The organism is Pontibacter liquoris, assembly GCF_022758235.1.
Taxonomy (GTDB): Bacteria; Bacteroidota; Bacteroidia; order Cytophagales; family Hymenobacteraceae; genus Pontibacter; species Pontibacter liquoris.
Map to the genome: position 1 here is coordinate 2,016,172 of NZ_JALEBG010000001.1, position 115,343 is coordinate 2,131,514.

The window sequence follows — 115,343 nt, forward strand, 5'->3', positions numbered from 1 at the left end:
AAGCAGCTTAAAAGAAAAATAGCCGAAATAAAAGGTATAAACCCTGCGCAGATCTTTTTAGGAAATGGCAGCGATGAAGCTATTGACCTGCTGTTCCGGATGGTGTGCCGCCCAGGCCAGGATAAGATGCTGCACCTACCGCCCACCTATGGCATGTATGAAGTATCAGCTAACCTGAACGAGGTTACGATGGAAGCTGTGCAGCTTACGCCCAAATTCCAAATTCCTGTAGCGGAAGTGCTGGCTAGTATAACGCCGGAAACGAAGCTGATTTTTGTCTGCTCGCCAAACAATCCGACAGGGAGCCTGATCGAAATCGAAAGCATTGAGACACTGCTTCGCAGCTTTGAGGGGTTGGTGGTAGTGGATGAAGCCTATGCCGACTTTTCCGAAAGCCCCAGTTGGACTGCGCGCCTGGCGGAGTTTCCGAACCTGGTCGTGCTGCAGACTTTCTCCAAAGCCTGGGGTATGGCGGGTCTAAGGCTGGGCCTGGCTTTCGCTTCCGAAGAGATTATAAGCGTGCTGGATAAGATCAAGCCCCCCTATAACATCAACGAGGCCACACAGCAACTGGCCCTGCAGGCACTAGAGCACACCGAAGCTTTGCGCGACATGGTGGAGGAGATCAAACAGGAACGCGAACTGCTGCTACATGCGCTGCCCGCATTGGCGCAAGTAGAAAAGGTATACCCGTCGGATGCCAACTTTATACTTATTAAAGTGAAAGATGCAGATGGCCTGTATAACTACCTTTTAAGCAAAAGGATAGTAGTTCGTAACCGCTCCACTGTACCAGGTTGCGCCGGCTGCATCCGCATTACAGTAGGTACGCTGGAAGAGAACCAGCAACTGTTGCAGGCCATAAGTGAATACAAGACACAAGATTAAAGACACGGGACACACGACAATACAAATAGTAAAAATTCTAATGTCTAACGTCTTGTGTCTAACATCCAAACAACATGAAAAAAGCATTATTTATAGACCGGGACGGGACCATTCTGGTCGAGCCGAAAACGGATTTCCAGGTTGACTCCTTTGAAAAGTTTGCCTTTGTGCCTAAAGCCATTGCCAACCTGGTAAAAATAGCACGGGAAATGGAGTATGAGCTGGTGATGGTCACTAACCAGGATGGTTTGGGAACAGATTCATACCCGGAACATACGTTCTGGCCGTACCAGAACAAGATGCTGGAGGTGCTGGAAAGCGAAGGCGTAATCTTCAGCGATGTCCTCATCGACCGCAGTTTTGAGCACGAGGGACTGGAAACCCGCAAGCCCGGTACCGGCATGATGAAAAAATACCTGGCAGGTGCGTATGATCTGGCCAACAGCTTCGTGATCGGCGATAGACTGACGGATGTACAGCTGGCCCAAAACCTGGGCGCAAAAGCCATTTTTCTGGGAGAGACCAGCGCACCAGCCGCCGCCCTGAGCACTGCTGACTGGGACGCTATTTATACTTTCCTGAAGCAACAGCGTGTCACCCGTTCGGCCTCAATACGCCGCAGCACCTCCGAAACCAATATCGAAGTAGCGCTTAACCTGGATGGCACAGGCAAAATGAGCATTCACACTGGGCTTGGCTTTTTTGACCATATGCTTGAACAGGTAGCCAAGCATGCACGCATCGATCTGAGTATACAGGTAAAAGGGGATCTGCACATCGACGAGCACCATACCATCGAAGATACCGGCCTGGCGTTAGGCGAGGCTTTCCTGGAAGCCCTAGGAGATAAAAGGGGCATCAGCCGCTATGGCTTTTTCATATTGCCGATGGATGAAGTGCTGGCGCAGGTCGCCATTGATTTCAGTGGCAGGCCGTGGGCCGTATGGCAGGCCGAATTTAAGCGCGAAAAAGTAGGGGATATGCCTACGGAAATGTTCTTCCACTTTTTTAAATCCTTCTCCGATACGGCCAAAGCGAACCTAAACATGAAGGTGGAGGGCCTGAATGAGCACCACAAAATAGAAGCCTTGTTTAAAGCCTTTGCCCGTGCCATCCGTATGGCCGTGGCGCGTGACCTGCAGGACAATACGATCCCAAGTACAAAAGGCATTTTATAAGCCGGACAGGTATAACAAAAAAGGAGTGCCCTAACAGCGCTCCTTTTTTGTTAACGGCTGGTACGTAACCAGTCCGCAGCTAAATCATACTCATCAAAGAAGCGGATCAGCGTCTTGTTCGAGACAAACTTCAAGGCCTTGTCGGCTGAAAGCCGGCTTAAGACGCTTGGCGAATAGATCCAGGCAAAATGCTTAACCCCGGATTCCTGAATGGCAGGAAACCATTCAGTCCCCACCCATTTGGAAGCCCCGGACCAGGCACCTTCCACGTGGGTATTATCATTAAGGATAGCCGTTATCTGTCGTTCCTTTACAAAGCGGAGAATTTCGCCGCAACCCGCTACTACATCATGCTGGCTTACAATCCCCCGCCAGTTCACATACATCCAGTCGTCATCATTGTCATATTCGATGGCAATAAAGTTATTCCGGAATAAAAGCTCGGTCCTGGGTATTTTCATAGTACTGTATTTAGAAGCGGGGTGGCAAAGCTAAAGAGCATTTACAAAAAATAAAAGGATAAAACTAAATTTGAAAAGTAGAACAGCGCTCCTGCTAAGTTTCCATGCCCTTAATAATAATCCTCAGCGGCTTGCCAGAGGTAATGCATCAGTAGCGTTGCAGCCACCCGCTCGAATAGCGTTGCCGCCTGGTAAGTAGGCGAACAAGGAACGAGACACCCAATAGAAAAGTATAATCTGCGAATCGTTTTCTGTTCCAACGCATCCTTATACCAGATCAGGCTACAGAAGTTTAAACATTATTTTAGAATAAAAGGAAACGCCCCTGATGCGCATCTGTGCCAAAGAATGAAGGAGCTCATTAAAAAAGAGAAATTTAAAAAGAATGCAGAATTATTTTGGAGTTGTCGTTTTAGCGCCTACTTTTGTGAAGTAGCAGGTCGTGAATTTTTCCTGCACATCACAAAAAAGACAAATGACTCAAAATCTTCAAATGGCATGGTGGTGGCACGTTACGCAAAATATCGTGAACAGCACTGCTATGTTTAATTGAAGTATCGGATATAGCAAATAACCAAAGGCAAGAAAGCCCGCTGTTCTCATAGAGCAGCGGGCTTTTTGTTTTAACACTTATGCAACCCATGACCAAGTATCACATTCGGACCACCTACAAACGCCTACTGGCTGACATCCTGACACCGGTAAGTGTGTATCTGAAGCTCCGCGATCATTACCCTAACAGCATACTGTTAGAAAGCTCGGACTATCATGGCTCCGAAAACAGCTTCTCTTATATTTGCTGTGGCCCGATGGCCAGCATCAAAGCCGATAAGGAAGTGCTCACAGAAACGTTTCCGGACGGATCGGTACGCACCATACCGATCACACGCGATATCAGTGTGCCGGAGCAGCTTGGAGCCTTTGCGCAGCGTTTTGAGATTGAAGAGCAAAAGCAGTTCAGCTTCATTCACAACGGTCTTTTTGGTTATATGAGCTACGATGCCGTGCGCTATTACGAGGACCTGGACCTGACGCTCCGCAAAGATCGTCTGGAAATACCTGACTTATACTATGCCGTGTACCGCTACATTATCGCGATCAACCATTTCACAAACGAAGCGTTTATTTTCTCGCACAGCTATAATCCGGGAGAGGATGATGGTATTGCCCGGCTCGAGGCGCTGCTCAACAGCCGCAACATTCCGAGCTATACCTTTAAAACCGTTGGCACGGAAGAGCACAACATCAGTAGTGAAGGGTTTCTGAAGAATATTGGCAAAGCAAAGCAGCATTGTTTCCGGGGCGATGTGTTTCAGTTGGTGCTCTCCCGCCGGTTTGCCCAGGCTTTTCAGGGCGATGAATTCAATGTATACCGCGCACTGCGTTCCATCAACCCGTCGCCATACCTGTTTTATTTCGACTATGGCAGCTTCAAGATCTTTGGTTCTTCACCAGAGGCCCAATTAGTGATCAAAGACGACAAGGCCAGCATTTACCCGATTGCAGGCACCTTCCGAAGAACAGGCGACGATGCAGCCGATGCAGCACTGGCCGAAAAGCTACTGGCAGACCCCAAAGAAAATGCTGAACACGTAATGCTGGTGGACCTGGCCCGCAACGACCTGAGCCGTAATGGCTCGGAGGTGAAGGTAGAAACTTACCGCGAGATCCAGTACTATTCGCATGTCATCCACCTGGTCTCCAAAGTTACCGGCAAGCTGCACCCACATGCCAACCCGCTGCAGATGGTGGCCAGCACCTTTCCGGCAGGCACACTGTCGGGCGCGCCCAAGCACAAAGCCATGCAGCTCATCGATACTTACGAAACCACCAACCGGGCATTTTACGGCGGATGCATCGGTTTCCTTGACTTTAACGGCAACTTCAACAGTGCCATTATGATTCGCTCTTTCCTGAGCAAAGACTACAAACTATACTTCCAGGCCGGCGCCGGCATTGTGGCTGCCTCTAACCCAGAGAGCGAGTTGCAAGAAGTAGACAATAAACTGATGGCCCTGCGCAAAGCTTTACAATTAGCCCAAGAAATTAACTGATATGGACGTTCTGGTAATCGATAATTACGACTCTTTCACTTACAACCTGGTGCACCTGATGCTGGAACTGGGCACTACGGTAACCGTGCGCCGCAACGATAAAACCACCCTGGAGGAGGTAAGCGGCTACCAAAAGATCATGCTCTCGCCGGGGCCAGGCATACCGGACGAGGCAGGCATGCTGAAGGAAATTATCCGCACGTTTGGCCCAACCAAAAGCCTGCTGGGCGTGTGCCTGGGACATCAGGCAATAGGTGAAGTATACGGCGGCAAGCTATTTAACAGCAACGAAGTATGGCACGGTATTGCTACGCCGGTGCAGGTTATTTCTGAAGACGAAGTCCTCTTTAAAAATATGCCGCAGCAGTTCAGCACGGGCCGCTATCATTCCTGGCTCGTAGAAAAAGCACTGCCCGACTGCCTCACGGCTACCGCTGTAGATGAAGCGGGCAATATCATGGCGCTGCGCCACCGGGATTATGACGTGCGCGGCGTGCAGTTTCACCCCGAATCCGTGTTAACAGAACATGGCCGGAAAATCATCAAGAACTGGTTGGAAAGTTAGACTTAAGACTGTTTGACAAAGGACATAAGATTTAATTTGGCCTTTGTCTTTTGTCAAAAAATCATTTGTCAAAAGAATCATGAAAGAAATACTAAATCACTTATTTGAACATAAAACGCTAACGAAGGGGCAGGCGCGGGAGGTGCTGGCCAATATTACAGCGGGCAAGTATAACCAGAACCAGATCGCCAGCTTCCTGACCGTTTTTATGATGCGCAGCATTACGGTGGACGAGCTGGAAGGCTTCCGGGATGCCCTGTTGGACTTGTGCCACCGCGTGGACCTGGATGTCTATAACCCGATCGATCTGTGCGGCACCGGCGGCGATGGCAAGGACACGTTTAATATCTCCACGCTCTCGTCGTTTGTGGTGGCGGCAGCCGGCGTGCATGTGGCCAAGCATGGCAACTATGGCGTGTCGTCTTCCTGCGGTTCTTCGAACGTAATGGAGGCGCTGGGCCTTAAGTTTACAGCTGACACCGACGCGTTGGAGCGCAGTATCGATAAGTATAACATCTGCTTTTTACACGCGCCCCTGTTTCATCCGGCCATGAAAGGAGTGGGCCCAATCCGAAAGGAGCTGGGCGTAAAGACCTTTTTTAATATGCTGGGCCCTATGGTGAACCCGGCCTTCCCGAAACGGCAGATGGTGGGCGTTTTTAGCCTGGAGTTGGCCCGCATGTATGGCTACCTCTACCAACAAACCGACACCCATTACAGCATCATTCATACTTTGGACGGCTACGATGAAATTTCGCTTACTAGCCCCTTCAAAGTGATCGCCGATAACAAAGAAGCCTTGTATGATGCCGAAATGCTGGGCTTGCCGGTATTGCAGCACGAGCAGATACAAGGGGGCGGAAGTATAGAAAAAGCGGCCAGAATTTTTGTGGATGTGCTGAAAGGAGAGGGTACTCCCGCACAAAATGCTGTGGTTGCTGCCAATGCTGGCATGGCCCTGCAGTGCGCCCGCCCGGAGCTTAAACCGAAAGAAGCGGTTGCCCTGGCAAAAGAAACACTGGAATCCGGAAAGGCTTTTGCTTTGTTCAACAGGTTGATAAGTGATAAAAATTTAGTGGCGGTTTAGTCATCATCAAATCTCCAAATTTTCAAATCTTCAAATCGAAACCCATGACCATACTCGACGAAATCATTGCCCATAAGTATAAAGAAGTGGGCGGCCGCAAAGAACTGTACCCGGTAAAGCTACTGGAAAAAAGCCTCTTCTTCGAAACGCCCTGCATTTCGCTGGAACGTTACCTACTACGCCCGGATAAAACCGGTATCATTGCCGAGATTAAGCGTAAATCTCCTTCCCGCGGCGATATCAATCCTTACGTGTCGGTGGAGCGCACTTCAATCGGGTACATGCAGGCAGGCGCTTCAGCCTTGTCTATTCTGACCGATACCACCTACTTTGGCGGCAAAAATGAGGACCTAATGACGGCGCGCAAGTATAATTATTGCCCCATTCTGCGCAAGGACTTCATGGTGGATGAATATCAGATTGTGGAAGCCAAGTCGATCGGAGCCGATGCCATCTTATTAATTGCCGCTGCGCTGGAACCTGCCCGCTTAAAAGAACTGGCTTCGTTTGCCCGATCGCTTGGCCTCGAAGTGTTGCTCGAAGTACACAACAAAGCTGAATTGGATGCTACCCTGCACGAGCATGTGTCGGTGGTGGGCGTCAACAACCGCAACCTGAAAGATTTTAAGACGGAGATCGGCACTTCATTCGAGTTAGCGGACTATATGCCAAAAAACATTACCAAAGTATCGGAGAGCGGCATCACCAACCCGCGCGTAATGGTGGAGCTGCGGGAAGCAGGCTTTAACGGCTTTCTTATCGGGGAACGTTTTATGTATAACAACCGCCCGGAGCGTGAGGCCATGGAGTTTATCAAAGAATACAAAGCGCTGCTGGCGCAGGCGCAGCAAGTTACGGCATGAAAGTAAAAGTATGCGGCATGCGCAATCCGGAAAATATCCGGCAGGTAGCGGCACTGCAACCCGATTTTATGGGTTTTATCTTTTACGAAGCTTCCAAACGCTATGTAGAAGGGCACATAACGCCGGAGCTACTGGCATCGCTGCCGGCAAGTATAAAAAAAGTGGGCGTGTTCGTGAATGAAACGACCGCTGTTATACTTGACACAGCCCGCCAGTATAAACTGGAGGTGGTGCAGCTGCACGGCCGGGAAACACCACGGCAGTGTCTGGAAATCAAAAATGCTGGTCTGGAAGTGATCAAAGCTTTTTCAGTAGATGACAGTTTCGTGTTTGAGAGCACCCTGCTGTATGAACGGAGCTGTGATTATTTCCTGTTCGATACACGGGGCAACAATTACGGCGGCAACGGAACCGTCTTCGACTGGGAAATCCTGAAAGGTTACCTGTCTGATAAACCCTATTTCCTGAGCGGTGGCCTGAATCTGGATAACCTGAAAAGCAAAGAATTTGAAAGGATCTGGCCAAAGCCGTTTGCGCTTGACGTGAACAGCGGATTTGAGATGGAACCCGGGCTGAAAGATGTGGAGCAGGTGAGGCTCCTGATGGAGCAGGTAAGAAGTGTGTCATCTCCACGATAGGAGAGATCGGAATTGAAAATCAGCAGATTTCTCCTGCTGATCGAAATGACAAGATAAGTATAAATGACAACAGGCACGGCATCATCTAGTGACTAACGTCTAAAATCTAAAGTCTAATTATGAAATACTCAGTTGACGAAAACGGCTTCTACGGCAAATTCGGTGGAGCATACATCCCCGAGATGCTGTACCCCAATGTGGAGGAGCTGCGCGAAAATTACCTCAAAATAATGGGGGAACCCGCCTTTCAGGAAGAGCTGCAGTTGCTTTTAAAGGATTACGTGGGCCGACCGACGCCGCTCTACTTTGCCAAACGCCTTTCTGAAAAGTATAACACCAACATTTACCTCAAGCGCGAGGATCTGAACCATACCGGCGCCCACAAGATCAACAACACCGTGGGGCAGGTGCTGATGGCGCAACGCCTGGGCAAAAAGCGCATTATTGCCGAAACAGGAGCCGGGCAGCATGGCGTTGCGACCGCTACCGTTTGCGCGCTAATGGGCCTGGAGTGCATCGTATACATGGGAGAAGTGGATATTGAACGACAAGCACCCAATGTAGCCCGGATGAAGATGTTAGGCGCAACAGTAGTGCCGGCCACCAGCGGCAGCCGCACCCTGAAAGATGCCACCAACGAGGCCATCCGCGACTGGATCAACAATCCGGAAGATACTTACTACATCATTGGTTCAGTGGTGGGTCCGCATCCGTACCCTGATATGGTAGCCCGCTTCCAGGCAGTTATTTCAGAAGAGATGAAGAGCCAGTTACTGGAGAAGACCGGCAGCGAGAACCCTGACTATGTAGTAGCCTGTGTAGGAGGCGGCAGCAATGCGGCTGGTGCGTTTTATCATTACCTTGACCGTCCTGAAGTAAAACTGGTGGCTGTAGAGGCCGCAGGCCTTGGGATTGATTCCGGCGAGTCGGCGGCCACATCGGTGCTGGGCCGCGAAGGCATTATTCACGGCAGCCGTACTTTGTTGATGCAGACGGAGGACGGCCAGGTAACCGAACCTTATTCCATTTCTGCCGGTCTGGATTACCCGGGCGTGGGACCGCTGCACGCGCACCTACACCAGTCGGGCCGCGCCCTTTTTGAAAGTATAACGGACGACGAAGCGCTGCAGGCTGTGCTGGAACTGACCCGGCTGGAAGGCATCATCCCGGCTTTGGAAAGCGCTCATGCCCTGGCCGCATTGGGTCGCATCGGCGCCAAACCCAACGAGGTGGTCGTGGTAAACCTCTCTGGCCGCGGCGACAAAGACCTGACTACTTACTTAAACAGATTCCACTTCGATGAAAAATAGAATCAGCACCTTATTTGCCGAAAAGCAGGAGGGGCTGCTATCGGTATACTTTACGGCAGGCTATCCCAACCTGAACGACACGGAAGAGATCATCCTGGAGCTGGAGAAAAACGGCGTGGACCTGATCGAAGTAGGTATGCCCTTTTCCGATCCGCTGGCCGATGGGCCGACCATCCAGCAAAGCAGCGAAATTGCCCTGCGTAATGGCATGACAATCCCAAAGTTATTTGAGCAGCTGCAGCATATCCGGCAGAAAACGCAAATTCCGCTAGTGCTCATGGGTTACCTGAACCCGGTAATGCAGTATGGCGTGGAGCGGTTTTGCCAGAAATGTGCTGAAGTAGGTATCGACGGGCTCATTCTGCCGGATCTGCCGCTGAAGGATTATGTGCGCGAGTATAAAACTGTATTTGAAGCACATAACCTGAGTAATATCTTCCTGGTTACACCGCAAACGCCCGAGGCCCGCATCCGCGAGATCGACAGCCACACTAACGGCTTTGTATACCTGGTTTCTTCGGCCTCTACCACCGGCAGTACTACAGGCAAAGCAGTCGCTAACACGTCTTATTTTGAGCGCGTTGCAGGTATGCAGCTGCGCAACCCTGGCGTGATTGGGTTTGGCATTCACAACAACGATACCTTTACACAGGCGTGTAACCATGCCCGCGGCGCCATTATCGGCAGTGCGTTTATCAAAGCGCTGGCACAGGAGGGCAGCCTGCAGCAAAACATCCAAACCTTTATCCAAAGCATCAGAAACTAACATGATCATACAACTCCAACAAGGCATTCCGGCAGAGCTGAAAGCCAACATTCTGCAGCAGGTGCACGAGATCGGCTACCAGGCCAACGAAGTACAGACGCAGCAGGGCCATTACCTGGTGGCCATCGGTAAAAAAGACTTTGATATCCGCACCATCGGCCAGTTGCCGGGCGTAGCCGATATTCACCGCGTTTCGGAAGAGTATAAGCTCATTTCGCGCAAATGGAAAGTAGAACCCACCCGTATTGATCTGAGGGATGGTGTAACGATAGGTGAGGGGAATTTCAGCATCATGGCGGGCCCTTGCTCAATTGAAAGCGAAAAACAAATCGAGCTGGTGGTGAACCACTTAAAGGAGAACAACGTGAAGATCATGCGGGGCGGGGTGTTCAAGCCGCGCAGCTCGCCTTACGCATTCCGGGGCATGGGCATCGAAGGCTTGCAGATGTTTCACCGCATCTGCCGCGAAAACGGCATCAAGATCATCACCGAAGTGATGCAGGTGTCGCAGATCGCCGAGATGATCGATTATGTAGACGTATTTCAGGTGGGGGCACGCAACAGCCAGAACTTCAATCTGCTCGATTCGTTGGGCGAAGCGCAGAAACCCGTCTTGCTCAAGCGTGGTATTTCCGGTACCATTGAGGAGTTGCTGCAGGCGGCCGAATATATCTTCTCCAACGGTAACGAGAACATCATGCTGTGCGAGCGCGGCATCCGGGGGTATGAGAAATCGTACCGCAACATTCTGGACCTGAACGCTGTGCCGGTGCTGAAAGAAAAAACGCATTTGCCTGTGATCGTAGACCCTTCGCACGGCATTGGCGTACGGGATTATGTTGCCGATATGGCGCTGGCTGCGGTAATGGCGGGCGCAGATGGCATCATCTACGAAACGCATCAGAAGCCGGAAGAAGCATACTCGGACGGACAGCAAACGCTTAACTTTAAAGAGTCGGAGCGCCTGATCCGGCGCATGCGCCAGGCCTATGATTTGCGCGAAACATTTTAGCGGGTACAATTGCAGATTAGCCGTTAAAGTTTGAAGTATAAAGTGTAATTTGCGTCATGAAAATAATAAAAGCAGCCTGGTACGTACCATCGAGTCGTAACGCCGGATAAGATTCGGGGCCAAGTGCTTTTGTGATTATACTTTACAATCAGAACAAAAGAGCCTGACTCCGATATGGGAGCAGGCTCTTTTGTTTGGCACTAATCATACCTTGTGCCCGTATGCGGAACAGGTACGGCCTACTTATAATAGCTGTTTATCTTAAGATTACGTCATGACCCCACTGATAGCAGATCTGAACTTTAATGACCTGAAAGCACAACACCCCAGCGATATTGCAGAGGTACTGGGAGATCTAAATGAAAAGGAGCGCCTGCTGGCCTTCCTGCTGTTGCCTGGGGAACTAAAGTCGGAGGTGTTTACCTATTTCAGTTACTCCACGCAGGAAGAAGTACTCAAAAAACTCGGCTCTACCGATACAGCCGAGATGCTGGAGAACATGGCCCCCGACGACCGCACTGAGATCTTCGAGAACTTCCCGGACCTGCTCATCAAGGAATCTATCAACCTGCTCTCGCCGGAAGAAAAGCGCATTGCCCTCAACCTGCTAGGTTATCCCGAAAAAAGTATTGCCCGCCTCATGACGCCCTATTACATACAGGCAAAAAAAGGGTGGACGGTGCAGCAAACCATGCGCAATATCCGGCGCTACGGAAAAAAAGCCGAAACCCTCAACCACGTCTACGTGGTGGACAAAGACAACAAACTGATAGACGATATCCGGATCGGTAAACTGCTGATGGCCGACGAGGAGCAAACGATCGAGTCGCTGATGGACTACCAGTTTGTAAGCCTGACCACCACCATGAACCGCGACGAGGCCATTGAACAGTTTAACAAGTATGACCGGGCCGTAATGCCGGTCGTGTCAGAAAAAGGCGTACTGGTGGGAATCGTAACCTTTGACGATATTTTCGACGAGATCGAGCGACGCGATACCGAAGACATTCAGAAGTTTGGTGGTCTGGAAGCCTTGGAACTCTCTTATACCGAAACGCCGCTGCTCACGCTGGTACGCAAGCGGGCCAGCGTTTTGCTAATCCTGTTTTTAGGTGAGATGCTCACTGCTTCGGCCATGGGCTTTTTTGAAGATGAACTGAACCGGGCAGTGGTGCTGGCCTTGTTCATCCCGCTCATTATTTCCAGCGGGGGTAATTCCGGTTCCCAGGCAGCTACCCTTATCGTACGTGCCATGGCCATTAGTGAACTCAATATCAAAGACTGGTGGTATGTGATGCGGAAAGAAGTGCTTTCGGGCTTGTTGCTTGGTTTGATTCTGGGATCCATAGGCTTGCTGCGCATCATTACCTGGCAGTATGTCGGGTTCTACAACTATGGCGAGCATTATGTGCTCATCGGACTGACCGTCGGGTTCTCCCTTATTGGCATTGTGCTGTGGGGAACCTTATCCGGCTCCATGATCCCGTTTCTGCTGCGTAAGCTCAACCTGGACCCGGCCACTTCGTCGGCGCCTTTTGTGGCTACCCTGGTAGATGTAACCGGGCTGGTGATCTATTTCTCGATAGCGGCCTCGCTGCTGAGCGGCACGCTTCTCTAAGTGGCCAAGGATTAGTGGGAGGAAATGGCACAGCCAGATTCGGAAAATAAAAAGCCCGGCACCTGAGGGGTGCCGGGCTTTTTATTATTATTTGTTGGCGGGCTTAAGTGTTTCATCAAGCCATTTAAAAAACTCATGTTGCCACACCAGCGCGTTTTGCGGCTGTAGCACCCAGTGGTTTTCGTCGGGTAAGTATAACAGGCGGCTGTTAATGCCTTTTAGCTGCGCGAACTGGAAAGCCTCCAAGCCCTGCTCTATCCCTACGCGAAAATCCTGACCACCCTGCACGATCATAATCGGTGTGTTCCATTTACTGGCATAGGTTATCGGGTTAAACCTGGTATAAGCCTCTGACACCTTATCGGCCCAGTAAGGACCTTTCAGTTCGTTATTTGCAAAGAAGAGCTCTTCGGTGGTGCCATACCAGCTGCGCATATCAAACAAGCCATCGTGTGCAATAAAGGTTTTGAAACGGTTGTTGTGTATGCCTGCAAGCATGTAAACGGAATACCCTCCGTAGCTTGCTCCCACAGCGCCCAGCCTGTCCTTGTCCACATATGGCTCTTTGGCAAGGTCATCGGTAGCTGAAAGATAATCCTGTATGGCCTGGCCACCCCAGTCACCACTAATCTGGCGGTTCCACTCATCGCCATAGCCCGGCATGCCGCGTCTGTTCGGCGCTAGAACTATATAGCCGTTGGCAGCCATCAGTTGCAGATTCCAACGGTAAGAATACGTTTGGGTTAAAGCCGATTGTGGCCCGCCTTGGCAGTATAGCAGGGTCGGGTACTTTTTGTTCGGATCAAAATCAGGCGGATAAACGACCCACGAGAACAGGTCTTTGCCATCGCTGGCTTTGGTAATGCGTGGTTCAACCTTGCTAAGTTTTATTTTATCGTAAAGGGCATTGTTCACGGAAGTAAGCTGGGACATTTTACCTGATTTCAGGTCCAGCCGGTAAAGCTCGGCGGCATGGTTCATGTCGGTCCGGGCAACCACCAAGCTATTGCCGGCCTGTCCTGCAATATCACTTACATCAAACTGGCCTTTTGTTACCTGCTTTATACTTTTAGCGGAGAACTTGTTGAGGTCTTTCGGCAGTGTGATCTCGAATAACTGCACCGTTCCTTTTGTTGGCGCTACAAACCAGATCTTACGGCCATCCTGGCTCCATTGGAACGAGTTGATGGTTTCGTCCCAGTCTTTTGTAAGATTATACTTCCTGCCGGATTTTGTATCAGAAATGATCAGCTCGTTTTGGTCTGATTCGTTTCCATCTTCATCCATTTGCAGCCAGGCCATTTTAGAAGCATCTTCCGAGAAAGCAGGAGCGGTATCGTAGCCCGGATTGCCATCGGTAAGATTGATTGTTTTGCCGGAAGCCAGCTCGTAACGGTAAATGTCGGTGTTGGTGCTGATGGCGTACTCTTTCCCAAATTTCTTCTTGCTTACATACAAGATGGCCTTGCTGTCGGGGCTCCAGATCATATCTTCCTGGCCGCCGAAGGGCATTTGCGGCGCATCGTAGGGTTCTCCCTGTATAATATCGGTGGCCGTGCCTATTTTGCCCTCGGCATACGGGGCAAAGAACACGTGCTGAAACTTGCCATCCTCCCAGGTGTCCCAGTGGCGGTAGTTCAAATTGTCGTAGACATAGGCGTTGGATTTTGGCAATTCCGGATAACGGTCGGTACTATGGATCTTTTTAATTTCCACCTCGCGTGAAAATAGGAGGTATTTCCCATCCGGAGAAAAGCGCACATTGCTCAGGCCGCCTTCTACATTGGTAAGTTGCTTCGGTTCGCCTTTGCCGGAGGGCAGTTGCCATAACTGGCCTTTGTGCAGGTAAATAATATTGCCTGTTGCCTTGTCGATATGCACGACGTTCTCGCCGCCTTTGGTTGCAGTAAGTTGTGTGGGCTGCCCGCCCGCTACCGGGATCCGGTAAAGATTACGCTCGCTGCTGTTCTCAGCCATCTGTACATAGCTAACCCCATAAATAAGGGATTTCCCATCAGGTGTGATGCCCTCTGCCGATACCCGGCCCAACTTCCAAAGCAGTTCCGGCGTCATGCGCTCTTGTGCCTGTGCCGTCCCAAGGGCTAGCACACTGGCAAATAGTAGTATCTTTTTCATCTATCAAAAGTAGCATTATTGTAGCGATTCTGGAATTCGGGGTAAAATAACAACATCATTAAAATGATTTTTATAGTTACTATTTGTAAGTTGTGCTATCTTTGCATACATGAAAGGCACACTGGCACCTATGCATCATCATCATGCACGAAGCAAACGTTTCGGAGCTGCCTGCCTATGGATTTACTAGAAGTATAAAGAACATATCCAAAAGCCTGACTCCGTCCCGAGTCAGGCTTTTTTGTTTTTGACTGAATCCTGATTTGTAGATTGGATGCTGGATATGGAAACGTGCTGACCAATGCTCAGTTGCTCTTTTGGATTTGCAATCCAAAAGTATAATAGCCGCAGATTTGTAATCCTCCAAGTTAATGGCTTATGCTATTGGCAAAGAAGCGGATTGTAAATCTGCAGCGTATACAGTTCCGGATCACAGATATGAAACAGCTGAGTACAAAGTATGAACGAAGTGCTCTTTCGGGCGATAAAGTGCAAAACAACAATGCTAAGCTGAAGTTATACTTCATTCTTAATTCATAATTCTTAATTCGTAATTAAAAGTATGAACCTCGTTATAGTTGATTACAAAGCGGGCAATGTGCAGTCGGTGTTGTTTGCCCTTGAACGGCTGGGCGTGCAGGCTACCTTGAGTGCAGATTTTGAAACGATCCAGGCAGCCGATAAGGTGATCTTCCCGGGCGTGGGCGAAGCCTCCTCGGCCATGGCGCAGCTACGGGCCAAAAACCTCGACAAGTTATTGCCTACCTTGCAGCAGCCTTTCTTTGGCGTATGCCTGGGCATGCAGTTGCTTTGCAGCCATTCCGAAGAAGGAAATACCGATCTGCTCAACATCATTCCGCTGGAAGTAAAGCATTTTGAAACCACGCTGAAAGTGCCGCACATGGGCTGGAACCAGTTGGAGCAGTTCTCTTCTCCTTTATTTGACGGGATAACGGAAGGCGATTATGCCTACTATGTGCACAGCTATTACGTGCCGCTCAGCAAGTATACCATTGCCCAGACAGCGTACCCGGAGCCTTTTTCCGCAGCTTTACAGTATAAGAACTTTTATGCCGCGCAGTTTCACCCAGAAAAAAGCGGACCTGCCGGCGCCCGCATCCTGAAGAATTTTTTAGCCTTATGATGGAGATAATCCCTGCTATTGACCTGATTGGCGGCCAGTGCGTGCGCCTGACCGAAGGTGATTTTGCCCGCCAAACAACCTACGACAGCAACCCCCTGGAAGTAGCCAGGCGTTTCGAAAGCCATGGCATCCGGCGCCTGCATTTGGTGGACCTGGATGGTGCCCGTGCCCGAAAGCCGGTAAACCTGAATGTGCTCGAAAGTATTGCTGCCAACACGAATCTGACTATTGATTTCGGAGGAGGGCTGCAATCGGAAGAAGCAGTAAAACAGGCCTTCGATGCGGGCGCTTCGCAGATCACTGCTGGAAGTATAGCGGTGCGCGAACCCGAAACGGTAAAGGATTGGCTTATCACCTATGGGGCTGAAAAGATCATTATCGGGGCCGATTTTAAAGGTACCAACATCGCGATCAGCGCCTGGACTGAAGAAAGCAAGTACCCGCTGCAGGACTTTATCTCCGGCTACGTAACTACTGGAGCCAGACTATTTATCTGCACCGATGTGAGCAAAGATGGTAAGCTGCAGGGCCCCTCCACAGATACTTACCGCCACCTGAAGTTGACCTTACCGGAAGCCGGCATTATTGCCAGTGGCGGCGTAACCACCGTAGCCGACCTGGAGCAACTGCAGGAGATCGGCGTAGCAGGCGCTATTATTGGAAAAGCCATCTACGAAGGCACCATTTCATTAAAAGATTTAGAACGATTTGTATGTTAACTAAACGCATTGTATCCTGCCTCGATATTAAGAATGGCCGCTGTGTAAAGGGTGTGCAGTTCGAGAACATCCGCGATGCCGGTGACCCGGTGGAACTGGCTAAATGGTACGCCCAGCAGGGCGCCGACGAGCTGGTGTTCCTGGATATCACGGCTACCAACGAAGAGCGAAAAACGTTTGCCGAACTCGTACGCGATATTGCCCGTCACATTGATATTCCGTTTACTGTGGGCGGAGGCATCAGTGCCGTCGCCGATGTAGAAGTGCTATTACAAAACGGTGCCGACAAGGTATCGGTAAATTCGGCAGCTATTCGTAACCCAGGCCTTGTGGAGGAACTGGCTAAACGCTTCGGCAGCCAGTGCGTAACGGTAGCCGTTGACACCAAGTATACCGAGGCAGCCGGCTGGAAAGTATACGCCCGGGCCGGCACCCAGGAAACCGAACATGCCACCGTGGCCTGGTGCCAACAGGTAACAGACCTGGGCGCCGGCGAGATTCTGCTTACCAGCATGAACAACGACGGCACCAAAGCCGGTTTTGCCCTGGATATTACAAAGGCAGTTTCAATGGCTGTAACGATACCGGTTGTAGCGTCGGGAGGTGCCGGTACCATGCAGCACTTCGCCGATGTATTTGAGCAGGCCCAGGCTGATGCGGCCCTGGCAGCCAGTCTCTTTCACTTCCGGGAATTGGATATTCCGGATTTAAAGCACTTCCTGAAAGCACAAGGGGTTGCGGTCAGGTTATAATTTTGAATGAATTGGTAAATGAGCGACTAAGTAAATGAGTGATTTTTATATCAACTCATACCTTTCTAACTTTTTACCTCTCTAACTTTTAAAATAACTATGTTGGATTTTGATAAAATGGGCGGCCTGGTGCCAGCCGTAATACAGGATAATATAACAGGCCAGGTGCTAATGCTGGGCTACATGGACCAGGAAGCGTTGCAGAAAACGCAGGAAGAGAAACTCGTGACCTTCTTTTCGCGGACCAAAAACCGCCTCTGGACCAAAGGGGAAACATCGGGGAATACGCTCGAAGTGATAAGCATTACCAGCGACTGCGACAACGACACCTTGCTCATCAAAGTAAAACCGAACGGACCAACCTGCCACACTGGCGCGACCAGCTGCTTTGGCGAGGAGGAAAGTGCGGACAGGGCTACTGGCATCCGCTTTCTGGCACAGCTCGAAAACGTGATTCAGCAGCGCAAAGGAAATCCGGTAGAAGGATCCTATACTAACTTCCTCTTTGACAAAGGCATCAACAAAATAGCCCAGAAAGTAGGAGAGGAAGCCGTTGAAACAGTTATTGATGCCGTAGCCGGTAAGCTGGAAACGATGAAAGGCGAGGCAGCCGATCTGCTCTATCACTTACTGGTGTTATTGGCCGCGTCAGGGCTGGAATTAAAAGATGTGGTGGCCGTACTGCAGGAACGGCACCAGAAATAAGAAGCCAAATTGATGAAGTACAAAAGCAAGGGGTAGCCTGTTTTCCGCTGCTATTTTACGCCATAAAAGCGCGAATGGCATCCGCTACTTCGCCGCCTTTTTCCTCTTGCAGAAAATGGCCTGCTTTATACCTTATTACCTTTGCCTCCGGGAAAGTCTGCTGCCAGGTATCCAGCAAATGCAGCGGGAGGAGCTTGTCTTTTTCACCCCAAAGGATGAGCTTGGGGATAGCGCGTAACTTTTCCCACTGCTTCCAGAGTTCGGCAAAGTATGGATTGGCTTCGTGCAGCGCCACGGCAAATCGCCAGGTGCCCAGCCTTTTGGAAGCCTTGGAAAGGGGTTTTTGATAATGACGTTTGATGTCGGAAGTCAGGTGCCGGCGCTCATGATAGCCCTGCGGCAGAAGCAGGCGCACCGAAAAGCCCAGCTGCAGGTATAAAAACTTACCGACACTGCTGCTCATAAAACGGCTTAGCTGGATCATCCTTTTTTCTCCTTCCAGGGGCCACATCCAGGTATTGAGAATGACCAGGCGCTTAACATTCTCAGGGTTTCGCAGGGCATAGCGCAGGCTGATCGGTCCGCCAAAATCGTGCAGGACCAACGTGATGTTCTTTAATTGCAGGTGCGTAATAAGCTGCTCCAGGTTTTGGGCATGCGCTTCCGGCGTATAGCTGAAGTCGGCTGGCTTGTCGGAGAGGCCAAAGCCCAGGTGATCGGGCGCCACGCAGCGGAACTGCCGGCTGAGCGATTTGATCTGCTGCCGCCACACAAACGACCAGGTAGGCGTACCATGCACAAACACGATTGGCTCGCCCTGGCCTTCATCCACATAGTGCAGCTTGCCATCCGGCAATTGCAAAGTATGATAGGCAAATGGATATAGAATAGGATCGAGCCAGTCCGGAGAGTTCATACAGCAAATTGAAAGTTTATACTTCTACGAAGAAAGCTGCCAGACAAGGGCATATCCCAACCATTGTTTTTCTGCGCATAACTGTTCTTCTGCCTTCTTATACTTGCCGGCTCACATTTCTCATAAAGGCTGCTCTATACGCTGGTGGTTTTAATCAGCAGCTTGCGGTATTTGGTAAAAATGCTTGATTTGGATACGAAGCCTAAGTAGCGGGTATCATCCAGCACAGGCAGGTTCCAAGCGCCGGTCTCATCGAACTTTTTCATCACGTTGGCCATGCTGTCGTCGTGCTGTACTACATCGGGTGGCTGCACCATCAGTTCCTTTGCTTTTACCGTGTCATACCTGTCTGTTTTGAACATGATCTCCCGGATGTCTTCCAGCAGGATAATGCCTTCTAAAGCTCCTTTTGCACTTACAACCGGAAAGATGTTCCGGCGGGAGTGGGCGATGACTTCCACCAATTCCCGCAAAGTGGCATCGGGCGCTACAGGCTGAAATTCCGTTTCAATCAGGGGATGGATCTTCATGATCTGCAGCACGGTACGGTCTTTATTTGCGGTAAGGAGCTGTCCCTTTTGTGCCAGTCTTTTAGCTTCCAGCGAGTAAGGCTCGAAGTATTTGACCACAGCATAGGAGGTAGCCGATACCACCATCAATGGGATCATCAAAGTATAACCACCCGTTATTTCGGCAATCAGGAAAATGCCCATTAGCGGTGCATGCATTACGCCGCTCAGAATGCCGGCCATGCCTACCATGGTAAAGCTGCTGACCGGAACCGCCCCGATCTCGGTCAGATTGATGAGTTTGGAAAAGAAAAAGCCTGTATAAGCGCCCACAAACATCGAAGGACCAAAGTTACCGCCTTTCCCACCCGATGCAATGGTGAGCGTGGAAGCAATGACCTTCATCAGGGCCAGCGCCCCCGTAAAACAAAGCACCACCCACTCGTTTGTGCCGAAAAAGGAGAGCCAGCTTTCTTTGAGCAGCAGCTCGGCCTGGTCATTCTCCAGCAGCTTCACCGATTCGTAGCCTTGTCCGAACAAGGGCGGGAACAACATGATCAGCAGCCCCAGGCAAAGGCCGCCTATCAGGGCCCGGGTGTATACCTTGTGTTCGAGTGGCTCAAACATTGCCTCGATGCGGTGCACCGTGCGCGTATAATACACCGATACCAGGCCGGTAAGCGCCCCAAGCAGCACATAAAAAGGAACATTGCCGGCCCGAAAGTCCTTCAGGTTGCCAACAAACAAAAGCAGGTCTTCGCCCAGGATCAGTTTGGAACAAAGCGTGCCCACCACAGCGGCCACCATCAGCGGAATAAAAGCTGCAATACTAATATCGGTCAGCAGCACCTCAATGGCAAACAGCACGCCCGCAATAGGGGCATTAAAGATGGAGGCAATACCGGCAGCCGCGCCACAGGCCAGCAGCAGGGTGCGCTCGCGGTAGTTGAGGTGGTAGGAGCGGCCATAATTAGAACCGATGGCAGAGCCTGTCACCACGATAGGAGATTCCAGTCCGGCGGAACCACCGAACCCAATTGTAATGCCGCTGGTAATAACGTAAGAGTACATCTTGCTCTGCCGGATGATGCTGGACTTTTGCGAGATGCTGTACAGTATGCCGGCCGTGCCGCCCTCTACTTTGCCCTTAAAGAAAACCTGCACCACCACCACCGTTATCAAAATGCCGATGACCGGAAGCACAATAAGCCAGATAGGTTTTTCGAGCAGGCCGCCGCTATACGTCAGGGCCACATAAATATAATAAACGATGGTTTTAAGTATGACAGCAGCCAAACCGGCGGTAAGACCTACCAAAGCACTGGAAATGAGCATAAATTCCCGGCTCGACGTATGGCGGCGCAGCCAGAGAAGGGGGACCTTGTATCTTTTGTAATAAGGCATTTAAGGGCTGATCTTACAATGAAGCAGAACGGATTAAGTGCAAATTTAATGATAAGGTATACCGGGTTCAATGTTTATTTGGTATACTTTTCGTGGTTTTATTTTAAAATAAGTGACTTAGGCTAACTATAGGGCGCTTTTATATGTTTATAGTAGGATTGCATGTTTAGTTAAAGGCTTAAGAAAGACTTATGGCAATTGTAGGGGAAAATAGCAGCAGCTTTTTAAATCTGCCGGAAGAACATGGCCCTTTTCATATTATAGGGGATGTGCATGGCTGCTTTAATGAACTGCAGGCCTTGATGCATCTGCTTGATTATACTATCCATTTTAACGAAGCACAACAGCGTTACCAGGTTTCTGCGCCCGGCGGGCATAAGCTGATCTTTGTTGGCGACCTGGTAGACCGGGGACCGGATTCACCCAATGTGCTACGCCTGGTCATGGATATGGTAGCCGCCGGGCAGGCGTTTTGTGTAACCGGAAACCACGATGATAAGTTGTACCGCATGCTGCTGGGCCACAAAGTGCAGGTACGCCACGGACTGGAGCTGACAGTAACGCAGCTTGCGGCCTATGACAAAGCGTTTCATACCCGCGTTAAGAATTTTATAAGTGGATTGCCGCATCACCTCATGCTGGACGAAGGGCGGTTAATTGTGGCGCATGCCGGCCTGGAAGAACGCTTGCATGGCATCAGTTCCAGAGGGGTGCGGGAGTTGTGCCTCTATGGCCCGGTAAGCGGCGAGAAAGATGAAAAAGGGCTTCCCATCCGGCTGGACTGGGCCGCGGAATATTGCGGGAAAGCCATCGTAGTGTACGGGCATACGCCTGTATTTGAGCCCAGCTGGCGCAACAATACCATTAACCTGGATACCGGTTGCGTTTTCGGAGGCCGCCTGACGGCCCTGACTTACCCCGAACAGCACCTAACGTATGTTGATGCCTATAAAACGTATGCTGATCCTGTGCGCCCTTTCCTGCAGCGTCCTGTTTCTTCCTTTTCGTAAGTAGCCACCTTAGCAAAAGCAGCGTTCTGTACTATGATTATGCGCTGAGAAATGCTCGTTATCTATCTGTCAGCTCCCTAGCTACCAACGGGCCAACTAAACAAGTATAGCGGTAAGTATCGTACCTAGTAACAGGAAGAGGTTTTGGCCGCGACGCAGCTTATACGCGCCACTGGCTGTGGCCCCTGAACAAACTAACGAACCAAAACGATGCGCACATTGCAAAAGCTGATGGTTGGGCTGGACTTCACGGCCATGGATGATACGCTGATCCGCTACACGGCATTTCTGAGCCAGGTCCTGAAAATTGAAAAGGTTTATTTCGTGCATGTGGTAAAGCCTTTTGAGCTGCCGGAATCTCTCCGCGAGGAACTGGGAAGCGAACCTCCCAGAGGCGAAAAGATAAGGCACCTGATGGCAGGGAAAGTATCCGAATACTTTGACGCAAACAACCGCGCAGACGTAGAGGTGCTGCTGAAGGAAGGAGATCCCTTAAAAGAGCTGCTGGAGGCCTCCGCAGCGCTTCACACCGACACGATGCTGGTAGGCCGCAAATTGAAGCTGCATGGCAGTGGTGTACTTACCCATAAGCTACTGCGCATCAGCAAGGTGGGAATTATCTTTGTTCCGGAAGCCTTCGAGCCGCAACTGCGCCGCGTCGTGGTCAGCATGGACTTTTCAGAGTATAGCATACTTGCTTTGCAGCATGTGCTGCAGGCTGCCGCATCGGGGCCCGATCTGGCCATCATCTGCCTGCATGTTTACGCCGTGCCTACCGGCTACCGCACCTTAGGGATGAGCTACGAAGAGTTTAACCAACGCATGCGGGGCTTCGCCATCGACAAGTATGAGCAATTGCTTGCCCGCTTCCCCGCGCTGCAGCAGAGCGGGAGGTTGTTGCTGGTGAAAGCAGAACGGGAACACCAGGAAGATACAGGCGAGCTAATCGTGCTGGAAGCCAAAAGAGCCCGGGCCGATATGCTGGTTGTAGGCGCAAGGGGCAAATCGGCCGCCGCGCAGTTTATACTTGGCAGCACCACCGAAAAGATCCTGCGCTTTGACCTGGACATTCCGCTGGCTGTGTATAAAAAGGAAGATGAGTCGCACAACCTCCTGGATTCCTTTTTATCATCTTACTATTAGCACCTGTTTTCTGCTTACCCAAACGCCGGCCATCGGTAGCATTTGGAAATAGACCATGATTTGGATTTAGAGCACAAGCTGTACCTTTGCAAAAAGAAGAGAGAAAAATGGAACAATACGACTTGCTGGATGTGCCGCACCTGATCTACGTGATGGACCCGATGTGCTCGTGGTGCTACGGGTTTGCTCCGCAGCTGGAGCGCCTCAAACAGGAGCAGGAGGGTAAGCTTAATTTTAAGCTGGTAGTAGGAGGGCTGCGACCGGGCACTACCGAGGTAATGAACGAGCAGATGCGCAAAACCCTGCAGCAACATTGGGAGGAAGTGCAGAAAGCAACCGAACAACCTTTCAATTTTGAACTGCTCGCACGTCCCGACTTTGTATACGATACCGAACCTGCCTGCCGCGCCGTAGTAACCATACGCTACCTGAACCCGAAAGCCGAACTGCAGGTAGCCCAGGAAATACAGCGTGCTTTTTATGCCCAGGGCAGCGATGTGACCAAACCAGACGTGCTTGCGGCCATTGCCACGGCATTTGAAGTGACGGAAGAAGAATTCCTGGAGAAATTCGACTCGCAGCTAATGCGTGAAAAAACGCAACAAGACTTCCTGATCACACGCCACCTGCGGGCAACGGCTTTCCCTAGTTTATACTTGCTCAACGGCCACGAAGTAAGCCTGCTGAGCCGTGGCTACCGCTTATATGACGCCCTGAACAGCAAATTACAGGAAGCTCTGCGGCATGTTAACCCCGGTTAAGGATAAATACCTGGTTGCGATAGGCGCCCGCTGGCGGCCATACGTACTACACGTGTGGCCGCTGTTTTTTGTGCTGCTAAGGGCTACATTTCAACTAAATAAGACGCTTGGTCTTTCTATGAGTCAGGTTATAACGGTACGTTAAGGTTAGGAAACATGAGCAAATCAAATCACCGTTTCGCCGTAAGTGCTCTTTCTAAAAAGCACCTGCCCCGTCACCTGCTAATCCCGGCTTCCAACATCCGCCCGGGTGTACTGGCGCTTATAAAGGCCGATCACCCCGACTTTGATGACAACAGCCTGCTGTCTTTTGACGAGCTGAACGTTTACCGCAAAAAATACCTGGAAAAGATCCTGGTGCATGAAGTAGGGGAGCTGTCACAACTGGAGCAGGACGTTATCGAGAGCATCAACAGCAACGAACTGCTTTCAACCAACATCGATTTTACCCAGGAAGAGAACCTCACGCTGGGCAACCGGGTAGCCGACAAGATCGCATCGTTTGGCGGCAGCTGGACCTTTATCCTTCTTTTCTTTTCCTTTCTGCTACTCTGGATGGCTGTAAACGTTTACCTACTCGCCTCCAAAGCTTTTGATCCGTTCCCATTCATCCTTCTAAATCTTATCCTTTCGTGCCTGGCAGCCATACAGGCGCCCATTATTATGATGAGCCAGAACCGGAAAGAAGCCAAAGACCGGCAGCGCTCGGAGTATGATTACAAAGTAAACCTTAAAGCAGAGCTCGAGATCCGGCTGCTGCATGAAAAGATCGATCACCTGATCGTGCACCAGAATCAGCGCCTGATCGAAATTCAGGAAATACAGGTAGACCTGCTGGAAGATATTATGATGCGGATGAAGCCAAAATTATAAGGGTGCCTGCCACAGCGCTTCCAGCGGGTCCGTTCCGTTCCAGGTACCGGCACTGGCTATGGGCCTGAAGCGGGCAAAAAGCTCTTCGCTGTACCAGTTTTCTGCCCGGGTGCGGCGCATCACCTCCTGGTGCAGCGCATTTTTATAGGCATATTCTTTCATCGCCTCACCTGATTCCCACACACTAAAAGTAGCCTGCCGGATGAACGGCAGTTCTCCTAGGCCAATGGAGCATACCAGCCCGGCAGCATTTTCCAGGGCTTTGCTGGCCTGCGGCACATAGCGCCAGAAGTTTGGCAGCGTACGCCAGTTTATACTAGCCCGCGTCAGAACGGCCAGGGGGCCTGTGCTATACTTCTCGGGCAGCGCCGGCGCAAAAGGCTCCTGCCCATCCCAGAACCCATGCGACTGATACGGGAGCAGCTTAATGGTCCAATGCTCATAGGAGTGCTGTGCGTATTCCTGCAGCAACGCTGAGGTACTGAAAAAAGCGTCGGCGGCAGCCTCGCTTTCCCAGGTGCACAGTAGCCCATAACGCCGGAAATTCGGTTTTATACTAAAGCCTAGCCCCTGGCCACTGCCCAGCAGTTTGAAGAAAAGAAGCCCCGGTATTCGTTGAAGTTTCGGCACCGACGTACCCATCTGCGCAAGGCCCCAGCGCAGCGCACCTTTGCGAATGCCAAATAATGTTAGGGTAGTGAGATGGGGAGAGGCGGAAGTGAGCAAGGGCAGCAAAATTTAGGATCAGGCAGGCAACAGCTTGTTGCAGCAATTTGTTCAGGTAAAGATACTAACTAAAACACCTGCCGGGCATGCGCAGCGCCGGCAGGTGTTCTTGTTAAGACATTTTATACTTGGTAAGAAGGTCAGTTTACAAATTGATCTTCTTGTTTTCACCGCCATCTGGCCGTTTACCGGTAAGAGCGGCTTTGGCCATACCATAGAGCTGCACCATCGTACTGCTTGGTGAGTCCCAGTATTCAGCTTTGTCGATGGTTACTTTGATCAGGCCAATATTGGGATCATCCTTGCCTTTGGGGAACCAGGCTTTTATTGCCGGTGACCACAGCTCATCTATTTTAGCCTGGTCTCTGGTCAGTGTTGCCTTGCCCGATACCGATACATAAACATTATCATCCGGATTAGCATAGCTTAGGTTTACATGGGCGTCGTGCTGCAGCTCGTGTGATTTTTCAGATTCGTACCCGGTAAAAAACCAGATCGCACCATCATCCTTTACTTGTTGCGTTTGCATGGGCCTGCTTCGGATACAGCCATCATCTTCGATGGTGCTCATCATGGCCACATCAATATCTTTGATCTTATCTATTAGTTTCTGAAGGTTTTCCTGTGTATTTTGATCGTTGTTCATAGCTTTTTTTATGTTGTTACTTTAAGCTTACGGGGTGCAAACGCTCAGGGTTTATCAGCTGCACAAGCACCATTGCCCCCTCAAAAACCGTTAAAACATTTGCATGCTTAGTATTGTTATCTCCTTTATACTTAATTAAAACGAATTGAATTTTCTGGCGCATGCTTTTTTATCCGGAGAAGAAGAGGAGCTGCTCTTCGGGAATTTTATTGCCGATGCCGTGAAAGGAAAGCAGCAGGAGTTGTATGTGCCCGGCATTGCACGGGGCATCCGGCTGCACCGCCTCATCGATACTTTTACCGATACGCATGAAGTGGTAAGCCAGACAAATGCGCGCCTCCGCGCCCGCTACCGCAAGTATGCGCCGGTTATTTCCGATATGTTCTTTGATCATTTCCTGGCCAGCCGATTCCAGCATTTCGCGCAACTGCCGCTGGAGGAGTATACCCAGCGGGTGTACGCGATCATAAACGAGCGGTTTGAGCTGCTGCCGCCCCGCATGCAGGCCTTTTTTCCGCATATGGCACAGCACAACTGGCTCCTTTCCTATGCCCAGATAAGTGGGGTGGAGCAGGCGTTGGCCGGTCTGAGCCGCCGTACCTCCTTTGTATCGGGCATGGAAACAGCAGGAGAGGAGCTGCGCGAAAACTATGCCCTGTATGCTGCCGATTTTGCCGCTTTCTTCCCTGATCTGCAAACCTATGTCGCGCAGGTAAAGCAGCAGATCTGACAAAGCAAAGTATACCTTACAGGTGCATTACGATCAGGCAGCTTCTTCCTTCAGTGCATCCGAGTCTGGGGTTCTTTTCACGCGGCTCAGCACTTCCTGGGCTACTTTTGCAAGTATAAAAGGCAGCAGAATACCGGCAAGGCCCACTGCCAGCACCCGGCGCATGCCCAGCCGCAAAATCAGGCTGCTGACCACACTGGCGCGCAGCTCCTGTAAAAGAAATTTACCGGCCTTGGTCATGGGTTTGCCTTTCAGCAGCTGCTCGATGGCCTGCCAGTTCCCATGTTCGGCCAGTCTTCTAACAAAGCCAAGTACAGTATCTTTGGTGATCGTTACAGCCTGGCTAAGCTGCTCCTGCCGGAGTTTGCTCCAGCGCTGCAGGTCCTGGAGTTTCAGGTGCGGATCTTTCGGTATGAAATGGTGCATTGGTATCATATCATTCAGGTTTTAATCGGATTGCTAAAATACGGCGGGCCGGTTCGTCAATCTAAATATTGGTGCTAACTTTACGGAGCCAGCTTTTGAACAAAGCCGCGGCCACTTTAGTTAAGAAAAAGAGCCCTTGGGCTTGCTTTAGCTCCTGCTTTATGAATAACCTATATTGCCCTAGCCTTACAGCTTACGTACGCAGAAAAACGCGTGTGGTAAACATTGGTGGCGTGCCGATGGGTGGCGATTACCCAATCAGGGTGCAGTCGATGACTACCGTTGACACCATGGACACCGACGGATCTGTGGCACAATGCATCCGCATGATCGAAGCTGGCTGCGAATATATCCGGATCACGGCGCCAAGTATAAAAGAGGCCGAGAATCTGCAGCTCATCAAAGCCGAGCTGCGCAGCCGCGGCTATAGTACGCCCCTTATTGCTGACATCCATTTTACCCCGAATGCCGCTGAAGTAGCCGCCCGCATTGTAGAAAAAGTGCGCGTAAACCCCGGCAATTACGCTGATAAAAAGAAATTTCAGGTCCTTACCTACGACGATACGACCTACCAGGCCGAACTGGACCGGATCAGGGAGCGTTTTCTGCCGCTGGTGCGCATCTGCAAAGAGTATGGCACGGCTATGCGCATCGGCACCAACCACGGCTCCTTATCTGATCGTATTCTGAGCCGCTACGGTGATACCCCGCTGGGAATGGTAGAGAGTGCGCTGGAGTTTTTGCGCATCTGTGAGGCCGAAGCCTACTATGATGTGGTGATCTCGATGAAAGCCTCAAATACGCAGGTAATGGTGCAGGCCTACCGTCTGCTAGTTCAGAAACTGGAAGAAGAGGGGCTGCAACCATACCCGCTGCATTTAGGTGTTACGGAAGCTGGTGAGGCCGAAGATGGCCGCATTAAATCGGCAGTGGGAATTGGCACCTTGCTGGAAGACGGCCTGGGGGATACCGTACGCGTGTCGCTGACGGAGGCGCCCGAAGCCGAGGCACCCGTAGCCAAAGCTTTGATCGACCGCTACACGCACCGGGCCGAAGATGCGCAGTTCATTCCGCCTGTCAGCCATATCCCTATCAACCCGTTTCAATATCACCGTCGCGAAACGCGGGAGGTGGCCAACATTGGTGCCCAGAATGTGCCCCGCGTCATAGCCGACCTGAGCCGCCTGGAAGCGATCCGGTATGCCGACCTGAAATGCGTAGGCCATTTATACTCCATGCTGCTCGATAAGTTTAACATGAACGACCAGGGAGCGGATTACATTTTTACCGGCGATACACCGATCGGCTTTATGCTACCCAACGGCTTAAAGGAGATCGTAAACTATGTCACCTGGCAAGAAGCCGAACAGCGCGAAGACCGGCACCCGCTCCTCACAGCTGAAGAGTATCTGACTGCGCCGGAGCGCCACCCTAACCTGAACTTTATACTTATCACGCTTTCTGACCTGGATGCAGCACTACTGAACCGCCTGAAGCAGGACGCCACAGCCGTACTGGTGTTGCACACGCAGAATGCCCACGCTATGCCGGAGCTGCGCCGTTGCTTCTTTGCCATAATGGAGGCAGGCGTGCAGAACCCCTGCATCATTCAGCGCGCATACGGTGCCCTCACCTCCGACGAAGTTCAGCTCTATGCCGCTACCGATATGGGTGGGCTGCTGATCGACGGGCTCGGAGATGGCGTGATGCTCGGAACGGAATACTTGCCGGAACAGGAGAAAGCTGCCTGGTTGCAAACAATCGGCGCCTTTAACAGCCTGAGCTTCGGCATTCTGCAGGCAGCCCGTACGCGCATGAGCAAGACCGAATATATCAGCTGCCCGAGCTGTGGCCGTACCTTATTCGATCTGCAGGAAACAACGGCCATGATCCGCAAGCGTACCGACCATCTGAAAGGCGTGAAGATCGGCATTATGGGGTGCATAGTGAATGGCCCCGGTGAAATGGCTGATGCAGACTATGGCTATGTGGGCGTCGGCGTAAATAAAATAGCCCTTTACCGCGGCCAAACTGTGATCAAAAAATCCGTACCGGCTGATCGCGCCGTAGACGAACTGATCGAACTGATCCGGGAAGATGCCCGCTGGATCGAACCCATGGAGGTAGAAGGATAAAAAGTAACGCAAGTATGAGGAAGCTTTTGAGAAGGAAATACCTGTTAAAAGCTTCTATCAGAACGTATACTTATTAAATCTTTTATTACCTTATACTGTTATCTATACAGGCAGTGCAGTTAATTTAAAAACACCCTTGCTCTGCTTGGAGCAAACTGATTTAAACGAACGTGATATGAAGGGATTATTTGATTTTTCAGAAGTAGCTACTTACTTCTTCCGTAAAAACGACCCGAACCGCCGAACGAATTTTAACTTGCGCACCATGCACAAGATCAACAAAATATCCATGTTGATGTTCCTGGCCGGCGTTATATACTTTATCATTAAACATATTTAAGAGATGCACATCGAGCATTTCCGTGAATATTGTATGGCCAAACCGGGTACTACCGAAGAGCTGCCCTTTGATGCCGACACGCTGGTGTTTAAAGTATGCGGTAAAATGTATGCGCTTTGCAGCCTCTCAGCCTATGCACAAGGCATTGCCCTGAAGTGCGATCCGGAGCGGGCCATAGAACTGCGTGAGCAATACCCGCAGGTGCAGCCTGGCTACCACATGAGCAAGGTGCACTGGAATACCGTGTTGCCCGAAGCGGGTTTGCCGGATACTTTGTTGCAGCAATGGATCGACGATTCATATGCTTTTGTCGTGGCCAAGCTCACGAAGGCACAGCAAGATACCCTGGCCTTGCCTTAACATGTGCGCCAGGCACAGGAAGAAAATCTTACCGCCGCTTCCGCTAACATTAGCAGGAGCGGCGGCCTTATTTCCGGGTGTTTTGGTTTGTTAAAAAATATTGCCCTGAAGCCTTAAAATTGCTGGTGTTACAACGATGACATATCAGAAATTATGCTTAACATTGGATAAACTCACCTTAAGCTATTATGACGCTAGAAAAAGAAATCGGTTTCAATTCATTCCGGAATGAATGGCAAAAAGCAGGTCTCGCTATTCTGTATACATACGGGTTGCTGAATAACGGACATGAAAATTTCTTTAAACAACATGGTCTCACCTCGCAGCAATACAACGCCCTGCGCATCCTGCACGATCAGTATCCCACGCCGGTTTCGACCTCTTATTTACGCGAGAAAATGCTGGACAAAATGTCGGATGCCTCGCGCCTGGTAAGCCGCCTAAGTGCGAAAGGGTTGGTTGATGTAAAGCAGAATGCCACAGACAAGCGCCTGGTCAATATCCTGATCTCGGAAGAAGGGCTGCGTAAATTTAACAGCATAGGGAAAGAGATCAGCAAGATGGACGCCCTGATGCAAGCCTTAACAGAAGAAGAGGCCCGGCAGCTTACTAGCTTACTCGATAAAGCCCGCCAGTCTATTCAATCAAATGGCGAACCTTCTACTTCTCTGGAGCAGGCGCAGTCCTAATTCTACCCCGTACCCTATACAACAAGGCAGGAAATTGTAGTTTCCTGCCTTGTTGCTTTTAAGCCCTTTTGCTTTGGTATATAAAGCTGAAAGCCGCCCGATACTAGGTTCAGGCGGCTTTCAGGTAAGAAGTTAGTTGGTAAATGGAACTACCTTATACTACTACATTGATAATTTTGTTGGGCACGATAATTATTTTCTTGGGTGATTTACCATCCAAGAACCTGGTTACCTGCTCATCGGTCAGCACCATTTTTTCCATTTCCTCACGAGGCGCATCTACAGCAAACGTTAATTTAGCCCGCACCTTGCCATTAACCGAAACCGGGTATTCAAACGTATTTTCCGTCAGGTATTCTTCTTTCCAGGCCGGGAATATAGCTTCGCTTATACTTTGAGCATGACCCAATTGCTGCCATACTTCCTCGGTAATATGCGGGGCATACGGCGACAGAATGATCGTTAACGGCTCCAGGATGGCGCGCTTGTTTGTTTTAAGTTGCGTGAGCTCGTTCACGCAGATCATGAACGAAGAAACCGACGTATTAAAAGAGAATCGCTCGATGTCTTCTTCCACCTTTTTGATGGTCTTGTGCAGCGACTTGAGTTCTGCCGCTGTCGGGGCTTCCTCCGAAACCGTAAAGTTTCCGTCGTTATCGTGGAAGAGGCGCCAGTACTTGCGCAGAAACTTGTGCACGCCGTCCATGCCGTTGGTATTCCAGGGCTTAAACTGCTCCAGCGGCCCCAAAAACATTTCATACATGCGTAGCGTGTCGGCGCCCATGCGCTCAACCAGGTCATCCGGGTTCACCACGTTATACTTCGACTTGGACATCTTCTCGATCTCCATGCCTACGTTATACTTGCCATCTTCCAGCACAAACTCCGCATCGGCATTTTCAGGGCGCCAGTTCTTAAAGGCATCAATGTCAAGCACATCATTCTCCACGATGTTCACGTCTACATGCAGGGCGGTGGTATCATACTTGTCTTTCAGCCCAAAAGACACATACGTGTTGCTATCTTTTACGCGGAACACAAAGTTAGATCGCCCCTGGATCATGCCTTGGTTGATGAGCTTTTTGAAAGGCTCCTGCTCCGGCACAAGGCCCAGATCATACATAAACTTGTTCCAGAAACGGGAGTAAAGCAGGTGGCCGGTCGCGTGCTCCGATCCGCCAATGTACAGATCCACGTTACGCCAGTAGTTCACCGCTTCCGGGTCTGCAAACGCCGCATCATTTCTGGGGTCCATATACCGGTACCAATACCAGCTGGAGCCTGCCCAACCCGGCATGGTGCTCAGTTCATACTCATATTGGTTGTCATACTTCCAATCCACGGCACGGCCCAGTGGCGGTTCGCCTGTTTCGGTGGGCAGGTATGCATCGATTTTAGGCAATTCCAGCGGCAACTCGCTCTCTTTGATCAAGTGCGGAATGCCGTCTTTGAAGTATACAGGCACCGGCTCGCCCCAATAGCGCTGGCGGCTGAACACGGCATCGCGCATGCGGTAGTTCACCTTTCCACGCCCGACACCTAGCTCTTCTGCTCTAGCGATGCCCGCCTTAATGGCAGTTTTCACTTCCAGACCATTCAGGAAACCGGAATTAATGATAATTCCTTCTTTGGCAGCATGGGCTTCTTCGGCTAGATTGCCGCCTTCCACTACCTGTGGTATAGGCAGATTAAAATATTTGGCAAAAGCATAATCGCGCGTATCGTGGCCTGGCACCGCCATTACGGCTCCTGTGCCATATCCTGCCAATACGTAATCGGCAATCCAGATCTGTACTTTATCGCCCGAGATCGGGTTAATGGCATACGCGCCGGTAAACACGCCACTCACAGTTTTCACGTCCGTCATGCGCTCGCGCTCCGAACGGTTTTTGGCAACAGTCACATACTCCTCCACCTGCTGGCGCTGTGCATCGGTAGTGATCTGCTTCACCAGCTCATGTTCCGGCGCCAGCACTACAAACGAAACCCCAAAAATGGTATCGATGCGGGTAGTGAATACCTCTATCTTCTGCTGAGAACCTTCCACGGCGAATTCCAGTTCGGCGCCCACCGATTTGCCGATCCAATTGCGTTGCATTTCTTTCACCGGCTCGGGCCAGTCGATGTCTTCTAGCCCCTGCAGCAGGCGCTCGGCATAAGCTGTGATGCGCATCATCCACTGGCGCATGCGCTTGCGTTCCACCGGGTAGCCTCCTCGCTCCGAAAGGCCGTCTTTCACCTCATCATTTGCCAGCACGGTGCCAAGAGCCGGGCACCAGTTCACCACCGCCTCCGCTACATAGGTGAGCCTATACTTGAGCAGCAGCTCCGATTTTTGAAGCTCGCTTTTGGCCTGCCATTCCGCAGCCGAGAACGCAGGCGTATCGTCGTCGCAGGCAGCCTTTACATTGCGGTTGCCGTTTTGTTCAAACTCCTTTATAAGCGCAGCAACAGGTTCAGCCTTATCGGAGGTATAGTTATAGTAGCAGTTGAACAGCTGCATAAAAATCCACTGCGTCCATTTGTAATAGCTTGGGTCGGAGGTGCGCACTTCGCGCTCCCAATCGTAAGAGAAGCCGATGTTTTTCAGCTGCTCCACATAGCGCTGGATGTTCTGTTCGGTGGTGATAGCCGGGTGCTGCCCGGTCTGTATGGCATATTGCTCGGCAGGCAGTCCAAAGGCATCAAAGCCCATTGGGTGGAGCACGTTATATCCTTTGGTGCGCTTGTAGCGGCTCACAATGTCAGAGGCAATATAGCCCAGCGGATGCCCTACGTGCAGGCCGGCGCCGGACGGGTAGGGGAACATATCCAGGGCATAGTATTTGGGCTTGTTGTCGTTGGCGCGGGCTTTAAATGTCTGGTTCTCTTCCCAGTAACGCTGCCACTTTTTCTCTATCTGATTAAAATTATACTCTGACATCGGTTATAGTTCTATTCGCTTGTTCGTAGTCAAGCTGCTAATATAACTAATGTAGGTCAAAATGTGGCGCAGCACCGTGTATAAATTGGTTTTGAGCGATAGCAAGAGGGTACCGGAAAGGTTTCTTGCCTGTGTGCATTGAAGGGTTTGGGGAGATTTACCCTAACCCTAACACGAGGGGAGGGCATAAGGCTGTTGGTTCAATGTGAAGTATAAGCGGTGTAGGACTGGAACCAATCACCCCTGGCCCCTCCTTGACTAAGGAGGGGAGTTTGCTATTACTTTAGCTTAGGTTTAAGTACTATAGTTTGGCTTCATTAGCTTGCCACCAAGATCCTTTCAGGATGACAAAAGGGAAAAGTTAAGGAGAGGAGGTTTATACTTATACTTGATCTAAAGTATAAGCAGCTTCTCAGGTCAAGCAAGTCATCCCCCTTCAAAGGGGGACTTGGTCTAAGTTGCATTGTAAAAGCTTTAATTCTTTCCCTTCCTATACTTAAGCCCAAGTATAAACCTAAGCTATTGAAACTGATCCCAGTCCTTGGGTTGAGCGCCTCGAGAGTTTCCGGTGACGAGCTTCAGCGAGGCAGCCCGAGGTACGAGGGCAGGAAACGAAAGGAGCGCGAAACGCAAGGACGAGCCCCTGCGGGCTTGGAGCGCTCCAAAGTAGGAAATCAAACAGGACAAGTATAAAACTGAGGAATTCAGCTTGCTACCAAGTATAACCTAACTATAAAACTGAGCAATACAGCAAGCTGCCAAGATAGTCTAAGTCTAAAATTGAGCAATACAGCCGCTGCCAAGTATAGCCGCAAGTATAAACCACCGCATCAAACTCACGCAAACAAGTATAACCGCTAGTATAAACTAAAGTGTCAATGATGGTAAATGTATAGCCGAATAGGTACCCTAAAAACTACTCCTTACGGAACAATCCCCAATTCCCGCCATTCTTCCAGCGGCAGCGGCAAATCTTTGATTCGGCCGGTTGTGATCTCCAGCACCCAGCCGTGCACCTGCGGAAAACTACCGCTTTGCATGGCCCGGTTTAAGGCAGAAGTTTTGCAGATATTGGCTACTTGCGCGATCACATTATATTCCGAAAGACGGTTAAGGCGTTCCTGCTCCGTTGGAATAGCGTCCAGTTCCTGCCGGTTTTTCAGGTATAATTCCCGTATGGGGTTTACCCAGTTGCCCACAGCTCCGGTGGCATTGCCTTTGTAGGCAGCCTCTACACCGCCGCAGCGGTGGTGGCCGCAAACCACAATGTGCTTTACCTGCAACACCTCTACGGCATACTCCAGCACGGCCAGCAGGTTCATATCGGTGAGCGAAACCTGGTTGGCAACGTTGCGGTGGATGAAAAGCTCGCCCGGACCTGTTTTGGTAAAGCCATTGAGCGGCATACGGCTATCAGAGCAGCCAATAAAAAGGAAAGGCGGTTTCTGTCCTTGTGATAGTTTATCGAAGTACGATTCGTCTTCCGCCAGCTTTTCCTTTACCCAAAGCAGGTTGTTAGAGATAAGATCCTGGTAGTCGTGGTAGTGCATGTTTCTGATGTATGTGGCGCCTGAACGGCTCAGGAACCGGCTACAAATATAGCAAATATCAGCCGGAATGGTAATAAGCACCTTCCATGGATGTCCATTCAGGTAACGACTTCCTTGCTTATATAGCGGGAATTCAGAATACTAAGCGCGCCCATATAGCGCAGATTAAAGTGCAGTACATCGCCCACCTTGTAGTTGTTAGCGTTAGCGCCGAGCTCCACCACCAGCATATCCGAGCTGGCCCCGATCACGCTCAGGTTTTCATCGCAGGGCAACAGGAATTTCGGATTGATATCGAGTAGGCCCACATCCAGTATCGCCCGATGAGAGGATTTGCCATAGAGACTGGCATCGATCTGAAAGCTTTCTCCGCTGGGGTTCTCGGCCAGCACACCGCTTGGCATCATCGGCTTTTCGGTGAGTTCGATGATCTCAGTTTCCAGTTCAAATACGTCATCATACATGCCTTCAAAGGTTTGTCCGGTAAACAGGTTCAGGCCGAAAAACAACGCTTCGCCAATCCGGAAATGGTTGATCCCTTTTGGTAACTGATGCGTGAACAGCAGGGGAAGCGTAACGGATGTGCCGCCGGATACCCATGGAATTTTTTTATCAAATTTGGCCTCGATGATCTGCGCATAAAGGCTTAGCTGGATGAGCTTGTCCTGGGTTGGCATCACGCCATGCAGGCAGTTAAAATTAGCGCCAAGGCCAATGACGGCGATATTGGGCAATTGAAATACCTGCTCATAAAAGCCAACCAGTTCATCGCCCATCACCCCTTCGCGCAGATCGCCCATTTCGATCATGATAATGATCTTGTGAAGCTTCTGCTGTCGCACGGCCTCTTCTGACATCAGGCGGATGCTGTCCAGTTCGGTTTGAAAACTTACATCGGCATACCGTACAATATCGGGTATACTTTGCTTTGGCGCCGGCTTGATATAAACAGTTTGCACGTCAGGGGCCATGCGTTTGATGGCTTTCAGGTTGGTTACCCGCGAGTCATGGATCTCTTTTACACCAAGGGCCAGCAGCTCTTTTAAGAACAGTTCGTTGCCGCACAGGAGTTTGGAAACCACGCCCCAACTGATATCATGCTTTTGAAAGGCATTGTCGATGAAGTGGTAATTGTGTTGTAGCTTTTGGTGGTACAGTTTCAAAACTGCCATACGTTATCGGGTAAGTCTGTATTCTAAATATTTGTTTGTAAAGCCAAGCTTTTCATACAGCTTGCGAGCCGGGTTTTGAGGTTCTACATGCAGGGCTATACTTCCGGAAGCTGTATCCATGGCCAGCTGCACCAGTCCTTTTCCTACACCCCTGCCGCGCTGGCTGTTATGCACAGCAACATAAACAAGTATATTTTCAGGAATGTAGCCGCTCATGCCGGTATTGTTGAGTATTAATGCGCCAACTACCTTCTCCTTCTCACGGGCTACCAGCACCGCACCGCCTTTCCCTTCGGCGTCAGACAAGGCATACTCCAGGCACTTGGCAATATCAGCACGCTGGTCTCCATACTCATCCAGGTGGTGAAACAGGAAATCAATTACTTCATCACGGTTAAGGTGCTGCTGATCGGTTGGCGTGTAGCTTTCGTAGCGTAGGGTGTTTGTGTCTGACATTTTATTAAAGTTTTCAGGTGGTCTTTTAATAAACGAGGCAAGAAAAGAAAGAGGGCAGTATACTTAGAATTTGCAGAGGAACATGCCCGAATAGTAGGGATTAGCTTATTATTGGAAGTATAAAGAACAAACTTTAGCAACCTTTAAAATATACTAATTATACATTTACACCCGTATTGATTCATCCTTAAAGATAGCTAAAAACATCTTATTTTAGCGCTTTTGATAAGTATTAAGGACATATAGTGTAATAACACGCAAAAAGCTCACTTGTTTAAGTTCTATATTCACGGAAAAGATGCATGATAAAGTACGTTCACCATCAGTTTCTTTTTAGTCCGGATTAGCGGTAAAATCATATCAATAGAAAAATGGAGTGACGGACCTGTTGCGGATGAAAAGGGTGCGGTAAATTGCTGAAAACTTTAACTGTCTTGTATGATAAACCCGTGGAAAAACTAACTTCGCTCCCCAAGTGCCGTGTTGCTACCTTCTTGTTGAATCACTTAAACTGCTACTAACCCGATGTCGCTGAAAAAAAGCCCCTATGAGCATTTCGCCATTCTCCGGCACCTTGTCCGTTGGACATTGCTCATACTGCCCGTAGCGGTGGCCATCGGAAGTATGGTCGCGCTTTTTCTGTGGCTGCTGCACAGCGCCATCCGTTTCCGCTTTACTCACCCCTGGTTGCTTTACTTGCTGCCACTGGCAGGTTTGCTGATCCATTTTATTTATCAGTGGGTGGGCAAGTCTTCTGAAAGAGGCAACAACCTGGTCATGGATGAGATCCATGAGCCAGGTGGCGGGGTACCAAAGCGGATGGCTCCCATCATCCTCATCACCACCGTTATTACCCATCTGTTAGGTGGCTCGGCGGGCCGAGAGGGAACGGCGGTGCAGATCGGGGGCAGCATGGCGGGCATGTTCGGGAAATGGTTTAAGCTTAATACCGTAGACATGCGTCTGGTGCTCACCGCCGGCATTGCCGCTGGTTTCGGAGCCGTATTCGGCACCCCTCTTACCGGAGCAATTTTTGCTATGGAAGTGCTCACCATTGGCCGCATCCAGTATGATGCGCTGTTGCCGGCGCTTATTGCCAGCATTGTTGGCGATGTGACGGTAGCGGCCTGGGGTGTGCATCATACCGGTTACCATATCGATGTGCTGCCGCAGTCTACCTATTTTCTTTCTGCTTACCTGCCCCTGGATGTACTGTTGCTTGTGAAAGTCATCGTAGCTTCCATAGCCTTTGGCTTGGCCAGCTACTTGTTTGCCACCCTGGTGCACGGGCTTAAAGCATTGCTGCTCAAAAATATAAAGTATAACTGGCTGATCCCGGTGCTGGGCGGCCTGACTCTTATAGTACTAACTTTTATACTTGGTAAACCCGATTACCTGAGCCTGGGCGTGGATCCGGAATATGCAGGAGCCATTACCATACCCTCTGCTTTTCGGGAAGGGGGAGCAGATGCCTGGAGCTGGCTCTGGAAAACGATCTATACAACGATAACGCTGGCCAGCGGCTTTAAAGGGGGCGAAGTTACGCCGCTGTTTTACATTGGCGCCACTCTGGGCAATACCCTTTCCGGGCTGCTGCATGCGCCCGTTAGTTTGTTTGCTGCCCTGGGGTTTATTGCCGTTTTTGCCGGGGCGACCAATACGCCGCTGGCCTGCACCGTAATGGGAGTGGAGCTGTTTGGCGGCGAGCATGCGCTGTTATTTGCGGTAGCTTGTTTCACCGCGTATTTTTTCAGTGGCCATACGGGCATTTACAGCGCCCAGCGTATTGCAGTGCCCAAGATCTTTGATGCCACTTTTGCCGATGAAACCTCCTTAACCTGCGCACCTAAAACGCGCAGTTACCTGCACCGAAAGCTTGTTAAGTATAAACTTCCCTTCAAAAGCCGAAGGCCGGAGCAGGACCAGGAGTAAAAGCGAGCAATCCGCCAGCTTTGTTCCGGCGCCGGAAACGCAGCTGGCGGCTGATGTATGGTGTATGATTTTCCTGCCTAATAACCCAGGTTTCTTCTATAGATAGCCAGTAGCATTCCCTTACGTTATGGCTATACTTATCCTACTGCACTGCTCACCGGCCAGCTGCTTCTAAAAGATTGAATTATAAACAGTTTAATCTTGTTTTTATCGTGCGTTATGCGTATAATTAGTTTAGGCTACTATCCCTTTCACTACATGCCATAAAACTATGTTGCGAGCCTGGTTTTTATCCTTGTGTTGCCTCTGGCTCTTTCTGGGGCCACAGGTTAAAGCGCAGGATGCTCCTGTGCTTCCGCACGATACAGTCTATTTCGCCTCCGGCAAAAAGAGCATCAATATCCCTTTTAAATTGGTGCACAACCTGATCATCATTCCCGTTAAGATCAACAATTCAAACGAGCTCAACTTTATACTTGACACCGGGGTACGCAGCATCCTCATCACCCGCCTTTTTTACACCGATTCACTGGATCTGAACCAGACCAACCGCACTAAAATACAGGGGCTGGGCACAGGGTATACGATTGATGCGCTCACCTCTTCGGGTAACAGCCTCAGCCTGCCGGGTATAAAAGGGGAGAACCAGGAGGTGTTTGTGCTCATGGAAGATATTTTTAACCTTTCTACCCGGATGGGGATGCCGGTGCACGGCATAATCGGATACGATATCTTCAAGAATTTTATTGTTAAAATAAACTACAGTTCCAAAGTGCTCACGCTCTACAGGCCCGATGTGGTGCTCAAGAAAAAGCGCAAAGCAGAGGAATATCCGTTATACATCGAAAACGATAAAGCATACATCTATGCCAATGTCCGGCAACACGAAGGCGATACGCTGAAAGTAAAACTGGTGGTCGATACCGGGGCTAGCCATACTCTGTCACTCTACCTGCCATCGGACGACAGGCTGGCCTTGCCGCCCGTAACAATGGAAGCCTACCTGGGCCGGGGCCTGAGCGGCGACATTAACGGGCGGATCGGGCGGCTGGATGCTTTCCGGATGGGCCGCTATGAGCTGCAGAACCTGCCGGCTTCATACCCCGATGCCGAATCGATCAAGCTGGCCCTGAATGTAGCCAACCGCAACGGCAACCTGGGCTCCGACATTCTAAAACGGTTTACTGTTATTTTTGATTACCCGCACAAACGCCTGCTGCTCATCCCCAACAGCACCTATAAAGAACCTTTCCATTTCAATATGTCGGGCTTTGAGGTGAGCACCCCTATGCCGGGTGTCAACTTTTACCTGGTCACCAATGTGGTGGCAAATTCTCCGGCCATGTCGGTGGGAGTGAAAGATGGGGATGAACTCGTATCCATTAACGGAAGAGCCTGCTCGGAGCTAAGCTTAAACGACGTGCTTGAGATATTGGAAAGTAAACCGGGGCGCAAACTCCGCCTGAAACTGCGCCGCGAGAGCACCATCATCTCCAAAGACCTGGTGCTGCAAAGCCGTATCTGATCTATTTACCTGCCGCGTCGCCGCTAAAATCCATGTATACCTGAAAGAAAAGCAGTACCACGGCAAGCACGATCAGAAACAGCGCGGCATACAGGCGGGCTTTCGGTACCGGCTTTACGTACACGTTCCCCTGCGCATCTTTTTCGGTAAAGCGTATATCCGATAGTATAAGCCCGTTACCAAAGCTCAGCCAGGTGGCGGCGATCAGCGCTTCCTGCGAAACAAATAGGGAAACAGTACCGATAGCAGAGAACAAGATGCCGATGAGGACCCGGATAGAGATGTTTTTCATGAAATGGAAGCTGTTGGTGCGGCAGCACCTTTAAAGCATGCAAGTTATAACATTCCGCCTAAACCCGGAAAGCATTTAACAAGAAGCAAGTCTTCAGGCGCTTTAAAGTGTAAATTCCCGTGCTGGCATTACATTTGTTAAAGAACTTTAGGCGCTTAGTTGTTATTGTGAAAATAAATCTGAAACATTTGCGCTGTTAAAGGGTAAACCTATTTTCCCAACCACGAATACAGAAATGCAAAAAAAACCATTTTTATCATCTGACATGATAAAACACTCTTCCTCTAAGGGTGCGAGTTTTTCTATCCTTTTAGGAAGGATAGTTTATAGGCAGGCCTTATCCTCGCTGCGCCTCAGGCCCTAGGCCAACGCGCTTTACGGCAACTTACGCAGTAGCCATCATTCCTCCTTTATTATTTCCTAGCACCTGGATGTAGCCCTGGCTGGCAACATCTGTTCCTGCTGTTTTGTATTTGTTGATAAAGTTGTGCCTGGCACAGCGCTGGATTTCTATTTCTATTATGAGCCATCAACCTGTATTTAACGTCATGGTTGCCAATGGGCAACATGTAATGTATGCGTTGCAGATTTGCAACGAGATGGAAGCTTCGGCTAAAGCCCGAGGCACCGGCATTGCCAAACGATCTCCGGATTATGTCGCCCAGAAAATGCTGGAAGGCAAAGCCGTGATCGCGCTGCATGCCAATGGTTCGTGGGCCGGCTTCTGCTACATCGAAACCTGGGGCCACGGCAAGTATGTGGCCAATTCCGGGTTGATCGTATCGCCGGAGCTGCGCAAAAGCGGTCTGGCCAAGCTTATCAAGCAGAAAGTGTTTGAACTATCGCGCAACAAGTACCCGGACGCAAAGATCTTTGGTTTAACCACTGCACTGGCCGTGATGAAGATCAATTCGGACCTGGGTTACCGGCCGGTCACTTATTCCGAGCTCACGGACGATGAGGCTTTCTGGGCTGGCTGCAAAAGCTGCGTAAATTATGACATCCTGATGGCAAAAGGCCGTAGCAACTGCCTTTGCACAGCCATGCTCTTTGATCCCGAGCGGGAAAAAAAGCAACTCATCACCACCATCGGGTATATGCCCTCGCAGGAGCAGCACGACCAGAACCCATCAACTAAGCAAGTATAATTTCTGAACCTATTACAGCATTGACGAATGAATAACAATAAAGTAGTTTTAGCCTTCAGTGGCGGTCTGGACACCTCTTATTGCGTGAAGTACCTGAAAGAAGAAAAAGGCCTGGAAGTATACTCCGTGCTGGTAAACACAGGCGGATTCTCAGAAGAAGAACTGCAGGAAATTGAGCAGCGTGCCTATAGCCTGGGCGTGAAGGAGCACCAGACCCTGGATGAGACAGAAGCCTATTACCAGAGCAGCCTCAAATACCTCATCTTCGGTAATGTGCTGAAGAATAACACCTACCCGCTGTCAGTTAGCGCCGAGCGCGTAACGCAGGCTATGGCCATAGCGCGGCATGCTAAAGCCGTAGGGGCTGCTTACGTGGCCCATGGCAGCACCGGTGCCGGCAACGACCAGGTACGCTTCGACATGATTTTCCATATCATGATTCCGGAAGTGCAAATTCTCACGCCCATTCGCGATAACAAGCTGTCGCGCGAGCAGGAGATCGCGTACCTGAAGCAACATGGCGTGGAGGTTGACTTTAAAAAGGCGCAATACTCCATCAACAAGGGTATCTGGGGCACATCGGTGGGCGGAAAAGAAACCCTCACCTCGCACCTGCCTTTGCCGGAAGAAGCTTACCCGACGGAGGTTACCAAGCAAACGCCGGAGCGCATCACGCTGGTGTTTGAGCAAGGCGAACTGGTAGGCCTCAACGATACGCCTTATGCAACACCGGTCGCGGCTATTCAGGCCTTGCAGGAAATCGTGGCACCATTCGGCATTGGCCGCGACATCCATGTGGGCGATACCATTATTGGCATCAAAGGCCGCGTGGGGTTTGAGGCAGCCGCTCCGATGGTCATTATCAAAGCACACCATACGTTAGAGAAGCATGTGCTTACCAAATGGCAGCTGTACTGGAAAGAGCAGCTGGCTACTTTTTATGGCAACTGGCTGCACGAAGGCCAGTTCATCGACCCCGTGATGCGCAACCTGGAAACATTCCTGGCCGACACGCAGCAGAATGTTACGGGCAAAGTGCACTTGTTGCTGGCGCCCTATCGCTTCCAGGTAGAGGGGATTGAATCGGAGCATGACCTGATGTCGTCTAAATTTGGCAGCTACGGCGAAATGAACAATGCCTGGAGCGGCGACGATGTAAAAGGCTTTGCCAAAATATTTGGAAACCAGGCCATGATGTACCACAAGATCAACGGCACAGAGTTTTAAGAATGAAAGCAACTATAAAAGCAGGCGTAATTGGAGCCGCGGGCTATGCCGGGGGAGAACTGCTGCGCCTGCTGCTGCAGCACCCGCAGGTGGCTGTGGCTTTTGCGCAGAGTGCCAGCCAGGCCGGTAAAGCAGTGGCCGCCACCCACACCGATCTGGTGGGCGAAACGGAACTGATCTTTTCAGCAAAGGCGGATGCAGCGGTAGATGTGCTGTTCTTGTGTGCCGGCCACGGCGAAGCAGCCAAGTATGTTGCATCGCATCAGATTGCGGATTCGGTTAAGATCATTGATCTGAGCCAGGACTTCCGCTGGAACGAAGCAACGACTGGAGCCACGGTGCCTTTTGAAGGACGAGAATTTGTTTACGGCTTACCGGAGCTGCAGCGGGAAGAGATCCGGCAGGCGCAGTATGTGGCCAACCCGGGTTGCTTTGCCACGGCCATGCAACTGGCGCTGCTACCGCTTACCCAACAGCAGTTGTTGCCGCAACAGGTACACATCAGCGGAATAACAGGCAGCACCGGCGCGGGCCAGAGCCTGAGCGCAACCTCACACTTTAGCTGGCGCACCGAAAACGTGTCGACCTACAAAGTGATGGAACACCAGCACCTGCGTGAAGTCGGCAGAACGCTGCAGCACTTGCAGCCCGGCACATCCCCTGAAATATACTTTATACCGTACCGTGGGCCTTTTGCCCGGGGCATCTTCATGATCACATACCTGGAAACAGACCTGAAGCTGGAGCAGGCCCAAACACTTTACCAGGATTATTATAGTAGCCATCCGTTTGTGGTGCTAAGCAAGTATAACCCGGATCTGAAGCAGGTGGTGAACACAAACAAATGCGTGCTGTACCTGGAAAAACACGGCCGGCAGCTAGTGATTACCAGCCTGATCGACAACCTGCTGAAGGGCGCTGCCGGGCAGGCGGTACAAAATATGAACCTGCTGTTTGGCCTCGACGAAGCGGACGGACTAAGGCTGAAAGCTACCGCATTTTGAGCCTGACCTCGCAGCATGCGCAGTTCCTGCGGGCCTCTGAGCAGTAGCAGGCTGCGCAGCTGATCAAAGTATAAGTAACTATTTAACCACTAACGATTAAGCATATGTACGTCAAGTACTTTATTTACTGTCTTACTTCTTACATCTATTATCCAAACTATGAACCTGTTTGATGTATACCCCCTCTTCGACATTACGCCTGTGCGCGCACAGGGCATGTATGTATGGGATGACAAAGGCGACCGCTACCTCGACCTTTACGGCGGCCACGCCGTTATATCCATCGGCCACAGCCACCCGCATTATGTAAAACGCCTGGCACGCCAGCTTTACGATATCGGCTTTTATTCTAACTCCGTGCAGGTTCCTTTGCAGCAGGAGCTGGCCCAAAAACTGGGCGAAGTCAGCGGTTATCCCGACTACAATCTCTTCCTGTGCAATACGGGGGCTGAAGCCAATGAGAATGCCCTTAAACTCGCCTCCTTCCATACGGGCCGCAAAAAAGTGATCGCTTTTAAAGGTGCATTTCACGGCCGCACTTCGGCTGCCGTGGCTGTTACAGACGATCCGAAGATATCGGCCCCTATCAACGAAAGCCAGGAGGTAATTTTTCTGCCCCTTAACGACCTGCAGGCATTTGCCGCTGCATTGCAGGAGCATGGCCCCGAGCTTGCCGCTGTGATTGTGGAAGGGATACAGGGCGTAGGCGGTGTACAGCTCCCAGAGCCTTTCTTTCTGAAAACGGTAGCAGCCGGCTGCGAGCGCGCAGGTGCTTTGCTCATCCTGGATGAGGTGCAGTCAGGGTATGGCCGCACAGGCAGGTTCTTTGCCCACCAGTATGCCGATGTAAAGCCGCATCTGATCACGGTAGCCAAAGGCATGGGTAATGGTTTCCCGGTAGCCGGCGTGCTGATCAACCCGGAAATAGAGGCGCGGCATGGCATGCTGGGTACTACGTTTGGCGGCAACTACCTGGCCTGCGTAGCAGCGCTGGCGGTGCTGGAAGTGATTGAACAGGAAGAGTTACTGCAAAATGCCCAGGCCATGGGCCGCTTGCTACAGGAGGAACTCGTTAAAATGCCGGGCGTGCGCGAAGTACGTGGCAAAGGACTGATGATAGGTGTGGAGCTCGACAAGCCCTGCGCGCCTATCCGGCAGCAACTACTTCATGAGTTCCGGATCTTTACCGGCTCCTCTTCCGACAAAAACACGCTGCGCCTGTTGCCGCCGCTGTGCATCGGAGAGCGCGAAATAGAAAAATTTATCACGGCTTTTAGCAGCCTCCTCTATAAAACACAACCACAGGAAGTATGATGCATTTCACCTCTGTGCACGACGTAACAAACCTGGACACTTTGGTGCAGGATGCGCTGCACCTGAAGCAACACCCTTATCAGTATAAACACCTGGGTGAGAACCGTACGCTGGGACTAATTTTCCTTAACCCCAGCCTGCGCACCCGCCTAAGCACGCAGAAAGCGGCCACCAACCTGGGCATGAACGTGATGGTCATGAACCTGGACAAAGAAGGCTGGGCGCTCGAAACGCAGGATGGCGCCATCATGAATGGCACCACGGTAGAACACATCAAAGAAGCCGCCGCCGTAATGGGCCAGTACTGCGATATACTGGGCATCCGCTCATTCCCGAAGCTGCAAAACCGGCAGGAAGATTACAGCGAAGACCTGCTGCAGAAGTTTATCAGCTACTGCAAAGTGCCGGTTATCAGCCTGGAATCTGCCACGCGCCACCCTTTGCAAAGCCTGGCCGACCTGCTCACCATTACCGAGAATACGCCGGCATGGAAACGCCCCAAGGTGGTACTAACCTGGGCACCGCACGTGAAAGCCATACCGCAATGTGTGGCCAACTCTTTTGCCGAGTGGATGAGCCAGGCAGCGGTGGACCTGGTGATCACGCACCCGGCTGGTTTTGAATTGGCAGAGGAATTTACGAAAGGCGCAACGATCACGCACAATCAGCAGGAAGCATTGAAAAATGCCGATTATGTCTACGTCAAGAACTGGTCGGCTTACCAGGACTATGGCAAGATGCTGCCGGATGCAGGGGAGTGGATGCTCACCAATGAGAAGCTGCAGGCAAGCAACAAGGCAAAAGTGATGCACTGCCTGCCTGTGCGCCGCAATGTGGAGTTAAGCGATGAGATCCTGGATGGTCCCGATTCACTGGTGCTCGAACAAGCCAACAATCGTACGTACGCCGCACAGGCCGTGCTGAAAAACATACTGGAGCAACTATAAAGCATAACTTGCTACTGAATTAGATTTTTCATTAAGGTTCAGGAATATATATAAATTAATGCAGGAGCTTATAATCGTAAAAGTAGGTGGAAACATTCTCGATGATGCAGCACGGCTGGAACGCTTCCTACATGATTTTGCCGGTTTGCCGGGAGCAAAGCTGCTGGTGCATGGCGGCGGTAAAATAGCTTCTTCGCTGGGGCAGCGCCTGGGCATCGTGCCGCAGCTAGTTGAGGGGCGCCGCATCACCGATGCCGCCACCCTCGAGCTGGTCACAATGGTGTACGGCGGGCTGATCAACAAGCAGGTAGTGGCGCAGCTGCAGGCGGCCGGTTGCAATGCGCTGGGTTTAACAGGAGCCGATGCGAACGTGATCCTAGCGCAGAAACGCCCCGTAGGACAGATCGACTATGGCTTTGCCGGCGATATTGCTGGCAGGGAAAGTATAAATACGTCAGTTTTGGAGGGCTTGCTGCAGCTGGGCCTGACGCCGGTATTTGCCCCACTCACGCACAATGGCCAGGGCAGCCTGCTCAATACAAATGCCGATACCATAGCTTCGGTGCTGGCAACCGCCCTGGCTACCTGCTATAATGTGCGCCTGGTGTATTGCTTTGAAAAACCCGGCGTGCTACAGGATGCGGCAGATGACACCTCAGTGCTGGCGCAGATCAGTAGCCGGGAATATGCGCAGCTAAAAGCCGATGGTATCGTGTCGGCGGGGATGATCCCCAAACTCGACAACGCCTTTGCAGCCCTGGCGCAGGGCGTAAGTGAAGTGCTGATCGGCCAGGCCGAAGCGCTCACAAGTATACATACAGGAAATTACACCGGCACCAGGCTACATTATGCAGCAGAATAAGGATACAACCACCCGTTACCAGGAGGCGCTGGCGCTGCTGCAACAGCTCATTGCCATTCCTTCCTTCAGCCGCGAAGAGCAGGGCACAGGAGATGCTTTAGTGGCCTTCTTGCAGCAGCAGGGCGTGCAAACGCACCGGAAAGAGAACAATGTCTGGGCATTTAACCAGTACTATGACCCGAAGCTGCCGACACTATTACTTAACTCGCACCACGATACAGTAAAGCCCAATACCGGCTATACCCGCAATCCATTTGAAGCAAGTATAGAAGACGGTAAAATTAACGGATTGGGTAGCAACGATGCCGGCGGCTGCCTGGTAGCGTTGGTGGCTGCTTTCTTATACTTCTATCCGAAACAGCACCTGACTTATAACCTGGTGCTGGCCGCCACAGCCGAGGAAGAGATTTCGGGGCGTAATGGCGTGGAGCTTATTTTACCGGAGCTTGGCCCTTTGGAAGCAGCTATTGTAGGCGAACCAACTGAAATGCACTTGGCGGTAGCAGAAAAAGGGCTGCTCGTGCTCGACTGTGAAGCCCACGGCAAAGCCGGCCATGCAGCCCGCGAGGAAGGTATAAACGCCCTCTATGAAGCGTTGGAAGATATTACCTGGTTTAAGAACTACCGTTTTCCTAAAGTATCAAACCATCTGGGGCCAATTAAAATGAGCGTGACGATGGTGCAGGCCGGCACGCAGCACAACGTCGTGCCCGATACCTGCCGCTTTACAGTGGACGTGCGGCTGACGGATGCTTATACAATGGAAGAAGTGCTGGACGTGATCGGGCAGCATGTGAAAGCGACCGTCACGCCGCGCTCGATGCGCCTGAAACCTTCAAGCATCCCTCGAGAGCACCCGCTGGTGCAGGCCGGGTTGAAGCTGGGCCGAAATACCTATGGCTCGCCCACTACTTCCGATAAGGCACTGCTGCCGGTTCCATCCATAAAGATGGGCCCGGGTTTTTCCGGCCGCTCACACATGGCCGATGAATTCCTGTACCTCCACGAGCTGCGGGAAGGCATCGAACTTTACATCAAACTACTGGAACAAGTGGTTGTTTGATGAATGCCAATAGCTTGTTTCGTGTATTTTTCTCGTTCAGAGATATAGAAGTATAGCGATACGAAGAACCCGAAGGATACTGTGTGGCACACGGAATTCAGGAGCCTTCCTTCATACTTCGTTACAAGTCATGCTGCGCTTAAGACTAGCGTAAGAAAACTAAAACTCATCAGCAGATTTATACATCAGCACATTTAACCCAATAGCACATTTACCATGAAACTTTGGCAGAAAAATACAGGCGTTGCAAAAGAAATAGAGCGGTTTACGATAGGCAAGGATCCTGAACTGGACACCGAACTGGCTGCCTTTGACGTGCTGGGCTCGCTGGCGCATACGCGCATGCTGCAAAGTATAAACCTGCTTTCGGCAGCGGAACTGGAGGTGTTACAGCACGAATTAAAAGCGATCTATAAAAGCATAGAAGCCGGAGACTTTGCCATCGAACCGGGCGTGGAAGACATTCACTCGCAGGTGGAGCTGGAGCTGACACGACGGGTAGGAGAGGCGGGCAAAAAGATCCACAGCGGTCGCTCGCGCAACGACCAGGTGCTGCTGGATTTAAAGTTATACTTCCGCTATCAGCTGCAACAAACTGTAGAGCAGGTAGCAGGATTCTTTGAAGTGCTCCAGCAACTAAGCGAGCAACACAAAGCGGTGCTACTGCCCGGCTACACACACCTGCAGGTGGCCATGCCATCTTCGTTCGGATTATGGTTTGGCGCTTACGCCGAGAGCCTGGTTGATGATGTGCAGCTGCTATTGGCTGCTTATAAGATCGTAGACAAAAACCCACTGGGCTCCGCGGCCGGCTATGGCTCGTCTTTCCCCCTGAACCGGCAAATGACCACCGATCTGCTGGGTTTTGAAAGTATGAACTATAACGTGGTGTATGCGCAAATGGGCCGCGGCAAATCAGAAAAAGTGGTGAGCATCGGGCTGGCTTCGGTGGCAGCCACCCTGGCCAAAATGGCCATGGACCTGTGCCTGTACATGAGCCAGAACTTTAGCTTTATCGCTTTGCCCGATACGCTGACAACCGGCTCCAGTATTATGCCGCACAAAAAGAACCCGGACGTATTCGAGCTGGTGCGCGGCAAGTGCAACAAACTGCAGGCCCTGCCCACCGAAATCAGTATGTTGCTCATCAACCTGCCATCCGGTTACCACCGGGAACTGCAGGTACTCAAAGAAGCGCTTTTCCCTGCTTTCAAAGAGCTCCGCGATTGTCTCGACATCATGGCCTACATGTTACCGCAGCTGCAGGTAAAAGAAAATATCCTGGCAGATGAGAAGTATAAGTATCTCTTTAGCGTGGACGCTGTAAACGCCAATGTGTTAGAAGGAATGCCGTTCCGGGATGCCTATAAGGCTGTAGGGGAGAGCATCGAAAAGGGGAGCTTTACTGCGCCGGCTGCTGTGACCCACACCCATGAAGGCAGCATCGGCAATTTATGCAATGCGCAGATAGCAGATCAGATGGCCGCTTTGCTGCAGCAATTCAACTTCGGGCGGGTGGCCGATGCTTATGCAAAACTGCTGGCTTAGAATTACAACTGCTTTCTTAGTTCCAGCGGTACTGCTGAGGTTTGCTTTGGCGGAGCTTACGGGAGGTCTGCAATAAAGTGCCCACCAGCAAAGCAAGTATAATAGCCAGGGCAATGACCAGGTAAGACAGAACTTTCAGGGCTTGCACCTGTTGCCCGGCGGACCGGTAGAGTTCCTGGCCAACTTCTTCCTGTAGCGATAGGAGAGCATGCAGAGGTGGCAGCATTCGCGTAAAAGCTGTTTCCCCCTGGTGTTGGTAAAGGCTGGCTGCGGCTTGCAGCTGGTCTCTGTTACTATATACCAGCAGTTGCTGCTGTATGCCCAGCCACTGCTGGCGGGCCATTTTATACTTGCGCAGATTGGCGCTTTCCTTTTCTGTTAAATACGTGATTTCAAACCGGGCAAGCAGCGAATCCTGGGTTGTGGCCAGGCTGATTATACCTGCCTGCAACGCTTGCCTATCCTGTAACGACGGCGTTTGAAGCAGGCCCTCCAGCTGCTGCCGGTTTTCATAGTGCTTTTCGAGCAATGCCGAAATATCCAGCGCCGGCACCAGCCTGTCGTGGTAGACGGATGCAAACTGCCCACCGATCCGGGCCATACTGTACTGCACAAACCAGTTGGCAAGTATGATCAGGATAAATACAAAGCCAAGCCCCAGGCTTATTTTATTCCGCTGCGAAACGGTGTAATTCCAACTCATAGCTAGCTGATAGGTAGATAAATCAAGATAGCGAATTTAATGTTCAAAGTAAAACGGCTGCTTTCTGTCCCGAGTAAAAGCGGCCGCTTTTCGTGTCAGTTTGTTCTTTTAAAAATCATAATATTTCTTTTTCCTGCTTCGTATAACAGGCACAACCAGCCTATGCGGCTGGCTGATGCAAACCAAATTTGCCTGTGATTCCGATAAAGATCCACACTCAACCCGACGACTCCACCTGCGGCCCGACAAGCCTGCATGCTGTTTACCGCTATTTCAAAGATCCTATTTCTTTGGGGGAGGTCATCAAAGAAGTTCCTTACCTGGATGAAGGCGGAACGCTGGAGGTTTTACTTGCCTGCCACGCCCTGCAACGCGGCTACCAGGCTATTATTTATACTTATAACCTCCATATTTTCGACCCGACCTGGATCGGACTGGGAAACGAAGAGGTAATCCTGAAACTGGAGGAGCAGATGGAAATCAAGAAAGGCAAGAAATTTCAGCGGGCCACCCGCGCGTACATTGACTTTCTGCGACTTGGTGGACAAATCAAATGCCGGGACCTTACAAAAGCCCTGCTCCGCGAGTATTTTGAACAGGATATTCCACTCCTCACGGGCTTAAGCGCCACTTACCTGTACCAGAGTGCCCGCGAAACAGCTGATGCGGCGGGTAATTCTATTTACGATGATGTAGCGGGTTTTCCGATGGGGCATTTTGTGGTGCTGTGCGGCTTTGGCGAAGACCAGAAGAAAATTGTAGTGGCCGATCCTTACGGCGAAAACCCCTATTTCAACACCAATTATTATGAAGTGAGCGCCTCCCACCTGATCAATTCCATTATGTTGGGAATGGCCACTTTCGATGCAAACCTACTGGCAATTAAGCCCCTATCCAAAGAACCTGTGCAAAGCTAGAAAATGCGAAAAATCGTTGTAGTAGACCATCCCGGCGACTGGGAAATGGTCATAGAAGATGTGGAAGTTGTAGATGCACAGACATACCTGACCAGCACCGCTTACACCGATATTAGGAACGCCCGAATATTTAATCTCTGCCGCTCGTACCGATACCAGAGCGGCGGCTATTATGTGTCGCTGCTGGCTGAAGCGCGGGGCCACAAAGCCATCCCGAGCGTTACGACCATGCAGGATCTCAAAAGCCCGACCATTGTGCGGGCCATCACCGTCGAGATCGAGGACCTGATCAAGAAAAGCCTGGCAAGCCTGCGTTCTAAAACCTTTACCCTGAGCATTTACTTTGGGCAAAACGTGGCGCAGAAGTATGAGAAGCTTTGCAAGCAGCTGCACGACCTGTTTCAGGCACCGCTGCTGCGTGCCCAGTTTGTGTACCGCGATGAATGGGTACTGCAGAGTATTTCACCGATTCCGGTAAACGAAGTGCCCGAACACCACCACAAGTATATGAAGCGCTTTGCCAAGGCCTACTTTGCACGCCACCGCTTTGCCAGCGCCCGGCTTACGCGCAAGATCTATGACCTGGCCATACTGGTAGACCCAGCCGAAAAAGCGCCGCCTTCCAACGACAAAGCCATTCAGCATTTTATAGAGGCGGCCGAAAATATGGGCTTCTATACCGAGCTTATCACAAAAGACGATTACCGCCGCCTGCCAGAGTTCGATGCCTTATTTATCCGCGAAACTACCGCTGTAAACCATCATACTTACCGCTTTTCACGCAAGGCGTTTGCCGACGGGCTTGTGGTGATCGATGATCCGGTTTCTATTTTGCGCTGCACCAACAAAGTATACTTGGCCGAGCTGCTGGCAAAAGCCAAAGTGCCGATCCCTAAAACCATGATCATCCACAAAGATAACCGCGACCAGGTAGAGGCGGAGCTTGGCCTGCCCTGCGTTTTGAAGAAACCGGACAGCTCCTTCTCGCTGGGCGTGGTGAAGGCGAAGGATAAAGCAGGTCTCAAACGCGAGCTCGACCAGATGCTGGAAGATTCAGAGCTGATCATCGGCCAGGAGTATACCCCGACCGAGTATGACTGGCGCATCGGCATACTGGACAAGCAGCCGCTTTATGCCTGCAAGTATTTTATGGCCAAAGGCCATTGGCAGATCTATAACTGGAACGGCGAAAAGAAACAGGACGAGGAAGGGGATGATGAAGTAGTGCCTTTCGAAGAAGTACCCTTTCATGTGCTGCACACCGCCCTGAAAGCGGCCAACCTGATCGGCGATGGCTTGTATGGCGTAGACCTGAAAGATATTGACGGCAAGGCTTATGTGATCGAGATCAACGACAACCCTAGTATAGATGCCGGTTGCGAAGACAAGATCCTCAAGAAAGAGCTTTACAGTGCCATCATCAAGTCAATTAAACGCCGCATTGATAACCAGAAAATGAGCAGAACCAATGAGTAGCCAGACCAGCACCCTGCACTTGTTCGAAGGATTCGGGGTAGAGTTAGAATATATGATCGTGGATGCCCGCACGCTGCAGGTCTCCCCCATAACCGATAAACTGATCTACGATGAAGTAGGCGCCTATGTGTCGGATGTGGAGTTCGGGGAAATTGCCTGGAGCAACGAGCTGGTGCTGCACGTGGTGGAGCTCAAAACCCAGTTACCGGCTCCTTCACTGGCAGGCCTGCACCTTAAATTCCAGGAGCATGTGCGTAAAATTAACGGCAAGCTGCGCAAGTATAATGCCTGCCTGCTGCCCACCGGCGCCCACCCGCTCATGGACCCCTACACAGAAACGAAGCTCTGGCCCCACGAGCACAATGCTGTCTACGAGGCCTACAACCGTATCTTCGACTGCCGGGGCCATGGCTGGGCCAACCTGCAAAGCACGCACCTGAATCTGCCCTTCGGCAATGACGATGAATTTGGCAAGCTGCATGCAGCCATCCGCATGGTGCTGCCGCTGATTCCGGCGCTGAGCGCTTCGTCGCCCATACTGGATGGCAAAGTGAGCGGCTACCAGGACACACGCCTTGAAGTCTACCGCCACAACCAGGACAAAGTGCCCAGCGTGGCAGGCAAGGTCATTCCGGAAGCCGTTTTCAGCAAGCAGGACTACGAGCAGCACATCCTCCAGCGCATTTACCACGACATCGCAGCACACGATCCGGAAGGTATTTTGCAGGAGGAGTTCTTGAACTCTAGAGGCGCCATAGCGCGGTTTGTGCGTGACGCTATCGAGATCCGGCTGATCGATATCCAGGAATGTCCGCTGGCTGATCTGGCCATACTGCAGGCCGTGGTTGCTGTGATAAAAGCCCTTGTTGCCGAACACTGGGTGCCGCTGAGTGAGCTAAAGCAATGGAATGAGGATACCCTCTCGGCGTTGCTGCTGCAGGTGATCAAAAATGGCCAGCAGGCGGTGCTGACGGATCAGAACTTTACCAGGTGCTTTGGCTTTCAGGGAGGCGAAAATGCCACAGTAGGGGAGCTTTGGAAGCACCTGGTGGCGCAAACGTTGCCTTCGGATGCCCAGGAGGAGATTAGTGAGGCGCTGAACATCATCCTTACAAAGGGCAACCTGTCCAGCCGCCTTTTAGATGCCTTAGGCCAAAATCCTTCCGAAGCGTCCATCATCCAAGTATACCGGCAACTTAGCCAGTGCCTGGAAAGCGGTGACCTTTTCCTTCCTAAATAAGTATGCTGAAATTACTTTTAACCTGTGAGCACGGCGGCAACCGGATTCCGCCTGAATACATTTCTTTGTTTCAAGGTGCAGAAGAGGTGCTGGCCTCGCACCGCGGGTATGATATCGGGGCTTTATCGCTTTTTAAAGAATTGCAGCCACTGGCAAGCGCCAGTTACTTTTCCGAGAATTCGCGCCTTTTAGTGGAGCTCAACCGCTCACTGCACCACCCGCACCTGTTCTCAGCCTACACCAAACCGTTACCCGAACAGGAAAAGACCGCTATACTTAATGCCTTTTACTTTCCGTACCGCCGGCAGGTAGAGCAGGCCGTACAGGAAATGGTGCAGAATGGCGACCAGGTGCTGCATTTGTCAGTGCATACCTTTACGCCCGTGCTCAATGGCGTAGAACGCCAGACGGATATCGGGTTGTTGTATGATCCGGCCCGAAAAATGGAGCAGGCTATTTGCAAAGTCTTCAAGGAGCATTTCCCATTGGAGCCTGAAAAGCTGCAGATACGCTTTAATTATCCGTACCTTGGCAAGTCCGATGGCTTAACAACGTACCTGCGCGGCCGGTTCTCGGAAGTGCAGTATCGGGGCATCGAGCTGGAAGTAAATCAATGCTTTGCGCAGGGCTCCGCCAAAGTATGGGGGCATGTGCGCTGGCAGATAAAACAGACACTAAACCAGGTACTGCATACCAGCCGCGTGCCTGTGGCAGGTTAAGAATAGTATTTGTTCTATCATAACGCTTGTTTAGCAAAACAAAATCCGGAAATTACTAGTATGGAATCAAGAATGAGTTTGCCTTATTTTAATGGCAGGCATTTATACTTTAATCATACAATCACATTAATCCCTTAAAACTATGAAGTTTAGAAGTTTACTTAACCTGGCAATGGCATTGATCATCGGGCAGCTGCTTTTTGCATGTAGCTCGGCTAAATACTACGAATTTTCTGCGCAAAAGCCAGAAGCTTACAACAAGGTAAAAGATAAGCCGGCCCCCGGGCAAGCTGTCGCTCCGACCTTATCGGAAGTAGCCCTGGCAGCTGCCGAGGAGAAAGCTGCTACAAAAGCAGCGGCGCCTGTACTGGAAGCAAGTACCGTGAAAACACCTGCTGCAGCTCCCAAAAAAGTGGCTGCCTTGCCAGCGGCTCCTGCAAACGTAAACACAGCGGTAACGCCGGCAACGGAAACAAAAACCATCACCGAGGCTGAAGCCGTGAGTATGGCCAAAGCTCGCCTAGCTACTATGACAAAAGCTGAGAAGAAGGAATTTAAGAAAGATGTGAAAGAGGCCTACCGGGCCAGTAGCAATACTTCGATCGTGGAAATCATCCTGGCCGTTTTGTTACCGCCGCTGGCTGTGTTCCTGCACGATGGCATCGGAACTTCTTTCTGGATCAGCATTATCCTGACCCTGCTCTTCTATTTACCAGGTATTATTTATGCCTTGCTGGTTGTAACCGACACGATCTAAGTATAACTCTTTTTACTTAAAACAGAAAAAGCACCGTTACGCGGTGCTTTTTCTGTTTTAAAGGTAATATGCTAACCTCTGTAATTTTGAATGCGTTTAATAAAAATCAGCATACTAGTATATTGCGCAGGCAAACCTAATCCCTCATCTGCATGGACTACAAAGATTACTACAAAGTACTGGGCGTTGCGAAAACGGCATCGCAGGCCGAAATAAAAAAAGCTTACCGTGCTTTGGCCAAGAAATTCCACCCTGATAAAAATAAAGGCGACAAAGCGGCTGAAGAAAAATTTAAAGACATCAGCGAAGCCTACGAAGTACTTGGTGACGAAGAAAAGCGCAAGCAGTATGACCAGCTCGGAGCCAACTGGCGCCAGTACCAGAATGCCGGCGCTGGCGGCCAGTACGGGGGCAGACCAGGTGGCGGTTTCCAGGGGGGCGGCTACTACGAAGGCGACATCAACGATATGTTTGGCGGCGGAGGTGGCGGCTTTTCCGACTTCTTCCAGCAGTTTTTTGGCGGTGGCAGCTCAGCCGGCTTTGGCGGGCAGGCGCAGGGCAGAAGCCGGGCCCAAAAAGGGCAGGATTACCAGGCCGAAATGGATATTACCCTGCAGGAGGCGCACGACGGCACTTCGCGCCTGCTGACAGTAAACAACCAGCAGCTCCGCATCACCACCAAGCCAGGTGTAGCCGATGGGCAAACGTTGCGCATCAAGGGCAAAGGAGGCCCGGCAGCTGGCGGCGGCACAGCCGGCGACCTGTACATCAACATTCATATTCAGCCAGACCCGCGTTTTGTGCGGCAAGGAGATGACCTGCACACCAGCATGCCGGTAGATATGTACACGGCCATACTGGGAGGCAATGCGCAGGTAAATACCCTGGCAGGCCAACTGAAATTAAAGATCCCGGCCGGTACGCAAAACGGTAAGACATTGCGGCTTCGGGGCAAAGGCATGCCACATTATGGCAAAGCGGACCAATACGGCGATCTGTACGTAAAAATAGATGTGATGCTTCCCACCAACCTTTCGGATGAAGAAAAGGCACTGCTGGAGCAACTGCGTGATAAACAGGCAGCGCGAGCAGCTAATGTATAAGTAACCACAGACCTCACATTACTCAGGAGCTATGTTAATATCCATTCAACCGTCACCTTACCACAGCCGCATAGATGATTTCATCGACAGCATGGCTGACAGCAAGCTTACGTTTTATGCCAGCGACCTGCTGAGCCAGCATGGCTGCGAAAGTATGGCCGAATTAAGCCAGGCCATTAAGCGGGCCACCCAGGTTTGCTCCTCCATGCACCTGCCCCTGCGCGAAAACTTCAAAGTCGTGTTTCGTTCCAGAGGAGGAGAGGTACTGCAGGACTGGCGCTTATCGCCGATGGCGTATATGCTGATGGTGATCAATGCCGATGCCAGCAATGATCTTATTGCCCGGATGCAGGTGGAAATGGTAAAGCGGGCGCTGCACCTGGAGTAAAAGCTTCTGCCGCTTGTGCTGGTAAATAATGCTGCAACGCATCTTCCCACCCGAATTGCTGGCACAGGCGACGCATGTTTTCAGGCATCGATGCAGTTATACGTATTGTTGCACCGGTAAAAGGATGCTCGAAGGCAAGCGCGGCCGCATGGAGCAACAAACTGGTGCTCTGTAATTCTTCCTTAAACATGAGGTTGTGCCGCCAGTCGCCGTGGCGTTTATCTCCGATGATGTAATGGCGGATGTGCGCAAAATGCTTCCGGATCTGGTGCATCCGGCCCGTTTCGGGTTTTACCTGCACCAGGCTATAACGGGCGCTGTTGTAGCGGCCCACTGCTATCGGCAATTCTACAGTAGCGAGGCGGCGATAGGAAGTGAAGGCATCCTGCGGGGTTTTGTTTTTATGATCTTTGTCGGGTCGGATGGGGTTATCAATTACCTGCTCTTCGGGTGTATAGCCGCGCACAATGGCAAAATAGGTTTTGTCGGCTTCCCGCTCTCCAAACGCTTTGACCAGGGGCGCAGCCGCTTCGGCATTTTTTGCAAACAGCAGCACCCCGGATGTGCCCCGGTCCAGGCGGTGCAGGGGGGATACGCGGTAGCCCAACTGGTCGCGGAGAAGCTGCAGGGCAAATTCTTTTTTCTCTTCGGCAATGCGGGTGCGGTGCACCAGCAGGCCATTGGGTTTATTGATGGCGACGTACTGATCGTCTTCAAAAATTATGTCTAACACGTTTTGTTGAACTTTAAGCAATGCAAAGGTAGTATATTTCTGATGCATGCGCGGGCTCGGTCAGGAGCCGGGGAAAGCAACCTGTTCGTTATAATTTATAGAGTCCCTGCGGGATGACGTTTTTTAGAAACACCTGAATCATTACCTTGCATTAAATTTGAACATGAATGGCTATATCATTAGATAACCTGAGAAGAGGGAAGAAATACCGGCTACGGAACTATGGAGAGGAATTTGACTTCCAGGTAATGGATATGCCCGAAGAAAATGTTTACCGGGTAAAGGATTTAAATACGCTGGAGTATTACCTGCTGCATGACCTGGTAAAGTATGGCAAAGGCAAGGACTTTGACCTGGAAGAACTGGATGACCGGGCTTAGCTTCCCCGGCTTACCTTGCCTTTCAGCTCCCAATGGCTTTTAACGATCTCCTCGGAGCCAGTTTCCCGCACGATGCGACGCACGTACCGCTCGCCTGCTATACTACCATCATCGCGTCTTTTGCCAATAAACAGAGTAACGGGTTCTCCCAGTTCGTTAGTAACATAGGTCATATCTACGCCGGCAAATTTGCTATCAATGCGCTCTTGCGGTGCGTAGCGCTTGTTCAATATTTTTTCCAGTTTAGGATTTAAAGGCATCTTTATCCGTTAGTTATACTTCCCGTTTTATACGGGCTCCTTTCAAAACCGGTATTTGGATATCATTAGTACTTTTTTCCGTAATTCAATGCGCAGGAAAGCGGCAGGAGTTGGTTAAAAGGGCTCAACTGATAAGATATCAGTGCCGTTGAGGCTGCCTTTTATACTTCCTTTTAGAAGGATGTTTTATAGGTAAACGTAGATAGTATTACCGCGTATAAGCCACATACAAGGAGGTTAACTATGCAGCCACAACAAGCCCATTATTTTGTCTATATATTCGGAGGAAACCCACGTTCTGAACTCCGTATCGGTATAGCCGACGATCTGCAGCAGATGCAAAACGCGCCGCAGCAGCAGGCGCAAGCCAGCCCGGAAAACTGCAAACTCGTATACTATGAGCATTATGATGTGGAAGAGATCGCCTTAAACCGCGAACGCCAGATCAAAAATGGCGGCATCGACTCCACTTATATGCTCATTGAGTCTATGAATCCGAACTGGCTGGATCTGAGCGACATGCTCAACGGCTGATCCTGTCTTCTGCTTAAAGATCAAGAAAGTACCTGCCGCAGGCATGTATAAACACATGCCTGCGGCTTCCTGCATGTCCTTCCCGGCACATCCTGCCTTATAACTTTATACCTGCCATATCTATTAAAACGCCTTCCTGTGTCTTTCAGAGCACAAAGAATTTGACGATGGTTAGACATTAAGCTGCCATACCCGTAACTTTGTCTTCCGAAGCCGCATTGCCGCCTACGGGTATTTCCCATACAAACAATCCCTTTCCAGAGTACAGGCATGTTGATCCAGACCATCAAAAACAAAAGTGAAAGTGTACGGCTGCAAATAATCGTGGTGGTAGTGGGCGTTTTGCTGCTGGTTGCTAAATTCATCGCTTTCTTTCTCACCAACTCAAACGCCATTTTAACCGATGCGCTGGAGTCGATCGTAAACGTGGTAGCCGGCGCTTTTTCGCTATATAGCCTGATCCTGTCGGCCCGGCCCCGCGACGAAAACCATCCTTACGGCCATGGCAAGATCGAATTTATAGCGTCTACCCTCGAAGGTTCTATGATCATGGTGGCCGGCGGCGCCATTATTATCAAATCCATTCTGAACCTGTTACATCCGGTGCCGCTTCAGGAATTGGATCTGGGTATCTTGCTGATAGCTGCTTCGGGGCTAATAAACTTTGTAGTGGGCATGGTGACCGAGCGAAAAGGTCGCCAGAATAATTCGCTGGTATTGGTAGCAGGGGGCAAACACCTGAAATCGGACGCTTATTCAACAGCAGGCATCCTGGTAGGTCTTTTACTGATCTTCCTGACCGGTATGGTATGGTTAGACAGCGTAGTAGCAATTCTTTTCGGCTGTATCATTGGCTATACAGGTTATCGAATTCTGCGCAGCTCAGTGGCCGGCATTATGGATGAAGCCGATTATGAATTGTTGCAGAATATCGTGCAGGTGCTCAACGATAATCGCCGCGAAAACTGGATCGATATTCATAACCTGCGCGTTATCAAGTATGGTGCCACGCTGCACATCGATTGCCACCTCACTGTGCCCTGGTACCTGAACGTGCTGCAGGCCCACGACGAAGTGGAAGCCGTAGGAAAACTGGTGCGCGAAAAAATTGACCAGGACATCGAATTGTTCATCCATACCGATCCCTGTATCGAGGCGTCCTGCTCCATCTGTTTTAAAGAAGATTGTACCGTGCGTCGCCACCCTTTTAAAAAGCGCGTAGAGTGGGTGCTGGAAAAGGTTATTGCGGACCGCAAGCACAGCCTTTAACCTGCAAGGCTATTCAGAGGCTATTTTCCGGGCAATTATGCTGTTAAATGTTGGAAGGTAGTATCTTACAATACTAAATTGCTTTGTACTTTAATCTCCCTTGACAGGAGCGTAGCATGAGAAATTCGAGACCGGCAGCCTTAAGCTTTATTTTTATTACACTGCTGATTGATATTACGGGCCTGGGCATTATTGTGCCCATTATGCCGAAACTGATTAGTGGCCTGATCCATGGCGATCTTAGCCAGGCTTCCGAATATGGCGGATGGCTGACCTTTGCCTATGCGCTGATGCAATTCATTTTTGCACCTGTGCTCGGCAACCTTAGCGACCGGTTTGGCCGCCGGCCCATCATCCTGATTGCCTTGTTCGGGTTTGGCCTTAACTATATATTTATGGCCTTTGCACCCACCATTGCCTGGTTGTTTGTGGGCCGCATTTTGTCCGGAATAACGGGGGCAAGCTTTACGGCCGCCTCGGCCTATATTGCCGACATCAGCACACCGGAAAAAAGAGCACAGAATTTTGGCATCATTGGGGCAGCTTTCGGGGTTGGTTTTATCATCGGGCCCGTATTAGGCGGCTTGCTGGGACAATATGGCGTGCAGGTGCCTTTCCTGGCCTCAGCAGGACTTAGCCTGTTAAACTTCCTGTATGGCTACTTTGTATTACCCGAATCGCTCTCACCCGAGAACAGGAGGGCTTTCAGCTGGAAACGATCCAGCCCGCTTGGCGCCCTGACGCACCTGAAAAAATTCCCGGCTATTTCCGGATTAGTGCTCTCACTTATACTTGTTTACATAGGCGGCCATGCCGTGCAAAGCACCTGGACTTACTATACCATGCAAAAATTCAGCTGGAACGAAGCATGGGTGGGGTATTCGCTGGGAACACTTGGGATTCTCACAGCTATTGTACAGGGCGGGTTGATCCGGGTGATTATACCCAAAATAGGGCAGGAGCGGGGTGTTTTTATCGGGCTGTTGTTGTATGGCATTGGCTTTTTCCTGTTTGCAGTAGCCAATCAAAGCTGGATGATGTTTGTCTACATGATCCCATATGCGCTGGGCGGCATTTCCGGACCCGCGCTGCAGGGAATTATCTCTAATCAGGTACCTGATAACCAACAGGGCGAACTGCAGGGAGGATTAACCAGCCTGATTAGCGCCACATCCATTGTAGGGCCGCCGCTGATGGCCAGTTTGTTTGCTTATTTTACCAGTAGGCAGGCACCATTTCAGTTTCCGGGCGCGCCGTTTGTTTTAGGCGCTATCTTAATGGTAATCAGTTCCTTTATGGCTTACCGGAGCTTCAGAAGAGGCAGCAGCCTGTAACAAGTATAAAATGCCTTTGTAACAAAGCACCTGAACCAATCCACTTGCCCGATGTTTTCGTACAATAACTAAAGCTACGTACTATGTCTACCCAATTCCGTTTCCTTATTCTGCCTTTTCTGGTCCTGTTCAACGTTGCTTGCTCGCAGGCTGCTTCCGATAACAAACAAGCGGCAGGAGAGGGGCAAACCACCAAAAAACAGGAAGCCCCCTTAGATACGACCGGGCTGGAAAAAGCCACGTTTGCCGGAGGCTGTTTCTGGTGCACGGAAGGGTATTTTGAGCGCCTGAAGGGTATAAAACAGGTGGTTTCTGGATATGCCGGCGGCAAAAAACCGCATCCAACCTACGAAGAAGTAAGCAGTGGCACGACCGGCTATGCTGAAGCCGTACAGATTTATTTCGACCCGAAGGTGACAAGCTACCAGGACCTGCTGAAAGCATTTTTCATATCGCATGATCCGACGACGCTGAATCGCCAGGGACCTGATGAAGGAACACAATACCGTTCTGTGGTTTTCTACCATACACCGGAGCAGAAAAAGGAGGCCGAACAGTATATTACCCAACTGCAACTAAAAGGGACTTACCCGAATAAAATCGTTACGACGGTGGAGCCGTTCACTACGTTCTGGGAGGCAGAAGACTATCACCAGGATTTTTATGAGCGCAATCCGGATAACCCATACATACAGCAGGTAGCCAAGCCTAAAATGAAAAAGTTCGAGAAAGCCTTTCATGACAAGCTGAAAGATACCACCACAAACGAGTAGCGCTAACGCTCTTTTACAGCAGGCGAGTTACCTTTTTGGCTGATGCACGTACTACAAAGTCTATAAACAACTCTCTAAAACTATGGACTTTATAATTAATTTACTGGTTACAGCAGCAGTTATTCTGCTACTATCTTATGCCATGTCGAGCGTGCACGTAAAAAGCTTTGGGACAGCACTTTGGGTAGCTTTCCTTACAGCCATACTTACAGCAACAATAGGCTGGCTTTTAGGTGGCTTACTGAACCTGGTAACCTTCTTTTTACTTGAAGCCATTGTCGGGCTGGTCGTTACGGCGCTCATGCTGAAACTGGTCGATGCGCTGGTAAGCAACTTTAAACTCGACGGGTTTTTACCCGCTTTTATTATAGCCCTTGCTGTGGCCATTGCATTAGCGATTGTTGGCTGGCTACGCGGTAACGACAAAGACGAATATTCGCAGGTGCCGCAACAAACCCAGACCGAACTAGTGAACCGGCAAGTATAACACTACATTATAAAGTATACATGCAAGAAGCGCTTGAACGAAGTAAACGTTCAGGCGCTTTTATTATGGTGGATGCGAAAAAAAGTTTGGTGCTTGCTACCAAGAGAGAGCTGCAAGTGAAGTGCTGACGCAACTCTGATTATGATCGCTAAATGTTTTACAACTTGCTTGCGGCAACACCACAAAGAGCGAGTTTATATTTGCAGCAGGTTCTTCTACTAAGCATGCTACTTAACATAAAGTACATTATGAGTGACACTTTAATAGATATTTTAATATCGTACATTATAAGTCTTATAATTTATATTATGTTAAGTTAAGTTTCTCTATAGCCCGATTTAACCTTCCAAGCTCATCGCCTTGCGTCTTTCTTTTTATACTTTCACGATCTGCTAATTGCTTACTCCTCCAGTGACTCTATACTTCTCTTTGAATGAATTCTGTTGAATTCCTTTCTACCGCTTCATTCCCAAAACAGCATATCTAAAGCTAGCCCTTATCATCTATACTTAGATTTAAAGCTAATGGTAATTTGTTCTTGCTCTAACCTGTAAAGGTTAATATTGGAATGCTTCCATACTGATTAATTTGTTCTCCTATAGCTAATGTCCTGCTTGCCTTACTTATCTTAAAATTTATACATGTCTTTGACGCAGAACAGAACTCCTACTGCTTCGCTTCACTATAGTAGTCCCTCTCTAAGCCATTATTTATAAGGTACCTAAGTATAAATAAAGCGTTTAATGCCTTCTGCTTTATACTACGATAAGTATACATTCAAATAACCTACTTAACATAATAGAACTTTTGAAGCATAAAAAAAGGGAAGCGAAAGCCTCCCTTTTTTGCTAATACTAAATATTGTTACTGCTTATTTTTTGATCATCTTCGAGATACGATCCGCATCTGCTTTACGTCCCAGGCGCGTGTACACACGTACCAGGTTCTGCATCGTGCTCTGATCTTCTGGCTGAATTACCAAGGCTTTCTCAAAGTATGGCAGCGCTTCGGCAAACTGCTTCTTTGCTTGTGCTTCCAGTGCCTTTCCTTTTTTCTGGTAGGTGGCATAATCCATCTTAGCCGCTTTGTTGTTTATTTCGCTGGCTTTGTTATACTCCAGAACGCCTAAGTTATAGTAGGCATCAAAGTTATTCTGATCGATCTCGATGGCCTTCTTGTAATTTTCAGTGGCGGCATCCAGGTTGCCTTTGCGCTCCTGCAGGTTACCTAATACTGCATAAAGGCTGGCGTTCTTCGGATCTGCTTTTATCGCATTCTCCAGCTTTGCCATTGCTTCATCACCACGGTCGTTTTTCAGATAATACTTCAGCTCTTCCTGCATCAGGTATACGCTGGCCGGGTGCTCTTTCAGTCCTGCCGCCAGGGTGTTCATTATTTCCTGATCGGGTGCTTCTACCTGCTGCTGCAACTGCACTTTTGCCTTGTACACGTCCTCTGTCTTATGGCCCATATCAATCAACTGGTCATAATACTTCAGCGCACCGGTGTAATCCTGGTTGGCTGTGCTGGCATACGCTGCATACAATACAGAAGTGGTATCGGTTGGGTTGATCTTGGAAGCCAGGTTATACTTGCCAATGGCTTCTTTCCATTTTTGTCCGTTATGGAACTCTACCGCCTGGTTCAGCACCTGGCCATACAGCATTTCTTTGCGGGCCGGAACCTGCTTGCCAAATTCACCGTCTTTGCCGTCAAGCGCAATGGTTTTATCAAATGCTTCGAGCACCAGCAAAGGCGTGTCATCGTTGGTGAGTTTACCATAGATCGGATTTCCCAACATATCTTGGTAAATCACGCCCCGGTAGAACCATGTTTTCGCTTTATCTTTTGTCTTTGGATGTGCTATAGCCTTGTCAATGTCAGCCTGAGCTTTATCCAGCGTGCCATTCTTATGATTAAGTATGGCGCTGTTTACAGCAGAGTTCTGCGCGGTCGCAACCGAGATGCTCGCGGCTGCAAAGGCTGTCAAAAGAACTTTTCTCATATTGGTGTATTAATGGTTTGTGTTTGTTTAACGATAACGATTATAGATTAAAATAAAATTCCATTCTACTTATACTTCCGGATCGATCATGTCATCCGGTTGCAACGAATCCTCGGGCTTCAGTTCCGACATTTCCAATACAGCTTCTTCAGCGGCCATTTCCACTTCCGTTTCCATGTCTACCTGCGCCACAGACGAGATCTGGTCGCCATCATTCAGTTTGATCAGTCGCACGCCCTGTGTAGCCCTTCCGATAACACGGATATCAGCTACCCGCAAGCGGATCGTAATACCAGAGCGGTTGATGATCATCAGGTCGTCGGTATCCACCACACCTTTGATCGCCACCAGCTTACCTGTTTTTTCGGTTACGTTCAGGGTTTTCACGCCCTTACCGCCACGGTTCGTAATGCGGTACTCCTCGAGTAAAGAACGTTTGCCGAAACCATTCTCCGATACCACCAGCAGTTCGGTGTTTTCGTTCTGTACACAAACCATACCAACTACTTTATCGTCTGGTCCCGCAAGGGTTACGCCACGAACGCCTGCTGCGTTGCGTCCCATCAAGCGCACCTGCGTTTCATTGAAACGGATGGCTCTCCCCGACCCTAGCGCGATCACAATTTCGCTGTTGCCGTTGGTCAGCTGCACATCCAGCAAACGGTCACCATCGTTGATGGTGATAGCATTGATACCATTTGTTCTTGGACGGGAATAGGCTTCGAGCACTGTTTTCTTGATCGTGCCTTGCTCGGTGCAGAACACCAGGTTGTGGTTCAGAATATAATCCTGGTTTTTCAGGTCATGCACGTTCAGTACGGCGCGCACGCGGTCATCTTTTTCAATCTGGATGATGTTCTGGATCGCACGCCCTTTGGCTGTTTTACCTGCTTCCGGAATCTCGTATACTTTAAGCCAGTACACGCGGCCAAATTCGGTGAAGAACAACATGTAATTGTGCGTGCTCGCAATAAAGAGGTGCTCTGTAAAGTCGCTCTCTTTTGAGGCAGCAACGCCTCTGGAACCAACACCACCACGGCTCTGGCTGCGGTATTCGCTCAGGGAAGTACGCTTAATGTAGCCTTCGTTCGAGATGGTGATCACCATGTTCTCTTCCGGAATCATATCCTCATAAGAGATGTCGCCGGTAGATGCCTCGATGCTCGTACGGCGAGCGTCGCCGTAGCGGCCTTTAATTTCAAGCAGCTCGTCTTTGATGATCTGCATGCGCAGGCCTTCATCGTTGAGGATGGCGGTCAGGTGATCGATTAGTTTCATGATCTCCTGGTATTCCTGCTGAATCTTATCACGCTCCAGACCGGTAAGGCGCTGCAAACGCATGTCCAGAATGGCACGTGCCTGAATTTCAGACAATCCGAAGCGTTCCATCAAACCGCCGCGGGCAATCTCCGGGTCGCGCGAAGAACGGATCAGGTTAATGACCTCATCCAGGTTATCGAGGGCAATGAGCAGGCCTTCCAGAATGTGAGCGCGCTTCTGGGCTTCTTCCAACTCGAAGCGGGTACGGCGAACAACAACCTCGTGGCGGTGTTCCACAAAATAGTGGATCAGCTCCTTCAAGTTCAGCGTCATCGGGCGGCCCTTTACCAGCGCCACGTTGTTTACGCCAAACGAAGATTGGAGCGCCGTATACTTGTAAAGGTTATTCAGCACCACGTTCGGAATAGCATCGCGCTTCAGATCATACACAATGCGCAGTCCGTCCCTGTCCGATTCATCCCGAAGGTCAGAGATGCCTTCAATCTTCTTCTCGTTTACCAGCGCAGCTGTTTTCTCGATCAGCGAAGATTTGTTGACCATGTACGGGATCTCCGTCACGATGATCTGCTCCTTTCCTGTCGGAGTAGTTTCAAAGATTGCACGGGCACGCATCAGCACACGGCCACGGCCAGTTTCAAACGCCGCTTTTACGCCGTCATACCCGTAGATAATACCTCCTGTCGGAAAATCGGGCGCCGTCACGTACTGCATCAGCTCGGCAACAGTAATATCCGGATTATCGATGTAAGCGATCGTGCCGTTGACTACTTCTGTCAGGTTATGGGGCGCCATGTTGGTGGCCATACCTACGGCAATACCCGATGTGCCATTTACCAGCAGGTTCGGGAATTTGGCGGGCATCACGCTCGGCTCTTTCAGCGAGTCGTCGAAGTTGGGAACAAAGTCAACCGTATTTTTTTCCAGGTCGGCCAGCAGTTCGTCGGCGATCCGCTTGAGGCGGGCCTCGGTGTAACGCATAGCTGCCGGCGAGTCGCCGTCGATGGAGCCATAGTTACCCTGGCCATCTACCAACGGGTAGCGTAACGACCATTCCTGGGCCATACGCACCATGGTTTCATATACCGATGAGTCACCGTGCGGGTGATATTTACCCAACACCTCCCCTACGATACGGGCCGATTTTTTATAGGATTTGTTATAAGATACCCCCAGTTCGGACATACCATACAGTACCCGGCGGTGAACCGGCTTTAGTCCGTCCCGAACATCAGGTAAGGCTCTTGAAATGATAACAGACATCGAGTAGTCAATGTACGCACCGCGCATTTCATCCTCAATGTTGATCGGTATAATTCGTTCGCCTTCAGTCATGTCTAAGGTCTGTTGAAATTTTTAATGTGTGTTAGTAAGGCAATTTATACAAAAAACTAGTAAAGCTATATAGCTTAGTTCTTATTTCGGCTTTTGTCGTGCTTAGGACCCGAGCTTTCTTTCGAGGTTTTGGGCAGCTTCTCCCCCATTTTCGGGTTCTGCTTTTTCCAGATCGGCTGCCCGCGGAATTCCTGTTCGCCGTGGCGGTGCAGCATGCGCACCTGGCAGGAAGCAATCGGGCAGCGAGGTTTGCAGGAGACGGCCATGCCGCCCAGAAGCACAAAGCTCAGAAGTAAAAAAAGTCGGTTTTTAGCCATGGGGTGTAAAGAAATAAATGCACGGCAAGTAGTTGGAGCACTCACATCCATATCATACAAAAGTAAGCATTTTTTGCCAGAAAAGCACACTTTTACAGGCACTTTTCCTTGGGTTTCGGGCAATTAAACGCGATAAATTCTTCTTATCCGGGATGAAACCCGTTAATGGTGAAGCCACCATCTACGGCCAGTGTTTGCCCGGTGATATAAGCGGCGGCAGGCAGGCATAAAAACGCGACAGCGGCTGCCACTTCTTCGGGTTCTCCGACCCGCTTCATGGGTGTGCGGCTGATGACCGCATCATAAAAATCCTGGTTTGCCAGCACCGTTTGAGCAAGAGGTGTCTTGATGTACCACGGGGCAACGGCATTTACCCGAATGCCGGCACTAGCCCACTCTACAGCCAGGTTGCGGGTAAGCTGGGTAAGGGCCGCTTTCGTCATGCCATAGATGCTGCCGGTGCGCACATGCAGCAAACCGGCTACCGACGTAACATGCACCACATTACCTTGTCCTGAAGCTTTTAAAAGTGGATAAAGCGCCCGGTTCAATTCAAAGGCCGACCGCAGGTTAGTGTTCATGATAAAATCGAACTCCTCGTCGTTATACTCGGTGGTGAGCTTGCGAATATTGGTGCCTGCATTATTTACCAGAATATCCAGCTTGCCCCAAAGTGCCTGTACCAGCTCAGCCAGTTGCAGGCGGCCTGCCGCCTGGCTTACATCGGCTGCCAGCACCTGCAGCCCTTCCGGGAATGCTGCCTTAAGCGTATCCAGGTCGGCCTGTTTGCGTGCCACGGCCAGCACCTCGGCCCCCAATGCCAGAAATTCTCTTACTATGGCTTCGCCTATTCCTTTGGAGCCGCCTGTAACCACGGCCTTTTTACCCGTTAATAACCATCTGTTTTGCATCTTGCTTTACGTTTGTGTTCAAAGCAAATAACAAAACTTTCGGCTATGTGCAAAGACACGGTAGCTACGGTTATACCATCGGATGCTTATTTACATACTTACCAGAAATATAAGCAGTGTAAATGCGGAGGTAATTTATACTTGCAGGCAGATGAAAAAAGCCAAGGGGAAGATTTGGGGGATTGATTTAGAAAGATTGACCTGCTGCTGGTGGTAACCGCCGGCAGCAGCAACAGGTATAAAGCAAGAAAATATCTATGAACTACTTTTTGTTTATACCAGGGCTACTGATTTTGCTTTGGATGATGATCGATCTGACCTATTCTACCTTTGCACCACGGGGCTCCGGGTACATCAGCGGTTCAGTTACTAGAGGAACCTGGTACTTTTTTAAAACAGCTTCAAAGGTACTTCCCGGAAGCGGCATACTGAATGCTGCCGGGATTTCCATCGTGCTTGCCAATTTATTAGTATGGCTGCTGTTGCTTTGGATAGGAAGTATACTATTGTTTGTTTCTTCGCCTATGGCAGTAGTAAACAGCACCACGCATGTGCCGGCTACTACCCCGCAACGCATCTACTATACAGGCTACGTTCTTTCTACGCTGGGCAATGGGGATTTTAAAGGGGGCACGAACCTGTGGCTGATCGCCTCCGCCCTGTTGTCGTTTTCCGGGATATTGACCATCACAACGGCCATCACCTACATGGTGCCGGTTCTTACTGCTGTCACCTCCCGGCGGGCTTTAAGTATACGCCTCGCCGCTATCGGAAACAGCCCCCAGGACATGCTGCTGAAAAACTGGAATGGCAAAGACTTCAGCATGCTTAATAGCCAGCTGCAGGAACTGGCATTAAGCATCGCCATGCAGGGCCAGTTACACCTAGCCTACCCGGTCCTGCATTTCTTTTACCATTCTAATAAGGAAACGGATCTGCTGCCTAATCTTGTTGCTTTTGATGAAGCGATAAGTATACTGTTGGTATATGTGCCCGAAGAAAAACGCCCCGGAATTCAGTATTTGAAACCGGTCAGAAATGCAATCAGCACTTTTCTGGAATCCCTGTCCTCCACGATGCTGGAACCAACCCAGGGGGACATTCCTCCTTTCGAACTCTCAGAGCTAAAGAAGGCAAACATCCCCTTGTTAACTCCTCCGGAAAACCATGTCCGGCAGCTGGATTACCGCCGGCACTTGCTAGAATCGATGCTGCTAAACGATAACTGGACCTGGGAAGACTTAAGTAAACCAGCGTTGGATTCGCGTTTCGATCTGTCTGCTATAAGCTAACTGATGGGGGCCATGCGCTTGAACTCTTTGGTCCTGTCGAAAAGAAAACGATAGGTATGATACGTCTTGTAAATGCGGCCGCCAACCTGCATCGCAACATTCATCATTTTCGGGTTAAAATCCCCGATCCAGTTCATCTGGAAATCTTTGTAAGGTATAGCAGGGTTGTTCTGGATCACTTTCGAGCTGGACACCACCATGGCCGTTTCTACGCCTTTTCGCTGATGTTCGGGCGACACGCCAAACACAATGCCATACATGGTCTTGCAGTCCCCTTTCCAGCGGTGGTACACAAATTTAAGCTTCCCCCACAAATCCATTTTGCCATTTACATACTTAAACAACTGATTTAGCTCCGGCAGGCTGATAAAAAAGCTAACAGGCTCTCCTTTGTAGTATCCGAACCATACGATCCGCTCGTCCAGCACGGGCTTCAGCTGGTTCATCACGCTCATGGCCTGTGCCTCCGACATGCCTTTCACACCCTCGTGCTTGGTCCAGGCTTTGTTGTAAACCGTCCGGAAATCCTCGGCATACTTTTTCAGATCCTTTTTATCTAGGTGCTGGAAATGGTAATCGGGGTCATTGAGGATGGTGGTGGCTTTACTCAGGTATTTTGGCTCCAGGGGTTCCTCTACGGTACGGTAGTATACATACTGTTTAAAGTATACCTCAAAGCCATAGCTTTCGAACAACTGCTGGTAGTAGGGCGCATTATAGTTCATGCAATAGGTAGGCGGGTGAAAGCCTTCCGCCAGTAATCCCCACCAGCGGTCACGATCCCCGAAATTGATGGGGCCATCCATGGCTTCCATGCCACGCTCCTGCAGCCAGGTGCGGCAGGCATCCAGCAGCGTGTTAGCCGTGGCCTGGTCGTTGATGCAGTCAAAAAAGCCCAGCCCGCCAGTAGGCTGCTCATAGGTGCGGGCTGTTTTGTTATTGATAAAGGCCGCTACCCGGCCAATGGTCTTGCCTGCTTCGTTGCGGAGCACCCAGCGGATCACTTCGCCGTCGCGTAGCAGTTTGTTCTTTTTCTTGTCGAAGACCTGTTCCACATCTTTATCCAACGGACGGATGTAGTTCGGGTCTATTTTATAAAGTTGCACCGGCAGCAGCAGGAATTCCTGCACCAGCTCGGGCGTAGTTACCTCTATCAGTTGCATCTTTTTTCTCTAAGTCGAAGCTTCAAAGTAAAAATTTATCCGGCACAAAACATAACATGCTGCTGTAAAAAGGTGCAGGCGCTGCGGGTGGAAGGCTGCCGGAAAACAAAAAGCCTTCAGCGTGAACTGAAGGCTTTTGCCTAAGGAGCCCCCTGCCGGGATCGAACCAGCGACCTACTGATTACAAGTCAGTTGCTCTACCAGCTGAGCTAAGGAGGCTTGTACTATATGTTTGAAATAAAAAGCACATGCAGTACAAACATGTGCTTTTTTAGGAGATGAGCCCCCTGCCGGGATCGAACCAGCGACCTACTGATTACAAGTCAGTTGCTCTACCAGCTGAGCTAAGGAGGCTTACTCTTATTGTGTGCTCTAGCGTTCTAAAGCGTTGCAAAGGTATAGGTTTGTTCTTTATCTGCAAATACTCTCCAAAACTTTTTTCCTCTGCCGGGATAAGCTTTTGAAAGTCAGGCGCAAATTTTTTAGCCTCTGAACGCGGCCAGCTGATGCTGCAGCTTTTCGATGCGCCGCTGCGATTCGCTGATGCGCCCTTCATACTCTTCGCGCAGCTTATCGGCATTTTTAGAATGCGCAAAAAACTCGATGTTGGTGCGCAGCGTCTGGATATCGTTCTGCAGTTGCGTGATTTCGCGGCGGATGGTATGCTCTTTTTGCTGCAGCTTGTGGGCCGCATCCGGGCTATGCTTGATACGCTCTACCTGCAGTTTGACCATCATCTCAGAACGGTCTTCGTACGAAAGGCCAGGAACACGTTCCAGGTATTTCTCGATCAGCTCCAGAAACTTTTCTTCCACTTTGGGGCTGCTGCGCTTGCCGCTGCTGTTCATGGCGCGCCATTGCGTCACAAAAGAGTCAAACTCCGGTAGCGAGGCTGGCGCATTTGGCTGCGAGAGGGTCTCGGCGATACGGTCGCAAAGCTCCATCTTCTCGGCCGAAAGCCGTTCTATCTCTTCGCCGCGTTGCTGCTCCTGGGCCTGCTTGCGGTCAAAGAACTCGTTACAAGCAGCACGGAAACGCTGCCAGATCTTATCGGAATACTTATCGGGCACCCGGCCAATGGTTTTCCATTTCTTCTGCAGCTGGATGAGCTTTTCTTTGGTCGCATTCCAGTCGGTGCTTTCTTTCAGGCTTTCGGCTTCTTCGCAGAGCTCCGTTTTCAGGCGCAGGTTCTGCATTTTCTGTTCGTCGAGCCCCTTAAAGAACTGGTTTTTATGCTGAAAGAAGGCTTTATAGTTGCCCCAGAAGTTCTTGTTGATTTCCTCGGCATATTCCTTAGGCACCAGGCCGGCGGCATCCCATTCCACTTTCAGCTTCTGAATCTCGTCGGTCTTATCGCGCCACTCGTTGATGCGGTCTGTCTGGAAATTCTGATACTCCTGCAGGCGCTGCAGCAAAGCATTCTTTTTGGCCAGGTTTTCCATTTCAAGGGTATGGCGGCTCTCCTGGAAAGCACGGCGGCGCTCATGTACTTTTTCGGAGGCCTGGATAAAGCGTTCCCAGATAGGATCGCGCTGCTCGTTGGGTACCGGGCCGATATTCTTCCATTCCTCATGCAGGTGGCGTAGCTCCACCAGGGCCTTGTTGATGGACTCTTCGTTCTGCAGGGTTTCTGCCCGTTCCACCAGCACTAACTTAGCATCCAAGTTGCGCTTGCGGTCCAGCTCCTTTAGTTCGAAGAAGATACTGCGGTTGTTGTAAAAGATATCCAGCAGGGCATGATACGAATCCCAGAGTTTCTGAGCTTCACCGGCAGGCACAGGCCCCGTCGACTTCCATTCCGATTGCAGGCGTTTGAGTTCATCGTTGCTGCTTTTCGTTTCGGCAGACTCCACCAGCTGGCGCAACTGGTTCAGAATGGACTGCTTTTGCTCGAGGTTACGCTGGCGTTGCTCTTCGGCATTCTGCCGTTCGTGGTAGCGGGCGTCCCGGTATGTGGTCAGCAGCTTTTCCAGTTCCTGATGTTCGGAGGGAGCATGGTAGGCAAAATCTTCGTCGCTGCCCCCCTCCTGCTTAAACCGATCCAAGGCCTCCTGTCGCTCCAACTGAAACTTGGATTCGTAGTGGCGCTGAATTTCCTGGATAAGTTTGTGCTTCCGGCGGGCATCTCCGCTTTTCAGGACTGCTTGCAAGGCCTGGCGCAACTCTTCCAAAGGCAGGGCACTGTAATCCGTATGTACTTCTTCCTCTTCTTCCTCTTCTTCGTGCGCAGCTGAAATGGGCGCTGGCGCCTCCTTTTCAGCAACAGGCAATGTGGGTGCCGGCAATTCTTCTGCCTGGGCAGCCGGCGCTTCGGCTAAGGGAGCTTCTGCAGCTGGCTGTTCTTCTGCAGCGGGCTTATCGGCTACCTCGGTTGTGGCATCCGCCATGGTATCTGTTTTTTCGGCTACTGCAGCCGCTTCCTGCCCCGATTCTACATCAGGGTCAATGCCGGGCTGCACCTCTTCCGGAGAAGCTTCTGCAGAAGTTTCCTGCTGCGATTGCTGCCTGGCCTCTATCTCGGCCAGGCGTTGCGCTACAATATCCTGCGGAGAAGGCGTTTCCTGCTGAGGCTGCGTTTCTTCATGCTGGTTCTCAGGTCTGTTAGCCTCTGCTCCGGTAGTGTCCATAGTTTCTTTGTCCGTTATCATGTCGGGAGTTTTTTCGCGTATTATTTAGTTCAGGCGCGGGTCATCTGGGTAATTTGCCAGCACCTTATACTTGCCGCCCATATCGCGCAGCACATTGCGCCAGAGCTTATCTGCCTCTAAATTAAATAATTTATCTGCAGCATTGTTATTTACGATCCATACATTTTTATCTATCTCCTCCTGCAACTGGCCGGGCGTCCAGCCGGAATAGCCTAAAAAGAACCTGATATTGGCAGGGTCCAGGTCTCCGGTCCCGATCAGCGTGCGGAGCTTTTCGAAATCGCCTCCCCAATACAGCTCTTCACCCAACTGCACTGCCTGGGGCAGATCCGACAAGTTGTGTATGTAATGCAAGGTGTTGTGCTGCACCGGCCCCCCGATCCATAATTCAGCCTCGAAAGACTCGTTAAAGACATCGATCACATCGGAGAGCTTCAGGTTGGACATGCGGTTGAGCACGAGACCAAAGGTGCCTTCTTCCTCGCTGTGGTTGCATAGCAATACCACGCTTCGCTCAAAATTTGGATCACCCAGAAAAGGCTCCGAAATAAGTAAACTTCCGCTCTGCGGTTTTATCAAGCTTGTCTGCGGCATCTATCTTTCAGTCCGTTAATACAAATTTCCAGTGCCCCGTTCAGTTACCGGTGGCCATACTTATACTTCTTACGCAAAGGAAATGATATTGTAACACTAACGTTGCGCATCAAACTGCGTATTTGCGGCTGTCATCCTCCCTAATTGTTGCTACCGATACGATTGCTGCCAAATAAATTCAATGGCAGCAGATAATTTTTTAATTTTGAAAAAAACCAACAGGCCATGTCGCTGACGCACAATATAGCTGCTATACGTAAAAATTACTCAAAACAAGCGCTCACAGAAGACTCCGTGCGGCCGCAGCCACTGGAGCAATTTCAGGTATGGCTGCAGGAAGCCCTGCAGGCCGAAGCAGAAGAAGCCACAGCGATGGTACTTTCTACGGTAAGTGCGGCCGGGCGCCCTTCTGCCCGCGTGGTTTTGCTAAAGGATGTTTCCCCGGCGGGTTTGACATTCTTTACCAACTATAACAGCCGCAAAGGACAGGAACTGGCCGAAACACCTTTTGCCGCCCTCACCTTTTTCTGGCCTGCGCTGGAGCGGCAGGTACGCATAGAAGGGAAAGTGAGCAAGGCTGCGCCGCAGCACTCAGATACCTATTACCATAGCCGTCCGAAGGGAAGCCAAATCGGTGCCTGGGCATCACCGCAAAGCCAGCCTATTGCCAGCCGCGAGGAGCTGGAAGAAGCAGATCAAGCCTTTACCGAGCAGTTTGCAGCCGTAGCAGAAATCCCGCGGCCCCCTTTCTGGGGAGGTTACCTGCTGCAGCCCGACCGGCTGGAGTTCTGGCAGGGGCGCCCCAATCGCTTACACGACCGTATCGTGTACGAACTGCAGGGCAGCACCTGGCACATCGTGCGGCTGGCTCCTTAAGGGCCGAAAGCCGCGCCTGTCCCATTCTTCAAACCGTTTTATACTTGCACCCCACCGTTTATGGCAGAGATTCTTCCCCTGCGCCCCTGGCGCTACAGCGATGGCCTTAGCCAGCGTATAGACCAGCTTACCTCCCCGCTTTTTGATGTCGTTTCGGATAAGCAACGAGAAGCCTTGTACCGCAACCCTTTCAACAGCATCCACCTTTCGGTGCCCCGCGGGCCGCAACCGGCAGAAGAAGCAGCCCAACGGCTCCAGAACTGGAAAGACGAAGGCGTACTGGTGCAGGACCCTTTGCCCGGCATTTATGTTTACTATCAGTATTTCCGGCTACCGGGCAATGAAAAAGAATACTGCCGCAAAGGATTTATCTGCCACATCAAGGCGTATGACTGGAAGGAAAATGTTTTGCTGCGCCACGAGAATACCATCCCAAGCGCGGTAAACGACCGTATCGACCTGCTGGACAAGACCGAGATGAACTCCAGCGCCACGCACGGCCTTTATTCCGACCCCTCGTTTATGCTGGAAACCTACATGGATGAAAGTATAAAATCGCCGCTTTACGAAACGGAAGATTACCAGGGCGTGCGCGATGTGCTGGCCGTTATTCACGACCACGCCATCATCAAACTTTTTGTGGATACGCTCCGTGATAAGCAGATCCTGCTGGCTGACGGCCATCACCGCTACGAAGGCTCCTTGGAATACCGCAAGAAAATGACGGCCCTAAACCCCGATCATACCGGTTTTGAGCCTTATAATTACCACCTCATGTACCTGACCAACTCCGAGCACGATGACCTGCGCATTTTGCCAACCCACCGCCTGCTGGCACACATGGACATGACGGATGAGGCCTTTTTAGAGCGTCTGGAAACATATTTTGTGGTCACGCCGAAAGAAGACCCCTATGAGTTGAATGAAGTCATTGCCGGAAAACAGTGGGCATTTGGCTTATACCTGCGGGGCAACGCCTATAAATTGCGGCTCCGGCCCGAAATGCACCCGCTCATCGACTGGAATTTTCCACCGGAGGTAAAAGAACTGGACCTGACGGTGATGCATTATTTTATTTTTGAAAAGATACTGGGCATTTACCGCCAGCACCAACGCGATTTTAAAAAGCTCAGCTACGAACGGAATTTTACGGCCTGCATCAGCAAAGTGGATGCCGGCGAAGCTCGGCTGGCCCTCATCACCAACGATGTATCCATGGAGCAGGTGAAGAAAGTATGCCACAGCGGGGCCATTATGCCGCAAAAATCAACCTTCTTTTACCCGAAAGTAATTTGCGGGTTCTTATTTAGCTCAATCCGAAAAGATGAATTTGTCACAGCCGCTGCTGCTTGCCTCTAACTCGCCCCGCCGTAAAGAGCTGCTTGCCGGCTTGGGCCTTGCCTTCGAAGTGCGTGTAAAAGAAGTGTCCGAAGATTTTCCCGAGCATCTGAAAGGCGCCGAAGTAGCCGAATACCTGGCATCACACAAAGCCGCTGCTTATGCCGCCGAGATCACCAACCAGGTGCTGCTGACCGCCGATACTATCGTTTGCCTCGGAGATCGTATTCTGAATAAGCCACAGAATTATGAAGAGGCCTTCGTGATGCTGCGCTCCCTTTCTGGTACCAGCCACGAGGTGATCACGGGCGTATGCCTGCTGACGCAGCACCAGAAAGTTATTTTTAGCGATTCCACGCGCGTATACTTCAAGGCACTCTCGGACGAAGAGATCCATTACTACATCACCCACTACAAACCCTTCGATAAAGCTGGTGCCTATGGCATCCAGGAATGGATCGGTAAGATCGGTATTACGCGCCTGGAAGGCTCCTACTTTAACGTAGTGGGCCTGCCTGTTCAGAAACTTTATGAACAACTGGTAGCGCTCGGCTTGCTGCAGCTCTGATATGGGCTCCGCTGTACTGTTCGGCTAGCTTCCATATTCTATTCTTAAAAGGTTGTGGTTACTATTCCTTAACTTATAAAGCTGAATTAGCTACCTTTGCTGTTTTGTTGCACACCGGAAATTTGAACCCGGTGCGTGAGTAGCAAGCAGCATAGCAAACAAGACAATGGCAATTATCAAATTATACTTAGCGCCGGGCAAGGAACATTCGCTGAAGCGCCGGCACCCTTGGGTTTTTTCCGGGGCGATCAGGAGTGCGGATGGCGAAGCGGCCGAAGGCGATATTGTGGAAGTATACTCCAGCAAGCGCGAATTCCTGGCCATGGGCCATTATGCAACCGGCTCCATAGCAGTGCGCATTTTCTCGTTCGAGCAGGTAGAGCCGGATTATACTTTCTGGAAAAGCAAAGTGCAGCAGGCTTACGACTACCGCCAGCGCCTGGGACTTGTAAATGACCCACAGACCAATGTATACCGCCTTATTTATGCCGAAGGCGACGGCGTTCCCGGGCTGATCGTGGATGTTTATAACGATACGGCTGTGGTGCAGACCCATACGCTGGGTATGTATGGCGTGCGGGCGTATGTAGCCCAGGCCCTACAGGAGATTTATGGCGACCGCCTCAAGGCCGTGTATGATAAAAGTGCGGAGTCGCTGCCGCCCAAATCGCTTCCCGCTGCGGAGAACGGCTATTTAGCTGGTTCTTCTACGGGTGGAGTAGTAGTAACAGAATATGGGAACCGCTTTTTTATTGACTGGGAAGGAGGCCAGAAAACAGGCTTTTTTATCGACCAGCGCGAGAACCGGGACCTGCTGGCCCGCTACGTCAAAGACAAGTCGGTGCTGAACACCTTCTGCTATACCGGCGGCTTTTCGGTGTATGCTCTCAATGCCGGCGCCAAAGAAGTTCACTCGGTAGATGTTTCCAAAAAAGCGATCGAGCTGACCATCCGGAATGCCGAAATGAGCCAGGCACACGAGCGGCATGCCGCCTTTGCCATGGATACGTTCGAGTTTTTGAAAGGGAAGGAAGACCTATATGATGTGATCGTGCTGGACCCGCCCGCATTTGCCAAAAGTCAGAAGGTGCGCCACAATGCCCTGATGGGTTATAAGCGCCTGAACGCTGAGGCGATGAAAAAAATAAAGCCGGGTGGTATTCTGTTTACCTTTTCCTGCTCGCAGGTGGTGGACAAATACCTGTTCAACAGCACGGTGATGGCCGCTGCCATAGAAGCAGGTCGCAATATTAAGATCATGCACAACCTCTCCCAGCCGGCAGATCACCCCATCTCTATCTTCCACCCCGAAGGCGAATACCTGAAAGGGCTGGTGCTGTTTGTGGAATAGATAGAGTTAGAAATTTAAAGAGTTAAAAGTTCATGAAACGAGAACGGCCTGCTGAATTTTAGCAGGCCGTTCTCGTTTCATGAACTTGTGAAATGATTGGCGATAGAGAAAAGCTCTGCTGGGGTTAGTTGCTGCGGTAGTTCCATGCGGATGCGCCACTCCTTTGGGTAATAATTGTTGATGCGGTTGCCGATTAGCTTGGCCCAGCCCAGCGGCAGATTCTGGTACTGCATTAACAGCCAGGCATTGCCGCTTGTTGGCAGCTGGATATCTTCTTTGCGGAGGTAATGCAGTGCCTGTGCCAGGTCGAGGTCCGCTACCTGGAACGCCGCTTTGTTCAAGTGCTGCGACAAAGCCAGCGGCTGCAGGGGCTTCAGCTTTTTCCCGTTCACTTCGGCTACCTGCGTGCCGGCATAAATTACATATAAGCTCTGGTATACTTCATCGGCTGCCTCAAACAGGTTTGCCGGAATAGCCGAGATCACCTCGCTATGCTGCAGCCATTCATACTTATCCGGCTCAATTAACCAGTCCTGCACCAGCGCTCTTTCCTTTTTGCCGGACGGCGTCAGTTTATACTTTTTCTTTTTGCCGCTTCCATATTCATTGGCTGCTGTGCCCGTCTTTCGGACTACGGCCATAAAAAAGCCCTCGCCCTGAACCTGGTGCGGGTAAAACCGGTAGCCTTCTACCCCATTTACTTGCGAGGCCACCACGCCCCATGCCGGGGGCACCTGCAGGTTTATACTTTCGGCCTGCTCCTGTTCGGCAAGCCAGGCCATATTGGCTTCATTCTCGGCTTCATTCCAGGTGCAAGTACTGTAGATCAGGACGCCGCCGGGCTTCAGTGCTCCCCATACATCCAGCAGTATGCGTTGCTGGCGCTGGGCACAAAGCTTCACGTTCTCCTCCGACCATTCCTGAATTGCCTGAGCATCTTTCCGGAACATGCCCTCACCACTGCACGGGGCATCCACTACCAGCACATCAAAAAAGTTATCCAGCTTCCGGAAGTCTCGCGGATCGTTATTCGTTACCAACACATTGCCGCTTCCCCACTTTGCTATATTCTCGGCAAGTATAGCCGCTCTGCTCCGGATCACTTCATTTGAAACCAGCAAACTGTCTGGCGATAGTAAACTGGCCAGGTGCGTTGATTTGCCACCTGGCGCGCCGCACAGGTCCAGTACCTGCAGGGGCTGGCTCAGGTCGGTGGCTTGCCGAAGCGCCTGCTCCAAAAACATCGAACTCGCCTCCTGCACATAATAAGCGCCGGCATGCAGCAGCGGGTCCAGGGTAAAACGGGGCCGTTCCGGCAAATAATAGCCTTGCACCGCCCAGGGCACAGGTGGTAACGAGAACGCAGTAGACGGCAGTTTAGCCGCATTCAGCCGGATGCTGACCGGCGGCGCTTGCTCCAGGGCCTGTTCAAATCGGGCATACTCCCCGCCCAGCAGGCCCTGCATGCGCTCCTTAAAAGAAATTGGTAGTTCTATCACAGCCATAAAGGTACGTCAAAAACCTGCTAATTGTGTTAAAAGACCTTGCTCACCTGCTTGCTATACTTCGCAGGCGCAGATATTCTGCTACAATAGGCTTATCGGCCGGGCACCAGTCAAACTGCAGGAGCGCTTCTGCAGCTACCCATTTGTATGCCTGGTGCTCGAGCAAGTGAAGGGTGCCTCCTTTGTAGCGGCAGATATACGGGATCAACTCGATCTCGAAGGCTTTGTAGGTATAACGCACGGGTGTCAGCCGCTGAAGCGGTTCCACCTCCAGGGCCAGTTCTTCTTTTATTTCCCGGGCCAGGGCAGCCGCTTCCGATTCCCCGGCTTCCACTTTCCCGCCCGGAAACTCCCACAGCAGCGGCTGCGACATCGTGGCACTGCGTTGGGTGATCAGCACGTGTTGATCCTGCTCCAGAATTGCACAGGTTACTTTCATCATGAGAAGCTTACACTAATTCAACCTTCGTTTACGTATACTTTATAATTGCGAAAGGATGCTGTTTGAGCGCAATTAGAGCCTTCAGACATCCTGAATCTACGAAAGTTAGTAGACTATACTATATAACAGGTACAGCGCTATGAGAATGAGTTCTAACTATAAATTTATGTTACAGCTTGGCGGACTGGCAACCCTACTGAATATGTTGCTGCATTTGGCAGTAGCCTGGGTGCTGTGGCACGACAAAGAAAACGTGCCCCTCTGGGGAAAGGCCAGCATGGTTTCCTTCATGTTTATCGGGGGTGGACTAGCCGGATTTATTGTCGGGTATGTAGTGACCAAAGCTACCCGGTATGCGCTGCTGAAGCGCTGGGTTTTTCCGCTGCACTGGCACCTGAAAAGCCAGACGCTGATAGACCGTTTGCCGCGGCGCATCTTTTACCGCTCTTTTATGCTTGCTTTAAGTGGCGTGCTGTTCGCTTTTATTACGCTGCTGTGTTTTAAAGCCCTGAACCTCACAACCCTAGCTGCACCGGAATTTCTAATTTTTATTTCCCTGCTTGCCTTCCTGCTTGCCAGTACCGTTACGGTCATGGCTTTTTACCGCGCCCTGGGCGATGGCACATATTTGCGGTCTAAAATGCAGCTCATAAAATAAAATCCATACCTGGTGTGCAGGTATGGATTTTATTCAGAATGACCTATCAAGGGATTATCTGAGCTTTTCTTTCAGGATCTCGAACTCTACCGCCGGCGAGATGCGCTCGTACAGGATCAGGTAAACGGCATTCGTAATGGGCATCTCTACTTTGAGCTTTTTATTCAGTTCATAGATACTCTGCACGGCATAATACCCTTCCGCTACCATGTTCATTTCGATCTGGGCCGATTTAACAGTATAACCATGCCCGATCATGTTGCCGAACGTGCGGTTGCGGCTGAACTGCGAATAAGCTGTTACCAGCAAATCGCCCAGGTAGGCCGACCCGCTCAGCTCGCGGTGCAGCGGCATGATGGCATCCAGAAAACGCTCTATCTCGAACATAGCATTAGACACCAGCACGGCCTGAAAGTTATCGCCAAAGTTAAGACCACGGGCAATGCCGCAGGCCAGGGCAATGATGTTCTTCATCACGGCACAGTATTCAATGCCATCCAGGTCGTCGAGCGGGTTTGCCTTTACGTACCGATTGCGCAGTAACTGGCAGAAATGCTCTGCTTTATCCAGATCGTGGGAGCCGATGGTGAGGTAAGACTGTTTCTCCTGGGCCACTTCTTCGGCATGGCACGGGCCGGCAATAACCAACTGGTGCGAATCGGGCACACGGAACCGCTGCGCGATATAATCGGTGATAAGCACGTTTTGATCCGGGATCATACCCTTGATAGCCGAAATAACCACCTTTCCATCGAAAGCATTGGTCGGCAGCGCCTCAAGCGCCTGCTGCACAAAAGCGGCGGGCACGGCAAGTATAACCCAGTCGGCCGCCGCCACCACTTCGGCAATAGCCGTGTGCGGCTTTACGTAAGCCAGATCAAAAGACACCTGGCTCAGGTACCGGGGATTGTGACGGTATTCATTCAGGTGTTGCACATCCTCTTTATTGCGCATCCACCAATGTATTTCTGATTTATTTTCAGAGAGAATTTTTACGAGCGCTGTCGCCCAGCTACCTCCTCCTACTACAGCTACTTTTTCCAAATCGGGTATTACCTTATTTATCTTGCGTGTCGTCGGCTGCTATTGCCGATTTATCCAGTGATTTTGCATCTTTTACGGTTACCAGCGCACCATCGGCCAAAGTTTTAGATACCGCACGGAATGGTCCGGAAACTACTTTCTGGCCGGCTTTGATGCCGCTCAGTATTTCAATGTTCTCAAAATCGCTGATGCCTGTCTTTACTTTAACTGCCTTTACTTTGTTACTGCCGCTGTCATACACAAATACGACTTCTTCGGCAGGCGCCTGCGATGGCTGGTTTTCACTTTCGGATGTATTTCCTTCTTTCTCGTCCGCATCGGCTTCTTTGGCAGGAGCTTTGGCGTCGCCGCCAGGGTTATCGGCCGAGCGGGTGGTTACGGAAGAAAGGGGCACCGATAACACGTTATTCTTTTTCTCCGTGATGATGTCCACTGAAGCCGTCATACCCGGTCTGAAGGGGCGGCTTTTCGTCTCGGCCAGGTGGCTGTAGGATTCGTTCAGCAGGCGGATGCGCACTTCAAACTCAGTTACCGCTTCCAGGGTAGTGGCATCTTTGGCCGTATTAGCAATAGCCGTTACCACGCCTTTAAACTTTTCATCCTTGCTGGCATATGAGTCTACCTCTACAATAACAGAGTCGCCCAGCGCAACGCGGATAATGTCATTTTCATTCACGTTTACGCGCACCTCCATGTTGTTGAGGTTAGCAATACGCATAATTTCAGTACCTGCCATCTGCGAGGTACCCACTACGCGCTCGCCCTGCTCCACATTCAGCTTGGAGACAATGCCGCTTACCGGCGCATAGATCGTGGTTTTGTTCAGGTTCTCGCGGGCATCTTTTAAGGAGGCCTGGGCGTTCTGCACATTAAATCCCGACGCACGAATGCTTTGGCGCAGCGACTCCACTTCCTGCTTCCCTGACTCGTAGGTTGCTTTGGCCTGCTGGAAATCGGCCTGCGAAATAACTTTCTTGTCGAAAAGCAGCTTGTTGCGATTATAGTTCTGCTCGGCCTGGGCGAAATTAGCCTGTGCCTGCGCCAGGCGAGCTCTTGCCTGCGCCAGGTTAGCCCGGGCGGTATTCACACTGGCTTCCTGTGCATCTACAAACGATTGGTAGTTATCCGGACGGATGCGCAGCAGCAGTTGTCCCTTCACTACCGAATCGCCTTCCTCCACGTTCAGCTGGATGATCTCACCCGAAACATCGGGGCTGATCTTCACCTCGGTCTCAGGCTGCACTTTGCCGGAAGCACTTACTTTTTCAATGATTTCTGCATTCTTTGCCGTTGCCAGCACCACTTCCACGCCTTTTTCCTTCCCGATCCAGCCTGCTTTTTTAGCGATGATCAGGCCGGCAGCTACAAGCACCAATACAACAATCAGGATGGGAATGAGCTTTGATTTTTTCTTTGCCATAGTTTTATAAAGAGATGTCTTTGCCCTGGTAAAAATCCAGTACTTTTAGTTTAAAGGTGTATTCATACTTGGCCTGAAGCAAGCTGGACTGCGCACTCCGGAAGGTATTGGCAATGATATTAAAATCAACCGTATTGATAACGCCATTGTTGAGGCGCAGCTCCGCATTGCGATAGTTCTTCTCGGCAGCCGTTATCTGCTGTTTTGCGGCCACATACTTGCGTTGCGCCGACACAGCATCCACGTACGCCTGTTCAATGGTCTGGCGCAGGTTGTTTCGCGCAATATCGGCGTTTAACTTGGCATTTTGCTGCAGGATCTTGGCCCGCTGTACGCCGGTGCGTACCTGCAGCCCATTAAATACCGGAATGGTAAGACCCACCCCTATCTGCTTGTAGATGTTGTCTTTATACTGATCGATAAAGGCATAGTCGCTGTAAAGGGGATTTACCGCTACATCAGGCACATAGACAATAACAGGTTGCTTACCCGCCTCATCATAGAAGCCAAGTGATTGTGGTTTCAAGCCGTTATCGATCGTTTCCCGGCCCTGCAGTAGCTTGTTCGCGCTGGAATAACGGGTGCTGATCCCTGCATCAAGGCTTAACTGCGGGAAATAAGCTCCTTTGGCAATTTCGATGCCTTTATCGGCGCTCTGCACGCGCAGGTCCACCGCTTTGATAGCTGGTAAAGTCTGCAATGCTACTTCGTATACATCGTTTCCGTTCACCAGCACCGGCTGCTGGTCAGGCTCAGGTATGTCGGGCACTACAATCTTAAAATCGTCGGAGGCAGGCAGGTTGAGCAGCTGCATCAAGGAAAGACGGGCAATGTCGCGCTGGTTCTGCGCATTGATCAGGGCCAGCTCATCCGACGCCTGCTGTGATTCCAGTTCCAGCACGGCGTTTTCGGCCACACTACCTGCTTCGAACAGGATGCGGTTGCGCTTCACCTGCTGGGTGGTCAGGTCGCGCTGCAGCGTGGAAGTTTTAATTAATTCTTCGGCAAACAGGATGTTCAGATACGAGGTAACGATCTGCAGGGTGATGTCGTTCTGTGCGGAAAGCACATCCTGCTCATTGGCCTCCACGATAAGCCCGTTTTGCTTGATCTGGTTTGTTTGCTGAAAGCCCATGAAGAGCGGCACCGAGGCGCTTGCCCCAAAGTTACTCGACTGGGAACGGTCGGTGACAAGGTTAAATGAAACCGGATCCTGGTAAGAGCCGGAATTGATGTTGTAGCTGCCCCGGGCATTCACGGAAGGAAGCCGTTCGAACTTAGAGCGCTGCAGGTCGGTACGGCTCAGTTGCGTATTAATCTTGCTCTGCTGCACCTGCAGGTTGTTTTCCCGGGCATAGTTTACGGCTTCTTCCAGCGTCCAGGCACCGTCTTTGTTCGGGTCCTGCTGCGCCTGGGCCAGCGTACTGCCTCCTCCGAAAAGGGCGAGTGCCAGCAGAAAGTATTTGGGTAATTTTTTCATAGTATAGCGCTAAAGATCGATGTTCGGAATATAAACGACATTTTTTATCCAGCTCAGCTGTTTGAGGTATTCCAGGGTGATGGGCTTTATGCCCGAGTCCATTTCAATAAACTGACGGGCCATTTCGTTGCGGCCTTTACGCGACACGTTCATGGTGGCGATATTACACTCATCGTGAGCCAGCACGGAAGCAATAAAGGCAATGCTTCCGGTTTTATCGGTAGCATCGATAATGAGCGTATGCAGAGTAGCTGAAAAATTGGCTGAAAAGCCATCTACTTCCACTATTTTGATCACACCACCACCCCGGCTCTGCCCGACAACTTCTACTTCACGGTCGCCTGCTTTCAGATTTAGTTTAATCGTATTCGGATGCATGGTGGAGGCATTTCCAACCGAGCGAAAAGTATAGCGAAGGCCGCGTTCTTTGGCAAAATCAAAAGCTTCCTTAATGCGCTTGTCGTCTGTTTTAAAATCCAGCAGTCCTGCTACAATCGCCCGGTCGCTGCCGTGCCCTTCGTACGTGCGGGCAAAAGAATTATAAAAGGTTATAGTGGCTTCTTCCGGCGCTGTTCCCAGGATGCGGATTGCCGCACGCGCAATACGGACCACCCCCGCCGTATGCGAGCTCGAAGGCCCAATCATGACAGGCCCGATCATATCAAAAACGCTACTTTTCTCTGCCATAACACATTACCACCTGGTTAATATCGTGGAAACCAAATTTAGCAATTTAGTAGGAGTTTTATAGTATATAGCCCTTAAATTAGGCTTATTTCTACCAATGCATGGATTACCTCTACTAACCTGACACATTTGCCCATTAAGTATAAAGTGGCTGCAGGTTGCCCAGGCTGCTGTTTAGCACCTGCAGGTCAGATGCTAAACAGGCACGTTTAGTTGCCTGCCGCTGAGCAAGATGCGTAAAATAGTACGGTGAGGCAGGCCTTTGTCAGGAAAAGCGGTTAGATTCCATTGGCGCGAGGGTCCGTTGCCCGTGAGGTGAGATAATTTAGCACGGCCTGCCCCGCGTAAAAGTATTTATTTAACTTGCGCCCGTTTTATACCTTTACTCATCTGAAAAAAGCTTGCCATGGAGCACGGTTTCAAACCTGAAGTACTGGATCAGCTAAAGCGGCTGGAAGAAAAATATGTGCCGCTCGGGCAGGATCTGGCGGCTTATCTCGAGGGCCTCTACCACACTGATTTCCTCAACTACTGGGATTACATTCACCTCGATACGCTGCTTAGCCTGCAGAATCCGCGCACCACCATCCCGGATGAGAAGATCTTTATCATGTACCACCAGATCACGGAGCTATACTTTAAGCTGTGCCTGGAAGAACTGAGACAAATAGCAGACAACAAGGATATTACAGCTACCTTTTTCATGCAACGCTTGAAGCGCATCAACCGCTATTTCGATAACCTGATCAACTCCTTTGATGTGATGGTGGACGGCATGGACCCCAAGCAGTTTCTGCAGTTCCGGATGGCTTTGATGCCGGCCAGCGGCTTTCAGTCGGTGCAATACCGGATGATCGAAATTGCCGCAACCGATCTGCGTAACCTGGTAGATAAAGCTCGTCGTGCTGCATTAGGTTTGCAGAGCACGCATGAAGAAATGATGGGCTGTATTTACTGGAAAGAAGGTGCTACCGAGGTAGCCACCGGCGCTAAGACCCTGACGCTGCTGCGCTTTGAAGAGAAGTATACGCGGTTCCTGATTGATTTTGCCAAAGAATACGAGCACAAGAACATGTGGGCAGTATACAAGCGCCTGCCCGAAGCCGATCAGCAAAACCCCAAACTGCTTACACTGCTGCGCGACCTGGACAGCAACGTGAATGTGAACTGGCCTCTGATGCACTACAAATCGGCAGTGCGCTACCTGCAGCGCGACCCGGACGTAATAGCCGCTACCGGCGGAACCAACTGGCAAAAGTACCTGCCGCCACGCTTTCAGAAACGCATCTTTTACCCCGAACTATGGTCACAGCAGGAAGTGGAAGAATGGGGCAAAGGTTGGGTAGAGCGGGTGCTGGAAGAACAGGCCTGATCAAAATAGAAATCCCTAAACGGCCTGTTCTTTTCCTTAAAAGGCATCAGAACGGTTAATCAATAGATAGCACAAGTATAAAGGGCTATACATTTTAAATCAGAAGGAATTTGTCACCACCGGATGCTGTTCATACACAGTATACTTGCCGGGATATTCCTTCAGCAATCTTGCCGGGTTACAAATCAATTATAAATAAAAAGTTTAAGGCTAACTACCTTACCTACAGTAAATGAGAAAGAAAGAATTAGACCTGGTGCTTGCACCGGAAGTGGCTTTTGATGCCGAACTGTTAGAAAAAGAACTCCTCCGAAGTGCCGGACTCCAGCCCGAAGACGTAAAGTTCATTCACCGGATGAAGCGTTCCGTGGATGCCCGCGGCCGCCAGGTAGTCACAAAAGTTCGGGCCGATGTGTACCTGGACACGCCACCAGCCGATGTCCTGAACCCCAACTATACTTATCCGGATGTAACAAACCAGCAGCAGGTGATTATTGTTGGAGCCGGGCCTGCCGGCCTGTTTGCTGCTTTGCGCTGCATTGAGCTGGGCTTAAAACCAGTCGTGCTCGAGCGCGGAAAAGACGTGCGTAGCCGCCGCCGCGACCTGGCAGCCATCAACAAGGAACATCTTGTAAACCCCGACTCCAACTACTGCTTCGGTGAAGGCGGCGCCGGTACGTATTCGGATGGCAAGCTGTATACCCGTTCTAAAAAACGCGGCGATCTGCAGCGCATCCTGCAGATCTTTGTGCAGCATGGCGCTACCCAGGATATTCTTTTTGATGCACACCCCCACATTGGCACCAACAAGCTGCCCAAGATCATTGAAGCCCTACGGGACACCATTTTGGCAGCCGGTGGCCAGGTATTGTTTGACAAACGGGTAACGCAGTTTATACTTACCGGTGATGCCATTCGCGGCGTGGTGACGCAGGACGGGCAGGAATATGTCGGCGAATCGGTTATACTTGCTACCGGCCACAGCGCCCGCGATATTTTCGAATTGCTACACAACCAGCAGATCACCATCGAAGCAAAACCATTTGCCATGGGTGTACGGGTGGAGCATCAGCAAAGCCTGATCGACAGCATCCAATACAAGCGCCCGGACCGGGGGCCCTACCTGCCGGCATCGTCTTATGCCCTGGTGCACCAGACACATTATCAAAACAAACAGCGGGGTATCTTTTCCTTTTGTATGTGCCCGGGTGGTTTTATCGTGCCATCCGCTACGGCGCCTGGTGAGGTGGTGGTGAATGGCATGTCGCCGAGCCGCCGCGATTCCCGCTTTTCAAACTCCGGCATTGTAGTGGCCCTCGAACTGGAAGATATGGCCCTGCAGCAGTATGGTGCCCTAGCGGGGCTGCGAATGCAGCAGGACCTCGAGCAAAAAGCGTGTGCCATGGCGGGCGGCACGCAGGTGGCACCAGCCCAGCTATTACAGGATTTTACACGGGGCAAAGTGGGCGGCAGCTTACTAGAAACCTCATACCAGCCCGGGCTGACTCCAGTGGACATGAACGATCTGTTTAGCGATGCGATGGCGTACCGGCTGCGCGAAGGCTTTAAAGCGTTTGGCGGTAAAATGCGCGGCTACCTGACCAATGAGGCGCAGATCGTAGGCGTAGAAAGCCGCACGTCGTCGCCTGTGCGCATTCCCCGCGACCGTGAGACCCTGGAGCATGTGCACGTTCGTAACCTTTACCCGTGTGGCGAAGGAGCGGGCTATGCGGGCGGCATTGTATCGGCGGCCATGGACGGAGAACGATGTGCCGAGAAAATTGCAGCTAAGATAAAGCGCGTGCTATAGCAGGTTTGCACCTATCTCAGAGCAGCTTGCCATAAAACCTGATGGCTGTTTTTAGAGTTTTATAGTATACAGAAGCAGTAATACGAAAGCAATACTTATGAAAAAGACAGTAGTATTAGGAGCTACCGACAATCCTTCCCGCTATGCTTACAGAGCTGTGCACAAGCTGCAGCAGCACGGGCACGAAGTGGTACCCGTAGGGATCCGCAAAGGAGAAGTTGGCGGAGAAAAGATCATCAATGATAAAAACGAAGAAATCACCGATGTGGACACGGTCACATTGTATGTAGGCCCGCAAAACCAACCGGATTGGTACGAGTACATTTTATCATTAAATCCGAAGCGGATCATTTTTAACCCAGGAACCGAAAACCCTGAACTGGAGCGCAAGGCGGCACAGAAAAATATCCAGACGCTTCATCATTGCACCCTGGTGATGCTGGCCACTGACAGTTACTGATTTTTTTGTAAAAGATATTTTTTAAGTAAAACTATAACTTACTGCTTAACCTGCCGTATAAAAGAATACATAAGCGGATGGCATTGTTGTCTACGCTTGTATAAAAGGGACCCGAATAAGGTCCCTTTTATATTTATAAGCTATCTTAAATAAAAAACGGCACCTGAATCAGACAGGTGCCGTTTTTTATAATGCATTTCCTTCTTATTCACCCGGTCTGTACTCTTCTTCTTCCTCCATCAGGTGGTGCATGTTTTCGGCTGTTACCATATCGGGCATCAGGTTGGTGCTGCCTACCTGTACCTTGTTCTTCAGGCCCGAAACTATCCGGGTTTTACCGCTCATCAATGCCTGGTAGCCGTCCAGGGCCACATCTTCGGGTTCTGACAGTGAGCCGTTCGCAGCGCGAGTATGCGCCGCACCGGCCCGTTTAAAGAACATCGTGTTGCTGGCACCTGGACAAAGCGCTGTCACGGTAATATTGGTATGTTTCAGTTCGTTGGTCAGGCCTTCTGAAAAAGAAAGCATAAAGGCTTTGGTAGCAGCATAGATCGTCATTAGGGGCGATGGCATAAAGGATACCACAGAACACAAGTTCAAAATCTTGCCTTCATCGCGGCGGATCATATCTTTTAAGAAGAGCTTGGTCAGGTGAACGGGCGTATTCATGTTCAGCTGCATGATACGTAGCTCATGTTCCAGATCGGTTTCTGAAAACTCCCCGTGTACCCCTGCCCCGGCATTGTTGACCAGCACATCTACCTGAATGCCGCTTCTCATCACTTCATCGTATACTTCCTGAGGCGCTTCGGGCCTGCTCAGGTCTGCCGTTATGATGCACACATGTTCCAGTCCATGCTCGTCCTGCAGCTGGTAGCCCAACTGGCGGAGCCTTTCGGTGCTGCGCGCCACCAGCACCAGATTATAGCCATCGCGGGCAAAGAGTTTGGCAAATTCCATCCCAAACCCGTTCGATGCGCCTGTAATAAGCGCTGTTTTTCCTCTTTGATTCTGTTCCATTGTTTTCATAGATTAAAGTTGCTACACCTGCTGGTCGCCACCGGCAGCTATACTAGTGTACCACCTTAATCTATGTGGGGTTACGACAGATAAGTTCCTGAACCACTGCTTGCAAGTATAAACAAGCTTTGCTTCTCGGCACTTTCCCCTTACGCTACTTCGCGTCGAAGCACTTCCAAGGGCGGCCGGTTCAGGATCCCCCGGCTGTTGAGCATACCAATTACCATGGTGAGCAGCGTGATACCCAGGAACACAGGCAACAAGGGCGAAAAGTCGGGCACAAAATTTACTTCGAAGCTAAATACCGCCAGGGCCCAGCTGGCTCCTACCGCCAGTACAATACCGGTGCCTGCCGCCAGAGCGCCCAGCAAGAAGTATTCAAATGCATTAATAGTCAGTATCTGCCTGCGGCTGGCGCCCAAGGTACGCAGCAACACACTCTCTTTTACGCGCTGGTATTTGCTGATATTCACTGAACCGACCAACACCAGCAAACCGGTGCTGATGCTGAAAAGGGCCATAAACCGGATCACAAAAGAGATCTTGCTTAAAATATCATCCAGCGTCTGCAGGATCAGGCCCAGGTCGATGGCAGATACATTCGGAAACCGCTGTACCAGGGCCCGTTGAAAACCGGCGGACTGCGCATCGGAGGTGGTATGCGTCATGAGCACATGAAACTGCGGCGCATCGTCGAGCACGCCCTTCGGGAAGAGCACCAGAAAATTACTCTGCACGCGGTTCCATTCTACTTCGCGCAAATGCTTGATTACAGTGGGCACAAGAGCGCCCTGCACATTAAAGACCAGCGTATCGCCCAGTTTTACCTTCAGCCGCTCGGCATACTTCTCTTCCAGCGAGATCGGGACAGGAGCATTGGAGCCGGGTTGTACGGTTCCGGTCCAGGTTCCTGCCGCTGTTTTCTCCGAATCGATAAGTGAATCCCGGTAGGTAACCCGGTACTCGCGGGTGTACGCCCAATCAGGTATGCCCAGCGTAGTATCTTTCCGCACATCAGCAGCGGTCAGGCCGTTCATCTCCTCCAGGCGCATGGTTACGACCGGCACCAGCTGCAATACTGGTAGCCCCTGCCCTTTTACCATCGAAACAACCTGTGCTTTCTGCGCGGTCTGGATATCGAAAAGCACCAGGTTGGGCTGGTTCTCACTGCCTGAAATAGCTACTTCGCTCAGCAACAGCCGCTGCATCAGAAACAGGGTAGCGATCAGGGCCGTGCCCAGTCCTACGGAGACCGTCAGCAGCAAGGTCTGGTTATTGGGCCTGTAAAGGTTAGCCAGACTCTGGCGCCATACATACCCCCAGTTAACCGGAAAAAAACGGCGCACCACCCACATCATGCCCCGGGCAAGCAGAGCCAGCACTACAAAGGCCACCACCACGCCAGCGGTAAACCAGAGCGCCTGCAGCCACGAACCCAGCTGGAAAAAGGCGAACACAAAGATAAAGGCAAGTATAAGCCCGTAAACGGCCCAGCGTAGCGGATCTTTCGGCGAAGACAGGTGCTCTATCCCTGCGCGCAGCGTAATCAGCGGCGACACATTGCGGATGGCGAGCAGCGGCAGGAGCGCAAATAAAACAGAGATGGTTAGGCCAATGGCAATGCCTTCCGTAACAGCAACCCACGACACTGCTACTGTAACATCAACCGGTAAAAAGGACTGGAACAACTGCGGCAGGTAAAGCTGGATCAGGCTGCCTAAAATAGCCCCTGCCACAGACCCGATAAGCCCCATAGCCATTACCTGGAAAAGGTAGATAAGAAAGGCCTGCCGGCCGCTTACACCCAGGCAGCGCAGCACCCCGATCGTAGCCAGCTTTTCGCGGATGTAGACATGCACGGCACTTGCCACACCAACACAACCCAATAAAAGGGCTACAAAGCCTACTAGCGCCAGGAAATGCGCCAGGTCTTCGTAGGCCTTGCCGGTGCTTTCCTTGCGGCTGTTTACGGTATCATACCCGAAGCCGGCTTCTTCCAGCCGTGGCTTCAGTTTTTTCACCAGTGCATCAGCATCGGTTTTGGGCGCCAGTTTATAGTAAAAATAATAGCTGATGCGGCTGCCCTTCTGCAACAGGTGCGTGGCATCCAGGTACTCACGCGGTATGTAAACAGCTGGAGCTACCGTAGCCGTAATGGCCGTTTGCCCCGGGATTTTTTGCAGGGCGCCGGCAATCTCGAATGTCAGCTCTCCTACTTTGATCGAATCGCCGGGTCTGGAGTTGAACTGTAACAGCAGCGTTTGATCGACCAGGGCTTTGCGGCCTCCCTGCCGGAAGCTGCGGCTTGCATTTGCCGGAAGGGCTTCTATCGCACCGAAATATGGAAAGCCGCCTTCCAGCGCCCGCACCTGCACCAGGCGGGTGCCTTTTGAAGCCGGAAAGTATACCATCGATACAAAGCGCACTTCATCCGAGCGGTCGCCGCCAACAGCAATCGAATCGATCAGCTGCTGCATGGCGGGTTCCAGTTCTTTGTTGCTCGCAATCACCAAGTCCGCGCCGATCAGCGATTTAGCCTGGTTGTCGATGTCTGTTTTTAGGTTTTCGCTGAACGAATTGATGGCGACCAGGGCGGCAATGCCCAGCACGATAGACGAGATGAAAAGCGCCAGTTTGCCCCGGTTGCGCCGGCTGTCGCGCCAGGCCATCTGCAGCAGCCAGCGTAAGTTCAGCTTATTTCTTTCGGAAGGAGGAAGGATGGTATCGGGCAAGGCCTTAAATTTTGAATTGAAGTATAACAGTCAAACTGTATTCGAAGCAAACAATTTATAGCTCCTCGTTGCGCGCCGGGACAGGAGCTGGTTCGCCGGTATCCGAGATCACCGCGCCGCCTTTCAGCCGGATGATGCGTTGTGTTTTCTCGGCCAGCTCCAGATCGTGTGTTACGAGCACGAGTGTGGTGCCGGCTTCGCGGTTCAGTTCGAACAGCAGTTTCTCTACGCGTTCTCCTGTTTCCTCGTCCAGGTTACCGGTGGGCTCATCAGCAAAAAGGATGGTGGGCCTATTAGAGAAGGCCCTGGCTAGGGAAACGCGCTGCTGTTCGCCGCCGGAAAGTTGCGTGGGATAATGATGGTGGCGTTCGCCCAGCCCCACGCGTTCCAGCAGCTCGCGGGCCTGCTGCTGCACATGGCGCTCCCCGCGGAGTTCCAGGGGCACCATCACGTTTTCCAGCGCTGTGAGCGTGGGTATGAGCTGGAAGTTCTGGAAGATAAAGCCGACATACTGGTTGCGTACCTGAGCCCGCTCATCTTCCGAGAGGTTATCCAGGCGCACGCCATTCAGTATGACAGAGCCGGCAGAGGCTCGGTCCAGGCCGGCACAAAGGCCGAGCAGTGTGGTTTTGCCACTCCCCGAAGGGCCAACAATAGCACAGGTATCGCCGGTCTGCAACGAAAAGTTTATACCTTGCAACACCGTCAGGTGGCGATCGCCACTGGTATAGGTTTTGCTCAGGTTCTGTATATCAAGTATAATCGACACTGGAATAAGAATTAAGTACGTTTTGAAACCGGTATGAAATGGGCCGGACTGTTCAGATCAAATAACTAAAACACCTCGTTATAAGTTTTAATTGGGCAAGTATAAAATTAGCAAACAAATACGATGATAAGTATAAAAAGAAGCATAAGCCTTATTTTACTGGCCGTCTTTACCGGACTCGCCGGATGCGGGCAGGTAGAACAGGCAGAGCGGATCGGTACCCCGCCAAGCGAGAAAAATACTGCAAAGCAGGATGCGGCCGCTCAGAAAAAAGAACGCACCCGCACCATCCTCTTCTTTGGCAACAGCCTCACGGCCGGCTATGGCCTGGAGCCTGACCAGGCTTTTCCGGCCCTTATTCAGCAGCGCATCGATTCGCTTGGTTTGCCTTACAAGGTGATCAATGCAGGAGTAAGTGGTGAAACAACGGCAGGTGGCAACAGCCGCATTGACTGGTTACTAAAGCAGCCGGTGGATATTTTTGTGCTCGAGCTGGGTGCCAACGATGGCTTGCGGGGCATTAACGTAACCGAATCCTATCAGAACCTGCAGAGCATCATTCGCAAGGTGCGCGCTAAATACCCCGAAGTAAAGATCGTGCTGGCAGGCATGCAGATCCCTCCCAACATGGGCCGCAAGTATGCGCAGGAGTTCCGCAATATCTATACGCGGCTTGAAAAAGAAGAAAATGTCACGCTTATTCCATTTCTGTTGGATAAGGTTGCCGGCATTCCGAAACTAAACCAGGCCGACGGCATTCATCCAACCATAGAAGGGCAGAAAATTGTAGCGACCAATGTATGGGAGATCATCGCCCCGCTGGTGACTTCTGACGAAAAGGCTTAAAGCTGTAAAGAGCAGGGTTACAAAAAAATTGTATTTTTTTTGATAGGTAGAACAACCTTTTAAAACCATTGCGGTATATAAGTATGGCTAAAAGTTGAAATTTATTTCAAAACCAGCAAAAGGCTCCTTCAGAAATGCAGGAGCCTTTTCTGTTTTAATCCCTTCCCTCCTGCTTTATTCTTCTTATCCCTGCCACAAGTATAGCCCTTGCGCCCCCGCATGATTGTACTTTATTTTTTACAAGTGCAGCTTACTGCCAAAGGCTTTGGCAACAAATTGTGTTGCTTAAATTTAACTATAGCAGTATAGTTCAATGCCACTTTTATATGATAAGTAGCTATGCAATGCAGTCTACCGGACATTTCGGGATTTGTGGAAAACCGCTACCCTGCGCTATGATTTATTGCCTAGGGTCAACGACCGGTAGGCTAGGAAATAGCCGCATCGCAGGGCGGTATAATACATTCTATATGGCTTATACTTCATATTTTTATAGCTGAATGCCAGATATTTATAGTCGCCGGATAGGTCGGAAAGAAAAAATATAAGAAATTTATACTTCCTCAGGCAACCTTACATGCTGCTGCTGCATCTGGAAGGTAAAGAGCAACAGCAATGCTCCGAATAAAGCCAAAACCGACAGATTTGATTTAAACTTTTACGTAGCGTGACAGAAGCAGAACTGATAGCAGGATGCCAGCGGGCAGAAAGCAAGGCGCAAAAGCACCTGTACGAGCGGTTTGCTTCGCCAATGTACGGTGTGTGCCTGCGCTACCTTAAAAATCAAATGGATGCCGAAGAAGCGCTGCTGAACGGGTTTATGAAGATCTACCACAACATTGGCCAGTTCGAGAACAAAGGCAGTTTTGAAGGCTGGGTGCGCCGCATTATGGTGAACGAAGCGCTGGCTTTCCTGCGCAAAAAGGAGCCCCTGCACCTGGCCATTGAAGACAGCCATGTGCAGGTAGCCGGCACCGGCGGGGCCGATCAGGAACTGGCCGAAGGCGAATTGCTGGAGTTGCTGGGCACCTTGCCAGCCGGTTACAGGGCCGTTTTTAACCTGTATGCCATCGAAGGCTACGCGCACAAAGAGATTGCAGACATGCTGGGCATTACGGAAGGCACTTCCAAGTCGCAGTTAAGTAAAGCCCGCGCCATGCTGCAGCGCCGCTTGTCCGATCAGGATGTTATCGCTGTTTAAAAAGGAGGAATTATGAAACCAGAAGACATTGATAAGTTATTTAAGGACCGCCTGGCAAACACGTCTCCTACGCCTTCTGCCGACCTCTGGAGCCGGCTGCAGGGCCGTATAGAAGAAGAAATGCCGGCAGCACAGCCACAGGAAAAGAAACGCAGCCTGATGTGGCTCTACAGCTCTATTGCCGCTTCTGTGATGCTTTTGCTGGCCATTGGTCTGGTGCTTTATAACGGCAAGTCCGGCAAGCCGGAAGCTCGCATCGCACTGCAACAGCAGCCAGCAATGATAGAGCAGCCCGCCCGGCCTGAGGTGCAGGCGCCTGCTGCGTCCGTGTTAGACCCGGCAAGTATAGCCGCAGCGCCGGAAGCAGAAAAAAAAGAAATTAATTTACAACCACAGGCAACCTCGTCCGCACCAGCTGCATCTAACAGTTCAAAGGCCCTGGCCCATGTTACAAAAACACCGGCAAAACCTAGCACTGAGATGAAAAAAGCTACCACTCCGATTACATCCGCTCCCTCGCCTCAGCTGGCCCTTGCGGAAAGCAAACTCAAGGCGCAGCCTGCTGCAGCAACTGCCCCCACGGAAGCACCGGAGACGACCGCTGTTTTTGCCTCTGCTACTGATGCTACTGCCGGCGCAGAACCTGTCGAGATCATCTTTAAACGTGCCGTAAATACCCAGCCTGCCCTAAGCGAAGAGCCCAGCGGCCGGGAAAAGAAAACACGCCTAGCCAAGAATATCTTTAAGCAGGTTCGTAACCTGAGCAACGGCGATCCGGTGGAGCTCTCCTCCCTGGGCATCCGGGCCGATAAGATCGCGCTGGAAACCAGGATCGGAAATCAGAAATTCTCTAAAGTAATCAATCTCTAACTCCCACTAACATGAAACGTTTACTACTCATTTCGGCCATTTTCATGGCTGCCGCTACCGGTGTGTTCGCAAAAGGCGGTCTTACTATTGGCCAGCGCCTCGGCGACCAGGATACTATCGTGATCAGAATGGCCAATGGCGCCAAAATGACCCTGCTGCTACAGAACAAAGAACAACTAAAAGCCTTCCAGCACTACAGCCTCGATTCGCTGATGCGCAAACTAAACCTGTATGTGCAGCAGGTAGACAGCCTGGAGCAAACCAAAACCGACATGAACTCTAAGGAAATGACGGTAACCTTTAATGCCTCCGATTCTTCTGGAAATGATGCACAGGAAGAGATCACCATCACGGTGCAGGATTCAGGCAAACAAAGTGGCCAGAAAACAAAAGAGCGCCACGAGATCCGCATCAACAAAACATTTAAGATCGATGTGGAAGTAGAGGAAGATGGCGATGACACCAATGTGCATGTGAACGTGCCGGACAGGGCAGAACGCGACAGCACACGGGCCGCTTACAGGGAAGAGCATTATAAATCCACGCGGTTTAACTTTGATGTGGACCTGGGTCTGAACAACTTCGTGAACTCCGACCTGAACAACATGGTAGACCTCAAGCCACTGGGCTCCCGCTATGTAGGTCTTAACCTGCACCTCAACTCCCAGATCGGCGGCCGCAAGAGCCCCTTCTACCTGGTATCCGGTCTGGAGTTCTCGTTCAACAACTACATGTTTGATGACAATGTGATCGTGGAAGACATCGAAAATTATACCTACTTCCATACTTCGCCTGACATCGATTACGACAAATCGAAACTGACGCACTCTGCCATTAACGTGCCGCTGATGCCTATGCTGAAATTTAAGCGCGAAAATGGCAAAGACGGCTTCCAGATCGGAGCAGGTGGTTTTGTAGGCTACGGACTGGGCAGCCACGCCAAGCTCAAGTATGACCAGGACGGTAAAACCCAGAAAGATAAAATCCGGGACAACTACAACCTCAGCGACTTTCAGTATGGCCTGGAAGGCGTGATCGGCTACGGCGATGTGGACCTGTTTGTGAAGTATAACATGAACGATCTGTTCAAGGATAATCGCGGGCCACAAACACAGGTCATCAGCTTCGGTCTGCGCCTGCTCAACTAAGCATTGTTTCTTTTTAAGGTGAAAATAAAAGGGGAGCCAGAAAAGCTCCCCTTTTTTATGTGCTTTAAGCCGACCGTCTGAAATTATCGATGATGATGGCTGTGGCGGTAGCGACATTCAGTGATTCTGCCTGGCCATAGGCCGGGATCTTCAGCAGCCTGTTTACCTGCTGCGCTACTTCCGGCCGGATGCCATTAGCCTCGTTGCCCATCACCACAATACCCCGCGGCTCTAAGGGCATAGTATGGATGTTCTCGCCTGCCAAGGATGCTCCATAAATACTATAGTCCGGCCCCAGCTGCTGCAGCCAGTTTGCCAGGTCCTTAAAATAAACGTTCACCCGGGTAAAGGAACCCATGGTAGCGGCAATTACTTTGGGGTTATAAAAATCGGCGCAGGCTTCGGAGCAAACCACTGTGCGGATGCCATACCAATCGGCAATGCGGATAATGGTGCCCATATTACCGGGGTCCCGGATATCGTCCAGGGCCAGCACCAGCTCTTCGGGTTGTACGGCCAGCGGCGGCAGCTGCCGCATACGGGCTACGGCCAGTGCTGCGTTATTAGAGGCGTAGGAGCCGGCGCGTACCAGTTCCGCTTCTGTCACAATTTCAAAGGGAAACCCCTGGTCCAGCTGCCGGGCATGCGCTGCATAAAAGTCTTCGGTCACAAACAAGTACTCCAGCTGAAAATCAGCGCGTAGCAGCTCCAACACACTTTTGGCGCCCTCCACCACAAAGGCTTGGTGTTGGTTACGGTATTTTTTTACTTGCAGGGATTTGATGTACTTTACAACTGCTTTTGACAACATAGCTGGAGAAACGTTTGAGACCACGATTATACATATCCGCCCTCATATTAACAATTTTATATTTGAGCGGCTGCGTGCCTACCAAAAACCTTGGGCCTAACGAACAGCTTTTAGTAGGTATACAGCCCCAGGGCCTCGAGCATATTGATCCGGCTGCTATTGAGGCGCTTTACCAGCAACAACCCAACCGTTTAGTGCTGGGCACAGCACCATACTTATCGCTTTATTATTTCGGTAAAAAGTTTTACGATCCGCAGAAAATTCAGGAGCGTATAACGCGGCTCGATCAGAAAATAGCGGAGAAAGTGGCCAAGGTGGGCAACGATTCGACCAAAGCCCGCAAGATCCGCGACCGCATCAATAGCCGCATCGACAGGCTGCAGAAGAAAAAGAAAGAAGGTAATTTCCTGATGCAGGTGGGCGAGCCGCCGGCCATTTACGACTCTACGCTGATGGCCGCGACCATCGACCAGGTGGATATCTACCTCAACTCCAAAGGCTATTTTAACCACACCGCTTCGTACCGGAAAGATGTCAAAAAAGACAAACTGGTCACTGTTACCCTGACAATCGACGAGAATGCTCCCTACCGCTACGCCAACTTCAGTTACCGCATTCCGGACCCGGGGGTGCTGCAGCTGATAAAGTCGGCAGAGCCGCGCTCGCTCCTTAAGCCCGGCGAGATTTATGACGAGGATGTGCTGACCCAGGAACGTGACCGGCTGTATGAGCTGCTCAAGAATAATGGCTATTATGATTTTGCCCGTGCCTTCATTGAATTTGAGGTGGATACCAGCTATGCCGAAAATACGGCCCGCATTACTACGCTGGTAAAGAACCCGGAAACCGATTCGGCACACCATGCCTACAGCATCAACAACGTATACTTTAAAACCGATAACGACCGCTTTGGCGTGGGCCGCGATACGCTCACCTATAACAACATCCGGTATATTTCTTACGATCTGCGCTACTCTCCCAAGGTGCTCGATAAGAAAGTGGACATCCTGCCCGGCCAGCTTTTCAGCCAGATGCGCACCAGCGTCACACAGCGCAAACTCGCCGACCTGGACGTGTTTCAGTTTAACAATATCTTATACAATAAAGTAAAACCCACCTCCGATACCACCAACCCATACCTGCTGGATGCCTATATCAATGCCGTACCTTCTAAAAAATACCAGGAAACGACAGAACTGGGCCTGAACTTTACCGAGCGTCGGCCAGGGCCTTTTTCAAGTATAAACCTGCGGATTCGGAATATTTTTGGCGGCGCCGAGAACCTGGACATTGGCCTGCATGGCGGTTATGAAGGGCAGATCAGCCTGGCCACTCCCAACCAAACGGTGATGATCAAGGAGTATGGCGCCGATATCGCCCTTTCAATTCCCACGATCCTATTGCCCTTCGGGGGCCGCAACCTGCTGACGCCCTATTATCCCAGAACGCGCATCGTGGCCAGCTACGACAAAGTGGACCGCCAGGAATACATCCGGTCCAACTACCAGCTCAACCTGGATTATATTTGGCAGAAGTCCCGCAGGGCCTTGCAGCCGCCTACGCTGCAGTTTATACTATCGCCAGTAAACCTGAGCATCGTGCAGACAGATACCATCTCGCCGGAGTTTCAGGCCAGCCTGGAGAAGTATAGCCAGGGAAGCCGCTCGCTGATCAAGAGTTTTGAGAGCGCGTTTCTCACTTACATGTCTTTTAATGTGATCTACAACACGAATGACTTTACCCAGACGCGCAATGCCCGCTATATCCGGACGCTGGTAGAAGCAGGCGGCCTGACCCGGGAGTTGGGCCTCGATATCAAGCCGGGCGATCTGCAAACGTTCCAGTACGCCAAGTTTAACCCCGACTACAGACGGTATATTCCGCTGGGTGGCGGCCAGTATTTTGTGTACCGGGTAAATGCCGGCGTTGCCTCGCCCCTGTTTGGTACCGGCGTACTGCCCTATGATAAATACTTTTTTGCCGGTGGTTCTTCCAGCGTGCGTGCCTGGCAATCCAGGCGGTTGGGGCCGGGCTCGTATGCCACCGAGAACGTGGTGTATGAAAATGGCCAGCTCGTATCCAAACGCGATTTTGCAGTGGAGCAACCCGGCGAGGTGCTGCTGGAAGGCAGCGCGGAATACCGGTTCAATATTTTCAGTTTCCTCAATGGCGCCCTGTTTGTGGATGCCGGTAATGTGTGGTGGCTCAAAAAGGAAGAGACAAAGCCGGGGGCTGATTTTGCCTTCAACAGGTTTTACAAAGAGCTGGCTGTGGGCACCGGCTTCGGCATCCGCTTCGATTTATCGGTGGTGGTGCTGCGCTTCGACCTGGCCACGAAAGTATATGATCCGGCAGGCATCAACGGCGAAAAATTTGTATTGGACAACTTCCGGTTCTCCGAATTTTTTACCCGCAACAACCAAAGCTCGCTCAACATCGGAATCGGCTATCCATTCTAAAATCTCTTAGCCTGACATAAAAAAGGAGCCTTACCAATCTGGTAAGGCTCCTTTTTTATACTTCTAAATTGGTTGAATCCGCGGAAAAGACTACTTAATACTGTAGGAGCTCGGCTATACTTGTAGCCACTTTCTCCGGATTAGGCAGCATCATTTTCTCTAGCTCCACATTCAGCGGAATGGCCGGCAGGTTGTCTGCTCCCAAAGTATAAATGGGGGCATCAAGCTGCTGGAAACAGTCTTTGGACAAGCGGCCCGCCAGCGACTCGGCAAAGGAGTTCATCAGCGGTTCCTCCGTCAGCACAAGCGCTTTGCCATGGCGCACCACCGAAGCGCGGACTGTCTCATAATCCAACGGGTTGAGGGTGCGCAGGTCCACAATTTCAATGCTTCCGGGGAATTGCTTTGCCGCAGTTTTGGCCCAGTACACGCCCATACCGTACGTGATCACAGTCAGGCTGTTTCCCAACCGCATTTGCTCTGCATCAGCTTGCTGCACAATATTAGCTTTGCCGAGCGGCAGGATATAATTCTGAGCGGGTTCCAGGGTTTTCGCATCCTCTGTGCCGGCCACCTTCGACCAGTAAATGCCTTTGTGCTCCAGCATCACCACCGGGTTAGGGTCCAGGAAAGCCGCTTTCATCAGGCCTTTCATATCGGCGGCGTTGCTCGGGAACACCACTTTGATGCCCCGGATGGTGAGCAGCGTGGATTCTATACTTCCGGAGTGATACGGGCCGCCGCCGCCGTACGCGCCAATCGGCACCCGGATCAGCGCCTGCACCGGGAACTTACCATTAGACAGGTAGCAACTTTTCGAAAGCTCTTCCACCAGCTGGTTCATGCCCGGCCAGATATAATCGGCAAACTGGATCTCCACAATCGCTTTGGCTCCTACCGCCGACATGCCCGCCGTGGAACCCACAATATACGCTTCCTGAATCGGGGTATTGAACACGCGGGCATCGCCATACTTCCTGGCCAGCAGCGCAGCCTCCCGGAACACACCACCCAGTTCGCCGCCCACATCCTGGCCGTAGAACAAGGCCTCCGGATAAGTGCGCAGAATATCATCCACTGCGTGCAGGGCAGCATCCACCATCGTGGTCCGTTCGGCGCCGGCCGGGCTTCGCTCCCCTTTTTCTTCGGTTACCGGTGTGGGTGCAAACTCATGCTGATTGTAAGTAGCCGGAGCAGGGTCCGGGGCATTCAACGCGCGCGTGTAGTCTTCGGCTACCGTTTGAATAGCTTCCTGCTCCAGCTGGGTTATCTTTTCTTCGGTAACATCGGCCTCCAGCAGCGCTTGCTTCATTTTGGGAAGCGGATCGTTTAGGGCATGCTGGTTCAGGTTGTCGCCACGGTACCACTCCCGGCGCACTCCCGAAGTATGATGGCCCAGCAAAGGCACTTTGGCGTGCACCAGGATGGGTTTGCGGACCTGCCGCGCATACGCAAAGGCGACCCGCATGCCTTCATACGATTCAATAAAGTCGGAGCCGTCAACACGCAGGCGCTCCATTCCTTTAAAGCCCGCAGCATACTCGTAGGCATCCATGGCACGCATTTCCTTGCCCGTGGCCGAAATACCCCAGTCGTTGTCCTGCACCAGGTATACAATGGGCAGGCCTTTGAGCACCGCCATCTGGAAAGCTTCCGCTACTTCGCCTTCAGTCACAGAACCATCGCCTAAGGAGCAAAGCACCACCGGTTTCTGGTCGTCCTTTAGCAATCCCTGGTTTTCGAGATACGCCACGCCGTGCGCCATACCTGTTGCCGGAATAGCCTGCATGCCCGTGGCCGAACTCTGGTGCGGGATGATGGGGAAACCTTCGCGCTTTAAGGACGGATGCCCATAGTAGGTGCGACCGCCCGAGAACGGATCATCGGCCTTGGCCATGAGCTGCAGCATGAGTTCATAGGGCTGCAGGCCTAGGCCTAACAAAACGGATTCATCGCGGTAATAGAGCGAAGCATAATCGTAAGGCTGCAGCTGAAAGGCCGTGGCCAGCTGAATGGCCTCATGTCCCCGCGAGGTGCTGTGCACATACTTGCTGCAGATGGTTCTATTTTCTTCGTAGGTGTCTGCCATGGTTTTGGCAGTAAACATGAGCCGGTAAGCTTTTTGGAGCAGGGTGACGTCCAGCTTAACGGCTTCCAATATATCTTTAGACATAAGTTCTGGTTCTTTTGGCCGAATTTACGAAATAATAGGCTTTTCCTAAAATACGAGAAGGGCTGCGGTAGAACGGGTATAATTCGGTAATTTTGCCCCTACTTAGCCAAAAGACACAGGACAAAGGACTTTCTGTTCCGGGCATTCGTTACGCTATACTTGCCTTTGCTCTTTTTGCTATGGCGTAAGATTTATCATAGCAATGAATGTTGCCTGAAACATACGAAAGCTGTTCTATTCTGAAGTCTTTGGTCATTTGTCTACTATCTAATGTCTAGCATCTAACGTCTAAAAAATGTTCAGAGAAGAAGTGGAGGCGTTTATGCGCCAGTTTCAATCCGATTTGTGCCAGGCGCTGGAGCGCTGCGATGGTGGCGCCACGTTCAGTACCGATACCTGGGAACATGCCGAAGAAGGCGGCGGCATCTCGCGTGTGATACAGGGCGGCAATGTACTTGAAAAAGGCGGCGTGAATTTCTCAGCCGTGAAAGGACAGCTTTCGCCCCAGTTTCTGAAGATGCTCGAAATGCCGGATGCCAACTACTTTGCAACAGGTGTTTCGGTGGTGCTGCACCCCCACAGCCCCATGGTGCCCATTACCCACATGAATGTGCGTTACTTTGAGGGCGGCAATGGCCAGGCCTGGTTTGGCGGGGGCATCGACCTGACCCCCATTTATGTTGACCTGGCGCAGGCACAGGCCTTTCACGAGCAAATGAAGGCAGTATGCGACCGGCATCATCCCAGCTATTATGCCGAGTTCAAGAAATGGGCGGATGATTATTTCTACAACCAGCACCGCGACGAAACCCGGGGTGTGGGCGGCATTTTCTTCGACCGCCTGATGGCTACCGACGAGATAAGTATAGCCGAGCGCTTTGCCTTTGTGCGGGATGTAGCCTATGCCTTTGCTCCATTCTATACTTCGATCATGAACCAGAACCGCGATTTGCCTTATGGCGAGCGCGAAAAGCAGTGGCAGCTGATGCGCCGCGGCCGCTACGTGGAATTTAACCTGGTCTATGACCGGGGTACCAAGTTCGGGCTGCTCACCAAAGGACGCATCGAATCGATTCTGATGAGTTTGCCGAGTTTGGCTTCCTGGGAATACAATTTTATTCCGGAGCCCGGCAGCCCAGAAGAAAAAACGCAGCATTACCTCAAAAAGGAAATTGACTGGCTAAGGGTGCAGTAAGCATGGTGGAAGCATTGGAGAAGCTCGACAAGGAGCTGTTCATTTACATCAATGGTCTGCACAGTACCTTCTGGGACGGCTTTATGATCTTTATGTCGGAGAAACTGGTCTGGATCCCGTTTTATCTGGCTATTATCGGGTACCTTGTTTTCCGCTACCGCCGGCAAAGCATTCCCATGCTGCTGCTGGTACTAACCGCTATCGGGCTTTCGGATTTTATTGCTTCCGGCATTTTCAAGCCATACTTTACCCGTCTGCGTCCCTGCCATGACCCCGAGCTGGCGGCTGTCATCAACATTGTAAAAGGCTGTGGCGGGCAGTTTGGCTTTATGTCCTCGCATGCGGCTACCACGTTTGCTTTGGCCGTATTTTTTAATCTCGTGCTACCGGATCGTTACCTGCTTTTCAAGATCGTACTGGTTACCTGGGCGGTGCTGATCTGCTACAGCCGGGTATACCTGGGTGTCCATTACCCGACAGACGTACTTGCCGGCGCATTAGTGGGCACTTTGATGGCGTATCTGGCGGCGCTTGGCTATAGGTACCTGGTGAACAAATTTCCCTACTTTTACCGTTAAACCTTTGGCAGCGAAAGCTGTTCTTTTCCTGTTTATAAAGGAGCGTTACGGTTTGCGCAAAAGCATCATCATACCTTATTTATTCTTGATTTGCCTTGTACTGCTGCTGGCATGGCCGGCGGCAGCACAGGAGCGTTTCCGGCTGAGCGGGCACGTAACCGATGCATCTACCGGCGAAGCCCTGGCTGGCGCTGCCGTCGGGCTAAAGGAACTGCCCGGCACCGGTGCTGTAACCGATGTAAGCGGCAACTATACTTTTGTGGCACCGGCTGGCTCCTACACCCTCACGGCAAACTACATTGGCTATGCGCCCTGGCAGCAGCTGCTGCAATTGCAAAACGATCAGCAGCGCAATATCCGGCTCTCCGCCACAACCTATGGCGTGCAGGAAGTGGAGGTAACTGCCACCCGCCAGCCGCCGCTCACCCAAACCGCTGCCATGGGGCAGCTGGAACTCCCCCTGGAGACCCTTAAAACCCTGCCCGTGCTTTTTGGTGAACAGGACATCCTTAAAACCGTGCAGCTGCTGCCCGGCGTAAAGGCAGGTGGTGAGGGCAGCACGGGCTTTTATGTGCGTGGCGGCGGCGCCGATCAGAATCTGGTGCTGCTGGATGGCGCTACTGTATACAACCCCGGGCACCTTCTAAATTTCTTTTCCGTCTTTAACGCAGATGCGCTCGAAAGCACCACGCTCATCAAAGGAAGTATGCCTGCGAAATATGGTGGCCGCCTTTCGTCGGTGCTGGATATCGGCATGAAATCAGGCGACCTTTCGAAGTATAAAGCGGAAGGCGGCATTGGGCTGATTTCCTCGCGGCTGATCTTGCAGGGGCCAATCGTGAAAGAAAAAGCCGCCTTTCTGCTCTCCGGGCGCCGCACCTACATGGATGTGCTGTTTAACCCCTTCCTTAAAAATACCGAGCAGGGCGGCGTGCCCTTCTATTTTTATGACCTGAACGGAAAGCTGAGTTATACCCTCTCGCCTAAAGACCGTTTGTTTCTGAGCGGCTACTATGGGCGCGATGCCGGCAGCCTCAAACTGTCCGACGGCCGTTTCAGCTCCGACTTTTTCTGGGGCAATGGCACGGCTACGGCTCGCTGGAACCACCTGTTTTCGGATAAACTTTTCCTGAACCTGTCGGCTGTGCTGAGCAAGTATGATTTTCAGTTCGGCTGGGATTATGGCGGCTTCAATACTAAGGTGCAAACGGGCGTGCGCGATCAAAGCCTGCACCTGGACCTGAATTATACCCCGAATGTGCGGCACCACCTGCAGTATGGCTTGCAGTATACGTATCACCGGCTGCAACCCCGCACGGGCGAGGCACAAAATGAGCAGGGACAGAATTTCGCCACGGACCGGCTCGTCGCCAAGTATGGGCACGAAGCAGCCGTATATCTCTCAGATGAGTGGCATGTGACCGATAAGGTGCTGCTGAGCCTGGGGTTGCGCAACAGCTATTTCCGGCAGGCAGGCCCCTTTACCCTCTACCGCTTTAACGCAGAACAGCTCGTAACAGACTCTACCTCCTATGGCCGGGGCGAGAAAGTAAAGCAGTACCAGGCGCTGGAACCACGCATCGCATTTAAATATGAACTAAGCAAGCAAGCTTCGCTGAAGGCTGGCTTTACACAATCTGCACAGTACGTGCACCTGGTCTCGAATGCTTATACAACCCTGCCGCTGGATGTATGGGTGCCGAGTTCGGCGCTGGTGGCGCCGCAACGTGCAACGCAGTATGCGCTGGGCTATTTCCGGAGTATGAAAGAAAACAGGTATGAGGGTTCGGTGGAAGTATACTATAAAACCATGAAAAGCCAGCTCGAGTACCGCGAGGGCTTTGTGCCCGGCCCCAGCAACCGCGACCTGGAGTATGAATTTGTGACCGGCCGTGGCCGCTCGTATGGCGTTGAGCTTTTTGTCCGTAAAAACCTTGGCGACCTGCAGGGCTGGCTGGGCTATACTCTGTCGCGCACCACCCGTACGTTTCCGGCGCTGAATGCGGGCAATACCTTCCCGGCGCGCTTCGACCGCCGCCACGACCTCTCGCTGGTGGCCAGTTACAAGTATAACGCACATTGGACCTTTGGGGGCACCTTTGTGTATGGCACCGGCCAGGCCACCACGCTTCCCTCCCGCCGCTACCTGATAGAAGGCAATGTGGTATACCAGTACGGTGAGCGCAACAGCTTCCGGATGCAGCCATTTCACCGCCTGGACCTGGCTGCTACCCTGGCCGGCAAAGACCATAAATATTTTAAATCGAGCTGGACCTTTTCTATTTACAACGTGTATGGCCGTCAGAATCCTTTTTTATACTACATCGATAGCGAAGGCGAACCTTACAGCGGCAGCATAAAGCTGCAGGCCAAAAAGGTGTCGATCATTCCTTTTCCGCTGCCCTCCGTTACCTGGAACTTTAACTGGCTGTAACTATGAAAATCTACCTTTCTCTCTTAGTGCTTTTGCTGTTGGCAGGCTGTGAGCAGAACTTAACGCTGACGTTACCCGAAGGAGAAGTGCAACTGGTGGTGGAAGGCCACATCGAGCAGAACGCGCCGCCGGTGGTGATTCTGACGCGCTCAGTGCCGGTGTTTTCAACTATCTCGCCGGAAGAACTGCAAAAAAGCTTTGTGCATGATGCCCAGGTTGTCATCACCTCGCAGGGGCAGGATTATGTGCTGCAGGAAGTTTCTTCTGCTGCGTTCACTCCGGAGTTAATGCAGGCCGTATCGGCGCAACTGGGTATTCCGGCCGCTTTGCTCGGCAGCCAGAACGGCTTTTTATACTATGTCTATACCTCGGATGAGCTGAAAGGGCAGCTGGGTGGCAGCTACCAGCTGCGCATCAGCCAGGGAGGACACGTGCTCACCGCTACAACCACCATTCCGCAACTCAATCCGCTGGACTCGCTCTGGACCGTGCCGCACCCCGATCCGGCGCAGGACAGCTTGGTGAATTTATACTACCGCTATACTGATCCGGATACGCTGGGCAACAGCATCCGCTATTTTACAAAACGCAACAGCGAGCCCTTTTATCCTGGCTACTTTTCGTCAGTTTTTAACGATGAACTGGTAAATGGCAGCAGCATCAGCTTTCCGCTGGACCGCGGTGAGCCAAAAGGACAAGTGAAATTAGACCAGGACCTCTACAGCTACTTCGGAAAAGGTGATACCATCATGGTGCGCTGGGCCGCCATCGATTTGCCCCATTACCGCTTCTGGAGCACGCTGGAGGCCGAGCAGAGCAACAACGGCAGCCCAGTCAGTTCACCCAACACCGTGCGCTCCAACATCACAGGTGGCTTTGGCATTTGGGGCGGTTATGCGGTGAGCTATTATACTTTGATCGTAAAATAATACCTGTCTTTGCGGAAAGCGGTCAGGAGCGGTCTTCACTTGGGAGTGGCTGCACTAGCAGGGTTTTATCCAGCAGGCTACCCAAATACGTGCTGAGTTGCTTTTTAACCAGGACCAGGTAAGCCTCTTCGGTCATTTCCTGGGACTTATGCATGCTGCGGAAGTAGTTCAGGTTCAGGACATAGTGATTGATCGTGCCGGCTAGCGTGCTGATGAGCAGTGTCAGGTCTACATCGGGCTGAAAAACGCCTTTTTTCTGCCCTGCCCGCACAATGGTTTGCAGTAACCTGAAATTACGCTCCCGCAACGTATTAAAATATTGTGTGATCTTACTATCGCGGCTCAGCAACTGTACCTGTATTAGCAAGGCATAGTAATACTTGTGCGTGGTCGCCCGGTCGATATATAGTTCGACCAGCTGGCTGATCTTCTCCGAAGGCGTGAGCTCCTGGTTCAGCACCTGGTCCAGAAACCGGGCCACATTGGAGGTGCGGTATTCCAGGATAGCTTCCATCAGCAGTTCTTTGGAACCGAAATAGTGGTAGATCATGGCCGAATTCACGCTTCCTTCGCGCGCAATATCCCGGATGGAAGTACCCGCATAGCCCTGAACGGCAAAGAGCCGCTCGGCTGTTTCGATCAGGTGGATCTGCTTTTCGTTGTAGAACTTGCTTTCGCTCACGTTTTACGGATAAGTTTAATCTTGCCTTACTTGCGCAGCAGCCGCGCCACGTACTTGCCGATAATGTCGAACTCCAGGTTTACGCTGGTACCAGGCTTTACATGCTGCAGGTTGGTATGCTCGTACGTATACGGAATGATGGCTACTGAAAAGCGGTCCTCCTGGGAGTTTACCACCGTCAAGCTGATGCCGTTTACGCAGATGGAGCCTTTCTCGACGGTAATATTGCCCGTGCCGGCATCATAACGAAAGGTAAAAAGCCAGCTGCCGTTCTCGTCAGTCACTGACTCGCATATGCCCGTCTGGTCCACATGGCCCTGCACCACATGCCCGTCGAAGCGGCCGTTGGCCTGCATGCAGCGCTCAAGGTTCACCAGGTCACCGGCTTTCATGTCGTTCAGGTTGGTTTTTTGCAGCGTCTCAGCAATGGCCGTTACTGTATAGATATCCCCTTCTAGCGCCACCACCGTCAGGCACACTCCATTATGGGCTACGCTCTGGTCTATCTGCAGCTGCTGCGTAAAGGGCGAGAGCACCGTAATATGCTTGTTGGTATGCTCTTCCCGAATAGCGGTTACCTGGCCCAAGGCCTCTATGATTCCTGTAAACATGGCTTGTTGCTTTTGTTAGTCAAATTTAACAGCTTCTATACTTTATTTTGCCTTCCGGAATGTCTAAATTCAGAAATAGCAGGTTTTTTCAGTCTTCTATGCTTATTTTCGCAAAACAACTACGGCAGAGCCGGCCATTTTACTAAGTATAAGTAGCTGGTCTTAGCTTGTTTCTGCCGGAACGTTAAAAAGTATAAAACACATGCAAACCGATTCGTACAGACACAAAGGTATGCGCCGGGCTCTGATCAAAGTGCTGCGCGACAAAGGCATTCGCGATGAGCGCGTTCTGGCGGCCATAGATGCTGTACCCCGGCATTACTTCTTCGAGAAAGCCTTTCTGGAACAGGCTTATCAGGACAAAGCCTTCCCCATCGGCGAAGGGCAGACTATTTCGCAGCCTTACACGGTGGCCTTCCAGACCGAGTTGCTGCAGGTAAAATCCACCGACAAAGTGCTGGAGATCGGCACCGGCTCAGGTTACCAGTGCAGCGTGCTGCTGCAGCTCACGCCCCACGTTTATACCATCGAGTATAACCGGGCCCTGTATGAAAAAGCGCTGGTGTTCTTCAAAAAGAATGGGCTCCGGCCTTATACTTTCCACGGCGACGGCTCACAGGGTTTGCCGCAGCATGCACCCTATGATAAGATCATTGTCACGGCCGGGGCGCCGGGGGTGCCCAGAAGTCTGGTGCAGCAGCTAAATATAGGCGGTGTGCTGGTGATACCGGTAGGCAACGAGAAAAGCCAGAAGATGATGCGCATCACGCGCGTGGAGGAAAATGAATTTACGAAGGAGGCCTTCTCCGATTTCAAGTTTGTGCCCCTGCTTGGCAAATCTGGCTGGGACGCCGAACTATAGCCCGGGATAAAGAATAAGTGCGCTTACTTTCAGGCAGCATTTTATCCTTTGGGTGCGGAGGCGTATCTTTGTGCTATAATTATAGCTTAAAGAGATGCGCAAGCAAAAAAAAGTAAAAGATTCTTATGTGATCATGACCGAGTTGGTGTTACCCAACGACACCAACACCCTGCACAACCTGATGGGTGGCCGCATGATGCATTGGATGGATATTGTATCGGCCATTGCCGCACAGAAACACTCGAACCGCATTGTGGTTACGGCCTCCGTAGACAATGTTTCGTTTGCTGAAAGTATAAAACTGGGCAACGTGGTAACCCTGGAGGCAAAGGTTACACGCGCTTTCAACTCCTCGATGGAAGTACATATTGTGGTGTATGCCGAAGACATTCCGAGCGGCAAGAAAGTGAAGTCGAACCAGGCCTACTTTACCTTTGTGGCAGTAGACCAGCTGGGCAACCCGATCGATGTGCCGGAAGCCGTGCCCGAATCAGCCGAAGAGATCGAGCATTATGAGGGCGCTATGCGCCGCCGCCAGCTGCGACTGGTACTGGCCGGCCGCATGAAACCGAGCGATGCCGACGAGCTGAAGACCTTTTTTGATATTACCGACGAAACATTATAACTTCCACAGGTATGGCAGGACTGCAGGCTGACGAACTGAGCATCGATTTTCTGATGAATTTTCTGACCGAGACCTTATACCTGGTCCCGGTGGATGCTGCTGCTATGCCTACACCGCAAGCAGACAAACCTGTGGCTGTGGCTCCTTCTACTCCAACTGCCAGGGCAGCGCCTGCAGCACCGGTAAAAATCTCCGCCGAAAAGCCTGAAATTCCTGTGATACCGAAACTGCCGAAGCCGGAAACGGCAACGGTAGCCAAGCCATTGTTTGAAGTTTCGGGCGAGAACCAAAAAGGCGTGGTGGTGCTGGTTACGCTACCCGACGAGGCATACCGTAAATTGCCGCAGCTGGAGTTCCTGCAAAAGATCCTGTATGCCATTGGCCTTCAAAAAGCGGATGTAGCGTATGTGAATAATATTTCAGGGCAGGTAGCCCGCTTCGAGGACTTGCAGCAAAAGCTGGACGTAAAGTATGTCATCAGTTTTGCCAGCCGCCTCGATACCGAACAGCCGCACGACAAGTTCACGCTCTACAATCCGGTTAAGATCGGAACCGTACCTGTGGTCTTTTCCCAATCGCTGGCCATGCTCGAAAATGATGTGGAACATAAAAAGAACCTTTGGAATGCGCTGCGGCAGGTATTCCTTTAGGACTCAACAGAAGTACTGAAAACAAAAAAGCCTTTCCTGTATGGGAAAGGCTTTTTTGTTTTTATATCTGGCAGCTGCTACTTGAGCAGGGTTGCCAGTTTTTGCTCCAGGTCTTCGCCACGCAATCCTTTGGCAATGATCTTGCCGTCCGGATCGATGAGCACGGTTTGTGGAATGGCATCGACGTTGTAGAGCTGCGCCGCGCTGCTTTGCCAACCCTTCAGGTCCGACACATGCGGCCAGGTAAGCTGGTCATCGGCAATCGCTTTCAGCCATTTGTCTTTCGACTGGTCCAGCGACACGCCAAAGATCTCAAAACCTTTGCCTTTATACTTGTTATACATCTTCACCACGTTCGGGTTCTCTTTGCGGCACGGGCCACACCAGCTTGCCCAGAAATCAACCAGCACATACTTGCCGCGCAGAGATGAGAGCGACTTTGTGCCGCCATCCGGCGTTGGCAACGAAATATCCGGGGCCAGCTGCCCGATAGCTGTGTTGCGGTATGGCTTCAGGCGCTCGTTTAGCAGCAGGGTATACTTTGAGTCGGGGATGTTCTTGTTGAGCAGTGTAGCCATACTGTCGGCAAAAGCAAAATCATTCACCGGATCCACCAGCGTAGCTGTACCGAAGGCCGCTACCACCGATTTGGGATGCTGCGCGATAAAGTTTTTCACCTGCTTCTGCAACGCAGCGTACTCCTGCTGAATGGCTACCATCGAATCGGCCTGTCCGGCTTCTGAAGCCTGCTGGAAACGTTGCTCCAGCTTCATCTGCTGCATTTTGGATTCGTTTACCAGCTTGTTGAGCTGCTGAAAAACAACCGACTCTTCCGATCCTTCGATTTTGGCCGTACCGTTGATGTCTTTGGCATCGGCATCCAGCTTGATCTTTTCGTTGTCCAGTACCAGCATCAGGCCATTCTGTTGATCGAGGGTGATGCGGTACATGGTCGGCTCTTTCACCGTCCCCTCAAAAGTAAAGGAGCCATCCTTACCGATCTCCGCTGTGTCGCGGGCAATGAACTGCTGATCGCCCAGCTCCAGCAGGTATACTTTGTTTCCGGCCGCAGCATTCTGCAGGTGTCCCTGTACCGTATACCCGTCTTCGTTTGAAGTGGATTTATTACCCTGGCAAGCGGCCAGCAAGGCTGTGGCAGCGGCAAATGCGATAAACTTAGAATATTTCATGTCTTTATACATTAAGCGTTGAGGTACTCGCGCAACAATTTGTTTGCCCCTTTCGGATCGGCTTTCCCCTGCGTTTTTTTCATGATCTCGCCCATGAACATCCCCACCAGCGACTGTTTTCCAGCTTTATACTCCTCCACCTTGGCAGGGTTTTCGGCCAGCACGGCCTCCACAATCTGCGCCAGCTCGCCCGCATCAGATTGCTGCAGCAGGTTCTGCTGCTCGGCTACCTGCAGGGCATTCAGTTGCGGATGCTCCAGCAGGTACGGAAACACCTGTTTGGCCGCCACCGAGTGGCTCACCTTGTTCTCGTCTACTAAAGCAATAAGGCCGGCAATTTGTTCCGGCTGTAGCGGAAAGTCGCGGATGTGCAGCTGCAATTCGTTCAGGTAGGATTTCACCTGGCCCATTATCCAGTTTGAGGCGGCTTTATAGTTGGTGGTATGCTTGCAAAGCTCCTCAAAGTATAAGGCAATCTCTTTGGCATCCGTCAGCACAGCGGCATCATAGGCCGGCAGGCCGTATACTTCCACAAAGCGCTTATACAGCTCTTGCGGCAGGCTTGGCATGGCGGCTTTTATACCTTCCAGCCATTCCTGCTCTATCACCAGCGGCGGCAGGTCGGGCTCCGGGAAGTAGCGGTAATCGTTCAGAGTTTCCTTGGAACGCATGGCCGTAGTATTACCCGTGTTGGCATCGAAGTTGCGGGTTTCGCCTTCCACTGTTCCGCCATTCTCCAGCACCATGATCTGGCGCTCGATCTCGTGCTCGATGGCGCGCTGCACGTTGCGGAAAGAGTTCATGTTCTTCACTTCCACTTTGGTGCCCCACAAGGAGGAGTCTTTCAGCATTACAGATACGTTGGCATCACAGCGCAGCGAGCCTTCTTCCATGTTGCCGTCACAGATGTCGAGGTATTTGACCAGGCGCTTGATCTCGGTCAGGTAATTGAACGCTTCTACCGAATCGCGGATATCGGGCTCCGATACGATCTCGATCAGGGGCACGCCGGCGCGGTTGAAGTCCACGAGTGTTTCCGTTTCGCCAGGTAAGTGCATCGATTTGCCGGCATCTTCTTCCATGTGGATGCGCGTAATACCGATGCGTTTGTCGTTGCCGGCCGCGTCTTTTATGTCCAGGTGGCCAAAAGTACAGATCGGGGTTTTATCCTGCGTGATCTGGTAGCCTTTCGGAAGATCGGGGTAAAAGTAGTTTTTGCGGGCATAAATATTATGTCGGGTGATCTCGCAGTTCGTAGCCACGCCCATTTTCACGGCCATCTCCACTACCTTTTTATTCACCTTGGGCAAAGTGCCCGGGTGACCCAGGGTAATGGCGCTCAGGTTGGTATTAGGGAGCATGCCATACTCTGTCGAGTCAGAAGAATAGGCTTTGCTCTCTGTCAGGAGCTGGGCGTGCACTTCTAAGCCGATAATGGCCTGGTATTTATCTCTGATTGCTGAATCCATCTGCGTTAACAGCTTATGCTTTAAGTGTGTTTTTTACTAATTCCAGTGCTTTGGCTGGTATGGCCTGCAAACCGGCTGACTCTTTGCCGCCTGCCGTTGCATAAAAAGGCTGTCCGCCGCCGCCACCTTTAATCTCTTTGGCCAACTCGCGCACCAGCTGGCTGGCATTCAGGTTCTTTTCCGAAACCAGGTTATCCGACAGCATCACTGCGATTTGGGGCTTCCCGTCTATTTCAGCAGCCAGCACCAGCACCAGGTTTTGTACCGACTGGCGCAGGTCAAAGGCAAGCTTTTTCAGGTAATCGGCATTGCTGACGTCTACTTTCTCTGCCACAAAGTTCACGCCATCCAATGGCTGCACTTTTTGTGCCAGGGTATCTTTCAGGCCTGTCAGTTGCTTCAGTTCATACTGCTCCAGTTGCTTTTGCAGGGCTTTGTTCTCGTCCTGAAGCTTTTGCACGGCTCCCGATACATTGCTCTGCGAGTTGAGTACTTCCTGCACGGCATTCAGTTCGTTGAGCTGCTGCTGCACAAAGTTCTCGGCCATACTTGCGGTAATGGCTTCGATGCGGCGCACGCCGGCAGCCACTGAGCTCTCCGATACAATTTTAAAGTAGCCGATATTACCTGTGTTCAGCACATGAATGCCGCCACACAACTCGACCGAGTGTTCCCGGTCAAAGGCGATCACGCGCACAAACTCGCCATACTTCTCTCCAAACAAGGCCATGGCGCCCATATTGCGGGCATCGCCGATGGCTACGTTGCGTTGCTCTTCTAGGGGAATAGCCTGGCGGATACGCTCATTTACGATATGCTCTACCTCGCGCAACTGTGCCTCCTCAACTTTGGCAAAGTGCGAAAAGTCAAAGCGCAACAGCTTCTCGTTAACCAGAGAGCCGCGCTGCTGCACATGTTCACCCAATACTTTGCGC

General features: G+C 51.1%; 107 protein-coding genes and 2 tRNA genes (2 of these 109 only partly in view). 69 read left to right on the forward strand and 40 right to left on the reverse strand.

All coding sequences use genetic code 11. The features are described 5' to 3' along the window. Together hisC and hisB are read left to right on the forward strand one after the other, a co-directional pair. Window positions 1-888, forward strand: partial view of a histidinol-phosphate transaminase gene (hisC, locus tag LWL52_RS08275; RefSeq protein ID WP_367615679.1) — the 3' portion only. Its footprint begins 168 nt before the window's first position; the window shows 888 of its 1,056 coding nt (coding positions 169-1,056); its start codon lies off the left edge, out of view; it ends in the stop codon at window positions 886-888. Window positions 889-962: 74 nt separating this feature from the next. Further along, window positions 963-2,066, forward strand: a complete 1,104-nt coding sequence (gene hisB, locus LWL52_RS08280) for a bifunctional histidinol-phosphatase/imidazoleglycerol-phosphate dehydratase HisB (RefSeq protein WP_242918760.1) — start codon at window positions 963-965, stop codon at window positions 2,064-2,066. A gap of 50 nt (window positions 2,067-2,116) precedes the next feature. On the opposite strand, the gene LWL52_RS08285 is transcribed toward hisB, so the two are convergent. Then, window positions 2,117-2,527, reverse strand: a complete 411-nt coding sequence (locus tag LWL52_RS08285) for a hypothetical protein (protein WP_242918762.1) — start codon at window positions 2,525-2,527, stop codon at window positions 2,117-2,119. 348 nt (window positions 2,528-2,875) lie between these two features. Between LWL52_RS08285 and LWL52_RS08290 the strand changes: the two genes are divergently transcribed. The 10 genes from LWL52_RS08290 to mgtE all read left to right on the forward strand — a co-directional run bounded on the left by LWL52_RS08290 (window position 2,876) and on the right by mgtE (window position 12,440). Next, a complete protein-coding gene (locus tag LWL52_RS08290) occupies window positions 2,876-3,076 on the forward strand; it encodes a hypothetical protein (protein WP_242918764.1) in 201 nt (66 codons plus the stop codon). A gap of 92 nt (window positions 3,077-3,168) precedes the next feature. Beyond that, entirely contained in the window at window positions 3,169-4,581 is a 1,413-nt protein-coding gene (locus LWL52_RS08295) for an anthranilate synthase component I family protein (RefSeq protein WP_242918766.1), read from the forward strand. 1 nt (window position 4,582) lies between these two features. Further along, a complete protein-coding gene (locus LWL52_RS08300; RefSeq protein ID WP_242918768.1) occupies window positions 4,583-5,146 on the forward strand; it encodes an anthranilate synthase component II in 564 nt (187 codons plus the stop codon). Window positions 5,147-5,225: 79 nt separating this feature from the next. Continuing rightward, window positions 5,226-6,233, forward strand: coding sequence for an anthranilate phosphoribosyltransferase (gene trpD, locus LWL52_RS08305; RefSeq protein WP_242918770.1), 1,008 nt, complete (start codon window positions 5,226-5,228; stop codon window positions 6,231-6,233). 44 nt (window positions 6,234-6,277) lie between these two features. Then, a complete protein-coding gene (gene trpC / locus LWL52_RS08310; RefSeq protein WP_242918772.1) occupies window positions 6,278-7,096 on the forward strand; it encodes an indole-3-glycerol phosphate synthase TrpC in 819 nt (272 codons plus the stop codon). Next, window positions 7,093-7,734, forward strand: a complete 642-nt coding sequence (locus LWL52_RS08315; RefSeq protein WP_242918774.1) for a phosphoribosylanthranilate isomerase — start codon at window positions 7,093-7,095, stop codon at window positions 7,732-7,734. Before trpC ends, LWL52_RS08315 begins: the two co-directional genes overlap by 4 nt. 119 nt (window positions 7,735-7,853) lie before the next feature. Further along, complete coding sequence (trpB, locus tag LWL52_RS08320; protein ID WP_242918776.1) at window positions 7,854-9,044, forward strand: tryptophan synthase subunit beta; 1,191 nt, start codon at window positions 7,854-7,856, stop codon at window positions 9,042-9,044. Next, window positions 9,034-9,810: a tryptophan synthase subunit alpha gene (trpA, locus tag LWL52_RS08325; protein ID WP_242918779.1), complete on the forward strand. Its 777-nt coding sequence runs from the start codon at window positions 9,034-9,036 to the stop codon at window positions 9,808-9,810. The genes trpB and trpA overlap by 11 nt, the downstream gene beginning before the upstream one ends. Before the next feature lies 1 nt (window position 9,811). Continuing rightward, window positions 9,812-10,822, forward strand: coding sequence for a bifunctional 3-deoxy-7-phosphoheptulonate synthase/chorismate mutase (locus LWL52_RS08330; RefSeq protein ID WP_242918781.1), 1,011 nt, complete (start codon window positions 9,812-9,814; stop codon window positions 10,820-10,822). 274 nt (window positions 10,823-11,096) lie between these two features. After that, window positions 11,097-12,440 (forward strand): magnesium transporter, encoded by a 1,344-nt coding sequence (mgtE, locus tag LWL52_RS08335; protein WP_242918783.1) that lies wholly within the window; start codon window positions 11,097-11,099, stop codon window positions 12,438-12,440. Between the two features lie 87 nt (window positions 12,441-12,527). On the opposite strand, the gene LWL52_RS08340 is transcribed toward mgtE, so the two are convergent. Then, the gene (locus LWL52_RS08340) at window positions 12,528-14,576 is read right to left on the reverse strand and encodes a S9 family peptidase (RefSeq protein WP_242918785.1); all 2,049 of its coding nucleotides are present in this window, start codon (window positions 14,574-14,576) and stop codon (window positions 12,528-12,530) included. A gap of 562 nt (window positions 14,577-15,138) precedes the next feature. Between LWL52_RS08340 and hisH the strand changes: the two genes are divergently transcribed. The 4 genes from hisH (at window position 15,139) to hisIE (ending at window position 17,896) form a co-directional block, all read left to right on the forward strand. Then, entirely contained in the window at window positions 15,139-15,720 is a 582-nt protein-coding gene (gene hisH / locus LWL52_RS08345; RefSeq protein WP_242918787.1) for an imidazole glycerol phosphate synthase subunit HisH, read from the forward strand. Beyond that, window positions 15,717-16,439: a 1-(5-phosphoribosyl)-5-[(5-phosphoribosylamino)methylideneamino]imidazole-4-carboxamide isomerase gene (gene hisA, locus LWL52_RS08350; protein ID WP_242918789.1), complete on the forward strand. Its 723-nt coding sequence runs from the start codon at window positions 15,717-15,719 to the stop codon at window positions 16,437-16,439. Before hisH ends, hisA begins: the two co-directional genes overlap by 4 nt. After that, window positions 16,433-17,191 carry an imidazole glycerol phosphate synthase subunit HisF gene (gene hisF / locus LWL52_RS08355; protein ID WP_242918791.1) on the forward strand — a complete coding sequence of 253 codons (759 nt, stop codon included), beginning with the start codon at window positions 16,433-16,435 and terminating at the stop codon, window positions 17,189-17,191. The genes hisA and hisF overlap by 7 nt, the downstream gene beginning before the upstream one ends. A 99-nt stretch (window positions 17,192-17,290) precedes the next feature. Next, window positions 17,291-17,896, forward strand: coding sequence for a bifunctional phosphoribosyl-AMP cyclohydrolase/phosphoribosyl-ATP diphosphatase HisIE (gene hisIE / locus LWL52_RS08360; protein ID WP_242918793.1), 606 nt, complete (start codon window positions 17,291-17,293; stop codon window positions 17,894-17,896). Window positions 17,897-17,951: 55 nt separating this feature from the next. Here hisIE and LWL52_RS08365 read toward each other — a convergent pair whose 3' ends face one another. Then, window positions 17,952-18,812 (reverse strand): alpha/beta fold hydrolase, encoded by an 861-nt coding sequence (locus tag LWL52_RS08365; protein ID WP_242918795.1) that lies wholly within the window; start codon window positions 18,810-18,812, stop codon window positions 17,952-17,954. 134 nt (window positions 18,813-18,946) lie between these two features. Beyond that, the gene (locus tag LWL52_RS08370) at window positions 18,947-20,656 is read right to left on the reverse strand and encodes a chloride channel protein (RefSeq protein WP_242918797.1); all 1,710 of its coding nucleotides are present in this window, start codon (window positions 20,654-20,656) and stop codon (window positions 18,947-18,949) included. Window positions 20,657-20,916: 260 nt separating this feature from the next. Here LWL52_RS08370 and LWL52_RS08375 point away from each other — a divergent pair, with 260 nt between their 5' ends. From LWL52_RS08375 to LWL52_RS08390, 4 genes are all read left to right on the forward strand, one after another. After that, window positions 20,917-21,735, forward strand: a complete 819-nt coding sequence (locus tag LWL52_RS08375; RefSeq protein WP_242918799.1) for a metallophosphoesterase — start codon at window positions 20,917-20,919, stop codon at window positions 21,733-21,735. A gap of 210 nt (window positions 21,736-21,945) precedes the next feature. Continuing rightward, entirely contained in the window at window positions 21,946-22,878 is a 933-nt protein-coding gene (locus LWL52_RS08380) for a universal stress protein (protein WP_242918801.1), read from the forward strand. Between the two features lie 107 nt (window positions 22,879-22,985). Then, window positions 22,986-23,639 (forward strand): DsbA family protein, encoded by a 654-nt coding sequence (locus LWL52_RS08385; protein WP_242918803.1) that lies wholly within the window; start codon window positions 22,986-22,988, stop codon window positions 23,637-23,639. Window positions 23,640-23,795: 156 nt separating this feature from the next. Then, window positions 23,796-24,512, forward strand: coding sequence for a DUF1003 domain-containing protein (locus tag LWL52_RS08390; protein ID WP_242918805.1), 717 nt, complete (start codon window positions 23,796-23,798; stop codon window positions 24,510-24,512). Here LWL52_RS08390 and LWL52_RS08395 read toward each other — a convergent pair. Next, a complete protein-coding gene (locus tag LWL52_RS08395) occupies window positions 24,507-25,238 on the reverse strand; it encodes a spheroidene monooxygenase (RefSeq protein ID WP_242918807.1) in 732 nt (243 codons plus the stop codon). The genes LWL52_RS08390 and LWL52_RS08395 overlap by 6 nt on opposite strands. A 145-nt stretch (window positions 25,239-25,383) precedes the next feature. Continuing rightward, entirely contained in the window at window positions 25,384-25,884 is a 501-nt protein-coding gene (locus LWL52_RS08400; RefSeq protein WP_242918809.1) for a pyridoxamine 5'-phosphate oxidase family protein, read from the reverse strand. A gap of 145 nt (window positions 25,885-26,029) precedes the next feature. Between LWL52_RS08400 and LWL52_RS08405 the strand changes: the two genes are divergently transcribed. Continuing rightward, window positions 26,030-26,614: an acyl carrier protein phosphodiesterase gene (locus LWL52_RS08405; RefSeq protein ID WP_242918811.1), complete on the forward strand. Its 585-nt coding sequence runs from the start codon at window positions 26,030-26,032 to the stop codon at window positions 26,612-26,614. A 33-nt stretch (window positions 26,615-26,647) separates the two neighbouring features. Here LWL52_RS08405 and LWL52_RS08410 read toward each other — a convergent pair whose 3' ends face one another. Beyond that, window positions 26,648-27,049 carry a hypothetical protein gene (locus LWL52_RS08410; protein WP_242918813.1) on the reverse strand — a complete coding sequence of 134 codons (402 nt, stop codon included), beginning with the start codon at window positions 27,047-27,049 and terminating at the stop codon, window positions 26,648-26,650. Between the two features lie 152 nt (window positions 27,050-27,201). Here LWL52_RS08410 and ispG point away from each other — a divergent pair, with 152 nt between their 5' ends. The 4 genes from ispG (at window position 27,202) to LWL52_RS08430 (ending at window position 30,564) form a co-directional block, all read left to right on the forward strand. Continuing rightward, a complete protein-coding gene (ispG, locus tag LWL52_RS08415; protein WP_242918815.1) occupies window positions 27,202-29,175 on the forward strand; it encodes a (E)-4-hydroxy-3-methylbut-2-enyl-diphosphate synthase in 1,974 nt (657 codons plus the stop codon). A 175-nt stretch (window positions 29,176-29,350) separates the two neighbouring features. Next, on the forward strand, window positions 29,351-29,515 hold the full coding sequence (locus LWL52_RS08420; RefSeq protein ID WP_242918816.1) for a DUF6728 family protein: 165 nt from the start codon (window positions 29,351-29,353) through the stop codon (window positions 29,513-29,515). Window positions 29,516-29,518: 3 nt separating this feature from the next. Further along, a complete protein-coding gene (locus tag LWL52_RS08425) occupies window positions 29,519-29,875 on the forward strand; it encodes an MmcQ/YjbR family DNA-binding protein (protein WP_242918817.1) in 357 nt (118 codons plus the stop codon). 188 nt (window positions 29,876-30,063) lie between these two features. Further along, a complete protein-coding gene (locus LWL52_RS08430; RefSeq protein WP_242918818.1) occupies window positions 30,064-30,564 on the forward strand; it encodes a MarR family winged helix-turn-helix transcriptional regulator in 501 nt (166 codons plus the stop codon). A 154-nt stretch (window positions 30,565-30,718) separates the two neighbouring features. Here the strand turns inward: LWL52_RS08430 and leuS are convergent, their stop codons facing one another. The 4 genes from leuS to LWL52_RS08450 all read right to left on the reverse strand — a co-directional run bounded on the left by leuS (window position 30,719) and on the right by LWL52_RS08450 (window position 36,665). Continuing rightward, complete coding sequence (gene leuS, locus LWL52_RS08435) at window positions 30,719-33,487, reverse strand: leucine--tRNA ligase (RefSeq protein WP_242918819.1); 2,769 nt, start codon at window positions 33,485-33,487, stop codon at window positions 30,719-30,721. A gap of 923 nt (window positions 33,488-34,410) precedes the next feature. Continuing rightward, the gene (locus tag LWL52_RS08440; protein ID WP_242918820.1) at window positions 34,411-35,037 is read right to left on the reverse strand and encodes a carbonic anhydrase; all 627 of its coding nucleotides are present in this window, start codon (window positions 35,035-35,037) and stop codon (window positions 34,411-34,413) included. A 98-nt stretch (window positions 35,038-35,135) separates the two neighbouring features. Further along, window positions 35,136-36,209 carry an alanine racemase gene (locus LWL52_RS08445; protein WP_242918821.1) on the reverse strand — a complete coding sequence of 358 codons (1,074 nt, stop codon included), beginning with the start codon at window positions 36,207-36,209 and terminating at the stop codon, window positions 35,136-35,138. A gap of 3 nt (window positions 36,210-36,212) precedes the next feature. Continuing rightward, window positions 36,213-36,665, reverse strand: coding sequence for a GNAT family N-acetyltransferase (locus LWL52_RS08450; RefSeq protein ID WP_242918823.1), 453 nt, complete (start codon window positions 36,663-36,665; stop codon window positions 36,213-36,215). 525 nt (window positions 36,666-37,190) lie between these two features. On the opposite strand from LWL52_RS08450, the gene LWL52_RS08455 reads away from it, so the two are divergent. Both LWL52_RS08455 and LWL52_RS08460 read left to right on the forward strand, forming a co-directional pair. Beyond that, window positions 37,191-38,597: a voltage-gated chloride channel family protein gene (locus LWL52_RS08455; RefSeq protein ID WP_242918824.1), complete on the forward strand. Its 1,407-nt coding sequence runs from the start codon at window positions 37,191-37,193 to the stop codon at window positions 38,595-38,597. A gap of 271 nt (window positions 38,598-38,868) precedes the next feature. Then, window positions 38,869-40,122 carry an aspartyl protease family protein gene (locus LWL52_RS08460; RefSeq protein ID WP_242918825.1) on the forward strand — a complete coding sequence of 418 codons (1,254 nt, stop codon included), beginning with the start codon at window positions 38,869-38,871 and terminating at the stop codon, window positions 40,120-40,122. A 1-nt stretch (window position 40,123) separates the two neighbouring features. Here LWL52_RS08460 and LWL52_RS08465 read toward each other — a convergent pair whose 3' ends face one another. Further along, window positions 40,124-40,414 (reverse strand): hypothetical protein, encoded by a 291-nt coding sequence (locus tag LWL52_RS08465; RefSeq protein WP_242918826.1) that lies wholly within the window; start codon window positions 40,412-40,414, stop codon window positions 40,124-40,126. A 521-nt stretch (window positions 40,415-40,935) separates the two neighbouring features. Here LWL52_RS08465 and LWL52_RS08470 point away from each other — a divergent pair. The 8 genes from LWL52_RS08470 to argH all read left to right on the forward strand — a co-directional run bounded on the left by LWL52_RS08470 (window position 40,936) and on the right by argH (window position 49,527). Beyond that, a complete protein-coding gene (locus tag LWL52_RS08470; protein WP_242918827.1) occupies window positions 40,936-41,562 on the forward strand; it encodes a GNAT family N-acetyltransferase in 627 nt (208 codons plus the stop codon). Between the two features lie 27 nt (window positions 41,563-41,589). Continuing rightward, window positions 41,590-42,789: an argininosuccinate synthase gene (argG, locus tag LWL52_RS08475; RefSeq protein WP_242918828.1), complete on the forward strand. Its 1,200-nt coding sequence runs from the start codon at window positions 41,590-41,592 to the stop codon at window positions 42,787-42,789. Window positions 42,790-42,791: 2 nt separating this feature from the next. Then, window positions 42,792-43,793 (forward strand): N-acetyl-gamma-glutamyl-phosphate reductase, encoded by a 1,002-nt coding sequence (gene argC, locus LWL52_RS08480; protein ID WP_242918829.1) that lies wholly within the window; start codon window positions 42,792-42,794, stop codon window positions 43,791-43,793. Between the two features lie 159 nt (window positions 43,794-43,952). Further along, window positions 43,953-45,107, forward strand: a complete 1,155-nt coding sequence (locus LWL52_RS08485) for an aspartate aminotransferase family protein (protein WP_242918831.1) — start codon at window positions 43,953-43,955, stop codon at window positions 45,105-45,107. Beyond that, window positions 45,104-46,054 carry a Rossmann-fold NAD(P)-binding domain-containing protein gene (locus tag LWL52_RS08490; protein ID WP_242918833.1) on the forward strand — a complete coding sequence of 317 codons (951 nt, stop codon included), beginning with the start codon at window positions 45,104-45,106 and terminating at the stop codon, window positions 46,052-46,054. The genes LWL52_RS08485 and LWL52_RS08490 overlap by 4 nt, the downstream gene beginning before the upstream one ends. Window positions 46,055-46,112: 58 nt before the next feature. Beyond that, window positions 46,113-46,916 carry an acetylglutamate kinase gene (argB, locus tag LWL52_RS08495; protein WP_242918834.1) on the forward strand — a complete coding sequence of 268 codons (804 nt, stop codon included), beginning with the start codon at window positions 46,113-46,115 and terminating at the stop codon, window positions 46,914-46,916. Continuing rightward, window positions 46,903-47,979, forward strand: a complete 1,077-nt coding sequence (locus LWL52_RS08500) for a M20 family metallo-hydrolase (protein WP_242918835.1) — start codon at window positions 46,903-46,905, stop codon at window positions 47,977-47,979. Before argB ends, LWL52_RS08500 begins: the two co-directional genes overlap by 14 nt. A gap of 216 nt (window positions 47,980-48,195) precedes the next feature. Continuing rightward, window positions 48,196-49,527, forward strand: a complete 1,332-nt coding sequence (gene argH, locus LWL52_RS08505) for an argininosuccinate lyase (protein WP_242918836.1) — start codon at window positions 48,196-48,198, stop codon at window positions 49,525-49,527. Window positions 49,528-49,543: 16 nt separating this feature from the next. On the opposite strand, the gene LWL52_RS08510 is transcribed toward argH, so the two are convergent. Beyond that, complete coding sequence (locus LWL52_RS08510) at window positions 49,544-50,230, reverse strand: MCP four helix bundle domain-containing protein (protein WP_242918837.1); 687 nt, start codon at window positions 50,228-50,230, stop codon at window positions 49,544-49,546. A gap of 194 nt (window positions 50,231-50,424) precedes the next feature. Here LWL52_RS08510 and LWL52_RS08515 point away from each other — a divergent pair, with 194 nt between their 5' ends. The 7 genes from LWL52_RS08515 to LWL52_RS08545 all read left to right on the forward strand — a co-directional run bounded on the left by LWL52_RS08515 (window position 50,425) and on the right by LWL52_RS08545 (window position 56,830). Continuing rightward, entirely contained in the window at window positions 50,425-51,147 is a 723-nt protein-coding gene (locus LWL52_RS08515) for a C39 family peptidase (RefSeq protein WP_242918838.1), read from the forward strand. A 3-nt stretch (window positions 51,148-51,150) separates the two neighbouring features. Beyond that, window positions 51,151-52,623, forward strand: a complete 1,473-nt coding sequence (locus LWL52_RS08520; RefSeq protein ID WP_242918839.1) for a RimK family ATP-grasp domain-containing protein — start codon at window positions 51,151-51,153, stop codon at window positions 52,621-52,623. Further along, window positions 52,616-53,863, forward strand: a complete 1,248-nt coding sequence (locus LWL52_RS08525; RefSeq protein ID WP_242918841.1) for a carboxylate-amine ligase — start codon at window positions 52,616-52,618, stop codon at window positions 53,861-53,863. The genes LWL52_RS08520 and LWL52_RS08525 overlap by 8 nt, the downstream gene beginning before the upstream one ends. Window positions 53,864-53,865: 2 nt before the next feature. Next, entirely contained in the window at window positions 53,866-54,582 is a 717-nt protein-coding gene (locus tag LWL52_RS08530) for an N-formylglutamate amidohydrolase (RefSeq protein ID WP_242918843.1), read from the forward strand. 142 nt (window positions 54,583-54,724) lie between these two features. Beyond that, complete coding sequence (locus LWL52_RS20705) at window positions 54,725-55,339, forward strand: YqaE/Pmp3 family membrane protein (protein WP_242918844.1); 615 nt, start codon at window positions 54,725-54,727, stop codon at window positions 55,337-55,339. A 152-nt stretch (window positions 55,340-55,491) separates the two neighbouring features. Further along, window positions 55,492-56,442 carry a DnaJ C-terminal domain-containing protein gene (locus LWL52_RS08540; RefSeq protein ID WP_242918845.1) on the forward strand — a complete coding sequence of 317 codons (951 nt, stop codon included), beginning with the start codon at window positions 55,492-55,494 and terminating at the stop codon, window positions 56,440-56,442. A 31-nt stretch (window positions 56,443-56,473) separates the two neighbouring features. Next, window positions 56,474-56,830, forward strand: coding sequence for a hypothetical protein (locus LWL52_RS08545; protein WP_242918846.1), 357 nt, complete (start codon window positions 56,474-56,476; stop codon window positions 56,828-56,830). Here LWL52_RS08545 and LWL52_RS08550 read toward each other — a convergent pair. Beyond that, window positions 56,778-57,563 carry a pseudouridine synthase gene (locus LWL52_RS08550; protein WP_242918847.1) on the reverse strand — a complete coding sequence of 262 codons (786 nt, stop codon included), beginning with the start codon at window positions 57,561-57,563 and terminating at the stop codon, window positions 56,778-56,780. The genes LWL52_RS08545 and LWL52_RS08550 overlap by 53 nt on opposite strands. 167 nt (window positions 57,564-57,730) lie before the next feature. On the opposite strand from LWL52_RS08550, the gene LWL52_RS08555 reads away from it, so the two are divergent. Then, window positions 57,731-57,943: a hypothetical protein gene (locus tag LWL52_RS08555; RefSeq protein ID WP_242918848.1), complete on the forward strand. Its 213-nt coding sequence runs from the start codon at window positions 57,731-57,733 to the stop codon at window positions 57,941-57,943. Here LWL52_RS08555 and LWL52_RS08560 read toward each other — a convergent pair. Continuing rightward, entirely contained in the window at window positions 57,940-58,203 is a 264-nt protein-coding gene (locus tag LWL52_RS08560) for a hypothetical protein (protein WP_242918849.1), read from the reverse strand. The genes LWL52_RS08555 and LWL52_RS08560 overlap by 4 nt on opposite strands. Window positions 58,204-58,446: 243 nt before the next feature. Here LWL52_RS08560 and LWL52_RS08565 point away from each other — a divergent pair, with 243 nt between their 5' ends. The 5 genes from LWL52_RS08565 (at window position 58,447) to LWL52_RS08585 (ending at window position 62,600) form a co-directional block, all read left to right on the forward strand. After that, a complete protein-coding gene (locus LWL52_RS08565) occupies window positions 58,447-58,737 on the forward strand; it encodes a GIY-YIG nuclease family protein (RefSeq protein ID WP_242918850.1) in 291 nt (96 codons plus the stop codon). A gap of 270 nt (window positions 58,738-59,007) precedes the next feature. Continuing rightward, the gene (locus tag LWL52_RS08570) at window positions 59,008-60,006 is read left to right on the forward strand and encodes a cation diffusion facilitator family transporter (RefSeq protein WP_242918851.1); all 999 of its coding nucleotides are present in this window, start codon (window positions 59,008-59,010) and stop codon (window positions 60,004-60,006) included. A gap of 116 nt (window positions 60,007-60,122) precedes the next feature. After that, complete coding sequence (locus tag LWL52_RS08575; protein ID WP_242918853.1) at window positions 60,123-61,340, forward strand: TCR/Tet family MFS transporter; 1,218 nt, start codon at window positions 60,123-60,125, stop codon at window positions 61,338-61,340. An 83-nt stretch (window positions 61,341-61,423) separates the two neighbouring features. Then, entirely contained in the window at window positions 61,424-62,113 is a 690-nt protein-coding gene (gene msrA, locus LWL52_RS08580; RefSeq protein ID WP_242918855.1) for a peptide-methionine (S)-S-oxide reductase MsrA, read from the forward strand. An 82-nt stretch (window positions 62,114-62,195) separates the two neighbouring features. After that, window positions 62,196-62,600, forward strand: a complete 405-nt coding sequence (locus tag LWL52_RS08585) for a phage holin family protein (protein WP_242918857.1) — start codon at window positions 62,196-62,198, stop codon at window positions 62,598-62,600. Window positions 62,601-63,471: 871 nt separating this feature from the next. Here the strand turns inward: LWL52_RS08585 and LWL52_RS08590 are convergent. From LWL52_RS08590 to LWL52_RS08605, 4 genes are all read right to left on the reverse strand, one after another. Continuing rightward, window positions 63,472-64,605, reverse strand: coding sequence for a tetratricopeptide repeat protein (locus LWL52_RS08590; protein WP_242918859.1), 1,134 nt, complete (start codon window positions 64,603-64,605; stop codon window positions 63,472-63,474). A 69-nt stretch (window positions 64,606-64,674) separates the two neighbouring features. Beyond that, on the reverse strand, window positions 64,675-67,218 hold the full coding sequence (gene gyrA, locus LWL52_RS08595; protein ID WP_242918861.1) for a DNA gyrase subunit A: 2,544 nt from the start codon (window positions 67,216-67,218) through the stop codon (window positions 64,675-64,677). A 74-nt stretch (window positions 67,219-67,292) separates the two neighbouring features. Next, window positions 67,293-67,535, reverse strand: coding sequence for a hypothetical protein (locus LWL52_RS08600; RefSeq protein WP_242918863.1), 243 nt, complete (start codon window positions 67,533-67,535; stop codon window positions 67,293-67,295). Between the two features lie 143 nt (window positions 67,536-67,678). Continuing rightward, window positions 67,679-68,446, reverse strand: a complete 768-nt coding sequence (locus LWL52_RS08605) for an SDR family oxidoreductase (RefSeq protein WP_242918865.1) — start codon at window positions 68,444-68,446, stop codon at window positions 67,679-67,681. Window positions 68,447-68,703: 257 nt separating this feature from the next. On the opposite strand from LWL52_RS08605, the gene LWL52_RS08610 reads away from it, so the two are divergent. Then, window positions 68,704-69,738 carry a hypothetical protein gene (locus tag LWL52_RS08610; protein ID WP_242918867.1) on the forward strand — a complete coding sequence of 345 codons (1,035 nt, stop codon included), beginning with the start codon at window positions 68,704-68,706 and terminating at the stop codon, window positions 69,736-69,738. On the opposite strand, the gene LWL52_RS08615 is transcribed toward LWL52_RS08610, so the two are convergent. From LWL52_RS08615 to LWL52_RS08635, 5 genes are all read right to left on the reverse strand, one after another. Continuing rightward, a complete protein-coding gene (locus LWL52_RS08615; RefSeq protein WP_242918869.1) occupies window positions 69,735-70,901 on the reverse strand; it encodes a hypothetical protein in 1,167 nt (388 codons plus the stop codon). The two genes, LWL52_RS08610 and LWL52_RS08615, sit on opposite strands and share 4 nt — an antisense overlap. A gap of 146 nt (window positions 70,902-71,047) precedes the next feature. Further along, window positions 71,048-71,120: transfer RNA gene (locus tag LWL52_RS08620), tRNA-Thr, on the reverse strand. 62 nt (window positions 71,121-71,182) lie between these two features. Continuing rightward, window positions 71,183-71,255 (reverse strand) — tRNA-Thr (locus LWL52_RS08625). A 128-nt stretch (window positions 71,256-71,383) separates the two neighbouring features. Next, window positions 71,384-73,549 carry a DUF349 domain-containing protein gene (locus LWL52_RS08630; protein ID WP_242918871.1) on the reverse strand — a complete coding sequence of 722 codons (2,166 nt, stop codon included), beginning with the start codon at window positions 73,547-73,549 and terminating at the stop codon, window positions 71,384-71,386. A 24-nt stretch (window positions 73,550-73,573) separates the two neighbouring features. Beyond that, complete coding sequence (locus LWL52_RS08635) at window positions 73,574-74,143, reverse strand: YqgE/AlgH family protein (protein WP_242918873.1); 570 nt, start codon at window positions 74,141-74,143, stop codon at window positions 73,574-73,576. A gap of 225 nt (window positions 74,144-74,368) precedes the next feature. Here LWL52_RS08635 and pdxH point away from each other — a divergent pair, with 225 nt between their 5' ends. The 4 genes from pdxH to LWL52_RS08655 all read left to right on the forward strand — a co-directional run bounded on the left by pdxH (window position 74,369) and on the right by LWL52_RS08655 (window position 78,276). Next, a complete protein-coding gene (gene pdxH / locus LWL52_RS08640; protein WP_242918875.1) occupies window positions 74,369-75,019 on the forward strand; it encodes a pyridoxamine 5'-phosphate oxidase in 651 nt (216 codons plus the stop codon). Window positions 75,020-75,079: 60 nt separating this feature from the next. After that, a complete protein-coding gene (locus tag LWL52_RS08645; RefSeq protein ID WP_242918876.1) occupies window positions 75,080-76,378 on the forward strand; it encodes a DUF1015 domain-containing protein in 1,299 nt (432 codons plus the stop codon). Next, complete coding sequence (locus LWL52_RS08650) at window positions 76,344-76,925, forward strand: Maf family nucleotide pyrophosphatase (RefSeq protein WP_242918877.1); 582 nt, start codon at window positions 76,344-76,346, stop codon at window positions 76,923-76,925. Before LWL52_RS08645 ends, LWL52_RS08650 begins: the two co-directional genes overlap by 35 nt. 166 nt (window positions 76,926-77,091) lie before the next feature. Beyond that, window positions 77,092-78,276: a class I SAM-dependent rRNA methyltransferase gene (locus LWL52_RS08655; protein WP_242918878.1), complete on the forward strand. Its 1,185-nt coding sequence runs from the start codon at window positions 77,092-77,094 to the stop codon at window positions 78,274-78,276. A gap of 77 nt (window positions 78,277-78,353) precedes the next feature. Here the strand turns inward: LWL52_RS08655 and LWL52_RS08660 are convergent, their stop codons facing one another. Next, entirely contained in the window at window positions 78,354-79,781 is a 1,428-nt protein-coding gene (locus tag LWL52_RS08660; protein WP_242918879.1) for a methyltransferase RsmF C-terminal domain-like protein, read from the reverse strand. Window positions 79,782-79,824: 43 nt separating this feature from the next. Then, window positions 79,825-80,223 carry a (deoxy)nucleoside triphosphate pyrophosphohydrolase gene (locus LWL52_RS08665; protein WP_242918880.1) on the reverse strand — a complete coding sequence of 133 codons (399 nt, stop codon included), beginning with the start codon at window positions 80,221-80,223 and terminating at the stop codon, window positions 79,825-79,827. A 139-nt stretch (window positions 80,224-80,362) separates the two neighbouring features. Here LWL52_RS08665 and LWL52_RS08670 point away from each other — a divergent pair, with 139 nt between their 5' ends. Further along, on the forward strand, window positions 80,363-80,881 hold the full coding sequence (locus LWL52_RS08670) for a hypothetical protein (RefSeq protein ID WP_242918881.1): 519 nt from the start codon (window positions 80,363-80,365) through the stop codon (window positions 80,879-80,881). A 54-nt stretch (window positions 80,882-80,935) separates the two neighbouring features. On the opposite strand, the gene LWL52_RS08675 is transcribed toward LWL52_RS08670, so the two are convergent. The 4 genes from LWL52_RS08675 to sdaAB are packed head-to-tail and all read right to left on the reverse strand — an operon-like array spanning window position 80,936 to window position 85,512. Continuing rightward, the gene (locus tag LWL52_RS08675) at window positions 80,936-81,925 is read right to left on the reverse strand and encodes an NAD(P)H-dependent glycerol-3-phosphate dehydrogenase (protein ID WP_242918883.1); all 990 of its coding nucleotides are present in this window, start codon (window positions 81,923-81,925) and stop codon (window positions 80,936-80,938) included. 13 nt (window positions 81,926-81,938) lie between these two features. Beyond that, window positions 81,939-83,345, reverse strand: a complete 1,407-nt coding sequence (locus LWL52_RS08680) for an efflux RND transporter periplasmic adaptor subunit (protein WP_242918885.1) — start codon at window positions 83,343-83,345, stop codon at window positions 81,939-81,941. A gap of 4 nt (window positions 83,346-83,349) precedes the next feature. Continuing rightward, window positions 83,350-84,825 (reverse strand): TolC family protein, encoded by a 1,476-nt coding sequence (locus LWL52_RS08685; RefSeq protein ID WP_242918887.1) that lies wholly within the window; start codon window positions 84,823-84,825, stop codon window positions 83,350-83,352. A gap of 9 nt (window positions 84,826-84,834) precedes the next feature. Further along, window positions 84,835-85,512 carry an L-serine ammonia-lyase, iron-sulfur-dependent subunit beta gene (gene sdaAB / locus LWL52_RS08690; protein WP_242918889.1) on the reverse strand — a complete coding sequence of 226 codons (678 nt, stop codon included), beginning with the start codon at window positions 85,510-85,512 and terminating at the stop codon, window positions 84,835-84,837. Window positions 85,513-85,918: 406 nt separating this feature from the next. Between sdaAB and LWL52_RS08695 the strand changes: the two genes are divergently transcribed. From LWL52_RS08695 to LWL52_RS08705, 3 genes are all read left to right on the forward strand, one after another. Beyond that, a complete protein-coding gene (locus LWL52_RS08695; RefSeq protein ID WP_242918891.1) occupies window positions 85,919-86,884 on the forward strand; it encodes a tryptophan 2,3-dioxygenase family protein in 966 nt (321 codons plus the stop codon). 232 nt (window positions 86,885-87,116) lie between these two features. After that, on the forward strand, window positions 87,117-88,694 hold the full coding sequence (locus tag LWL52_RS08700; RefSeq protein ID WP_242918892.1) for an NAD(P)/FAD-dependent oxidoreductase: 1,578 nt from the start codon (window positions 87,117-87,119) through the stop codon (window positions 88,692-88,694). A gap of 97 nt (window positions 88,695-88,791) precedes the next feature. Continuing rightward, window positions 88,792-89,154: a CoA-binding protein gene (locus LWL52_RS08705; RefSeq protein WP_242918895.1), complete on the forward strand. Its 363-nt coding sequence runs from the start codon at window positions 88,792-88,794 to the stop codon at window positions 89,152-89,154. 204 nt (window positions 89,155-89,358) lie between these two features. On the opposite strand, the gene LWL52_RS08710 is transcribed toward LWL52_RS08705, so the two are convergent. The 3 genes from LWL52_RS08710 to LWL52_RS08720 all read right to left on the reverse strand — a co-directional run bounded on the left by LWL52_RS08710 (window position 89,359) and on the right by LWL52_RS08720 (window position 93,675). Next, window positions 89,359-90,174: an SDR family NAD(P)-dependent oxidoreductase gene (locus tag LWL52_RS08710; protein ID WP_242918897.1), complete on the reverse strand. Its 816-nt coding sequence runs from the start codon at window positions 90,172-90,174 to the stop codon at window positions 89,359-89,361. A 149-nt stretch (window positions 90,175-90,323) separates the two neighbouring features. Beyond that, entirely contained in the window at window positions 90,324-92,906 is a 2,583-nt protein-coding gene (locus LWL52_RS08715) for an ABC transporter permease (protein ID WP_367615683.1), read from the reverse strand. A 55-nt stretch (window positions 92,907-92,961) separates the two neighbouring features. Beyond that, entirely contained in the window at window positions 92,962-93,675 is a 714-nt protein-coding gene (locus tag LWL52_RS08720) for an ABC transporter ATP-binding protein (protein WP_242918900.1), read from the reverse strand. Between the two features lie 123 nt (window positions 93,676-93,798). Here LWL52_RS08720 and LWL52_RS08725 point away from each other — a divergent pair, with 123 nt between their 5' ends. The 4 genes from LWL52_RS08725 (at window position 93,799) to LWL52_RS08740 (ending at window position 97,740) form a co-directional block, all read left to right on the forward strand. Then, entirely contained in the window at window positions 93,799-94,521 is a 723-nt protein-coding gene (locus tag LWL52_RS08725) for an arylesterase (protein ID WP_242918902.1), read from the forward strand. A 667-nt stretch (window positions 94,522-95,188) separates the two neighbouring features. After that, complete coding sequence (locus LWL52_RS08730; RefSeq protein WP_242918904.1) at window positions 95,189-95,722, forward strand: RNA polymerase sigma factor; 534 nt, start codon at window positions 95,189-95,191, stop codon at window positions 95,720-95,722. A gap of 12 nt (window positions 95,723-95,734) precedes the next feature. Beyond that, the gene (locus LWL52_RS08735) at window positions 95,735-96,592 is read left to right on the forward strand and encodes a hypothetical protein (RefSeq protein ID WP_242918906.1); all 858 of its coding nucleotides are present in this window, start codon (window positions 95,735-95,737) and stop codon (window positions 96,590-96,592) included. 11 nt (window positions 96,593-96,603) lie between these two features. Then, the gene (locus tag LWL52_RS08740; protein ID WP_242918908.1) at window positions 96,604-97,740 is read left to right on the forward strand and encodes an outer membrane beta-barrel protein; all 1,137 of its coding nucleotides are present in this window, start codon (window positions 96,604-96,606) and stop codon (window positions 97,738-97,740) included. Window positions 97,741-97,804: 64 nt separating this feature from the next. Here LWL52_RS08740 and LWL52_RS08745 read toward each other — a convergent pair whose 3' ends face one another. Further along, window positions 97,805-98,551 (reverse strand): TrmH family RNA methyltransferase, encoded by a 747-nt coding sequence (locus LWL52_RS08745; protein WP_242918910.1) that lies wholly within the window; start codon window positions 98,549-98,551, stop codon window positions 97,805-97,807. A gap of 14 nt (window positions 98,552-98,565) precedes the next feature. Between LWL52_RS08745 and tamL the strand changes: the two genes are divergently transcribed. Continuing rightward, window positions 98,566-101,010 carry a translocation and assembly module lipoprotein TamL gene (gene tamL, locus LWL52_RS08750; RefSeq protein ID WP_496197643.1) on the forward strand — a complete coding sequence of 815 codons (2,445 nt, stop codon included), beginning with the start codon at window positions 98,566-98,568 and terminating at the stop codon, window positions 101,008-101,010. A gap of 94 nt (window positions 101,011-101,104) precedes the next feature. Here tamL and LWL52_RS08755 read toward each other — a convergent pair whose 3' ends face one another. Then, the gene (locus LWL52_RS08755; protein WP_242918912.1) at window positions 101,105-103,183 is read right to left on the reverse strand and encodes an alpha-ketoacid dehydrogenase subunit alpha/beta; all 2,079 of its coding nucleotides are present in this window, start codon (window positions 103,181-103,183) and stop codon (window positions 101,105-101,107) included. Between the two features lie 295 nt (window positions 103,184-103,478). On the opposite strand from LWL52_RS08755, the gene hemF reads away from it, so the two are divergent. From hemF to LWL52_RS08775, 4 genes are all read left to right on the forward strand, one after another. Then, a complete protein-coding gene (gene hemF / locus LWL52_RS08760) occupies window positions 103,479-104,378 on the forward strand; it encodes an oxygen-dependent coproporphyrinogen oxidase (RefSeq protein ID WP_242918913.1) in 900 nt (299 codons plus the stop codon). Window positions 104,379-104,380: 2 nt separating this feature from the next. Beyond that, on the forward strand, window positions 104,381-104,956 hold the full coding sequence (locus tag LWL52_RS08765) for a phosphatase PAP2 family protein (protein WP_242918914.1): 576 nt from the start codon (window positions 104,381-104,383) through the stop codon (window positions 104,954-104,956). An 85-nt stretch (window positions 104,957-105,041) separates the two neighbouring features. Then, window positions 105,042-107,390 (forward strand): TonB-dependent receptor, encoded by a 2,349-nt coding sequence (locus LWL52_RS08770; protein WP_242918915.1) that lies wholly within the window; start codon window positions 105,042-105,044, stop codon window positions 107,388-107,390. Window positions 107,391-107,392: 2 nt separating this feature from the next. Continuing rightward, on the forward strand, window positions 107,393-108,319 hold the full coding sequence (locus LWL52_RS08775) for a DUF4249 domain-containing protein (protein ID WP_242918916.1): 927 nt from the start codon (window positions 107,393-107,395) through the stop codon (window positions 108,317-108,319). Window positions 108,320-108,341: 22 nt separating this feature from the next. On the opposite strand, the gene LWL52_RS08780 is transcribed toward LWL52_RS08775, so the two are convergent. Together LWL52_RS08780 and LWL52_RS08785 are read right to left on the reverse strand one after the other, a co-directional pair. Then, window positions 108,342-109,001, reverse strand: coding sequence for a TetR/AcrR family transcriptional regulator (locus LWL52_RS08780; protein WP_242918917.1), 660 nt, complete (start codon window positions 108,999-109,001; stop codon window positions 108,342-108,344). Between the two features lie 26 nt (window positions 109,002-109,027). Then, window positions 109,028-109,612 (reverse strand): riboflavin synthase, encoded by a 585-nt coding sequence (locus LWL52_RS08785; RefSeq protein ID WP_242918918.1) that lies wholly within the window; start codon window positions 109,610-109,612, stop codon window positions 109,028-109,030. Window positions 109,613-109,814: 202 nt separating this feature from the next. On the opposite strand from LWL52_RS08785, the gene LWL52_RS08790 reads away from it, so the two are divergent. The 3 genes from LWL52_RS08790 to LWL52_RS08800 all read left to right on the forward strand — a co-directional run bounded on the left by LWL52_RS08790 (window position 109,815) and on the right by LWL52_RS08800 (window position 111,749). Then, a complete protein-coding gene (locus LWL52_RS08790) occupies window positions 109,815-110,474 on the forward strand; it encodes a protein-L-isoaspartate(D-aspartate) O-methyltransferase (RefSeq protein ID WP_242918920.1) in 660 nt (219 codons plus the stop codon). Between the two features lie 94 nt (window positions 110,475-110,568). Then, window positions 110,569-111,099, forward strand: coding sequence for an acyl-CoA thioesterase (locus tag LWL52_RS08795; protein ID WP_242918921.1), 531 nt, complete (start codon window positions 110,569-110,571; stop codon window positions 111,097-111,099). 11 nt (window positions 111,100-111,110) lie between these two features. After that, window positions 111,111-111,749 carry a hypothetical protein gene (locus LWL52_RS08800; protein ID WP_242918922.1) on the forward strand — a complete coding sequence of 213 codons (639 nt, stop codon included), beginning with the start codon at window positions 111,111-111,113 and terminating at the stop codon, window positions 111,747-111,749. Between the two features lie 77 nt (window positions 111,750-111,826). On the opposite strand, the gene LWL52_RS08805 is transcribed toward LWL52_RS08800, so the two are convergent. The 3 genes in view from LWL52_RS08805 to alaS are tightly spaced (at most 13 nt apart) and all read right to left on the reverse strand, a layout consistent with a single transcriptional unit that may run on beyond the window. Continuing rightward, window positions 111,827-112,939, reverse strand: a complete 1,113-nt coding sequence (locus LWL52_RS08805) for a TlpA disulfide reductase family protein (RefSeq protein WP_242918923.1) — start codon at window positions 112,937-112,939, stop codon at window positions 111,827-111,829. A gap of 11 nt (window positions 112,940-112,950) precedes the next feature. Further along, the gene (gene gatB / locus LWL52_RS08810; RefSeq protein WP_242918924.1) at window positions 112,951-114,408 is read right to left on the reverse strand and encodes an Asp-tRNA(Asn)/Glu-tRNA(Gln) amidotransferase subunit GatB; all 1,458 of its coding nucleotides are present in this window, start codon (window positions 114,406-114,408) and stop codon (window positions 112,951-112,953) included. A 13-nt stretch (window positions 114,409-114,421) separates the two neighbouring features. Continuing rightward, on the reverse strand, window positions 114,422-115,343 hold the end of the coding sequence (gene alaS, locus LWL52_RS08815) for an alanine--tRNA ligase (RefSeq protein WP_242918925.1). The gene runs 1,715 nt beyond the window's last position; 922 of the gene's 2,637 nt are visible here — the last part of the coding sequence; the start codon falls outside the window, past its right edge; its stop codon occupies window positions 114,422-114,424.

Bases quoted from the DNA above. Each gene is read 5' to 3' on its own strand.
- LWL52_RS08465 (WP_242918826.1), bottom strand. From the start codon at position 40,414: ATGAAAAACATCTCTATCCGGGTCCTCATCGGCATCTTGTTCTCTGCT.
- LWL52_RS08315 (WP_242918774.1), top strand. From the start codon at position 7,093: ATGAAAGTAAAAGTATGCGGCATGCGCAATCCGGAAAATATCCGGCAG.
- mgtE (WP_242918783.1), top strand. From the start codon at position 11,097: ATGACCCCACTGATAGCAGATCTGAACTTTAATGACCTGAAAGCACAA.
- hisH (WP_242918787.1), top strand. From the start codon at position 15,139: ATGAACCTCGTTATAGTTGATTACAAAGCGGGCAATGTGCAGTCGGTG.
- LWL52_RS08700 (WP_242918892.1), top strand. From the start codon at position 87,117: ATGAGAAAGAAAGAATTAGACCTGGTGCTTGCACCGGAAGTGGCTTTT.
- pdxH (WP_242918875.1), top strand. From the start codon at position 74,369: ATGTCGCTGACGCACAATATAGCTGCTATACGTAAAAATTACTCAAAA.
- LWL52_RS08635 (WP_242918873.1), bottom strand. From the start codon at position 74,143: ATGCCGCAGACAAGCTTGATAAAACCGCAGAGCGGAAGTTTACTTATT.
- LWL52_RS08490 (WP_242918833.1), top strand. From the start codon at position 45,104: ATGATGCATTTCACCTCTGTGCACGACGTAACAAACCTGGACACTTTG.
- LWL52_RS08525 (WP_242918841.1), top strand. From the start codon at position 52,616: ATGAGTAGCCAGACCAGCACCCTGCACTTGTTCGAAGGATTCGGGGTA.
- LWL52_RS08530 (WP_242918843.1), top strand. From the start codon at position 53,866: ATGCTGAAATTACTTTTAACCTGTGAGCACGGCGGCAACCGGATTCCG.
- LWL52_RS08660 (WP_242918879.1), bottom strand. From the start codon at position 79,781: ATGGCTGTGATAGAACTACCAATTTCTTTTAAGGAGCGCATGCAGGGC.
- hemF (WP_242918913.1), top strand. From the start codon at position 103,479: ATGTTCAGAGAAGAAGTGGAGGCGTTTATGCGCCAGTTTCAATCCGAT.
- LWL52_RS08665 (WP_242918880.1), bottom strand. From the start codon at position 80,223: ATGATGAAAGTAACCTGTGCAATTCTGGAGCAGGATCAACACGTGCTG.
- LWL52_RS08795 (WP_242918921.1), top strand. From the start codon at position 110,569: ATGCGCAAGCAAAAAAAAGTAAAAGATTCTTATGTGATCATGACCGAG.
- LWL52_RS08300 (WP_242918768.1), top strand. From the start codon at position 4,583: ATGGACGTTCTGGTAATCGATAATTACGACTCTTTCACTTACAACCTG.
- hisB (WP_242918760.1), top strand. From the start codon at position 963: ATGAAAAAAGCATTATTTATAGACCGGGACGGGACCATTCTGGTCGAG.
- LWL52_RS08740 (WP_242918908.1), top strand. From the start codon at position 96,604: ATGAAACGTTTACTACTCATTTCGGCCATTTTCATGGCTGCCGCTACC.
- LWL52_RS08790 (WP_242918920.1), top strand. From the start codon at position 109,815: ATGCAAACCGATTCGTACAGACACAAAGGTATGCGCCGGGCTCTGATC.
- trpC (WP_242918772.1), top strand. From the start codon at position 6,278: ATGACCATACTCGACGAAATCATTGCCCATAAGTATAAAGAAGTGGGC.
- LWL52_RS08440 (WP_242918820.1), bottom strand. From the start codon at position 35,037: ATGCACTACCACGACTACCAGGATCTTATCTCTAACAACCTGCTTTGG.
- LWL52_RS08290 (WP_242918764.1), top strand. From the start codon at position 2,876: ATGAAGGAGCTCATTAAAAAAGAGAAATTTAAAAAGAATGCAGAATTA.
- LWL52_RS08590 (WP_242918859.1), bottom strand. From the start codon at position 64,605: ATGAGAAAAGTTCTTTTGACAGCCTTTGCAGCCGCGAGCATCTCGGTT.
- LWL52_RS08555 (WP_242918848.1), top strand. From the start codon at position 57,731: ATGGCTATATCATTAGATAACCTGAGAAGAGGGAAGAAATACCGGCTA.
- LWL52_RS08800 (WP_242918922.1), top strand. From the start codon at position 111,111: ATGGCAGGACTGCAGGCTGACGAACTGAGCATCGATTTTCTGATGAAT.
- LWL52_RS08540 (WP_242918845.1), top strand. From the start codon at position 55,492: ATGGACTACAAAGATTACTACAAAGTACTGGGCGTTGCGAAAACGGCA.
- LWL52_RS08420 (WP_242918816.1), top strand. From the start codon at position 29,351: ATGAAGGGATTATTTGATTTTTCAGAAGTAGCTACTTACTTCTTCCGT.
- LWL52_RS08285 (WP_242918762.1), bottom strand. From the start codon at position 2,527: ATGAAAATACCCAGGACCGAGCTTTTATTCCGGAATAACTTTATTGCC.
- LWL52_RS08630 (WP_242918871.1), bottom strand. From the start codon at position 73,549: ATGATAACGGACAAAGAAACTATGGACACTACCGGAGCAGAGGCTAAC.
- trpA (WP_242918779.1), top strand. From the start codon at position 9,034: ATGAAAAATAGAATCAGCACCTTATTTGCCGAAAAGCAGGAGGGGCTG.
- LWL52_RS08605 (WP_242918865.1), bottom strand. From the start codon at position 68,446: ATGCAAAACAGATGGTTATTAACGGGTAAAAAGGCCGTGGTTACAGGC.
- LWL52_RS08445 (WP_242918821.1), bottom strand. From the start codon at position 36,209: ATGGCAGTTTTGAAACTGTACCACCAAAAGCTACAACACAATTACCAC.
- LWL52_RS08340 (WP_242918785.1), bottom strand. From the start codon at position 14,576: ATGAAAAAGATACTACTATTTGCCAGTGTGCTAGCCCTTGGGACGGCA.
- LWL52_RS08295 (WP_242918766.1), top strand. From the start codon at position 3,169: ATGACCAAGTATCACATTCGGACCACCTACAAACGCCTACTGGCTGAC.
- LWL52_RS08575 (WP_242918853.1), top strand. From the start codon at position 60,123: ATGAGAAATTCGAGACCGGCAGCCTTAAGCTTTATTTTTATTACACTG.
- LWL52_RS08365 (WP_242918795.1), bottom strand. From the start codon at position 18,812: ATGAACTCTCCGGACTGGCTCGATCCTATTCTATATCCATTTGCCTAT.
- LWL52_RS08695 (WP_242918891.1), top strand. From the start codon at position 85,919: ATGGAGCACGGTTTCAAACCTGAAGTACTGGATCAGCTAAAGCGGCTG.
- LWL52_RS08610 (WP_242918867.1), top strand. From the start codon at position 68,704: ATGAACTACTTTTTGTTTATACCAGGGCTACTGATTTTGCTTTGGATG.
- LWL52_RS08330 (WP_242918781.1), top strand. From the start codon at position 9,812: ATGATCATACAACTCCAACAAGGCATTCCGGCAGAGCTGAAAGCCAAC.
- LWL52_RS08430 (WP_242918818.1), top strand. From the start codon at position 30,064: ATGACGCTAGAAAAAGAAATCGGTTTCAATTCATTCCGGAATGAATGG.
- LWL52_RS08680 (WP_242918885.1), bottom strand. From the start codon at position 83,345: ATGGCAAAGAAAAAATCAAAGCTCATTCCCATCCTGATTGTTGTATTG.
- gyrA (WP_242918861.1), bottom strand. From the start codon at position 67,218: ATGACTGAAGGCGAACGAATTATACCGATCAACATTGAGGATGAAATG.
- LWL52_RS08450 (WP_242918823.1), bottom strand. From the start codon at position 36,665: ATGTCAGACACAAACACCCTACGCTACGAAAGCTACACGCCAACCGAT.
- gatB (WP_242918924.1), bottom strand. From the start codon at position 114,408: ATGGATTCAGCAATCAGAGATAAATACCAGGCCATTATCGGCTTAGAA.
- LWL52_RS08570 (WP_242918851.1), top strand. From the start codon at position 59,008: ATGTTGATCCAGACCATCAAAAACAAAAGTGAAAGTGTACGGCTGCAA.
- LWL52_RS08615 (WP_242918869.1), bottom strand. From the start codon at position 70,901: ATGCAACTGATAGAGGTAACTACGCCCGAGCTGGTGCAGGAATTCCTG.
- LWL52_RS08745 (WP_242918910.1), bottom strand. From the start codon at position 98,551: ATGTTGTCAAAAGCAGTTGTAAAGTACATCAAATCCCTGCAAGTAAAA.
- LWL52_RS08705 (WP_242918895.1), top strand. From the start codon at position 88,792: ATGAAAAAGACAGTAGTATTAGGAGCTACCGACAATCCTTCCCGCTAT.
- LWL52_RS08485 (WP_242918831.1), top strand. From the start codon at position 43,953: ATGAACCTGTTTGATGTATACCCCCTCTTCGACATTACGCCTGTGCGC.
- argG (WP_242918828.1), top strand. From the start codon at position 41,590: ATGAATAACAATAAAGTAGTTTTAGCCTTCAGTGGCGGTCTGGACACC.
- LWL52_RS08380 (WP_242918801.1), top strand. From the start codon at position 21,946: ATGCGCACATTGCAAAAGCTGATGGTTGGGCTGGACTTCACGGCCATG.
- LWL52_RS08585 (WP_242918857.1), top strand. From the start codon at position 62,196: ATGGACTTTATAATTAATTTACTGGTTACAGCAGCAGTTATTCTGCTA.
- hisF (WP_242918791.1), top strand. From the start codon at position 16,433: ATGTTAACTAAACGCATTGTATCCTGCCTCGATATTAAGAATGGCCGC.
- trpD (WP_242918770.1), top strand. From the start codon at position 5,226: ATGAAAGAAATACTAAATCACTTATTTGAACATAAAACGCTAACGAAG.
- LWL52_RS08460 (WP_242918825.1), top strand. From the start codon at position 38,869: ATGTTGCGAGCCTGGTTTTTATCCTTGTGTTGCCTCTGGCTCTTTCTG.
- LWL52_RS08805 (WP_242918923.1), bottom strand. From the start codon at position 112,939: ATGAAATATTCTAAGTTTATCGCATTTGCCGCTGCCACAGCCTTGCTG.
- hisIE (WP_242918793.1), top strand. From the start codon at position 17,291: ATGTTGGATTTTGATAAAATGGGCGGCCTGGTGCCAGCCGTAATACAG.
- LWL52_RS08425 (WP_242918817.1), top strand. From the start codon at position 29,519: ATGCACATCGAGCATTTCCGTGAATATTGTATGGCCAAACCGGGTACT.
- argC (WP_242918829.1), top strand. From the start codon at position 42,792: ATGAAAGCAACTATAAAAGCAGGCGTAATTGGAGCCGCGGGCTATGCC.
- LWL52_RS08455 (WP_242918824.1), top strand. From the start codon at position 37,191: ATGTCGCTGAAAAAAAGCCCCTATGAGCATTTCGCCATTCTCCGGCAC.
- ispG (WP_242918815.1), top strand. From the start codon at position 27,202: ATGAATAACCTATATTGCCCTAGCCTTACAGCTTACGTACGCAGAAAA.
- LWL52_RS08410 (WP_242918813.1), bottom strand. From the start codon at position 27,049: ATGATACCAATGCACCATTTCATACCGAAAGATCCGCACCTGAAACTC.
- msrA (WP_242918855.1), top strand. From the start codon at position 61,424: ATGTCTACCCAATTCCGTTTCCTTATTCTGCCTTTTCTGGTCCTGTTC.
- LWL52_RS08710 (WP_242918897.1), bottom strand. From the start codon at position 90,174: ATGGAACAGAATCAAAGAGGAAAAACAGCGCTTATTACAGGCGCATCG.
- LWL52_RS08785 (WP_242918918.1), bottom strand. From the start codon at position 109,612: ATGTTTACAGGAATCATAGAGGCCTTGGGCCAGGTAACCGCTATTCGG.
- LWL52_RS08600 (WP_242918863.1), bottom strand. From the start codon at position 67,535: ATGGCTAAAAACCGACTTTTTTTACTTCTGAGCTTTGTGCTTCTGGGC.
- sdaAB (WP_242918889.1), bottom strand. From the start codon at position 85,512: ATGGCAGAGAAAAGTAGCGTTTTTGATATGATCGGGCCTGTCATGATT.
- LWL52_RS08470 (WP_242918827.1), top strand. From the start codon at position 40,936: ATGAGCCATCAACCTGTATTTAACGTCATGGTTGCCAATGGGCAACAT.
- LWL52_RS08765 (WP_242918914.1), top strand. From the start codon at position 104,381: ATGGTGGAAGCATTGGAGAAGCTCGACAAGGAGCTGTTCATTTACATC.
- LWL52_RS08375 (WP_242918799.1), top strand. From the start codon at position 20,917: ATGGCAATTGTAGGGGAAAATAGCAGCAGCTTTTTAAATCTGCCGGAA.
- LWL52_RS08735 (WP_242918906.1), top strand. From the start codon at position 95,735: ATGAAACCAGAAGACATTGATAAGTTATTTAAGGACCGCCTGGCAAAC.
- LWL52_RS08385 (WP_242918803.1), top strand. From the start codon at position 22,986: ATGGAACAATACGACTTGCTGGATGTGCCGCACCTGATCTACGTGATG.
- LWL52_RS08655 (WP_242918878.1), top strand. From the start codon at position 77,092: ATGGCAATTATCAAATTATACTTAGCGCCGGGCAAGGAACATTCGCTG.
- LWL52_RS08725 (WP_242918902.1), top strand. From the start codon at position 93,799: ATGATAAGTATAAAAAGAAGCATAAGCCTTATTTTACTGGCCGTCTTT.
- leuS (WP_242918819.1), bottom strand. From the start codon at position 33,487: ATGTCAGAGTATAATTTTAATCAGATAGAGAAAAAGTGGCAGCGTTAC.
- LWL52_RS08500 (WP_242918835.1), top strand. From the start codon at position 46,903: ATGCAGCAGAATAAGGATACAACCACCCGTTACCAGGAGGCGCTGGCG.
- LWL52_RS08370 (WP_242918797.1), bottom strand. From the start codon at position 20,656: ATGCTCATTTCCAGTGCTTTGGTAGGTCTTACCGCCGGTTTGGCTGCT.
- LWL52_RS08685 (WP_242918887.1), bottom strand. From the start codon at position 84,825: ATGAAAAAATTACCCAAATACTTTCTGCTGGCACTCGCCCTTTTCGGA.
- trpB (WP_242918776.1), top strand. From the start codon at position 7,854: ATGAAATACTCAGTTGACGAAAACGGCTTCTACGGCAAATTCGGTGGA.
- LWL52_RS08775 (WP_242918916.1), top strand. From the start codon at position 107,393: ATGAAAATCTACCTTTCTCTCTTAGTGCTTTTGCTGTTGGCAGGCTGT.
- LWL52_RS20705 (WP_242918844.1), top strand. From the start codon at position 54,725: ATGAAGTTTAGAAGTTTACTTAACCTGGCAATGGCATTGATCATCGGG.
- LWL52_RS08560 (WP_242918849.1), bottom strand. From the start codon at position 58,203: ATGCCTTTAAATCCTAAACTGGAAAAAATATTGAACAAGCGCTACGCA.
- LWL52_RS08565 (WP_242918850.1), top strand. From the start codon at position 58,447: ATGCAGCCACAACAAGCCCATTATTTTGTCTATATATTCGGAGGAAAC.
- LWL52_RS08510 (WP_242918837.1), bottom strand. From the start codon at position 50,230: ATGAGTTGGAATTACACCGTTTCGCAGCGGAATAAAATAAGCCTGGGG.
- LWL52_RS08650 (WP_242918877.1), top strand. From the start codon at position 76,344: ATGAATTTGTCACAGCCGCTGCTGCTTGCCTCTAACTCGCCCCGCCGT.
- LWL52_RS08400 (WP_242918809.1), bottom strand. From the start codon at position 25,884: ATGAACAACGATCAAAATACACAGGAAAACCTTCAGAAACTAATAGAT.
- LWL52_RS08520 (WP_242918839.1), top strand. From the start codon at position 51,151: ATGCGAAAAATCGTTGTAGTAGACCATCCCGGCGACTGGGAAATGGTC.
- LWL52_RS08545 (WP_242918846.1), top strand. From the start codon at position 56,474: ATGTTAATATCCATTCAACCGTCACCTTACCACAGCCGCATAGATGAT.
- argB (WP_242918834.1), top strand. From the start codon at position 46,113: ATGCAGGAGCTTATAATCGTAAAAGTAGGTGGAAACATTCTCGATGAT.
- LWL52_RS08390 (WP_242918805.1), top strand. From the start codon at position 23,796: ATGAGCAAATCAAATCACCGTTTCGCCGTAAGTGCTCTTTCTAAAAAG.
- LWL52_RS08645 (WP_242918876.1), top strand. From the start codon at position 75,080: ATGGCAGAGATTCTTCCCCTGCGCCCCTGGCGCTACAGCGATGGCCTT.
- argH (WP_242918836.1), top strand. From the start codon at position 48,196: ATGAAACTTTGGCAGAAAAATACAGGCGTTGCAAAAGAAATAGAGCGG.
- LWL52_RS08670 (WP_242918881.1), top strand. From the start codon at position 80,363: ATGAGAATGAGTTCTAACTATAAATTTATGTTACAGCTTGGCGGACTG.
- LWL52_RS08755 (WP_242918912.1), bottom strand. From the start codon at position 103,183: ATGTCTAAAGATATATTGGAAGCCGTTAAGCTGGACGTCACCCTGCTC.
- hisA (WP_242918789.1), top strand. From the start codon at position 15,717: ATGATGGAGATAATCCCTGCTATTGACCTGATTGGCGGCCAGTGCGTG.